This is a genomic window from Enterococcus sp. DIV1316a (genome assembly GCF_050536915.1).
Lineage (GTDB): Bacteria > Bacillota > Bacilli > Lactobacillales > Enterococcaceae > Enterococcus > Enterococcus faecalis.
Genome location: NZ_CP172913.1, coordinates 227501 through 342843, shown reverse-complemented (window position 1 = coordinate 342843; position 115343 = coordinate 227501). Strand labels below are relative to the sequence as shown.

The window sequence follows — 115343 nt, the reverse complement described above, 5'->3', positions numbered from 1 at the left end:
TGGAACCACCACCGACAACATGTAAAGTTGTAATTTTCCGTTCGATTCCTGTTAATTGAGCTAATTTTTCTAGTTCTACGCTGTAACACAATGCTAAATTATCATAAATACAACGAGCGAGTTCACCAGGGCTTTCAGGAACTGTTTGTTGTGTTTCACGGCAATAGGCTTGTAATTCAGTAATCATATTTCCCGGATTTAAAAAACGAGGATCATTTACATCAATAAATTGTTGAAATGCTGGTTCTTTTTCAGCTAAGGCGGCCAATTCAGCATAGCTATATTGGTAGTTTTGGTACCGTGCCACTTCTTGAATTAGCCACATACCCATAATATTTTTTAAGAAACGAATTGTGTTCTGGGCGCCCCATTCATTCGTGTAATTTTCTTGGAAAGCTTCAGCAGAAATTGTTGTAACAGTCGTTTCAATGCCTAATAAAGACCAAGTACCACTGCTAATGTACGCCCAGTCATCGCCAATGCCTGGCGTACCTAAAATTGCTGAAGCTGTATCATGACTAGCTATCGTAATCAACGTTGCATTTGGTAAATCATAGTCTGGAAAAGCCGCTGTTTGCAGGTCGCCTAAAATCGTGCCCGGCTCTACTAATGTTGGAAATAGTGTTTCATCAATTCCTAGGAAATCCAGTAATTCACTTTCCCATTGTTTCGTTCCAGCATTCAACAGTTGCGTGGTGGAAGCGTTGGTTGCTTCGATGACTGCTTTTCCAGTAAAGACATAACCTAAGTAATCAGGGATTAACAACAATTGACTGGCTGCAGCCAAACGTTCCTTTTCCTCTACAAATAACTGAAAAATGGTATTAAAAGGTTGAACTTGAATCCCCGTTTGTTGGTACAATTTTTCTAATGAATAGCCTTTTGAAAAATTTGTTACAGCTGCTTCTGTCCGTCCATCTCGATAAGCAATCGGTTCGTCCAAAAGTTGTCCAGATTGATCCAGCAGACAATAGTCAACACCCCAAGTATCAATTCCAATAAAACATTCCTTGATACCTAATTGTTTAACTTTTTGCAGACCAAGCAGTAACTCATGAACTAAACTAGCCATATCCCAACGCTGATACCCATCTTTTTGATGAAAACCATTTTTAAAACGATGAATTTCTTCTATTGTTATCTGACCATTCGCTAAGCGTTGACTTTTCATTATGCGACCGCTAGAAGCGCCAATATCAACCGCTAAATAGGTTCGTTTCTCAACTTGTTCTTTTTTCACTTTGTTGATAGTTGTCAATCCTTTCACTATTTTTATTTTTTGTACGTTAGACTAACTTTATGTATTCATCATAAACAAAAAATAGCGCTTTCACCTCTCACAATTTTGAGATATAATTGTACTATCTTGGTAATTAGGAGGTTCTTATGGATTATTGGGAAAAAGCCGACTACTCTTGGTCAGACGATTCTAAGAGACATATTTTGACACCTAGCAGCAAAAGTCGCACACTTTTTTATTACATACAGGAAATTGGACAGTTTAAAGCCTCGCGCCCTTATTATACGGAGCGGGCACATTTACCATCATACTTAATTAAATTCACGCTAAATGGTACTGGGGAATTACGCTATCGTTATCATACATACAGCTTACAGAGAGGTGATTTATTCTTTATTGACTGTCGGGATTATCAATACTATCAAGCAACCAGCGAAGATCCTTGGGAAATGGACTGGATTCATTTTGAAGGAGGAAATTCTGGTGCTTTTTTCCAAGAATTTATGAAAAATGGTTCACCAGTTTTCTCCACTAATCAGCTTCCAGAAGATAATCCTATTCATTTAATCATTCAGCAGCTATTACAATTACAAGATTTACAACATGCGCAAACTGATTACCAGTCTTCCGTTTTAATTCATCAATTACTGAACGAATTATTGTTGCAAAAGTATCGTCAAGACTTTACCTACGAAACGATTCCATCATTGGTTTTGGAAATGAAAGCTTACATTGATCAACATTTCAAAGAAACAATTTCTTTAGAAGACTTGGCTCAACTCTTTCATTTAAATAAATATCAATTGAACAAAGAGTTCTCCAAATACATTGGATTACCGCCAATTAAATATCAAATTAGTAAAAAAATTTCTTATTCAAAAGATTTACTACGCTATTCTAATCAAACAGTGAAAGAAATTGCTGTAGATGTTGGTTTAGAAAACTATGCCTACTTTAGTCGATTATTTAAAAAGCGAACTGGATTAACTCCTAGTCAATACCGTAAAAGTGGCTTCTAAAAAATCTCTCTATGACACATAACGTCATAGAGAGATTTTTTATTTCTATGCCTCCTAAACTCAATATTTTATAGTAAATTACCAAATCTAGTTGATTGAACAACTTATATTTCGCTCAATTGGGGTTGTTAGACAATTTGTATTGAATTAAGAAATTAGATTTGGTAACCACATGACAAGTTCAGGTACATATGTGATTAAAAGTAAAATTGCTAAGATTACCAGATAAAATGGAACTAGTGGTTTCAGCATTTGCTCAGCTTTAACACCCCCAACACTAGCACCAACATATAATCCTGTTCCAACAGGTGGTGTAATTGAACCAACACACAAGTTCATAATCGCAAATAAACCAAAATGAACTGGATCCACCCCAACATTCATAACAATTGGTAAAAAGATTGGCGTAAAAATCAAAATAGCTGGACCAACATCCATAAACATTCCCACAAACAATAGGACAACGTTTACTAATAGTAGAATTAAGTATTTATTGTCTGTGATTCCTAAAATAGCTGTACTGATTGCTTCTGGTATCCCTGTAAAAGCCATCGCAAAAGACATCATTGAAGAAGTTGCCAACAAGAACATAATGGTTCCACTCATCAAGACAGCCTCTTTTAACATTTTAGGTAAATCGTTTATTTTCACTGTTTTGTAGTAAAACATTGAAATCAATAATGAGTATGCGACAGCAATTGCTGATGCTTCAATCGCTGTAAATAACCCAGTCAAAATACCGCCAATAATAATGACAATTAACAATACACTGGGAACCGCTTCTCGCAGAACCTTGCTGACTTCTCCTTTTTTTGCTTTTGCCACAGTAGGATAATTATGACGTTTTGCAATAACATAAGCTACCACCATAATTCCTAACGCCCACAAAGAACCTACCAAATAACCTCCTAAAAATAAAGAAGAAATAGAGGCCCCACCAGCCACCAATGAATACATAATAAACGCTGTACTTGGTGGAATAACCATTCCTGTAGGAGCAGAGGCAATATTTACAGCCGTTGCAAATTTCCGATCATAGCCCTCATTTACTTGTTGCGGAATTAGTACGCCACCAATAGCAGTAGATGCTGCAATTGCAGAGCTAGAAATCGAACCAAATAATGCGTTCCCTAACACATTAGTATGTGCTAGCGCGCCGGGAACACGACCAACAAATAACATAGAAAAATTTACCAACTTTTGGGCAATTCCCCCATTATTCATAATCACACCAGAAAAAATAAAAAACGGAATTGCTACGAGAGAGAAACTATTTAAACTAGAGACCATTTTTTGAGCTGAGGTAAATGCAGCTGCTTCAAAAGGAATTACTAATAACAATGTTGCAATTGAAGATGCCGCAATGCTCATACCAATTGGCATACCAACTACCAATAAGACTGCAAAAACTACAAATAAGATAATGCCTGCTTCTAAAGCCATATTTTTACTCCTATTCTTTTTCTTCTATAAACGCATTAAGAATCTTTTGATTGCGTGAATAACTCTAGCAAATTCATCAAACTATAAATAAACATCAAAACACCTGCTACTGGAACGGCTAAATAGACATAACCCATAGGAATTGCCAAAGATGGTGAAATTTGTCCTAACGTAATTACTACACCATTCCAACCGCCAAATATCATAATCACTCCTGCAAAAAGTAGGAACAACAATTGAACAATAAATTCTAAAAAGCGTTTTTGTTTCCCTTGTAATTTTTCACTTAACAAAGTTACTGCTAAATGTCCCTTTTTTCCAACCACATAAGCAGAAGCTAACATCGCCAGCCAGACCAATGCAAAGCGAACAAATTCTTCTGTTAAGGTACTAGGATTTTTTAACACTGTCCGGGCAAACACTTGGTACAAAACGACCAAAACCATTGCAGCAAGAATGATTGATCCAAGTATTTCTAAAAGTCGATTTAAAAATTTTCTAAAACCTTTCATAATTACCTCCTTAATTAGTCCGCCAACTGGCGAATAGCCTGATACAGTTCGCCATGTTCTGAGCTATTTTTGAATGATTCATGCAACGGTTGAACAAGTTTTTGGAATGGTTCACTGTCTACTTGATTGAACACAACGCCATATTTGCTTGTGCTTTTTTCTTTTCTTCTTCAACCGCTTCTTTAAAGACCGTTTTTTCAAAAGCGGTCGATTCTTTTGCTGCTTCTTCAATCGCTTGTTCTTGTTTCGCTGTCAAACGTTCTTTTGTTCCCTCGTTCATAATCACAATATCTGGCACTCGAGTATGCTCATCATAAGAATAATACTTAGCCACACCACCATGACCAGCTGTATATAAAACGAACTCATTATTCTCTGCACCGTTGATTAGATTAGATTGTAGAGAAGTATATACTTCCGAACTACCCATAGGTACTGGCGAACCCCCTAAAAGTTCTACCATTTTGATGGCGGTTTCACTTTGCATGACCCGAATTTTTTTACCTTTCAAATCATCTGGAGATGTAACAGGCCCTTTGCTCATATAAAAACTTCGTTGACCAGAGTCATAATAAGTTAAACCAACAAATCCTAATTTTTTTGTAGAATCATACACTGGTTGCATTAGCGCTTGATTATCCATTACTTTAAAAAAATGTTTTTCATTATCAAAAATATACGGAATGGCAAATACAGAATAATCTTTAGAAAAACTTTCTAATGCTGATCCACTGACCTTTGCAAAATCAATTGCACCTGTTTGTGTTAATTCAATTAGTTCTGTTTCTCCTCCTAATTGACCATCTGGAAAGTATTCAATTTGAACTTTACCATCTGTTTTTTCCTCTACCAATTCACCGAATTTCTTCATAGAATCGATAACTGGTTGGCTATTACTAGCATACGCATAGCGCAAGACTACCGTATCACTTGCCGAAGCTTCTGTTTTGCCGCAACCACTTAGCAACTGTAATCCTGCCAATACCATAACTGCTGTAAATAAAACCTTTCTTTTTTTCATGAACTTTTCTCCTTACTTTTCTAGCAATAAGAAACAAGCAATTCAGTCAAACATAGGATTGTTAATGATTGACCATAAGGCATCGCTGTCATTCCAATTGTGCGATAAAAATCTAAATTATCACCCATTCCTGTACCAACTGACACATGTTGTACTTCTCCCGTTTCATCAATCTCATTTAGTAAGCCAGCAATTGCTTTGTTTGCCACTTCTTCATATTCAGAAGAAATATATTTTTTATGAACCGCTTTTAAAATCCCATAAGCGAATCCCGCTGTAGCAGAAGATTCTAAATACGAATTTGAATCATTAATTAATGTATGCCATAAACCAGATTCATCTTGGTATTTCGCTAAAGCTGCCACTTGCGCATTGAGGGTACTCAATAAAAATTCCCGTAAACTATCACCTTTTGGCAACTCTAAGATTTCAATAATTTCTGGAATAGCAATCGTAATCCAGCAGTTTCCTCTTGCCCACAGTGCTTCCGCATAGTTATGATTTCCCTCAAAAGTCCAACCGTGATACCATAGACCACTTTTTTTATCTTGTAAATATTTAATATGGATTAAAAATTGATGCTTTGCTTCTTCCAAATAATCGAGTCGATTCAACAACTTACCAATTTTTGCCAAAGGTAAGACAGTCATCATTAACGTATCATCCCATAATTGATTTTTATTTTCTGGTCCATATGTCGCATGTTGCAAGCCCCCTTCATTCGTTCGGGGCATTTCTTCCATCACCCATTCCGCCCATTGCTCTAAGTAAGGTATATATTTAGAGTCTTTAGTGTCTTCATATAGATAAGCCATTGTTAAAAGCGGAGCCATCGTATTCACATTCTTAGGCGGCGCGCCTTCTTGCATCCGACCTTCAAACCAGTCGTTAACTACTTGTAAAGCTTTTTCACTTTTAGTATTTCGATAATTCTTATATATACCATACAACCCAACGCCTTGCGGCCAGTTCCAAATCGTCCAACTTTTGTCATCAACTTTTAAACCATCAAAATCTAACAGAAATTCACCTGTGTTATCTTTAATCGTTGTTAAATTTCTAATTAATAAGTCAATCGTTGTTTCTACTGTATCTTTTGGTATGAATTGTTCCTGTTTAATAATCATCGGCAATCAAAACTCCTTTTCCATCCCACCAGCGCAAATGAAACGCTTTCATTTTTTTGTAATTTTAGTTTAGCAAGGAATGTTAGCAAATTATATAGTTAATCTTGACGAATTACTGTCAAAAATTGACTTTTTTTAAAAATTAGATACGGTTTTTACCAATTCAATCAATGAGTAAATAACAAAAAACGGACATCCTTTTTAGGTATGTCCGCTTTTTGTTACTTATTTATGGTTGTTTTCCAATATAAGCTAAAATTCCACCATCGACATATAAGATATGTCCGTTAACAAAGTCAGAAGCGTTAGATGCTAAGAAAACTGCTGGGCCAGCTAAGTCTGCTGGTGTGCCCCAACGATTAGCAGGTGTTCGTCCCAAGATGAATTCGTTAAATGGATGCCCTGGTTCTCTTAATGGCGCCGTCTGTGGCGTTTCAATGTAGCCAGGTCCAATCCCATTACATTGAATATTATATTGTCCATATTCAGAAGCAATATTTTTCGTTAACATTTTTAGTCCGCCTTTTGCTGCCGCGTACGCACTAACTGTTTCACGACCTAGTTCACTCATCATTGAACAGATATTGATAATTTTGCCATGACCCTTTTCAATCATATCTGGAATAACCGCTTTTGCCATAATAAATGGCGCATTCAAGTCAACATCAATCACTTGACGGAACTCTTCTGCTGACATCTCCACCATTGGAATTCGTTTAATAATTCCCGCATTATTGACTAAAATATCAATAGAGCCGACTTCTTCTTTAATCTGAGCAACCATCGCTTGAACTTGCTCTTCATCAGTGACATCACACACATAACCACGTGCTTCAATCCCTGCAGCCCGATAATTTTCCAAACCTTGTTCAACTGATTCAGGAGATAAGTTATTAAAAACAATTGTTGCTCCTGCTTCAGCTAGGGATTTCGCAATCTCAAAGCCAATCCCATAAACAGCACCTGTAATTAACGCTACTTTTCCATCTAATTGAAAATCATTCATTTTAAATTCCATGTTTTCTCCTCTTTCTTTGGTTTATTTTAATTGATCCATTGCAACCATATCCATGTCTGTGTACGTAATATTTTCTCCGCACATGGCCCAAATAAAGGAATAATTACTTGTACCAACCCCAGAATGAATTGACCAGCTTGGTGAAATGGCTGCTTGTTCATTACTCATTACTAAATGTTTCGTTTCGTCTGGTTTACCCATCATGTGGAAAATCCGCGTATCTTCTTCCATATCAAAATAAACATACGCTTCCATACGACGTTCATGTGTATGACAAGGCATTGTATTCCAAGCGCTACCTGGTTCTAAAATGGTGTAGCCCATTTGTAACTGGCAACTTTCACAAACGTTCGGATGAATGTATTGGTAAATTTTACGTTGGTTCAATGTTAATGGATCACCCGTTTCCATTGGGGTAATTTCATCAATACTAATTTTTACGTTGGGATATTTATGATGTGCTGGCACACAACTAATGTAAAATTTCGCTGGATTATCAGGGTTTTCTGAAGAAAAACGAACATGTTTTGTTTCTTTCCCAATATAATAGCCATCTTGTTTTTTCATTGTTTCTTTGGCGCCATCAATTTCAATAAAGCCTGGTCCCCCAATATTAATAACCCCTAGTTCACGGCGTTCTAAGAAATAGTCAACCCCTAATTCTTTGTCCAAAATAATTTCTAATTCTTCTGTGGTCGGTGTCACACCACCAAAAATCATCCGATCATTATGTGTGTAGGTTAAGCTGATTGCACCTGGAATAAAAACTTTCTCTACTAAAAATTCATCTCTCAATTGTTCTGTTGAATAGTGACGGATATCCGCCGGACTATGTGTATAACGTGTTTCCATATTTTGCATAACTAAAATCTCCTATCTATTTATTTTTCCTGAGCCCGTTGCCAAAAAAGCAAGGACTTCTTTTTGACTAAATTGATTACAATCACCATGGACAGTATGTTTTAACGCACTAGCCGCTGTCGCAAAATCAATGCAGGTTTGTGGATCATAGGCAGCTAATATGCCATGTAAAACCCCACCAGCAAACGCATCACCGGCACCGACACGGTCAACAATCGGTTGTAATCGATGACATTTGGACGTATAATACGCACCTTTGTACCATAGCGTTCCGATTAATTCATTATCTGTCGCTGAATGAACTTGACGTTTGGTTGAATAAAATACTTGAATGTTGGGATAACGTTCTTGCATTTTTCGGTAGTACCACGTTAATGCGTCTTCAAGTTCTTCCTCTGGTTCTGGAATCTCCAATAAATAACGAGCATCTAATACCCCAGCTGAACAAATATCAACAAATGGAAGAATGGCCTTCAATGCCACGCTCGCTTCTTTCTGGGACCAAAGTTTCCCTCGATAATTAATGTCAAAGCTTACTTGGCACCCTGCTTGCTTCGCTGCTTTAACTAGCGCAACCGTCATACTTTGCCACGTTTTTGATAACGCCGCTGTAATCCCTGAAATATGAAAGATCTCTACTCCTGAAAACAGCTCATGTAAGTCCCATTCCATTTCTTCGATTTGAGCAAAGCTTGAATAGGCGCGATCATAGACAACACTGGCTGCTCGTTCTCCTGTACCAGTTTCCAAGTAATATGTTCCTAGGCGTGTTCCGCCAGTTCGTACAAATTCCGTTGAAACCCCATAACGACTTAAATGCTTTTTGGCGGCTTCTCCTAATGAATTATCGGGCACTTTACTAGCAAAAGTCACTTGGTGGCCATAGTTCGCTAACGAAATCGCTACATTCGCTTCACCACCGCCGTAATGTACAGCGAAATTTTCTGTTTGTGCTACGCGTATTCCGACAGGCGTTGACAAACGCAACATGATTTCTCCCAATGTTACGACTTTCCCCATGTGCCTACACCCCTTTGATTGCTTGGAATTTTTCCATATAGGCTTGGGCAACCTCACGAACTTTTTCAAAATCCCCAGTTGCTGCTGGCGCTAACAGATTGCCACCAACACCGACGGCCGTCACACCTGCAGCAAACCACTCGGCCATATTTTCCAAACTGACACCACCCGTTGGCATAATATTTAACTGAGGCAATGGCGCTTTAAATGCCGAAATAACACTCGGTCCATAAACACTTCCCGGAAATAGTTTAATAATATCTGCTCCGCTTTTCAGTGCTTCTTTCATTTCTGTGATGGTCATACAGCCTGGCAAGTAAGGAACTTGATATAAATTGCAAATTTTAGCGGTTTCTTCATCGAAGCTTGGACTCACAATATATTCAGCCCCTGCTACAATAGCTAAACGAGCAGTCGTAGCATCCAAAACTGTCCCCGCACCAATGACTACGTCAGGATTCTCTTGGTATAACGCAACTAATTCCTGAATCACTTCTGTTGCTTGAGGAACAGTAAAGGTTAACTCAATCCCCCGCATACCGCCTGCTACAATGGCTTGACTAGCTTTTAGCGCTTCCTCTTTTGTCTTTCCGCGAACCACAGCAATCACGCCAGCATTTTCTAATTTTTGTAAAATTGATACTCGCTTCAACAGACTCCCTCATTTCTTATTTAGAAATATATATTTATTATAAAGAAATTCACAACTTCATTATACAGATAAAAAAAGAAAATGCAAACGTTTTTACAAAAATAAAAAAAGAAAGACAAACAAAAATCCCAATCGACTTTTGTTTGTCTTTCTTTTTCTACTATAATTTCGCTTCAATCGCTGCTTTTGTTGCCAAAAGGGCTTGATTAATCGTCGTTTTATTTTCCTCTGTCAAACGATATTTCGGCATGCTTACACTAAAAGCACCCGCAATTTCGCCATCTTTCATTAAAGATACTCCGCTACAGAAAATATCTTGTTCAATTTCTTCATCATCGTAAGCAACCCCCGTTTGTTGCACTTGTTTTAATTCTTTTTTCAAACGCAAGGGATTGGTAATCGTATTTTCGGTATAGGGAATTAATGTCTGCGTGTCTAAATATTGTTGCACTTGTTCTTCCGAAAATTCTGCTAAAACGGCTTTACCCATGGCCGAATTATACAAAGGTCGAGTAATTCCCACTTTCGAGGACATGCGAATCGTTTGATTTTTCGGTTCTAATTTATTGATATACAGAATTTCATTATTATTTAAAATCCCTAAATGAATGGTTTCATCGACCGTATTTTGAAGGTTTTCTAAATAAGGTACCGCAATTTCAGCTAAATCGATTTGCTCCACACTTTGATTCGCATAACGAATCAATTTTGTTCCTAAGCGGTACGTTTTGTTCGTGTCTTTTTGAACATAGCCAATTAATGTTAAGGTTTCTAAAATTTTGATTGCCGTTGATGCCGTCATTTCGGTATTCTTTGCAATTTCCTGTAAGGTTTGATCGGGTTGTAAACTTAGACAGTCCATGATTTTAGCCGCTTTTAACAAGACTGTTCCGTAAGGTTTTGTTTCTTTCATCGAAACCCTCCTTTTCCATATAAGAAATTATATAGAAAAATAAAGAAATTGCAAGAAAAAAAGAACTCGAAGATTCATTCAGTAACGTTTTACTTTCACTTCCGGTCTTTCTCCCAGTCCTATTTCATTCTTATTTTCTTTTCTTTAACTCATCAGAAACATCTGCATCCTTAGGAATTAAAAGATACTCACTGACTTCTGTGGTTTCATTAAATACGACATATAATTTTTGTTCTTCATCGAAATCGCCCAAATCAATCGCTACGTAATTGGGACAAACTTCTGAGATACCATGAAACATTTGACTAAAGATTTTTTTCGTCATCCCCACATTACGATGCTGCTCTTCTGCTTTTTCCACCGCACTTTGTAACGTATATCCTTCATCTAAAAAACGCTTGATCCAATGCACTTTGACGACTGTATGTAACCGATATTTCCGTGGACCGTTTGCGTCTTTCGCAATGGAAGAAATATACCCTTTTTCTTCCCAATAACGAAGTTGACGTGGCGAAACTTCAGCAATTTCACTTAGTTCACTAATTCCTATCAACAAATTTTCTTCATTTAACAAACGCTGAATCATTTTTGACCACATTAGTTTAACTTCCTTTCCCTTATCCTTTCCTTAATTGTAGTTTTTTTTACACCTTTGTCAAGTAAGTTGACAAAGATTCTAATTAGTTGTAAAGTAGTTAATGCAATTTAATTTGAAACTTACAGAAAAAGGAGCGATATATGTGACTTCACAACAACCTGTGGATATTCACGGAAAACCTTATAACCGGTCGTTACTAGTCGGCGTTTTACTAATCGGAACATTTTGTACGATTTTAAACCAAACGCTTTTAACGACGGCCTTACCTACATTAATGAAAGAATTTGATATCTCAGCTTCAAGTGTACAGTGGCTAACCACTGGATTCCTACTTGTGAACGGCATTATGATTCCCATCAGTGCTTGGTTGATTAACAAATTCAGTTCAAAAAAATTATACATAACAGCGATGTCAACGTTCTTAATCGGAACCATCATCTGTTTTGTAGCGCAAGACTTCGGCATGTTATTGACTGGACGTCTTGTTCAAGCCGCAGGGGTCGGTGTATCTATGCCTCTTTTACAAACAATTATGCTTTCAATTTTCCCGCCTGAAAAACGTGGCGCTGCCATGGGCACAACGGGAATTGTTATCGGATTAGCACCCGCTTTAGGTCCAACATTATCTGGTTGGATTATTGATTCTTATACATGGCGTGACCTTTTTGGGATGGTCATTCCAATTGTCGTTTTAGTCCTAATTTTAGCTTCATTTTTAATGAAAAATGTCATTCAATTATCTAATCCAAGTATCGATGTCTTATCGGTCATTCTTTCTACTCTCGGCTTTGGTAGCTTACTTTACGGTTTCTCAAGCGTTGGTAATAAAGGTTGGGGTAGCCCGCAAGTCTATGGATTCTTAATTGTTGGTGCGATTGTTTTATGTCTTTTTACATATCGACAATTGCATTTAGAACAACCTTTCTTAGAACTACGCGTTTTTAAATCAAAAGTCTTTACTGTTGCGGCCATTTTATCTGGCGTAACCAACATGGCAATGATTGGCGCCGAAATGGTTTTACCTTTGTATATCCAAAATATTCGTGGCGAATCTGCCTTCCATTCAGGGTTAATGCTTTTACCAGGAGCGTTAGTCATGGGACTTATGATGCCAGTAACTGGTCGCATTTTTGATAAAATTGGTGCCCGTCGTCTTGCGATTACTGGGATGTTTATTTTAACAGCTGCAACGTTACCGTTTGCTTTCTTAACAAAAGCAACACCTATTATTTATATCATTGTCCTATATGCGATTCGGATGTTTGGTATTTCGATGGTCATGATGCCTGTGACAACTTCTGGCATGAATGCTTTACCAATGAATTTATTAAGTCACGGGACTGCTGTAAACAACACCTTCCGACAAGTAGCCAGCTCAATTGGAACAGCTGTTTTGATTAGTGTTTTAACAAATGTTACCAAAGACGGCTTACCTGCATCGGACTTATTAAAAACAGCCCCACTCACTTATCGCGACCAAGCAACAAACGCAACACTAAACGGTTATCACGCAGCCTTCTTCGTGGCAACAATCTTTGGCGTTCTCGGCTTGGCGATTACTTTCTTCTTAAATAAAAAAGAAGCGATGCCTGTTAAGGAAGTAGGTGCAATGAAATAATGATTATTTTCCTTTTAATCCTTTGCGTGTTAGGCTTTGCCTATACGAATGTATTTGGCCGAAAAGTTTGGCATAAATGCTGTATGGTTATTTTTGGTTTAGGGTTCTTAGCTTCGTTAAGTCTTATCGTTTTAAACGATAAAGATCATTTTGGTATGACCGAAGTTACTCAGGACAAAACGTTTGAACTAAAAAGCAGTAGTTCAAGCAAAGATGGCCCCAACATGTTATTGTACCAGCCGTTGGGCGATGGTTCCGAAAAAGTTTATTTATATAACACACCAGATAAAAAGAAACTACAAAAAACAGGAACGGAAAACGTCACAAACACGGTTCAAAAAGATGCTCAAAAAGCCACATTAGTCCAAAAAACGACGAAATGGTCCTATCAAGAGTCTTGGGCCAAAACACTATTTGGCCTTGCTGACAACGATAACCAATTTGCAAAACAAGAAAACACCTTCAACGTTGCTAGTGACTGGCTAGTTTTAAGTGCTGATCAAGCCAAAAAATTAGGCGAATATATGGAACAACATGCCGCTGATATCAAAAAAGAAGGGACTGAAACAGTTGGCAAAAAAATGATGGCTGCTATGATGGCGAATCCATCAATGTCCCAAGAAGAACAAGCGAAACTCACCGAACAATATACCAAAGAGTTTCAACAAGAATTGATTCAGAAAATTCTTAGTGACATGAAATAAAAAAAGGACTGCCTGAGAAACTTATCAGGCGGTCCTTCTTTTTTAATGATTAACCCAAATATAAATACCTTGTTCTTCTTTTTCAAGAACTTTTGTTTCCGAAAGCAAATTTCCTGTCACCAAATCATATCTGAGAAGCGTCTGACCAGCTAAAACCAACAACTGATTATCTTTCGTTGTATTTACACTATAAATCATAGATTCTTCTAATTCTTCCGTCTTTAACTGTCCATTAATATTTAAAAAATAACTTTCTTCCGTAGCAAGATTAACAATTGACAGCCCCACTTTCCCTAATGCATTTGGCTCGTGATCAATAATCAAATATTCGGACGTTCTACTTTTGTAAATTAGGTTAGGAAAATTCTCTGTCAATTGAATAAAACGTTGATTTTTAGCATCTAAACCCATTTGCATAATTCGATTATCTGGCACATTTTCATAACTTACTCGGTTTCTATGAGCCGTTATCGGCAAGTAAATTTGATTATTTACAATCACAGAAGAAGTAAAACCATAAACATACTCTGGGCTTGTATCTAAAAATATTTCGTCTGTTAATGTCAAATTTTCTCCTTCTTTAAAAATGAACAACATATTCTCATAAAGTTGTTTTTCTTTGTCTTCCTGACTAGCGACGACATATAGCTTATTTTGTGTTCCTGAAAATTGCGTAACTGGTGTTGTAGATTCATTAAACATGTATGAACTAACTGGATTCCCTTCAGTATCAAAAGAATATAAACGCTCTGCTTGAACAGTATAAAAATAGTTGGAGCTATAACCAGTACCAGTATAAAGATATTTTTCTGTCTTTCTTTTCAAAAGTTCTCCTTTAAAAAAATCAACACTCACTATAAATTCATCCTTAGTGCTGCTCAAAAGATCACCTGTTGAAAATAGTAAATAATGGGATTGTAATCTTCCTTTTGAAAACCCTGTTGGGACAATCTCTGGTAGATCCACACGACTTCGCTTATGTTTTTTGATGTCATTTTCAGAAAATATGAATGAATAAATCGCTTGGGTTGATAATACATAAAAATCTGTTTCTTCTTGCACAACAAAAGATTGCTTTTTTTCTTCTATCAATTTGTCTTTTACAACAAATAACATTATTCCAATACTAATCAAACTAAGAAATCCTGCTACTATTTTTTTCATATTTTCGTTGTATTTCTATATGTAATTGGCGCCTGAACTTTTTTAAACAATTGTCTTATACTCACTATATTATTCCCTAGACAGCTTTGATACCTTTCTTCTACAGTCCATTCTACATAACCAACCAACAACAGTCTAACCGTTTTTTTCATTTTCTCTCCTCCTATTAAAACAATATGCTTCCATTGTGACCATGCACAACAAAAGCATATCATTCAATCTTTTAACAAACAATCTAATTTCAGATTATTTGAACTGTTTAGAAAAAACCCAAAATATATCTTTTTAATTATAAATCGCTTTAATCGGATCCATCCTCGAGGCACCAATTGCTGGAATAATCCCGAAAAAGATACCTGTGAAGACCGAAACTAATGTTGAAATAGCAAAGATGGACGGCGTAATAATTGGCGTAATCGAAATATACCCACCGACCACAGTTGCCAATAAATAGCCGCAGCCGACACCAATCAAACCACCAATCAATGTGATAAACGCTGCTTCCATTAAAAATTGGAATAAAATGACTCGTGGTTTAGCACCAATGGCCCGGCGAATCCCGATTTCTCGTTTCCGTTCCGTAACAGACACATACATGATGTTCATGACGCCAATTCCCCCGACTAATAGGGAGATTGCAGTAATTGCCATCAGAAACATCGTCATACCCGTGACCATTTCTTCCATTTGTTGTTGGAGTTGTTGGTCTTGGTCATTTTCTTTAAACGTTCCTTTCACTTCAGGATGATTTTCACTTAAAATAGTGATTGCCTGTCCTAAAATTGCTTCACGGTCTGCTCCCTCACGAACCTTAATATTGATGCCACTAATTGCTTTTGTTTTCGCTAATTTATTGTATGATTCTCGAGAAACAAAACTGCTCATAGCAGTTGCCCAATCATCGTTCATACCCAAACTATCTAAATCTTTTGGTGCTAAAATACCAATCACCTTGTACATATAACCACCAATTGAAACAGCTTTTCCAATGAGTTGGCTAGGATCATCAAGCCGAATTTGCGCTTCAAAGATATCATGATTTAAGACAATCGCATCTGTATTTGCATCGCTCGGTTGAAAATCACGACCATATAAAATATCATTCTGCCCTTTAGTCGACGTAATGGATAAATTCGCTTGCGCCCCAAAATAATCCATTGGTACAAACAAATTGTCTCCGCCCCCCATCATTGATTCACCATATTGAGGATAAATACTTTCAATTCCTTGAATGTCTTGTAATTTTTTCAAGTCCACTCGGCTAAACGTATAATCTGGCTCTTCATAGGACATAAAATTGTCACTGCTACCATCCGACATTGTATAATGAATCTTCAAAACATCCGCGTTCACTGCACTGGATGCCTTCACAACTTGACGCTTCATCCCTTCACCTAGCGCAGAAATCGTTACGACTGATGTAATCCCAATAATAATCCCGACCATCGTTAAAAATACCCGCAACTTATGTGCCTTTAAGCTTAAAAAAGTACTAACAAATAAATTAGCAATCATCTAATCACCTCTTCTTCCAAAAAGCGACCATCTTTCATATGAATCACTCGTGAGGCATATTTTTTCATATCTTCATCATGTGTCACCATGACAATTGTTTTGCCTTGTTCATTCAATTCTTTCAATAATTCCATAATTTCTGTACCCGTTTCACTATCCAATGCCCCAGTCGGTTCATCAGCCATAATCAATAATGGATCATTCACCAAGGAACGAGCAATGGCTACTCTTTGTTGCTGTCCTCCAGAAAGTTCAGTAACTTTTGATTTGGCTTTTGTTTCCAAACCGACAATTTTTAGGTATTTTTCAGCAATCGCTTTTTTCTCAGCGCGGCTTTTTTTCCCTTCATAAACACAGGGCAATTGAACATTTTGACTAACATTTAAAGAATTAATCAAGAAAAATTGTTGAAAAATAAATCCTAGATATTCATTGCGAAAGGCTGATTTTTTATTTTCAGACAATTTTGAAACATCTGTTCCTGAGAAATGATAGCTTCCGTATGTTAAGCGATCCAAGAACCCAATAATGTTCATCAGCGTTGTCTTACCGCTGCCGGACTTCCCCATGATTAAAATGAACTCTCCTTGATGGATGGTCAAGTTCAATTCTTTTAAAACATGTAGTTTTTCCTTACCTACTGGATAGAACTTGTTAATGTCCCGCAATTCAATGAGGGGTTGATTTGTATTGTTTGCTTCCACCATCAAGCCCTCCTATTTCGACGCATCTGTCATTGATTCGTTGGTTGCTGATTCATCAGAAGCAATCGCTGCATCTGATTCCACAATATCACCGACTTTTACTGGTTTTTTTGAAGAAATAACCACTCGGTCGGCTGATTCTAAGCCAGATTCAATCGCCATTTTGTCGCCATTTTCTTGCCCGACTTGGACATCACGACGAATGATGGTTCCAAAATCATTCACTAAAACGTAGGCCTGTTCACCCTCTTTTTGAATCGCTTTTTTCGGTAACTCAATCGCCCCTAAATCGCCTAAATCAATGGTTGCTTGCATATGGTAGCCATTTTTGACTTTGTCTAAATTGGCCAACGCAATTTTGACGCTATAACTAGACATCGTCGTGCCTCCCTCTGGATTGCCACTCGCGGCATCGCTGTTGCCTTCAGGAGGATTATCATCGATATAAGAAATTGAGCCATCCACAACCACATTGTTGGAAACAGAAGTTAGTTTAGCTTTTTGCCCAACACTAATTTTAGTCAAGTCCTTTTCATTCACTTTTCCAGCTAAATAAAGATCTTCTGAAGTTAACCGTAAAATCGGTGAATTGGCATCTTTTACTTCTGGAATTGATACGCGGCCTTTGAAATTAGCCTTTGTGGAAATATATTGCTTCGCTCCTAAATCCGCTAAGGTTTCATTGGTGAAGGTAATCTCTTCATCTACCGCATCGACTTCTGTTTGATATTGTTCATTTAAATCATCACCAGACATCGTGCGGTCTTCTTCTTTAGTTTTATTAAATTTATCAATGGCCCGATTCCACTTATTATAGATATTCGCCCGCTTCGTTTCTAATTTGGCTAAGCTATTTTGTTGGGCCTCAATTTCTTTTGTGACCGCCTCATCTTCATAAGTAAATAATTCTGTGCCTGCATCTACGACATCGCCGTTTTTCACCTTAATCTCTGGATCCTTTGTTATTTTTTGATCGCGCGCAAAGGCTTCCATTTGTTCCGGTTGGATGACACCGTTAATATAAATTTGTTGCAAGTCAGGAACATCAAAATAGTCAATTCCCCAGTCATCTTTAGGCGCTTGCTTGACAGCTACTTGTTGTGCATTTTTATTTAACGCATTCACAGTTACGATGCCCCCAACCGCAATTACCGCAACTGCCCCCAATATAATTATCGTTTTCTTCTTCATTTTCTTCGTTTCATCTCCTCATTCTGTCTATTTTCCCCAACAAACTAAATTGCTCGATCGTTCACTTATAACTATTTAACCATGCTTGAATTCAAGAAACAAGGGCATTTCTCTAGGCCTTTAGTCTGATTTATTTCATTTTTGTTCATTTTTTTATTTATTTCACGACAATAAATAACCATTGTTGGGTCTTTGTATTTCAACAATCTAAAAAGGTTATTTTTATGTTATTTATAACTAAACTATACGCAATCGAGATTTTTTGCTTCTTTTTTTATTTAAGGTACACTAGAAGAAACAATTGAAAGTGAGGGCTTGCCATGAAAGTCATTATTTTTGGCGGTAGCGGTTTTTTAGGTCAACAAATCGCGAAAATTTTAGTTCAACGCCAACATCAAGTCATCAGTGTTTCACGTCATGGAAAGCCTGCCACGCTCTCCGCATCTTGGAGCCACCAAGTGCAGTGGGTATGCTCCGATGTTACTCGTGACACGAATTGGCAAGAACAAGTCCAGCGTGCTGACTGGGTCATTGATACAGTAGGTATTTTATTTGAAAATCCACGAAAAAAGAAAACCTATCAACGGCTAATTCTGACGCCAGTGAAAAAAATCAGCTCTTTTTTAGCACAACAAAAAAATCCAGCTAAGTTTTTATTTATTTCAGCCAATACTGTTCCTTTCCCTTTGAGAAAATATATGGATGCCAAATTGGCAGCGGAGGAACTAATCCACCAAGAAGTCGCCGAAGCAGTAATTTTTTATCCTAGTTTACTTGTAGGTCAAGAACGTACCGGCACCATACTTTTTAGTAAATGTATTTATTTTTTTAAGAAAATCCCCTTTTTAAAGAACTTATTTATTGGTTATGATCCTGTGCCTGTGGCAGAAATGGCACAAGAAATTGTTCACGTTTTAGAAGGCGGCAATTCTATTTACACACACAGAAGGATCCGTTAACAAGTTATCTCTCAATCGTCTCTGTCTAGAGGCGGTTTTTTTGTGTTACAATACAACTGTTCGAAGGAGAGAAGAAGCATGAAAAAAATTGCCATTATTGGCGGCGGCATTATCGGAATGACGTTAGCTAATTATTTAGATCCACAAAAATTTGATATTACCGTTTATGATGAAGGGCTCGGCCAAGCGACTAAAGCGAGCGCCGGGATTATTTCCCCTTGGCTATCCAAACGTCGGAATAAGAAATGGTACCAATTAGCGCGAGAGGGCGCTGCCCTATTTCCAAAGCTAGTCAAAGATTTTCAGCTGACGGAGGATATTTATCGTCAATCAGGGACAGTCATTTTGCGTCCGGCAGCTGCTTTGGCAGACTTAGCCCATTTGGCAGAAGAGCGTAAGCAAACTGCACCTGAAATTGGAGAAATCACGATGTTGTCAGCGGTTCAAACAGCGAAGTTCTTACCGCTACTTAAGGAAACTCCCTCACTTTTTATTTCTGGCGGCGGTCGCCTAGATGGACCAGCTTATCTAAACCATCTTCAGAAACGCGCCGAAACCAAAGGGGTCACTTTTTGTTCACAACGGGCGCACTTTCGACAACTGAATCAAGGGTGGGAAATTGTCACAAATTCAGAAAAAAAGAGCGTTGATTTTCTCGCTTTAACACCTGGTCCTCATTTAAAGGAATTACTAGCTACTTTAAATTTATCTGTGGACATTCGTCCCCAAAAAGGACAATTATTAGTTTTCGAGACCCCTTTTACAAACAGTCAGCAATGGCCTGTTGCTATGTTAGATGGCGAAGCCGATTTAATTCCTTTTAATCAAGGAAAAATTTTATTAGGTGCCACCCACGAAAATGAACAAGCCTGGGATTTAGAAGAGACTGTTAGCGCTTTTCAACAACTAACTTCTGGGACTGCACCATTTCTAAAAGAAGCAGAGCAGCTTTTTAAGCAACCCATGCATTACCGCGTCGGTACACGTGCTTATACATCTGATTTCGCTCCGTTTTTTGGCCCTTTGCCAGAAATGCCCCACCTTGTGGTTGCTAGCGGACTTGGTTCATCAGGACTCACTACTGGCCCATTCATTGGTTACCAATTAGCTGAATACTTCAATACAGGTGCCTTCAAAGGAGAGCTTTATCAAAAACCACTTAGTCAATATGTTAAAAACAACCCCTCACTTTAATCAGCGAGCGGTTGTTTTTTTCCTTTAAATTAAGAAATGTGAAGTATCTTGGTAGAAGGATTTTGTTATTATGCTACTTGTGGTCGCGCATAGCGTTCTACGTTTTGTTTAATATTTTTAACCGTTTCTGGATCTTCAATGCCCGTTACTTCAGCGATCACTGTATCAACGCTTTCTTGGTCAAGCATTTCCTGTAATTGACGGCTTTGTTCATCTTCTGGATCATGATAATTAAAAACAATACCAATCATTGCTAATAAATGCGGCGACACTAGATTGCGTTCCTGTAATTCACGGATTGGTCGAATAAACCGTTCTTGCGCACCTAATTTTCTGATTGGTGTCCGTGCTACACGTGTAATAGCATCTGAAATATATTTATTTTGGAAACGTTGAATAATTTTTTCAATATAGGCTGCATGTTCTTGTTCATCAAAATTCCATTTGGCCACTAAAAGTTTACCGGTTTCCTGCAAAACTGATTTGAGTTGTGCTACTACTAAGGCGTCCTGCATCGCTTCGTCAATGGTTTGATAGCCTAACAACGCCCCTGTATAGGCAACTGTAGCATGGCCAGTGTTTACACTAAATAATTTTCGTTCAATATACGGCTCTAAATCAGCAACGTAATGAACGCCTTCTAACTGAATCTCTTTGGCTTTTCGGTTGGTATCATCAATGACCCATTCACAAAAAGGCTCAACTTGAACAAAAAGTGGGTCTTCATGTTTTTGTAATGGAACAATCCGATCAACTGCCGCATCAGGAAAACCAATCCATTGTTCAGCATAAGCTGGATTTTTCAAATATTTGGCCACTTCTTCTGCTAAAAAGGTTGAACCACCAATCATATTTTCACAAGCGATAATATCCAGCGGCTTTTGACAATTTGCTTCGGCACGTGCATCAATTCCTTGAGCAATTAATTCAGCAATTCTTGGTAAAATATTGGGACCAATCGCCGTCGTGACTAAATCGGCTTCCGCAATTGCTTCTACTACTTTTTCTGGTTCTGTCATGTTATTTAACCCGGTCACATTTTCAACGTTAATTTGTTGATGTGAGGCATCGGCCAATTCAATTGTATAACTTTTACGTTCTTTTAACGCTTGAATGATGGTTTCATTAACATCCACAAACGTAATATGAAACCCGTTTTTAGCTAAAATTTCGCCGATAAAGCCGCGTCCAATATTTCCTGCTCCAAAATGTACTGCGTTCATTCTTATTCTCTCCTTTAAGCAATGGCTAAATTTTCTGTTATTTCTTCTTTACTTAATGCATCGGCAAGTTGCACCACGTTATCCATATCACTACAATAAAGTGCAATTTGTTGGACTAATTGCAAATGTTCTTCACCGACTCCGGCAATCCCAAATAATACGGTAGCAATTTTTTCATCTTCTTCGGTGCCAAAATTAACGCCTTCTGGGACTTGCACTACACAGATTCCTGATTTTTTCACTAATTTTTTGGCTTCTTCTGTTCCATGAGGAATGGCAATAAAATTCCCCATATAAACAGATAGCAATTGGTCTCTTTCAATCATTGCTTCGATATAAGCGGGCTCAACACAGCCTGCCTCGACTAGTTTTTCGCCGCAAAAGCGAATAGCTTCTTCTTTTGTATTAAACTGTTGATTTAATTCAATTGAAATATTCGTAAGATTTTCCATTGTTTTCTTCCTCTCTAGGCACTTTCTTTTAAGAGCGAAACCACTGTTTCATATTTTTTGGGATTAACCATACTTTTTACTGATAAGTGTGTCGCTTTCGGGGCTTTTTTACGGGCTTGTTCCGTTAGTTCAGCTTTTGTGACAATTAAAGCCTGTGTTTGTTGAGTTAATTCATTAATATTAATTTTTCGAATCGGCATTGAAATTTTCTCTTTATCTAAAATTTCTTCTAAGACTTTCATTCCCATCGTTGCTGACCCGACACGATCATCGTGAACCAAAAGAATCTCATTGACATTTGCTAAATCTCCCTCAATTTCAGAAGCAGGTGTTGCTTTGGAGACTGTTGGTTGTGCGTCGTTTTTTTCTTTGGTACCTGATAGTTCAGCCACAATTTCATCATAACGTGGTGAGTTCAAGAAATTTTCAACTGCTACAAAGGTTGCATTAGGTGCTTTCTGTTTGGCCCGTTCTTGCAATTCCGCTTGTGTGACAATCAATGTATTTCCCTCATCGGTCAAATTATTAATGGCCCGATTTGTCACAGTTTGTACTAAACCAGCCTCTTGGACCTTTTTCCGTAAGATAGACGCACCCATTGCACTAGAGCCCATCCCAGCATCACAAGCAAAAATAATTTGTTGAATTCCTGACAATGAAGCACTACCATTTGTGACAGTTAATCCTTTTGATGCTGCTTTAGCAGCTTGGGTTTCTTTCACTTTTTGGGCAAATTCATCACTTTCTTCTTTCGCATCTGCTTTTAAAATGACTGCGGATACTGCAAAGGAAACAGCAGTTGCTGCCAAAACACCTAAAATAACTGGTAAGTAAGAACCCATTGGTGTCATCGCTAAAATAGCTATAATGGAGCCTGGTGAAGCGGGCGCACGTAAACCAGCATCTAACGTTTGGAAAACCAAACTACCTGTCGCACCACCTGCAATAACTGATAAGAATAATAACGGTTTCATCATTACATATGGGAAGTAAATTTCGTGGATACCACCAAGGAAATGAATAATTATTGCTCCCGGCGCAGAAGATTTTGCCGCACCTTTTCCAAAAAACATAAATGCTAATAAGACACCTAACCCAGGACCAGGGTTTGCTTCTAATAGGAAAAGAATTGATTTACCAGCCGATAAGACTTGTTCTGTCCCTAAGGGTGTTAAGATGCCATGATTAATCGCATTGTTTAAAAAGAGCACTTTTGCCGGTTCAATAAAAATACTCGTTAATGGAATCAAATGAGCATTTAAAATGATTTCCACACCACGTGCCATTGCAGCAGTCAGCGCATCGACAATTGGGCCAATCGCTGAAAAACCAAGTAAAGCTAATGCAAAACCAATTAATCCAGCTGAAAAATTGTTTACTAACATTTCAAAACCAGCTTTAATCCGATGTTGGAAATACTGATCAAATTTCTTAATTGTAAAGCCACCAAGTGGACCCATAATCATGGCACCTAGCATCATCGGAATATCGGTTCCCACAATCACGCCCATTGTCGCAATTGCGCCAACTACGGCACCGCGATCACCTGCTATTACTTTCCCACCAGTGTAGCCAATTAATAATGGAATTAAATAGGTCAACATTGGGCCAACCATCGTGGCAAAGGCTTTATTTGGCAGATATCCATCTGGGATAAATAGCGCTGTCAAAACGCCCCACGCAATCAACGCCCCGATATTGGGCATCACCATGCTAGATAAGGTACTGCCAAGTCTTTGGACTTTTGCTTTAATTGATACTTTATTTTTTTCTGGTACTTGTTCCATTTTTATTCCCCTTCTCTCAAGTAACTTTTCTTGTTGACTAAATTGTATCCGCTTTCCGAATCTGGAAAAAGTCGTACTTTGGCACAAACCATTGTGCCAAAAGTTGAAAGAAAAAAGCACGTGTTCTCTAGTTACGAAAACCAGAAAACACGTGCTTATTCCATTTCTAATAATTCCAATAATAAATGAACAACTTTTTATGCTATACTCAAATTGGCGACTTGCCTCGAAAGGAGGTGCATCACATGTACGAGATTGTCACAAAAATTCTTGTGCCGATTTTTGTCGGGATTGTCCTGAAACTTGTAACCATTGGTTGGAAAAACAGAACGAGGAATAAACAAGTTGCTTCCAGCCGCTGCTGTCTAAACAGCAAAAAAGACACCCTACTACTGATAGGGTGTCTTTTTAGTGCATCCATGCACGACTTTGTCACAAGTTACCTTAAATTTATCATAGGTCCTATTTTTTGTCAAGGAATCTTCTTATCTTTTTTGTTTAACCTCTTAAATTAAAATATTTTATTTTTTTAATATAAAATTATTTCAATAATTATTGAACATTTCAGAATGAATTGATTTTTTTCAGACGTAACTCTAGGCTTGAGCCAGAATTTTTTGTGCTTCATCTATTGTTTGACAATCACTGAGCCGCTGAATGTTTTCGAGATCTGAACAGAAAAAAGCTAATTCTTGAAGCATGCTTAATTGCCGTTGACTTTTTAGAGCAACGACAAATAACAAAGTAGCTATTTTTCGATCTGCTTCCGTACCAAAGTTGACCCCATCAGGCACTTGAATAAAGCAAATCCCTTCTTTTAAAACTTGTTCATCTTGTCCTTCCGCATGAGGCAATGCCACGAAGTTACCGATATACACGCTGACTTTTTGTTGACGTTGATACATTGCTTTGACATAGTCAGGCGTGACCAACTGATTTTTTAGCAGTAATTCACCAGAAGCTGCAAGTGCTTCCTCCCAACTAGCATATGATTGATTCAACATTATTTGCTCCGCTGTAATTTCAAACATCTCTCAACACCTAGCCTTTCATTTCTTCAATTAATAATGACGAAAGCAACTGATAAACAATGGCTTCATTTCCTGAATGAAAAATTTCTGTATTTAAATCATTCATAATAATCGCACCACTGATTTTTCCTAAAATTTTCCCGATTGTTTCATCAATCGGCATCGGCGCTAGCATGAGTAACATACGTTGTAACTGCATCGGCTTTTTATCCATACCTTCAATCATAAGTGGCTGGGCCAGATTAAAAATACAAAAAACAGGCTGTGTCACTGCTGTACTTGAGGTATGGAATAAGGCCATTTCCGTCTGAGGAATCCCAATAGGCGCTTGCTCGTAACGTTTCATCAATTGCTGACAGACGATTGCACTATCGGTGATTAAATCTGCGGAAAGTTGCGCGAGAGCTTGTTGAACGGTTTCTGCTAAATCCGCTTGATTATTTAAATCTGCTATGAAAAATGTTTCTAATAGTTTACTAATTTCTTCCATGAAAGCGACCACTGTTTCGTAGCTTTCTTCGCCACCTATTTTTTTCACAGGCGCTTTCCTAAGCGAGCGTTTTTCGTGACTAATCCGCTTAAACTCTTCTTTCAATTGGCGGATTTCATCGTCTAAAAGTAACGGTGAGATCAATTTATATTTACCATTGTATCCTGGTAATAACGAAGTGGAAATCACTAAGTCATAGTTTTCCTCAACATTCACCTTACCTAAATCCGCAATCCGAAAAAAATGAATCTGGTTGATAAAAGGAAAGTAGCGCCGTAATCGCATTTCCAGCATACTTGTCGAAGCCAAACCGCTAGGAGAAAAACCAGCAATATCAACTTCCATAATTTTGGGACTCCGCTCTAAAGAATTGGCAAAATGAAGTACCATGTAGGCAATTTCCTCTTCCGATAAATTCTTTTGCGGAAAAATTTGCGGCAACGCTTGGCGTAAAGCCGCAGCTATTTCTTGATATTGATTCATAATCCGTTCTAAAATGGGATTCGTTAAATCTTCTTCTTGTAAAACCGCCCGAGAAAAAACACCTGATAAATGCGTCAACAACATTTTATACAAATTGGTATCTTCGAAAAAATTAACTTCCGTTTCTTGACTTACTGCTTCAATCAGTTGTTTCACTGCATAAGCCAGCTGAGTGTCAAAATGTTCATCAAAAAAATCTTCATCAAAAGAATTAGAAAAATCACTTAATAAGCTAGCAAAAAAAACAATCTCACTGACAGCGTATAGTTGTTTCGTTTCAGCAGCGACTTTTGAAAAAAGTCGTTTAGAACAATTTAGAAAGGCCTTATTCATCTGCCCAGTATAGGTCTCATCAGCTAAATAAAAACCTGCAGTGACCCGATCCATCGCAATTGTTAACATTAAAATCAAATGTTGTAATTTGCGATCACTTAATGCTGGAAATAAAGTTTCTACTTCTGGCTGAACAATTTTTTGTGCAAATGCTAAATGTTCTGCATGAATAAACTGAAAGAAAAAATGGTCGTTTGTCGTTAATTCGGTAAAATGAAAAAATTGGTACTCATTAATTTCCATACTTAGAATATTCGCCATTAGAAGACGGCGATATTTTTCAGAACCAGTCACTTCATAACCTTGATTCCGAGAAATCGTCAACGGAATCCGAGCAATCCGTGTTTCTAATTGTTTAATATCGGCATAAAAAGTCGTATTACTAATACAATACGTTTCCAGAAAATAATGCATAGAGACTGGCTCTTTTGTTTGCAGTAATGTCAATAAAATCGCATGTTGCCGCGCCAAAGTAGAAAGTTCCTGTGTCTCTTCTCCTAAAATAGCAGCCTGAATTTCCGTCATCGCTGCTTCATCTGCTTGAATCGAAAAGCGCCCACGAGCTACTTTTTCCAACGTCGCGCCCATCGATGCTAGCGAGGTTTCTAAATTTTCTAATTCACGATATACCGTCCGGCGGCTAACCTTTAACAAATTCATCATGCGGTTTACTGAAACGGGGGTAGGACTATTCACTAATTCCGTTAATAGAACAGTTTCTCTTGTCGTTAAAAACATCTATCAGCTCCTCCTTCCAGCCATTCTTGATACTCTTTCTTATTCAAAAAACTAGTAACTACGTATAAATTTTGTTGCGTTAGATCTAAATGATAGGCTTGCGCCAGTTCACGAGTCACTACGTAGGTTGTCTCCTTGGTAAAAAAGACTGTTTCCAGTGGCTCTTTAGATACTTCAATCGCGACTCCTTGTTTCGCCGCTTGTTGCCGCAATAATTCCATTCCCATTGTTTGCGATCCTCGAACATTCTCGGCATATAAAAAAACAAGCTTCTGTCTTTGTTTGGTCGGGTTCGTTCCAGTAGACTCTGAACCAAGTGAAGATTGCTCTTGAGAAGAAGCAGTCAGTTTGGCTAAAACTTGCGGGTAATAGGATTTAATTTCTAAAAAATTTTGAACACTCACCATATCCTTTTCTGGGACGTACTTTTGTGCTAACTGTTTCAATTCTGCTTGAATGACCACTAATGTCTTAGGCTGCCACTTCATCTGATGAACGGACTGGTAAGTCACAGGTATCTCCAAGTCCACAGCTTTTAATTGTCGGCTTAGCAAACTAGCCCCCATGGCACTTGAGCCCATTCCTGCATCACAAACAAATAAAATTTGCTGATAGTTAGGTGTGACTGTTTCCACTTGGTCTTCCTCCTTCATCTTTATAATTGAAACTGGTTCAATTCCTCGTTGACGTTTTAATAACAAGCTTGCTATTGCAAAAGAGCACAGAAAGCTAACAAAAATCCCGCTAAAAACCGCCAGCCTCGCATCAGTCGGGGTATTGGCTAAAATCGCAACCAATGAGCCTGGCGAAGCTGGAGCACTTAGCCCCACATTAAATATTTGAAAAACAAGCGTACCACTCATTCCTCCAGCAATTACTGCTAAAAATAAGCGCGGATCCATTAAAACAAACGGAAAATAAATTTCATGAATGCCCCCAATCAGTTGAATCATGGTGGCACCTCCTGCTGTTTTTCGTTGACCTACAGGCCCAAACAGCAGAAAAGCAACCAAAACGCCCACGCCTGGTCCAGGGTTTGTTTCCAATAGAAATAAAATGGACTGACCTGTTTGACTAGCACCTTCTAAACCTAGAGGCGTTAATAAGCCATGGTTAATCGCATTATTAAAAAATAACACTTTTAAAGGTTCTAAGAAAACGTGAACCAATGGTAAAAGATTGGCTTCAATTAACCAAGAAGAAAATTGATACAGCCAAAAACTAGCGCTTTCAACAGCCGGAGCTACAACCAGAATACCAAAACAGCACAGCAGTCCTCCCACAATTCCTGCTAAAAAGTTTTTAGTCAGCATCTCATAGCCTTCTTTAACTTTCGGTAAGAGAATTTGTTCAATTTTGGCGAAAGTATATCCTGCTAAAGGACCAATAAACATAGCACCAAACAACTGTGGAACATCTGTGGAAACAATCACGCCCACTGTCGCAATAGCAGCAACAACGCCGCCACGTTGTTCCTCGAACATTTTTCCGCCTGTAAAACCAATTAGAATCGGTAAAACAACTCGAATCATTATCGTTTCGACTTCAGAAAGAGCTAGCCGTAGATTCCCTGTCGTATAGCCAGCCACCAAAGACAATAAGCTCCACGCAATAAAAATACTCAAATTTGGCATAATCATCCCACTCAAACGATGACCAAAACGACGTAAATAGGGGGTTACTTTCACAAACTTATGTTTAAAAAAGAGCGAATGCATTTCTTTTTCCTTCATATTCCTTGTCCCTCGCTCTCTATGTAGATAATTAGAATACTTCTATTATATGAAATTTCACAAAAAAATAGTATAGATTTTTGTAAAATAATTCTTTTATACACCTCACAAGAGAATCCGTTTACATTAATAGAAAAAACTTTTATACTAAAAGAAAGAAACTCTTCGGATTGGAGGCCAATTATGGCAATCAAAGCAATTGTAATGGATATTGATGGTACCTTGTTAACTTCAGAAAAAAAGATTTCACCAAAAACGCGACAAGCATTAGTAGCTGCACAAAAACAAGGCCTCTCACTGATTTTGGCTTCTGGCCGCCCGACTAACGGTATGCGGCCCTTAGCAGATGAATTGGAGATGGCTCATTATAATGGACACTTACTTTCCTATAACGGCGCTTGTGTCACCCATCACGGCAGTCAGCAACAACTATTTAACCAGACAATTTCAAAATCATTGAGTCAACAAATTTTAGAACATTTGAAACAATTTGACGTAATTCCAATGATTAATGATGAAACATTTATGTATGTCAATGATGTTTTTCATAACACCTTACATTTAGAGACTGGTGATTTTAATATTATTGAATATGAATCACGGGGCGGCAACTTTCAATTATGTGAGTGGCATGATTTAGCCGCCAGACTAAACTTTCCCTTGAACAAAATTTTAATTGCTGGTGAACCCGCCTATTTACAAAAATATCATGAGGCCATCTACGCGCCTTTCAAAGAAACCGTCACCGCTGCTTTTTCCGCTCCTTTCTATTTTGAATTTACCGCTAAAAATATTGATAAAGCGCGTTCTTTAGAAAAACTAACCCTACAGTTAGGCATAACTGCTGAAGAAGTAATTGCTTTTGGTGATGGTCACAACGATTATACAATGTTGGAATGGGCCGGCACGGGGATTGCTATGGAAAACGCCGTTGACGAGCTTAAAAGCATCGCAACGGAAGTCACTTTATCCAACGACAATGACGGCATCGCTGTTGCATTAGCCAACTTTCTTTAAGATCGTTGGTTAATGCAAGCGTACGCCGTCATTTTTTATTGCCTATTCAAATGTCGTGATTTTTTCTGGTGCTAAACGAACAGATTCATAGCCAGTTTCCATGCCCTTACCCACAGATAAAATCATTACTGGGACATAGCGCTCTTGATCTAAACCAAATGTTTCGGCTAATTTTTCCGATTCAAAACCACCGATTGGATTTGTTTCATATCCGTGAGCTCGGGCCACTAACATAAATTGCATAGCTGCTAAACTCGCATCAATTTTTACGATGTCATTCATTTGTTCTCTGCTTAAACTTTCATAATGGGGAATAATGGCTGCTAATTGTTGGTCCCGCACTTCCTTAGGCATTTTACCACTAGCATAAGCTTGATTGTAAATTTCCTCTCCTCGTTCATGGCAGTTTAGATCACCAAAAATTAAGAGCATTGCAGAAGATGTTTCATTTTGACGCGTATTAAAGCGAATTAAGGGTTTTAATTTTTCTTTGCCTGCTTCACTTTCCACTACGACAAAACGCCATGGCTGCATGTTAACAGAAGAAGGGGCAGTGGTCGCTTCTTGAATCATTGTTAACATTTCTTCATGAGAAATTTTATGGGTTTCATCGTACACCCGAACCGATTTGCGGCCAAAAACAATCTCTGAAAAATCATTCGTTGTATATGTTGTCATTCTATCATACCTCTTTCGTTGTAATGCTTTGATCTAGTTTTGTCAAAAGTTCTTTTAACTGGCGACAGTCGTCCTTTGTAAATGTACTGGGAATAATTTCTGTTACCGTTTGTTGCTTGGCTGTACATTGCTGTAGTTCTTGTTGTGCTTTTTCTGTTAAATGCACTAGCACTTCCCGATTATTTTCTGGATTTCGCTGTCGTGTCACATACTGTTTCTCTTCTAAAATTTTCAAATGGCGAGTGACCGCACCACTATCGATTTTTAAGTGTTCTTGAATCTCCGTTTGAAGACACGGCTGACGTTCTTTTAAAATCATCAGCAACTCATAACGAGTCAAACTCAAGCCAACTTGCTCTTCAAAAACTTTGGTAATTTTTTGATCTAATACCTTTAACTGACATAATAAATGGCTGACTTCCCGTAATGATAACGACATAGTTTCCTCCTTAAAAAGATGACTCGTCAACAATTGACTAGTCAACTATAACTGTTTCTTTCTAAAAATGCAACCTTTTTTACAAGAAAAATAGAACAACTGACAGAGAGAAACTACAGTATTCCCCATCAACTGTTCTATTTTAATCAACCTATTTTTCGGTAACAGGTTCTGCTGATAACCGCTTAATCCCTAAACCAGTAAACGCACTGACCATTGAGAAGACAGGCGATAATAAGCTAAAGAAAACAAATGGTAAGTAAGTCAACGTTGGTACGCCAAAGGTCCCCGCTACGAAGCTACCTGCAATCCCCCAAGGAATGAGGTAGTTAATAACCGTCCCACCATCCTCCAAGGTTCTGCCTAAAACAGTCGGATCCAAACCTTCTTTTTTGTAAACTTCTTTAAAGGCATTCCCTGGTAAAATAACCGATAGGAATTGTTCACCAATAAAAATATTTACGCCAATTCCTGTTAATAACGTTGATAAAATCAATTTCGGTGTACTGCTCATTTTCTGCGAAACAACTTCCATGACCGCAGAAATCAATCCTAATTCCATTAATAAGCCACCTAGAGACAACGTTAGAATAATAAGTGCCACAGTCGGCATCATACTCATAATCCCGCCACGACTTAATAATTGATCAATTTGTGCGTTCCCCGTTTGAGAAACAAACCCATTTTCCAACGTGTTTCCTAATGCCTGCAACGATACTTTCGGATTTTGAATAATAATCATAATTACTGCCACAATAATGTTCAACAAAATCGTGATAATCGCTGGAATTTTGCGCCAGGCACAGATTAACATTAAGGCTAATGGTAACAATGACCAAATTGAAATGGTAAAGTGGTCTTCCAATACTTGAATAACTTGAACTACTTCTGTCAGACTAGTATTCGCGTACGTTTGTCCTAAAATCATAAACAAGATTAAAGAGACGATAAATGCTGGTACAGTCGACCACATCAAGTTTTTTATATGTTTAAATAAATCCGCTTCAACAATCGCTGCGGCTAAGTTTGTTGATTCTGATAAAGGCGACATTTTATCACCAAAAACTGAACCAGAAACAATCGCCCCCACAACTAAAGCAGGATTTAACCCTAAGGTACTGCCAATACCGAAAAAGGCAATTCCAATTGTTGACATCACTGTAAAAGCACTACCTACTGCACTGCCGACAATCGCACAGACAATAAAAACTGACGGCACAAACCATTTAACACTAATCATTTTAAAACCAAAAACCATAATCGTTGGAATAATTCCTGCTTGAATCCAAACGGCAATCAATGCCCCCACTAAAATGAAAATAAAAATTGGAATAATCCCTGGCTTCAAGCCATCAACAATCCCTTTATGCATTTGATCAAATGGTACTTTACGAAACATTGCGTAGCCTAAAATCAATGCAATCACAAACAAAATAGTAATATTTGGCGATATCTTTAAGCCAATTACTCCTGTTGCAATAGCTGCCACAATAATTAATAACACGATACTTGCTTCTCGAACACTCACGGTCTTCTTTTTCTGTTTTTCTTTCATTTCGTTACTCTCCTCTAATCTTTTTTCTGAATACTCTGACATTAAAGGATCTTATGATAACGAATAACCCCTCCACAACTCATTGAAAACGCCTCCTAAAGCTACATAAAAAGAGAGATTCATCCTTAAAGAATAAGGACGAATCTCTCCGCGGTACCACCTTAATTAGAAGCTTACTTGCTTCTCGCTTATGTATTATGTAATTGTTACTACTTATTAGTGTAATTCACAAATAGACTTGATCGATTCGCAGCAACCATCGACTTTCTGAACAAAACATCTATTTCCTACTGGGCTAATAATTTATGAATCTCAATATACCAAGAAGAAACCGACTTGTCAACGAAAATAGTATAAAAAATTTTTTTCACACGCCAACAAAAATTACTTTTTCTTTTTGTAAAAATAGAAAGAGGTCGGGACAGCAGCGTTTAACTCCGAGAAATAAGAAGGAATTTCCGAAAATTGTTCTTTAATTTTTGGAGAATTTCGGCTTATTTCCGAAGGAGTTGCTTCTGTTCCCGCCGTTTATCAGTTTTTGAGCGTGGAACAAAAATCCAAAGTGATTTTTGTTCCACGCTCCTGTTAATTAATGGGTTGTGCCACCTTGTAGTTGAATATCTTCTTGCGTTTTTACTGCTGCTTCAATCATATAGAACAAAGAATCTGTGATTGCTTCTAATGACATAGAAGCAAACGTTGGTTTATCAATTGTTTGTTCTGGTAGGAACGGAACATGAATAAATCCGCCACGAATAGTTGGATATTTAGTGTTAATTAAGTGTAGTAAGTGATACATAATATCATTACATACAAAGGTTCCTGCTGTATAAGAAATCGCTGCAGGTAATTGATGGTCATGACAATTTTTTACCATCGCTTTAATCGGTAAATTTGTAAAATAGGCTGTTGCTCCATCTTCAACCAACGGCACATCGCTTGGTTGTTGTCCTGCATTATCCGGGATACGCGCTTCCGCTAAATTAATCGCCACTTTTTCAACAGTGACTGTTTGACGGCCGCCTGCTTGTCCAACACAAATCACCATATCTGGTTGATGGGTTTCAATTGCTTCAGCCACTTTTTCACCACTAGTGCCAAAAACAGTTGGCACCTCAACTTTAATAATTTCAGCTCCTGCAATTTCAGCAGGTAATTTTTTGACTGCTTCAAAGGCAGGATTGATTGCTTCTCCTCCAAATGGATCAAAGCCAGTAACGACAACTTTCATTTCGATCATCCTTTCTTATTTGAATAGAATCATATAAACAATTTGGAAAATTAACATGAAAAGTGCAATCGGCAATTGATTTTTAATGACGCCGTACTTATCTTTCATTTCCAACATGGCTACAGGTACGATATTAAAGTTCGCAGCCATCGGTGTTAACAGTGTACCACAAAAACCACATGTTAAGGCAACCATCCCAACTAATGCGGGATCTGCACCTAAAGAAAAGACAAACGGCACACCAATTCCGACTGTCATCACGGTTATTGCTGCAAAGGCATTGCCCATGATAGCCGTAAAAATAACCATTCCCACAGCATAAATAATAATCCCTACATTGACATTTCCTGCTGGTACTACGGCACTAACCCCTTTTGAAATAATCTCACCAACACCAGCGCTAGTAAAAACAGCACCTAAACAAGCTAATAGCATTGGCAACGTACTAAGAGGACCGACTGTTTCTAACATTTCCGCCGCATCATCAAAAAATACTTTCGGCGTATTATTTTTAGAAAAGAACATCATGATGAAAATCGCTACAAAGACACCAACACCGACACCGACTAAAGCTCCTAAAGTAGTCAATGTGGCAAAAAGAATTGCAAAAACCCCGATACTTAGTGCGGGAATAAAAATCTTCATTCCTAATTTTTGAGACATTTTTTCCATGTATTCTTTCGAAGGTAAGCGACTTTCTCCTTTTGTCACTTTTTGAAGAATTGCCGGAATTGTCATCACAAAAATAAGTACGCCACAGGCAACTGGTGGGATAAACCGACCAAAACCGATTAAGATCCCTAAGATTCCCCAGAATAAACTAGTCCCATACGCATGTTGATTGGTTTTATCACGAAAACTACGAAAACTTGTATATAACAAGATAATCCCCATAAAAATATAAAGGACTTCCAATAACTTTGCACTCAAATCAATACTTGGATCTGTGAAAAAACTCATTTCAGTCCCTCCTGTCCATAATATTTTTTACGTAATCTTTTTTCTTTTAAAGTAAAGTAAATACTTGCCGAAATTAAGGCAACTAAGGCGACTGGTACTTCCACTAAAGCCAATTTACCTAATGTCACTTCATAGCCTAAATCTTTTAATGTTGATTGAACAAGTAATGCCCCAGCCCCACCAACAAACAGAACTTGACCAAAGAACCAACAGATATTTTCCATGGCTGAAGCCATCCCTTTTAGTTCTTCTTCATACTCTGGCACCATTGGTAAATTTTTTGATTCAATTGTTCCTAACGCCATTGGCAAAATAATCGGACGCACAAAACCTGCTACCCCACCGAAACTTACGTTAAAAGCGGCGAAGATAATCCGAAAGACACCATAAATGTCAATAATCACACCAGCAGATACCTTTTTGAATCGTTTAATCAACGTAGCCGCTGACTCTTTCAAGCCATTTCTTTCTAACGTTCCTGTTGCTAACATAATAATAATAAAGATAGCCATTCCTCGATTATTCACAAAGGTTGTTCCTAGTGTTTCTAGCATCGATGTCAAACCAAGTCCGCCAGTAAAAGCCGTCACTATTAAAGCAACCATCACAATCAAGATAGCATCAAATTTCAATGCGAAGCCGACAATGACGATCAATACGCCTAATAAAGGTAATAAATCCATCAAATCTCTCCTTCTTAAAATAAAATTTCACTTTCCATTATATGCCAATTTTCGCTCATTTGTAAGACTTTTTTAATTTTTAATGTTATTTTTTCTAAAGACACAGTTTCCAACACTTTTTAGAGCTACCACTCGCACTTTTTTCTTTTTTCCGCTAGAATAAAAGAAACAATAACATTGAGGAGGATTTTTATGTTCCAAACTTTTAGAGAAAATTTTCGGCGCCATACCCTATTGCGCGACGCCGTCTTTATCGTTATCGGAAGTGCCATTGTCTTTAATCCCGGTGCTTTCTTCCAGTTCGTCGGTTATTTAATTGCTGGTTATTTGATGCTTTTAGGGTTAATTAATATTTATGATGACTACAAAATAAAAAAACAAACGGGTAGCTGGGGACTTGGTTTCGTAACAGGTTTAATCTTTGTCGTCTTAGCAGTAGCCTTTTTATTTTTTGCACCGGTGATTGTTTCGATTCTGCCGTTTTTATTAGGGATTAGCATTGTTATAAACGGCCTCGTTCAATTGACTTTTGCTTTAAATACTCGTCAAACAGGCGCGCTTATCTACAGTATTCTGGTTTTAATCGCTGGAGCCGTTTTAGTTTTTAATCCCTTCAAAAGTCTCTTAGTTTTGATGCAAGTCTTTGGATTTATCCTGATTTTCATGGGTGTCATTGAAATTATTGGTCATTTTAGAAATAAAGCTTAACGAAAGGAGCAACTTATGGATAAAGAAAGTACCAAGTGGATCCGCTTTTTAGGTGGGAAAAATTTACTTTACACATTAACTATCCTTTGTCTAATTGCTGTAACTATCTTTTTATTCAACACTGTTTCATTTATCTTTAAACCAATTTTTGTTATTTTTAGTGCCGTCTTAGGCCCGGTACTTTTTGGTATTATTCTATTTTATTTGCTTAATCCAATGGTGAAACGCCTTGAGAAAAAAATTCCCCGTGTTTGGGCGATTGCGATTCTCTATGTCTTAATTATTGCATTACTAGTGTTAGCTGGACTGCAACTTTTCCCAATTATCCAAGACCAAACGGAAGAATTAATCAAACAATTCCCAAGTTTTTGGAAAAGCACGCTCCAAACAGTACAAGAATTTATGGCTAAAACACCTTTTGCAAAAGATTTAGAATCTGCTAATGAGTCGATTAATCAGCTCTGGGGCAAACTTGCAAACTCCTTTAAAGACTTTGCAGGGGATTACCTACAAACAGGCGCACAAGGTCTGGGAAGCGTCTTTTCTGCAGTCTCTTCTACTTTCCTAACCTTGTTTACAGGACCTATCATCGCCTTTTTCCTTTTAAAAGACAAAGAAAAGTTTTATCGCTTTGTAAAAGGCATCATTCCCCCAGCTTTTCGTCCTGATTTTGATGAATATAGCCAAATTGCCAACATTCAAATTGGCGATTATCTAAAAGGTCAAGTCATTGCTTCGTTGGTTTTAGGGATTATGTATTGGCCAGCTTTTCTATTAATTGGTTTACAATTTGGTAGCATTTTAGCTTTAGCTGCGGGTATTTTATGTATTATTCCTTATATCGGGCCATTTATTGCCTTTATTCCAGGATTGATTATTGCCTTTCAGGATTCCACATTTATGGTAGTAAAATTCGTTATCGTCTGGTTTGCCATCCAATTGATTCATGGTGATTTTGTTATTCCTCGTGTGATGGGCGATAAATTAAAAGTCCATCCGATTACTATTTTACTTGTCTTGTTAGTTATGGGTGAACTGTTTGGTTTAATGGGCGTTATCTTCGGGATTCCAATGTATTGCCTAGTTAAAGTGACAGTCATTTATTTATTCCGCAAATTCAAACAACGCTATAACCGCTTTTATGGTGACAACGGCGAGTATGAACACACGAATTTTACTAAAGATCAATATTTAAAATAATACAATGAAAAAACTGGGACATAAGCCGTTTAGACTTATGTCCCAGTTTTTTTACCATACTTCTCTAGCAATTTCTTGAAGTAATTGAACTTTGCGCCATTGTTCTTTCTCCGTCAAACGATTTCCTTCTTCCGTTGAAGCAAAACCGCATTGCGGACTAATACTTAAGTTTTCTAAAGGAACAAACTGTTGGGCTTCTTCAATTCGTGCTTTCACTTGTTCAGTCTCTTCTAATTCAGGAAACTTAGAAGTAACTAAACCTAAAACGACTTTGCTGCCATTATTTTGCCAATGTCTTAATGGTGAAAAGTCCCCTGCACGATCTGAGTCATATTCCAAGAAGAAACCATCATAATTCGTAGCAAATAATTCTTTTGCTATCGGTTCATAACCACCTGAAAATAACCAAGACGAAGCATGGTTCCCACGGCAAATGTGCGTGGTTACAGTTAAATCTTCTGGCTTACCAGCTAAGGCTTCATTAATAATCGTGGTACACACTTGTGCAATTTCTTCTGGCTGTATTCCTTTTGCTCGTAATTCTTCTTGTTTTGTCTGATCCGCTAGAAACGCCCAATTTGTATCATCAAATTGCAAATAACGGCAACCTCTCTCGTAAAAGGCCGCAATTGCATCTTTATATGTTTGTGCTAAATCCTTATAAAAATCACCAATCTCTGGATAAATTGTTTGAATGCGCGAGGTGCCGTCGTTGGATAAAATTTCTTGACGTAAAATCATGGTCGGACTAGGGATCGTTGCTTTGGCTACCGTGCCATCACCAACTTCCACCACCTCTTTTAAAAATGAAAAGTCCTCTAAAAATGGATGTTGCGCAGGAAAAGATATTTTATCCACTACGCGGATATTATAGGCTGGAGCTGCTTTTCCATGAAAGGTTTGGTTATACCCCGTTTCTGGGATATAGCCTGTCACACCATTTAATCCTTCTAAGAAATCAATATGCCAAAAACCGCGACGAAATTCACCATCTGTGATTCCCCGTAAACCGCCAGCTTTTTGTTTTGCTACTAATGCTTTGATTTCCTCATCTTCAATAAGACGTAGCTCTGCTTGAGATAAAGCACCTGCTTGGACCTTTTTCCGTGCTTTCTTAATTGTTTCCGGACGTAAAAAACTTCCCACATGATCAACTGTAAAAGGAATCTGACTACTCATTTGCCTCACTCTTTCCTATTTTTATTTATAAAAAAACGCCCTTTTACTAGCCGTAACTAGTAAAAGGGCGATTATTATCGCGGTACCACCTTTTTTCGGAAAGATGACTCTTTCCCTTCAACTGACAATCATAATCAGCGGTCTTGTTAACGAAAGACATTACGTTTTTGCCTACGTTTCGACAAAAATTCCTCCTAGGCCATTTTTCGATACAGACATCTAACTTTTTTCACCAACCAAAGTCTCTCTACCAACTGTCTTGTATTTACTTTCCTATTCAACGGAAATTATTAGATTATAATTAGAATACCACGTTTAGCAAATTTGTCAACGGAGATGGATGAAATAGTAATGAAAAAAGCAGCTTCTTTTCAGAAGCTGCTTACGTCTATTTTTATCATTGCTGATTAGGCTGAGTGTCCTACGATTGTGCTACCTGAGTAACCAAAACCGACACGCGTAATACCTGGGTTAATTTCCCAATCACGGTGACCGCTTCCTGAAGCTGTTACCATGTTTGTTTCGTTGTACCACGCCATGATTACTGAGTTACCTGGCGCCCACATAATTGCGATAACTTCATCTCCACGAGACCAGTGATCATTTGGAATACCACCTGCTTCAACTTGTGCTGCACGAGCAGTTGCAGAAGCTGCTAAGCCTGCATCCCATACTACTGGACGTAAACCTAATGATTGACGTAGAACGTTCAATGCATTGATTGTTGGATCAGCAGAAGGCGCTGGTGTTGGTTGCTCTGGTTCTGGTGTTGGTGGTGTAACTGTTCCACCACCAGTTTGGCCACCATTATTTCCATTATCACTTGGTGTTGTAGGTTGTACTGGTTGTTCTGATGAAGAAGAGCCAGTATTTTCTGTTGCACTATTATCTGTACTTGGTGTAGTTGTTTCAGTTGTTTGTTGCGTGCTTGATTCAGTTGCTGAGCTTGAGCTTGCTGGTGCTTGCGCTTCTGTTGTTGAAGAAGAGGCAACTGGTGCTTCTGCTTTTACTTCAGCTTTAGCTTGAACTGGTTTTGCAGCAGCTTGTTTAGCTTTTTCAGCTGCAGCTTTTTGTTCAGCAGCTAAGCGTGCTTGCTCTGCTTCAGCAGCTGCTTTTTGTTTTTCTAAGCCAGCTTTAGAACTTTCAGCTGATGATTGTTCTAATGCTAATGAAGCTTTCATTACGTTTAATTCAGATTGTTTAGAAAGTAAATCTTGACGTTTTGTTTCTAATTCAGCTTCTGTTGCTTCAAGTTGTTTCATTTTTTTCTCGTTTTCAGCTTTTTTATCAACAACGGCTTGTTTATCTTCTTTTTGTTGTTGCATTAAGTCGTTGTTGGCACTTACGATTGTTGAAACAGCTTGAACACGGCTGATTGCATCTGCAACTGAGTCCGCATCTAAAACTGCATCTAGCATTGTTGTGCTTTGTCCATTAACTTGAACATCACGTGCTTGATTTTTGATTGCTTCGTTACGTTTTTCAATACGTTGATTCAAGTTTGTAATTTCTTGTTGTAATTGTTCTGATTTTGCTTTTAGTGTTTGCTTTTGTTCACGTAAAGCCATGCTTTCATCAAATACTGAAGATACTTCTGCTTCTAAAGAAGATACTTGTGAAGCTAAATCCCCTTGTTTTGCTTTTAATGATGAAATTTCTTGATTTTTTTCTTCAATTTTTTTATCAACATTGTCCGCCAAAGCGATGCTTGGGGTAGCAATTGCTGATAGCGTTAATGAACATAGTAATACTGATGCAAATAGACGTTTCTTCACTTGTCATTCCTCCGAATTAATTTCTAAAGTTTATTTAAAATATCTTAATCTTTTCTTACGACAAAAACATTCTACCACACCCATATTTCAATTAAGCAATAGAAATGTTACAAAAACATTTCAGATCACTCCTTCTTTCTCCATAATAGGTAAACTTACCTTTTGTAAGGCTTTTACACCTTGTCATGACTGGTTTTCACGTGTTTTCAATTGTTAAACAATTCTTCGATTTTTTTTCATATTTTTTCTTTTTTTATTCAAATTTTGCTTCTTTTTTGTCGATATATGCTTTTTTTCGTAAAATTAATCATTTTTCCTTCTTTTTAGCAAACGTTTTTGTTACAAAATTCGTTATATTTTGGTAATGAACCAAGAAAAAGGCCGCTTCGTTGAGCCGCCTTTTATTATTTCTATGCAATGTTTTTGATCAAACTATTCAACTTATTTTTTATGGACTTATGGGCCTGTCACTAAATTCCAAGTCACCATTGCTTGATAAGCTTGATCTTTTCTACCTTGATTTGCTGGAATTTCTAATTTGATTTGATCAAAAGAAAAATCAAATTGATAAACATCACTTTCGTCAAACTGACCATTGGCAACAATATGGCTAGCTACACCGTTGGCAACTAATTGAATAGCGGTTGTTTTGCCAAGAGCAACTTTAGTTTCCGTTGGTTGATTGTACTGAATAAAACCTGAAACATTGGTTGTTCCTAACAATAACTTTGTCATTGATGATAGTTGATCCACTCTTCCTTCAAAGGGGGATAGTTCTGCAGTTAGTGCCCAATTGGGTTGTGATTTTTTCAAACGTAAATATGGATTTTCCTGACCATTTTCATAATAATCTGCTGCCTGCTTTAAACCATGTTGCTGCGTGTTGCTAGAAATGGCGACTTTGCCAAAATCAAAAGTTGGTGTGCTGATAAAACCTTCCTCATCTGGTGCCACAATTTCTTGATTTTTAGGTTGGATTCTGACAGTATCAGCTGCGTGAACAGCAGAAAAATTTCCATTCATTTCAACAGCCGCTTGTAACACTTGATCTGGTTCACCTGTAGCAATTGTTGTCATCATAATAGTTGCTGTCTGACCAATAGGCACTTCCGTATTTAAAGCAATGCCAACTCGCCAATTTTCATCAGTAATAGGAACAATTTTGTTTGGTTCAGATCCAACACGAATCGTGACTTGGATTGGCCGAGCTAGACCTGGTGACCAACCACTTGCTGGCTTTAAGTTTATTTTTTTTAACGGTACTTCTCCCACATTTGTAAGCATAATCTGCCAAATTTGTATATAACCACTTGGCATGACTTTGACTAGTCCTTCTATTTGCATTTCAGCTTTTGCAGTTATTTCCTTATACACTGCTGTAATAGCGTTCATTTCATTAAAAACAGGGGAGTTTATGGGTCGCTTCGTTTTTTCTAAGCTCTCTTGTTTTGTTTTATCTTGATACCAACCTTGATATAAATAAGTTTTACCGTTAACGCTGTATTGTTGTGGCAGTTTTTTTCCAGCTAAATAGCGAAAGCCATCCGTAGTTATTGGTTGTTGGTGATCCTGAATAAAATCAGATGGTGGTGCAATTTCAACACCATTGACATCCTCAAATGTATAATTTTTTTGAGGTATCTCCTTATAGACAACAGTTAAATCATCATTGTCGTCATAGGTAATATCATAACTGGGCGTTACGCTTTTTTCTAAATTTTCAGGTTTCGTTTTCCCTTTATACCATCCTTGAAATTGATATGTTTTTGAGTCGATTTCATAGCTACTTGGCAAAAGGCCATTCTGTTTAAAGGCGTAAGGGTCACGCTCAATAAGCGTTTGCTTTCCTTGTCTAAACCCCGGTGGTGGAGGGATTGGTTTCCCTTGAGTATCCACAAAATGTTCTGTCACTTTGCGATTGGTAACATGATAATAAACCGGCCCTGAAATTTTAAAGTAATTCAATAGCCCAGATTGATTCGATTAATCAACCTTCACTTGGTTGTACAAAGGAACGATTAGTTTTTGGCTCTCGCTAATGTTAAACGTTACTCCTGTTTTCTGACTATATTGTTGTGCAGATATTTTTTCCAATTCAAATTGCGAAATTGTTGTTGGATACTGGTTTCCTGATGCGTCGGAAATAGTTGGCAGCGGATAATTGGGATCAATTTCCCCTTTCTTATTGTATAAGCTTAAAGAAGTATAATATCTTGGTAAAAAAAATGTTTGATTACTCGCTGCAAGCACCGTTGACATGTCGGAATAGACGGCTACTTTCTCACTTGGAATTACCACTTCTTTTAAATTAGCCACTGTAGATGCTGTCACTGGTTGACTTTCACCTTCCCACACATTTATGCCATCTGGGGAATTGCCTTGCCAACTATGATACTGTAGAAGGATCTCATTGGCGTTTACTGGCTGCCCCTCTTCATTAATAAATCCATAACGATAAGTTAGGTTAGGCGTCTCAATTCTTTCTCTAATCGTTTGACTTGTAACATTAGCCTCATTATCGATTAACTCACTTTTTGACAATGCCAGTGTTTCTTCATCATGTAGTTTATCCTTTGTCTGTGGTTGTTCACTTTCGGCTTTTTCTGCTGTTAATGAATGATTGGTTCCTTCTCTTACTTGTTTTGTACTTGGTAATGTTTCTGCAAAAACAGTTGTCTGTATTAGTATGGGGAATACTAATATATGGCAGATGCCCGTTACTATCAATTCTTTCCATTTACTTCGCTTCATATTGTCCCTTCTTTCTAAAGAACAATCCAACAATTCTTAGTTAACTAAACATTAAGACACTAAACTTAGCAGAATGATCACTTACCATTTTCAGCAACAGTCTTGTCTTGTGGTATCGGTTTCATTTTTCTTTATACTTTGGATCATTCACTTGTTTCAGCGCTATTCGTCCAATACTTCTTTTTACTAACCAGTTATAACTAGTTTAGCAAAAAAGAATAATTTCTGAAATTCCGAATTTTAAACAGATAGGAGCATTTCCTGAAGATTCTATATATATCAAGGAAAATCGACCAAAAATAAACTGAAAATAAACTTTTCAATAGAGAATCATAGCTAAAACAGGATAAATTAATCATATTTTCACCTTCCTAGCTTTACCTTTATCAAAAAAAGCTCAAAATGTTAGTTTTGACAACTAACATTTTGAGCTTTTTGTTTTTTTTCTTAACGAATGATTTCGACTTTTTTGTCTGTCTTGACTGTAACACGGCCGTTTTTAATAACATATAACCGTTCTGGAATATCAATAATCGCATGTTCAACCACTTTTGTGTCTAATAAGACTAAATCTGCTTTATTCCCAACTGCGACACCGTATCCTTCTAGTCCCATCGCACGAGCAGGACTTGTTGTTACCATTGGTAGCACTGTTTTTAAGTCATCCGCTCCACCTAGGTGCCCAACAGGAATGGCTAACATCGCTGTTTGAACAATATCCCCTGTGCCATATGGTGTAAAAGCATTGCGAATATTATTCGTAGCAATACAGACATTCACGCCACCATCGCGTAATTTACGAATTGGCGTAACCGCACGTCGAACATTGTACTGATCACCACGAGCCCCTAAATGTAAATCCGTTGCTGGTAAAGCCATCACGCTAATATTTGCTTCCGCCATTTTTGCAATAATAGGCGCCAATTCTGCTTCAGGTAAGGCATGCAATGCCGTTAAGTGGCCCACTGAAACACGGCCTTGGTAGCCTTCAGCGATGGTTTTTTCACATAAATATTCAATACTCATATCATCAGCTTCATCGGCAAAATCTTGGTGTAAATCTACATCTTTATCATATTTTTTAGCAATTTCAAACACTAAATCAATATGTTCTTTCGCTGGTGCATCATTATAAGGAATACCGCCGACAACGTCTGCGCCCATATCCATTGCTTCATACATCATTTGTTCTGTTCCAGGGGCTTTAAAAATTCCTTCTTGCGGAAACGCAACTACTTGCATGTCAATTAACTCTTTGTATTCTTCTTTCAAACGCATAATTGTTTTGAAGCCAGTAAAACCTTGCGCTGGGTCAAATTCTGCATGCGTTCTTAACGCCGTGGTTCCATGAACGATTAACATTTCTAAAGCACGTTTGGCACGGTCGTAAATGTCTTCTTCGGTAAATGTTGGTTTTAATTCTGCGGTTACTTCAATTGCTTCTTTCAACGTACCTGATTTATTTGGTTTACGATCAGCGATTAATGCCTTGTCCAAATGTAAATGGCTTTCTACAAAACCTGGGATTAAAACACGACCATCTGCTTCGATGACTTCTTTGGCATCGCCATTAATAACTGGGGCGATTTCAATGATTTTACCTTCTTTAATAGCTACATCTTGTAATGCTTCACCGTCTTGAAGACGAACTTGTTTAATTAATAAATCCATGTTTTCCACTCCCTAAATTGTTTTTTATCCAAAGATTAAACCGATAACTAATAATAGTACAGAGGCAATACTTAACCATTTCACGTTTCCTTTAACAACATCCAAAATTGGAATTTGGAAGCCTGAAGATAAAGCTTGCATAGTAATATTAACGAAACTCATTTGACTACCTAAACCAACACCCATTGCTACAAAACCTAATGCTAACGGCGGGAAGTTCAACGATACAGCAACTGGTAGCACTAAAGTTAAAACAGAACCTACGTAGGCCCCAGCTGGAATCCCAATTAAAATCCCTGTTAAAATGGCAACTGGCACGACAATAAAGGCTGGTGCATTTTCAGCAACACCTGCGATTACAGCAAACGTTCCTGTTTGTGCAATAACATTAATAAAGGCTAAGAAAATCCCTACTTGGAATAAACGAGTCAAAATATATGTAGACCCATCTACCATCGCTTCGACAGATTTGTTCATTGAGAAATCTGTACATAAGAAAATTAAAACTAATGTTAAAATCATGTATACAAGTGGCGTAAAGAAGGCAAAACCAATTAAATCATTCACAATTGGTCCAAAAATTACAGCAAACAATAAGAAAATGGCTGGCAAGGTAATTTTAAATAATTCACCATTGCTCTTTTTATCAAATTCATCATCTGCCGACTCTTTAAAGCCAACATTTCTATGTTTCGTTCCCCAAAAGGCTAAAACAATCGCTAATGCTACGAAGAATAACCAGTAAGGTCGCATGGTTGAAACATATGAACCGACACTGATATCGCCTAATTTTGAAACAATACTTGATTCTAATGAAGCGGGTGATGTTGTAAATGATACCGCAGCAGCTAAAGACATTGCTGCAATTAATTCAGGAACAACGCCAACTGCAGCAAAGGCCAATGGCGCAATAACCATCGCACTTCCGCCACCAATTCCTGACATATATGTGGCTGCGGCTAATAAGATAACAATAAAAGCTGAAACATACTCGACTTTTCCTTTTGTGCCTCGTTTGGCTAAAGTTAATGCAGCTGAATAACTACCTGCTTTAAAGACCGCCATCGCAACAGCTGAATTAATGATGGGAACGGTAATTCCTAACATCATCGGGATAGCTTCCAACATCTGTTTATTCGCTTCTTCTAGTCCAATGCCACCAATCAGCATCGCTAAGACGCCACCAATTAAACCAGCGATAATCATATCGACTTTCATAAACAATAGAACCAAAACAACAATCAATGGAATAATCACAACTAATGCCATGATTCCTGTCGGGGCAACTACATCCCCAATCTCATCAGCAAAGGCCGCAACTGGCACAAAAATACTAACTAAGAATGCAAAAATAAGTGCTACTTTTGACGATTTTTTCATTTTACTTTCCTCCAATAGAAAGAAGGCGAGAGCAACGCAGCAGCGAATACTCTCTGCGCTCCTCATTATTTGGCAAAGGCACCTTGCCCGCCATATTTATCGTAATGTACAATCTCACTAACTAAATAATCATAAATACTTTGTGGAATTTCAATGCCTTCTGACATGGCTTTTTGATAGTTTAGCTGACCAATTTCTCCTGGATAGTAAACTTGTTGAAACCCTTCTGCTGTAGGCACACTATGAAGTTCTTCCACCATTTGATTAATATTTTCTTTAAATCGTTCAGAATCTGTAAAGCGGCTTGGGTCAATGATTAAAAACATCTGTCCCAGATTCCGTTTCTCCGTTAAATCCGCATACATGGAGCTGACATGTTTGCCAAAAGGTAAGCCTAACAACGAACCAGCTAAGACATCGACCATCATCATTAGTCCATATCCTTTTGGTCCTGAAATCGGCAATAAACCTCGTACTTCATAAGGATCAGTCGTTGGCTGGCCTTTTTCGTCTACTGCCCATGTGTCGGGAATTTCAACATCTCTTGAACGTGCATCTAAAATTTTCCCCCAAGCCTGTACTGTCGTAGCCATATCAAACACGACTGGTTCATGACCTGCTCTAGGTGCTGCAAAAGCGATTGGATTTGTTCCAAAATAATTGCTTGTACCACCAAACGGTACCACCATTGGATCAGATTGACACATCGAAAGAGCAACCATGCCTTGTTCCGCTGCTTTTTTAACATAATACGATAACGTCCCGCTATGACTCGTTTGAGAAACGCCAACATATGCTAACCCTGATTCTTTGGCTAGGTCAACTGCAGCAGCTAATGCTTCGTTACAAACAAATTGACCCACGCCATTATCGCCATGAAAAATGGCAATGGACGGTCCAGTTTTTTCAAATGATAATTCGGGGTCAATCGTGATCCCGCCTTTTGCAATCCGTTCCGCATAATAATCCATACGAACCGCCCCGTGTGAATGAATACCGCTAGCATCTGCAAAAGTTAAATGTCGAGCAACTTCTTCGGCATGTTCAGAATGTAAACCAGCAGCTTCTAATTTTTGTTTCATCAGCTTTTCTAATTTTTCCGGTGTAACGACAACCATTTCTTCCATTGCGCTTGCTCCTTTATCATTAATCTTAAAAAAGGGAAAGAAAACAAGTGATTTTCTTCTTCGTCCTTGCATTTCCTCCCCTTTTTTCACTACTTATTGCTACTGTTAAAGACAGTATAGTCAATTTCATCCACTGATTTTGCAACTAGAATAGCAGAGTAAACATCTGAATTGACATTTAAAATTGTTCGTAACATGCCAACAAACCATTCGACGCCTGCAAAAATTGCAATACTCTCAATGGGTAAACCCATTTGCGGAACAATCACTGCCAGTGAGACTAAGCCCGCACCAGGAACAACTGCGTTTGCTAGTGAGACAAACGTTGCTGTAATTGCTAAGTAAATCATTTTCGTAATATCAAAATCTAGCTGATACATCTGAGCGATAGTCATTACAGTAAAAGCCATATGCATCGCTGAACCGTTACTGTTTAATGACATACCTAACGGCAACACTAAGTTAGTAATTCGCTTACTTAAACCTAATTTTGTTTCTGTTTCTTCCAAAGCTACTGGTAAAGTAATTGCTGAAGAAGTTGTCGCCAAGGCCATCACAGACATATTTTTCATGTTTGTAATTAAACGTAGTGGACTTACTTTACAGTACAATGTGATAACCAAAATCCAGATGCCCAAAAATAAAATAGTGCCTAATCCATAGACCAATAGATACTTCACTAACGGTAAAATAATTTGAAGGCCTAAGTGACTAATTGTTGAAGCAATTAAAGCAAAAATCCCCAGAGGTGCTAGATACATGACGTATCGAATGACTGTAATGATAACTTCATTAAAGTCCACAATTATTTGGAAGAGTTGTGTCTCTGGATGGCTTTGTAAGTATTTATTCAGTGCTAAACCAAAAAATAATGCAAAGACAATAATTTGAATAATCGATCCTTGAGTCAGTGAATCAAAAATATTTTTCGGAACGAAATTTAAAATCGTATCAGTGATTGAGATTTCTTGCGCTTTAATAGAAGCATCTTGGAAGCCAGTCATTTTAACACCGTATCCTGGATTAAAAATGACTGCCATTAGTACGCCCCATAAAGCGGCAGCTAAGGAGGAAATCCCGAAAACAGCGATTGTTCTACCCCCAAGGCTCGTTAATTCTTTTGGATTAATACTGCCAACTGCTTGGACAATTTGCCCTAAGATCAAGATAGGAATAGCCATTTGCATCAGTCGCAAAAAGACATCTCCAACTATTTTCAAGTAATTGCCGCTAGCAGGAATCAAGAGTCCTACGAGGATTCCTACGACAACAGCAATTGCAATTTGGGTGATCATGGACGGTTTTTTCATGGTAAACTACCCCTTTTGACTGATCACAGTTCCTGCTTCTTTATCGATGTTTTCTAAGTTTTCGATAGAAGTAATGATTGCTTTCCGTTTGTCATCACCTTTTACGAAGTCTAAGGCAGCTTCGATTTTTGGTAGCATACTACCAGCAGCAAAGTGACCTTCTTTAATGTATTCTTCTGCTTCGGCTACACTGATTTGTTCTAATGCTTTTTGATCTGGTTGATTGTAATTAATGTAGATGTTATCAACGCCTGTCAAAATAATCAAACGGTCTGCATCAACGTTTTCAGCTAAAACACGTGCAGAGAAATCTTTGTCGTTAACCGCTTCCACACCTACGTATTGTCCGTCTTCTGCTACGACCGGAATGCCCCCGCCACCAGAACAGATAGTTAAAACGTCCGCCTCTACTAAAGCACGAACCGCCTCTTTTTCAACAATTTCTTTAGGCATTGGTGATGGAACAACTTTTCGGTAGCCACGGCCAGCATCTTCCACATACGTAGAGCCATCTTTGGCTGCTTCTGCGTCAGCCTCTTCTTTTGTATAGAATGGACCAATTGGTTTGGATGGTTTTTTAAACGAAGGATCTTCTTTGTCCACACGTACTTGCGTAACTACAGAGATAACTGGTTTAGCAATGTTACGTTTTTCAAACTCATTAGTTAAAGCATTTTGTAACCAGTAACCGATGCTTCCTTGTGTCATCGCAACACAAGTATCCAATTTCAACGCTGGATTTTTTTCACTTTCGCCTGCTTTTTGTTGTAAAAGCAAATTCCCTACTTGTGGTCCGTTTCCGTGACAGACAATGACTTGTTCCCCTTTAGCAACAAATTCTGCAATATATTTGGCCGCGTGATTAACGACGGCTTTTTGGCCTTCATCTGTTGGATCCGTATCTAAAATAGCATTCCCACCTAGGGCAATTACGTTTAAACTCATTGATTGATTCGCTCCTTTTTAGTAAAGCAAAGACAAAATCTTTTCAGTATCGACGGATAAGAAATAATTTGTTTACGAAATGAAAGATTTTGTCTTGCTCATTTTGATTGTTTCAGTCATTATCGAAGGGATAATTAACCTAATTTCGGTTTACTCTCATCTTTAGCTAAGAAAGCAAAAGCTAGTAAACCAATAACTAATAGTACACAAGAAAGATAGAAGCCAACTTGCATTGAGCCTGCTGTATCTGCTAAATATCCTGTGACATACGGTGCTAGGATTGACCCTGACATCCCGATAAAATTATAGGCACTTAACGTTGTTCCTAAGGCCGCTTTTGGTGCATGTTTGGTAACAAAAGTCACCATAATTGGATCTAACGCTAATTTCCCTGTTAACCCATAAAGAATTAAAACAGAAATTAACAATGTCCGATTTGTTACAAAAGCAATCGCAAAGACAGATAGGATTGCTAAAGGTACTAATGTAAAGACTAATTTTTTCGTCGCACCTGTTTTATCATTCAAACGAGCGAAGATTAAGGCTCCTGGAATAGAGGCCCATGGTACAAGTGATGAAATGAAACCAACGCTCGCTCCTGTAAAGCCACGTTCAGCAATTAAAAATTGTGGCAACCAAGTAATAATGACAAAGTTTGCATAAATACTTGTGAAACATAAAATAAATGCGGCTAATAAATTACGATTTGAGAAAATTTCTTTTAATGAGATCTTTTCTTGCGGTCCTTCTTCAGCAGCTGCTCGTGCAGCTTCTTCACCAGGACGAATCACTTTTTCTTTCAAAATTGTATAGAAAAGAATTCCTACGATAAACGTTGGAATCGCCATGATAAAGAATGGTTTGCTCCAATGTTCACCATTTTCTAAAACCAACTTACTTGAAAGTAGGTACCCACCTGATGTACCGAAGGCCATCCCACTATTGATGATGGCATTACCGATGGTCCGTTTACTTGCTGGAATCGCTTCTGTCGATAGCGCATATTGCGGGCCATAGTAAGCTCCTTGACCAATACCAGCAATTGCACGAATGACTAAAAACATAACAAAGGTTGTCGCTAATCCACTAAAATAAGTAGAAATAGCAAGAACGATAAACCCAACAGCAATGACTAATTTCCGCCCAATTTTATCGCCAATCATCCCAAAAGGAATCTGTGCAACAGCATAGGTTAGAAAGAAGATACTATTGGCTAAACCAAGTTGTGTGTTACTTAGACCAAATTGTTCTCCAATGACCCCCATCACTGGATTAAAAATAGTTCGTGTTGCGTACATTAAAATCCAGCCTACGAAGAAAATGGCTACGACTTTAATCCAGTAACTATTGCTCACTTGCACTGCTTGATTTTTTTTACTATTCTCCATGTCTTCTCCTCACTTCTCATCTAACTCTACAGATTGTAAAGCTAGTAACATTCCAAATGACATATCTTTACCAGAGGAATGTCCGATTTGTATAATTCTGTCAATATTTTCGTCAACTCTATTATCCCGATGGTTCTCCAAATCCAAGAGTAACTGATACAACAATGAATTTACATATCCTTTAGCCGAGCTTGCAATATAGCCTTTACTAACATCTGTTGTGGATAAATTTGCTGCCGAAAGAGTAGCGGCTAACGCCGCAGCTCTTTCATCAGCAAGTATGAACAGAATTGTTTGATACGCCACTAAAATGTCATCACCACTCGGGGTTAACCCTTTGCCCCGACCAATCAGATAATTCGTTACTTCTTGCCATTCCGATAGTGTCCAAACTTTTTGTTTTTGGCTCATTTTTTTGAAAATATGCTTTGCTCGTTCGTCTAAAGGCAGGCCAATTCTACGTTCTAAGTTTCTCGCTAATAAGCGGTCTCGCAACAAGCGTAATTGGTCTTTTTCTAACTTGAAATGAGTAATGTTTAAAGAAACGACCTCGGCAGGTGTGAGTTGGATCGTTTTCACGCCGACTGTACTGTAAAAGGTCAACTGATTTTCTGTGATTTTGACTTTATTACCTTGTTGTACATACGGAAAGATTTCTTGAAACAATTGATCTGGCAAAAACATACCAAAGCTTGATAAATAATTATGGAAGTTTGCAACATTGATTAATTGATCCTGGACTTTCAGATTAAATGAACGTTCAAAAACACTGTGAATGGTTCCCATCTTGCCATATTGGTGGATAGGAAAAATGTAGTCACTAATGACTAGTTGGTTATTCAACCGTAATGCCTAGTTTCTCAGCATACGCTTCTAGGGCTTTTTCAAAACAGCCTAGAGGTGCTCTAACTGTCCCTGCACCAATTTGACCAACACCGGCATTTTTGTGTGCAATCCCTGTATTGATGATTGGTGTAATTCCCAATTCCACCACTTTACGGATATCAATTCCTAAACAAGTTCCTTGGAAATCCCAAGTTGGAATTGAGAATGTTGGGTTGTGTCCTTCACAGATTTTTGCCATTTCATTTGAGGTTGCTAACGCATCTTCAAAGCCACCTGCACCAACAAACCGTGTTACGCCAGGTGCAGCTACCATAGCCATTGCTCCAACGCCTACTGTTTCAGTAATTGCACTATCCCCGACATCAGGATTTCCGTCTTCTTCGCTGAAACCAGTGAAGTAAAGACCTTTTGGTGTATTTACTGGTGCGGTATGCCATTGATCGCCTGTTTCTGCAATCCGGACCCCAAAGTTCACGCCGTTACGAGTCATCGTTGTGACAATCGTTCCGTTGGTATCTTTACGGGCACCATCAACAATTGCTTTTCCAGTTGCCATCATGACATTTAAGAAGAATTGATCTGTGTCAGCTAAGAATTTGATTACTTCGTATTTTTGATCTTCTGGAATATCTGTTTTGATAATTAATGGAGACAATTCTTTTAAGAAGTTCAAAGATGCGGCAATATTTCTTTGGTGGAACTCGTCACCCATTGTAATAGAGCGCGCAATCAATACGTTTAAGTTCAAGCCTTCTTCAGAAAGTTTCAAGGCTTTCGCAATAGTTGGTCCTAAAACATCTTTAATCCAATCTAAACGATCAACCACTTCTTGTGAATAAGCACCAAAACGTAATACTTTACCGATACCTTCATTCAAGATACAGTATGCTTCGTTACCTTCTAAGCGATTTTCTACAACAAAGACTGGCATATTACCAGAAGTAATACCGCCCATTGGTCCAACTGCTTTTACATGGTGACAAGGAATGAAACGTACTTCGCCAGCTTCAAAAATCTTCAAAGCATCTTCTTCGTTGTCTGCCCAACGTTCGAATAATGCTGCACCGATACAAGCACCTTTCATTGGTCCAGTCATTTCAGACCATTGGATTGGTGGTCCAGCATGAAGTAATGTTTTTTGTGCGTCATCATTTAATTCTGGAATCACTGATTTTGCAGGTACCACATCTACTAAGAATGGTTGTGCATTTTTAATTTTGTCTGTTACTTTGTGATTTTCAGCTTCGATTTGTTCACTGTAATCTTCCAAAGCATCCAAAATTTTAATCATTTTTTTATTGCCGTTAGCACGTGGACGCCAGTTAAATTGAACAGTTTCGCCACCGTAATCAACGATTGATTCTGTAAAGCTTTGCAACCCAACGTTAATAATTCTTGGTTTGGTTGTTAATAGTTCCATTACTTTTTCGCCTGGTTTTGGTACATCGACAGTTGGTCCGTTGTAAGCAACCACTTCTTTATCGTCTTCTGAAATTTCGATTCCTTTTAGCAATAAAGCTAATTGAACAGCTTTAGCATTGCTTTCTGCAACTAAAACGCCGCCTTCTTTCAAGCGATCAACCGACGATTGGTAATTTTGCGGATCTTTCGTCGTCCCACAAACAGTTGCAACAAAGTAAAGATCACGTCCGGCTTCTTTGGCTGTGGCACGCGCTTCTTCAATTGCTGGTAACAATGCACCAACCATGTCTTCATGAGCACCGTAGCCTAACACCACATCGAATAAGATAATCCCCGTTTTTTCATCTTGTGCGTATTCACGAATTTTTTCGATACGAACATCTGGGTCAATCATTGGGTGCGGACGACCTTGTGTATACATATCATCGCCTAAGTCAATGACTTCATAACCGTGAGATTTCAAGACATAACCTTCTGCTTTCACTAAACCGCCAAGGTCTAAAGCTTCAGAAATTAACATACCTGCTTCAGAAGCTAATGTACCACCTGAATATAAGCCTTTTACAACTTTATCTTCTGGTAATGTTGGTACAGCTGGTTTTGCTAATGCTTCAAAGTAATTTTTCTTCACGGCCACATCATTTGCTAAATCAACAGCAATTTTAGCTGTTTCTTCTAATGTATGAGCTAGATAAACTTTGCCTTCGTGACTTGTTGGTTTTTCTCCTAAGAAAATCGCAACGACTGGTTTTGAAATGCTTTGTAATAATTCAACCACTTCATCACGAACTTCTTTTGCAGGTGGTTTAGAAATAACTGTAATCACATCGGTTGGTTCGTGATTTTCTAAAGCCACAATAGCATCTTTCACTGTGATAGCGCCTACTTTGTCGCTTAAGTCACGACCACCAGTTCCAATGGCGTGAACAACTCCGCCACCTAAGCGGTCAATAATCGTTGTAACTTCTTGAATCCCTGTTCCTGAAGCACCAACAACGCCAATGTTTCCTGGAGAAACAACATTTGTAAAGGCGATTGGAATACTTGAGATAATACCAGTTCCACAGTCAGGCCCCATCATTAGTAAGCCTTTTTCATGCGCTAATTTTTTCAAACGTACTTCATCTTCAATTGACACATTATCCGTGAAAGAGAACACGTGTAAATCATTTTTTAAGGCACGTTCCATTTCTGGCGCACCATATTCACCAGGAATACTGAATAGCGCTACATTCGCCTCTGGTAAAAGATCAAACGCTTCTGACCAAGAAGTCGCTGCTTGTGCTTCTTCACTAGTTCCCTTTGCTGATAAATCATCTAAGAATTCATCAATCGCTGGCATAACTTCTTCCATGATGTTTTCTTTTTCACTGTCAACCACAATCATCATGTCGTTTGCAGATGCACTATTGGCCTCATCCGTTAACAAGTTTGTGTTGTTAAGGATGTCTTTGTTGGCATCTGTTCCCATCATGATTTGACTCATGGTTACACCATCTAATGCATTGATTTTATTGGTCAATAACATTAAATTGATGGAGTCTTGGTAATTGTTTTTCAAAATTACTGTGTGTAACATTGTTCATCCTCCTATCTATTCCTTACAATGCTATTGTATCGAAACGAGAAAGTGTTTTCATCGGACATAATTCTAAAAAAATGGTATAATTTTTATCCATAAGAGGAAAAAAGGAGAAAACGATGAAATTAAGAGAGTTATTATCGATAGGTGACTTAAAAAAAGGTAAAATTTTGACGAAAGAGATTGGTTTAGACAATGAAGTTGACTCGGCAATGGTCTTAGAAGCGATTGATATCGAGAACTGGAGTAGAAAGAATCAGTTAATTTTGACTTCTTTCTACGCATTGCATGATCTACCCGAAAAAGAGTTGGAAAATTTTTTCGTAAAGATGCGCCGAATTGGCATCAGCGGCTTAATTTTGAAAACAGATCGATTCATTAAAATGATTCCAGAGTGGTTTATCGAATTATGTTTCAATTATGAAATTCCTTTAATTAAAATCACACAAGACATTAGCTATGAAAAAATTCTGTTTACGATTTACGAGCCTTTGTTGAATTATCAGTCGCATGTCTTACGTACGTATTACGATGTGCGCCAACGTTTCACCAAATTAGAGCGCCACTACCCAACGGTTGAGACGATTATGCAAGAATTTTATGACATCATTAAATTACCCTTCGCTTTAAAAATGTTGGATAAACATCTGGAAATTAGCGATGGCGACTTACCCCATGATGCGATTGTGCTCTCAAGAGAAAAACTAAAAAACAGTGAGTTCACTAAAAATGATTATTCTCTTTTAACACTTTATTCTCATGCCAACCCCAAAAAACAGTTGGCACTAGAAGTTTCTATTTTCAATAGTTATTCCACTAATTGTTTACTTCTGGTTTATTTACAAGATGAAAAGGTTAAAGAAACGGATTTAGTGATTATCGAAAATGCGATTGATGTCTTACAAGAAAAATTCAATACCGAAAATTTGTTAAAAAAAGAACGGTATACTCGTTTGAACAACTTAGCGGATGCTATTTTACAAAATACACCGCAAAATCCTGACGAGCTAAACAGTTTGCTTCGTGAAGTGCAAATGCAAGAGCTAGATTCTTACCAAGCGATTGCTTTTTCTACCAAAGACACCAATACACAACTCATGAAAGAACGAATTATTGCCTTACTTCGTACCCTGCGTGTGAAATCCATCTTCTTCGATCAGCTAAATTATTCGGCGGTCCTTTTTAACTTCAATGAAAGTGATGGAAAAATTACAAAGCTGCAATTAAGTCGTTTATTAGCTGAACTTTTAGAAGAAAACGACACGCTTACCGTTGCCGTCAGCAGTTTAAAATCACGAGAAGGGATTAAAGAGCTACTGATTGAATGCCTGGACATTCTGCGCTTTAATGAAACTTTTTATAACGGACCAATTGTCACCTTAGCCGATATTGGGGTATTTAAAAATTTTATCCGCGAAGACCAATTGGAAAATTTAGACGAATTAATTCCTCGCGCACTTTATCAATTAGCCGAAAACAACTACGATTTATTTGAAACTTTGTACAGTTTTTTCCAAAATAACCGCAACTATAAACAGACCTCTGAAGCGATGTTCCTCCATTCAAAAACGATTCGTTATCGTTTAAACAAAGTGGAACAACTTCTTGATATTGACTTAGCCAATCCCTTGCAATTGTTAAATTATGAAATTGCCACATACATTATAAAGATGAGGAGACGTGCACTTGAAAAACAATCAAACACTCGCTAATGGCGCAACAGTTACTATCTACCCCACTACGACTGAACCAACGAACTATGTCGTCTATTTACACGGTGGCGGGATGATTTATGGAACCAAAAGTGATTTACCAGAAGAACTGAAGGAGCTGTTTACAAGCAATGGCTATACCGTTTTAGCGCTGGACTATTTGTTGGCTCCAAATACAAAAATCGATCACATCTTAGGGACGCTAACAGAAACCTTCCAATTGTTAAACGAAGAGATTATTCAAAACCAGCCCTTTGGTTTGTGCGGACGTTCCGCTGGCGGTTATTTAATGTTACAGTTAACCAAACAATTACAAACACTAAATTTGATGCCACAATTTTTAGTCAATTTTTACGGCTATACAGATTTAGAATTTATTAAAGAGCCACGGAAATTATTAAAGCAAGCCATTTCCGCTAAAGAAATAGCTGCTATCGACCAAACGAAGCCTGTTTGGGATGATCCTTTTCTTTCTCGCTATCTGCTGTATCATTACAGTATTCAGCAAGCGCTATTGCCGCACTTTTACGGATTACCAGAAAATGGGGACTGGTCTGCTTACGCACTGTCAGACGAAACATTAAAAACGTTTCCACCCTGTTTCAGTACAGCTAGCAGTTCAGACGAAGAAGTGCCGTTCCGCTATAGCAAAAAAATCGGACGGACCATTCCTGAGAGTACCTTTAAAGCGGTTTACTATTTAGAACATGATTTTTTAAAACAAACCAAAGATCCTTCGGTCATCGCTTTATTTGAGCAATTGGATAGCTGGCTGAAGGAACGATAAGCAATCAAGAAATTTTATTAAAGTATTAGACTTGTGATAGAAACTTTTTTATGATCCATGATATACTGTATATACAATGTATACGAAAGGTGGGTTACTAGTGGAAATCAAAGAAAGAAAACTTAGAAAAGTTGGGAATTCTGTTGTTATGACATTGTCAAAAGAGTTTCTAGAAAGCATTGGTGCGACTGCGACAGACACCGTTTATGTAGACGAAGAAAAATTAAAAGATATTATTGTTAAAAAAAATATGTCAGAACATCAAAAAAAATTACAACAAATGATGGAGAACTCAAAACAAAAACATAATGAGCTGTACAAAGAATTGGTTACTAAATGAAAAGTATTTATTATTTATCAGCGGATGATCTATTTCAAATGAATACTTTCTTGATCCAAACGTATTCTCCCGCAGAACAAATTGGCATCAAAGATCGTAATGCATTAGAAATGGCTAGCAACCAACCAGCACAATTCGTCTTTGACGTTGACCTGTACCCAACAATTGAAGAAAAAGCAGCTATTTTAATGATTAACATTGCAACAAAGCATTGTTTTTACAATGCAAATAAACGGACAGCTGTAATGGCAACCGACTTATTTTTACAATTAAACGGTTATGATTTCCAATTAGATACGCAAGAAGGCGTTGATTTATTGGTTTTTATTGCTACTTATAGATCAGATTTTGATCAGTTGAAAAACGATGTATCAAAAGTAATCAGAGCTAAATTAAATCATACTTCTTCTCACTAATTTCATCAATGAAATATAAGATGGATGTCGTTTTCAATTGTAAAATTAAGCGTCTAATCCAAATAAATTTAATAACAAAAAAAGAAGCGAGAAATCTCGCTTCTTTTTGTTATTTTTGATAAAGTGTGGTTCCTTTTACCACACTGATTTCCACTGGTGTCTGACGAGCGACAAAAGCCGCCGCACATTCTGCTTCAGTGAGTAAGTAAGTTGCTTCAGCACCAACTTGCGGCCAATTTGCTTGCCCTTGTTCGTCTAAAGTTGTGACACCATCTGTCACTAAGCCCAATAATTGGGTTAAAGCATCTTGATCTTTCACATTAAAAAGTTCACCTAAACGAGCCAATTTTTCTTGTAATGAACCATCACCATAGGGAGACCAGCAATCGTAGATATTGTCACAACCAAGATGGACATTGACTCCATGACGTAACAATTCCATAATTGGCGGAATCGTGTTAGGTGTGATTGGCACGCTGGAATTAATATGAATTTTTTCTGCTGCTAAAGCATCATAAACTTCGTCACGTTCTTCACCAATGAAATCATTTAACCCGAAGGCATGGCTGATAAATACTTTGTCTTGTAGGCCATATTCTTTCGTTAAACGGATAATTTCTTTAATCGTTGTTGTCCCAGCTTCGTGACGGTCATGTAAATGAATATCCACACCGACACCATGTTTATCTGCTAAGCGGAATGTTTCAGCCAATGATTTTTTGTAATCACCATCTAGTGAATAAGGATCCACGCCACCAATAAAATCGGCACCTTTTGCCAATGCTTGATCAACTAATTCAACGGAATCTGAACGTAGTAAGCCATGCTGTGGAAAGACGACAATTTCTACCGCAAATGGTTTCGTTTGGGCCAATGCTTGGACTTCATCAAAATAACGTAAGTCTGTCATCGGTTCCACGTCGACATGTGTTCTGAAGGCTGTCGCGCCATGTGGTAATTCTAAGTCAATTAAATGATTTGCGCGTTCAGTTAAAGAAAGTTCTAAACTATCTAAATAAGGGATTTCTGCTTCGACACGTTCCACAATTGACTTCGCTGGCGTCACCGGATACCACGGAACACCTAGTTTACTTTTATCAAAGTGACAATGTTTTTCAATCAAACCTGGTAAAATCAATTGATGGTGACCATCAATAATTGTCAACCCAGGTTCTTCTACCAATTCTTCATTGGGGATGATTTTCGTAAATACTCCATCTGTTACTTCAATTGCCACTTCTTTGGTTACTGTCCCAGATAACCAGTCACCTTCTTTTTGATACCCTGTTTCAATTCGAACATTTTTTAACCAATAATTCATGCTTTCCTTCACTCCTACCTGTATTTATTCCTTCCCGAAAGGACACAATACTTAGTTGTACTGTGCTAAAATTTTACTAATTTCCGTATAACCTTTTTGATTGGCATAGTCCATTGCTGTTCGACCAGAATTGTCTTTAATGGATTGATCCGCACCATTTTCCATTAACAATTTTACAATATCTTGGTAAAGTTGGTTCCCTTCACGTAACCCCACTGCCTCAATCAATGCTGTATAGCCAAAGTCATTTTGGAAATCTATGTCTTCTCGTCCATCTTCTAACAAGAGCTTCACATTGTCAATATGTCCTTTTTCAGCTGCCGGAATTAACGCATTGCCACCGTAACGGTTATGCTTATTTAAATCTGGGGTCGCATTTTTTAACATATACGCTAAAATCTCCGTACGTCCTTGCGCTCCCGCATAAAGATAGGGACTATCACTAATGCTATTTTGCAGATTAATATCGGCACCCCGATCAATCAACGCTTTTGCAATCTCAATGTCATTATTGTGAACAGCGATATTGAGCGGTGTGTTGCCTTCTGTGTCGACTTCATCCACTTGATAAGTAGTATCTTGTAAAATTTCCTTGACCTTCTTCGTATCTCGTTGATTGGCTGCTTCTAAAAGCGCACCCACTTCATAGGTCTTCATCGGTTCTTTCACTTCCTCTTTTGATGTTGTTTGAGCTACCGAACGGGTTGTACTGGTGCTTTCAGTTTTTGCACTACTTTGAGTAGTCACCGTTTGACTATTTTTTGACGCTGCGGAGGGTGTTTCTCCTCCTTGACACGCAGAAAGTAATGGAATGGTCACGACACTTAATAGCCCCATTAAAATTTTTTTGTTCATTGTGCTCAACTTCCTTTCCTCGAGAGAAATATGAGATTTTTCTCCAGTGGTTCTAATCTAACGAATCTTTTTTTATTTGTCGATTAAAACGCTTTCTCTGTTTTTCTATTTTAAAAAGAGAGAAACCAAAAGAAGTCGAAACTTTTTTTGGTTTCCATTCGTATGTTTTGTTCTTAAAAGGTAAATTCAGGATTAAAAGTTCCTTGGTATGGTTCATGTTCCACATAGACTTGGATATCGTTTCCTTCGTTATCTTTACCCATTCGTGTGTACGTAAAACGATTATCATTCAATTCTGTTAACTCTAAGACAGCGCCATAGCGATTGGTTCCAATCGAAACATGGGCACGGAATTTATTTTGATTTCCTACTTTAAAGTAGCCATAGTCGCCACGAGTTTCACCAGTTTGTAAATTGAAAAATTCATATTTGCTGCTGTCTTGGTCAAATTTCGCTAAGCTGATAAAGTTTTGGTTGGCCGAAGTTACGTCATTGCCATCTTTATCCACTACTTTTGTGCCATTCCAAAGAAGTTGCGGTGTCCCATCAAAGGAAGTTTTACCAATAATTTCATCCCCTTGTCGATTTACATCAATCTGGCCTGTTTGTTCTGTCATGGCACGGCGTCCATTCGTGAATTCTAGTGTTCTGGGACGATTATTGGGGTATGGCTGCGGACGACCATAAACTGGTCCTGAGGTTGCTTTGTTTTCTACGAAAACTTCAATATCATTTCCGTTTTTATCTTTCCCCATCTGTCTATACGTAAAAGTATCTTGGTATAAAGTTCTAAGTGGGTATACACCTTGATAATTTTTGGTTTCAGAAATAATTACAAGACGGGAAACATCTGTAATACCAGCGGTCATAAAGAAGGTTCCTTCATCTCCTGTTGATTCTCCAGTCTCTTTATCAAAAAATTCATAGAAACTAGTGGTTGCATCAAATTTGATTGCATGTAATAGGTTTTGATTTTCATCTGTTAAGTCATTCCCATTTCGATCATAAACGCGTGTTCCAGCCCAATCTTTTTCTGATAATCCTTCATCTTGTCTAATACCAACTGAACGTAAATACTCAGGTAAATCCCCTAAATTATTGGGATTGTCTACGCTTTGAGGAACGTATGCTTCTGCCGTCAAAGCCCCTCCTGCTCCACCAACTAATAACGCACTTAAAGCCAACAACGTAATTGTACCAACGATTTTTTTCTTCATAAACGACTACTCCCTTTCCTTTTGATAATTTAAGGATAGCAAGTAGTTATTAACTCCACCTGTCCATAATATGAACAAATTATTAAATAATAATTATTATAATTATCTTAATAATAATATTTAATTATAACTAATAACAATTTATTTATAGAAGAAGAGAAAACAAAAGAACGTTGGGGGACGTTCTTTTGTTAAATAAGAGAGAAGACAAGAGACTTTTAGAAAGTAAAGGCTGGATGATATGTGCCTTGGTAAGGTTCATGTTCCACGAACACTTGAATATCATTACCAGCATTATCTTTACCCATTCGAGTATACGTAAATCGATCATTGTTTAGTTCCGTTAATTCTAGCGCTGCACCGTAGCGATTCGTACCAATAGATACATGGGCCCGAATCTTGTTATTGTCCACCACTTGGAAGTACCCAAAGTCGCCGCGGGTTTCACCTGTTTGTAAATTGAAAAATTCATATTTACTTGTGTTTGGATCAAATTTCGCTAAACTAATGTAATTTTGATTGGCCGCTGTCACATCATTACCGTTTTTATCTACGACTTTTGTGCCATTCCACAAGGTTGTTCCTAAAATTTTATCCCCTGATTTATTTGTCACAATTTTGCCAGTTTGATTGGTTAATGCTTCACGTCCATTTGTAAAAGCTAATTTTTTCCCATGATAAGGGATGTGTTCCACGTAAACTTCAACATCATTCCCCAGTTTATCTTTCCCTAAACGCTTGTAAGTAAATTTGTCTTTACTCACTTCGGTTAAATCCACTACGGCTTGATAATTTTGTGTCCGCGAAATTAAAATTCGTTTTGTGCCATCACCTGTCACAAAAAATGTTCCTTCGTCACCACGGGTTTCCCCAGTATTTTTGTCGAAAAACTCGTAAAAACCGGTTTCACCATCATATTTTGCTAAACCAATAAAATTAGCATTTTCTGCCGTTAAATCATTACCAGCAGCATCATAAACACGGGTTCCTTGCCAGTCCGTGCCAGATAAAATCTTAGTCGCCTTGTCGCCTCTTGTTTGGCCATTGTTTTGATGTTTGCCTAAATTTGCTGTAGCACTATTTGGATTGGCTGCATGATATGCAAATGCTGGACTTGCATAACCTGCTATAAGTAACGTACTTAATGTTACTAAAGTAATCGAACTTAATACTTTCTTTTTCATAAAGCATCGCTCCTTTTCTTTGATAAACCTATCTTAACAAACGATTCTAAACTACCACTGTCAGAAAAATGAACAATTTATAAACGATTAAAAACAACTATAAACTATTTTTTTGTTAAAAATGAAGCGGTCAAAAGAATCCTTTACTTCCTTTTGACCGCTTCATCCACTCGTGATTGACTAATTAGAACGTGAAGTCTGGCGTAAAGTCTCCTTCATATGGTTCATGTTCTACAAAGACTTTAATTTCTTTACCATTGTTGTCTTTACCCATTCGTGTATACGTAAAACGTTTATCATTTAATTCTGTTAATTCTAATGCAGCTCCATATTTATTGTCACCAATTGAAACGTGAGCACGGATTTTGTTATTATCAATTACTTGGAAGTAACCAAAATCTCCACGTGTTTTACCCGTTTCTAAATCAAAGAATTCATATTTACTTGTTTTATTATCAAATTTCGCTAAACTAATAAACATTTTATTTGCTTCAGTAACATCGTTACCGTCTTCATCTAAAACTTTCGTGCCATTCCATAATGTAGCCCCTAAAATGTCATCCCCAGGTTCACTGGTAACAATCTTGCCAGTTTCTGTTTCTAAATCTTTACGGCCATTCGTAAAGGTTAATTTCTCGTCAGAATAAGGGATATGTTCTACAAAGACTTCTACATCTTTCCCGTCTTTATCTTTACCCATTCGCTTATAGGTAAATTTATCTTTCGTCACTTCCGTTAAATCGACCACCGCTTGATAGTTTTGTGTATCCGAAATTAAGATACGCTTTTCGCCATCGTCTGTCACAAAGAATGTGCCTTCATCGCCACGGGTTTCACCTGTTTCTTTGTCGAAAAATTCATAAAAACCTGTTTCACCATCATATTTTGCTAAACCAATAAAATTAGCATTTTCTGCTGTTAAATCATTATTATTTTTGTCGTAAACTTTTGTGCCTTGCCAATCAGTACTGGATAAAATTTCTGTTAATTCTTGTCCTTTTGATTGCTCTTTAGCTGCTTCTGCTGAACTAGAGACTGCAGTGCTTGAGCTAGCTGCACTTGATTTATCTGTTGCAGAGTTGGCTCCGCCAGCACAGCCTGCAATCAACAACGTACTAAAGGTTAATAAGGTAAGCGCACTAAAAATTTTTTTCTTTTTCATGGTTGGTAATCCCCTTTTTCTTTTTGATATATTTAGAATAGCAAAGCCTTATAAACTCCTACTTACCGAAAAATGAACAAATTATAAACAAATGAAAAAAAGTTAATAACAATACTAGCTTTTTTTTGTTCACTTGTAATACACTATAAGTAAGAAATAGATTAAAACCACTAGGAGGGACGCTTTTGACCATTAAACGCCGCTTTTTTATTTCTTATATTAGTGCCATCATTATTACTTTAGCCTCTGTTTTAGCTTTTTTATCCTTAGCTTCTTACATCACGTTAGGAACTGTTCCCAGTTTGCCCCAAGCTTACCGAATGATGAATAAGCAACGACCATTGACCGCTAACGAAGAAGAAAGTTATTTGGCCTTAGATCAATTGTTAAAAAAGTCACCGAAATTACTAGATACGCCTTTAAGTAAAGAATTAAAGGAAACGATTCAAACAATTGAGGCAAAAGGATTAAGTGTGATTATTCGAAAGAATGCACGGTTTCCTTATTATTCGGATAATTTAGTAGAAAAATCTTTGTCTGTACATATTCCAAACTACGAAATGAATAATATTATGCCAACTGGCACACTGGATAATGCAGGGCGTCTATATCATTATGTCAAATCCGATTTTCATTATTTAGATGGTTCTAACGGGAGCTTTATTGTCTTGAAACGCGAAAGCAGCCTTTTTGAATTCTTCACACGCTGGATTATCTGGATGATTTTGTTAATTATCCTTGTAGCAATTGCGGCAGCTTGGCTCATTAATAAGCGCTTAACCAAAACCACTATCGAGCCATTAGAAGCATTAGAAAAAGCGACTAAAACATTGGGTAAGGATGCCCAAAAAGAAAATCCATTTACACCAACTAGCCACCAAACCGTCTCAACAGAAGTCAAACAGCTCCAACTTAGTTTTGAACAAATGTGGCAAGATTTAGAAGAAGCCAATGCGGAACGCGAAAAATATGAAGCTAATCGGAAAGAATTAATTGCAAATATTTCTCATGACTTAAAAACACCAATTACTTCTATTATTGGTTACGTTGAAGGTTTGATGGATGGCGTTGCCAATACTGAAGAAAAAAAACAGCGCTATTTAACGGTCATTCATGAAAAAAGTTTAGGCCTCAATGATTTAATTGAAGAATTATTTTTGTATTCTAAATTAGACCTAGACCGTGCTGTCTTTACAGTGGAAAAGACCAATTTCACTCGTTTTATTGCACATATTCTTGAAGAATACCGTTTGGAACAAGAACTCGTGATTACTTCTGTACTTCCCACCGAAGCCTTATACGTTCAAATGGACCCCACGCAGATGAATCGCGTGATTACCAATCTAATTCAAAATAGCATTAAATTTGCGGATCCCACTAAAGAACAACTAGCCTTTACGATTTCTTTAACGCATAATCAAACAGACTTAGTTTTAACCATTACAGATAACGGCATTGGTATCGATAAAAAAGAATTACCTTATTTATTCGAACGCTTCTATCGTGTAGACAAATCTCGAACCCCAACAGTTAAAGGAAGCGGCTTGGGATTAAGTATTGTCAAACAAATTATTGACTATCATCAGGGAACAATCACTGTCACAAGTAAAAAAGGAGACGGCACCAACGTGATAATTACGTTGCCGTTGTTGGAGGATGAAAAATGAAACCACATGTATTAATTATTGAAGATGATCCAAGCATTGCTGATTTGCAAAAAGATTATTTAGAAATTAACGATATGACTGTCACAATTGAACATGATGGAAAAAAAGGATTGGAAGCAGCTTTAAATGAGCCCTTTGATTTAATTATTTTAGATGTGATGCTGCCAACTATGGATGGTTTTGAAATCTGTCGTGCAATTCGAAAAAAAAAGCAAACGCCGATCATGATTGTTTCGGCTAAAAAAGAAGATATTGATAAAATTCGTGGGCTTGGCTTAGGTGCTGATGATTATATAATCAAGCCGTTTAGTCCCAATGAATTAGTCGCTCGAGCAAAAGCCCATATGAACCGTTATCAATTGCTAAGCAAAGCAGAACAACCACCACAATTACTAAAAATCAATGAAATCGCTGTCGACACTGCCGCCCACAAAGTGTTTGTTTTAGAAAATGAAGTTATTTTTACAAGCAAAGAATACAAATTGTTGGTTTTCTTGATGGAACATCCTAATCGCGTGTGGAATAAAGAAGAACTTTTTGAAAGTGTCTGGGGATTTGATGCCTTAGATACTGAGGTTTCGACTGTCGTTGTTCACATTAAACGGATTCGGGAAAAATTAAAAAAAGCCAATCTTTCTGACTCTCCAATTGAAACACTCTGGGGAAGTGGCTACCGCTTCAATCGATAAAGAGAGCAAAAATAAGTCGGAGCCTATTTCTAGGCTCCGACTTATTTTTTTATTAATTTACACGAGAAAATTTTTGATAAAGTTGGTTGAAAACAATCATAAATTGTTCAATTTCTGCCATTGTATTGCTTTCATCTAAACTAATGCGCACAGCGGAAGTCGCCAATTCCCCAGGCACATGCATGGCATACAAGGTGCTGCTAGCCATTTTTTTTCGGCTAGAACAAGCACTCGTAGTCGAAATATAAATCTGTTTTTCTTCCAATGCATGGACTAGCACTTCGCCGCGAATCCCTTTCAAAGCAAAACATAAAATGTGTGGCGCAAAATGTTCATTATCTTGTGAAAAAACAGTCACATTTTGAAATTCTTCTAGCGCCTTTAATAAATAACTCCGTAATGTCGCCACATGTTGCGGCCGTTGTTGTTCGTTCTCTAAATGCAAACGCAACGCTTTGGCCATTGCCACAATTGCTGGTACGTTTTCTGTCCCACTGCGTTGGTTGTTTTCTTGTCCGCCTCCTGTTAAAAGCGGCGCTAAACGTTTTCCTTGTTTCCAATACATAAAACCAATGCCTCGTGGTCCATGAAATTTATGTGCAGAAAATGTTGCAAAATCCACCCGATCCGTTAACCACTCTGAGTAATTAACTTTCCCAATTGCTTGAACGGCGTCTACATGAAAATGAATTTTAGGAAACTCCGCTAAAACCTCGCTGATTTCTTTAATTGGTTGAATCGTTCCCACTTCATTGTTGACTGCCATAACAGAAACCAAAATCGTTTCTTTTCTAATTAATTTCTGTAATTCCTCGACTTTCACACGACCTTCTTTATCCACTGGCGCATAAGAAAGTTCAAAACCTAGTTCGACTAATTGTTCCGCTGTTTCTGTAACTGCTGGATGTTCCACTGCAGAAATAATAATATGATTACCAAATTCTCGTTTTTCGATTGCCGTTCCTTTTAAAACCCAGTTATCTCCTTCAGTTCCGCCACTTGTAAAATAGATTTCATTTGCTGAAACATTGATTAGCTCCGCAATCTGCTTCCGTGCTTGTTGTAAGAGCCGATTCGCTTGGTTGCCTAAGTCATGCAGACTAGACGGATTGCCAATAATCCGCTGACTGGTTTTTACATATGTATCTAAAGCCTGGGGGTAAATCGGTGTAGTTGCACTATTATCAAAATAAATCATTTGTCACCCTTCTTTTTTAAAATTCTTTCCCATTATATACTTTCTAAAGTATCACTTCAAGTCACCACCACGCCATAAAAAACAGAGGCTTGTCTGTCGACAAACCTCTGTTTAGTGATTGTTTAATTAAATTGCTGTTAAATTAGGGTTATTGATATTTTTAAAATAAAAATCTTCGATTCGTTTGAACGCCCCTGGCTCAACAGCTTCCAATGTCGTTCCAATTTCATCTAATGCATCTTGATAACGGAATTCTGTCGAGAATAAATACATGCTTTTATCTAAAGCCGCTCGGATGTTCTCGTGAGTATGACGATAGCGGTTTGCATATTGCATCATTTGTTCTGTCAGAGCTGCTGCATTGACTAAATCTTTTGTTTTCTTATCTAATAACTCTAAATCATCTTCGCATAAGTCACACAAACGATTGATTTCATCCATGTTAATGCGCATTTTATTTAAGGCTCGGCTTAAATCTTCAATTCGATCCGTTGCCACATAGAAAAATTCTAAGTAATCAGCAGACAAACCTGGTAATCGTTGCTTTTCAACATATCGTTTGATACTCCGTAAACGGAATTCGTATTCGTCGACTTTTTCTTGAGCGACTTTTTCGCCTTTTCTTAGTTCTTTCAATGAAGCATCAATTTCTAATTGTTGATTTTCAATATCATCTAAAATCTTATAGCATTCTTTATAGAACGCTTGAATTTCAGAGTAAGGAACGGTATGTTCTTTCATTCGAGGTTCCAAATCTTTTTGACGGCGAATAATTTCTTCAATTTCCGTTTGAAAACCACGACTACGTCCTAGCTCGTTGTTGTTTAAGGTATAGCTTTGTGATACATGGTCCAATTCAATCATTAATTGACGGTTATTTTTTAAGGAATGAGAAATATAATCGTCAATAATTTTTTGATTGGTCACGACATATTTCTTCGCTTCAATCTCACGTTCCATCACTTCATATAATGCATCAATCGCCGTTGCTGTGTCGCGATTTGCGACCTCTACTGCGGCAATCTCTGTTTTCTCTAAATCAGCCATTGAATTCTCGACACGTTTTTTCGCATGTTGAATTTCTTCAGCAAAGTTTTGTTCAGGGAACACGTAATCGTCAGCTAATAATTGGTTGTAGCCTTCTTCGATTTCTTTTAATTGATCTGGGAAAGTTTCATTTAATTCTTCATACATTGGTGGAATCCGTTTCATTAAGTCTTCCAATTCATACGTATGACGTTCCGCATCTTCTAGGACTTCTCGAGCCTCGATTGGGTCCCCCGATGTATTTAGTGTGACAAATTGTGTGAATTCAATTTCGACGTTTCTTAATTGTTTTTGGATTTCGGAGTAAGCTGGACCAAAGCTAGCTTTATCATCTTTTAGTGATTTACTTAATTCTTCATAGACATCCAAAGCTTTTTGAACTTCCAATGAATTGCGCTCTTCACTTTCACGTAATTCTTTCAAGCCATTACGAATGACTTCCACTTCGGCTTCCATTTCGGTCATCGTTTCATTCGCTTCCACGACTGCTTTCTTCGCTTTCATGAAACGGAAAATTTCATTTTGATTTTCGACTTCATAAATTTGACTCTCTAGTTCGGCGAAAGAACGCGTCGATAGTTCTACCCAACGTTGATTCCATTCACGGAAACTATTTTGACTCTGTCCAACTAGATGCATTTTTTTAATGTCATCGATTTCTTCAAAGACTGGCAAGTCAAACAGGGCTTCTTTACGAACTTCTAATTCATCTAATTGTTCTTGATTTTTTTTGCGCATAAAATAACCAATTAAGTATAGCACCGCAGCAATAATAACGATTACTAGTACTAAAATGATAATCCAATTATTCTTCATTTTGGCTCCTCCGATAATTTTTCTATAATAAAAGAAAGGTTGTTTGTTCTCTTCACACGGTTATCTATTGTTCCTGACCCTTGAAAAAGGGCATTCTTGCAGAAATACCTATAGAAAATTATAGCACAAACTGTATATTCATTCACTAGTTATAACAAACTTTTTTAAGAAAACCCGCGATCTTCTTACGAAGGGGTTGATTCACTGCTTTCATCGATCCGATTTTCACTAATTTTTTTACAAATATCACTTAGTTGTGTTAAGAAGGCATCCGCTTGACTTTGATCCATCCCAAAGTGTTCATCGCGCATCGCCCAAACTTCTAGCCCAGCTTCTTTGGCAGAAGCAATGCCTTTTTCTGAATCTTCAATGGCTATACATTCCTGTGGCGCAACAGCTAATTCTTGTAACGTGTGCAGATAAATATCCGGCGCCGGTTTACTTTCTTCGAAATCTTCCCCACTCACGACCGCATCAAAATAACTACTTAATTGCCCCACTGTCAAAACCTCTTCAATTGCGTCTTTTGTGGAAGAAGAAGCTAATCCGATTTTATAGCCTTGTCTTTTTAAAAATTGTAAAACACGTTTCGCATTTTCATCAAGCACAGCTAAATAATCTATCGGATGCGCTTTTTTATAGGCTATGTATTGTTCATTTAAAAAAGCAATATCTAGCTCTTTTTTGTTGACTTGTTCAATCTTTTGCCATAATGAACGCATATCCGCACCGACTAATTCTGGCAAGGTTAGGCCCTCAATGGTCAAATCAAATTCCGCTAAAAATGCTTTACGTCGCTCATAATAATAAGCTTCGCTATCTACTAGGACACCGTCCATATCAAAAATAATGGCAGTTTTGGATTCTGTCATACTATTTAACTCCTTCGTTACGACTCATATCTTTACAGTTTAACAAAATTTTAAGGAAAAATGAAGAACAAATATTTTCATGATTTCCTAACTTTCTGAAAATAAGTGGTTGCTTTTCTAAATGTTTTTCGGTATCCTTTTACTAATCTACAAATGAGAAAATAATTAAAAACAGGAGTGATAAACGTGAACGTAGTTAAATTCGGCGGTAGCTCGCTAGCATCAGCACCACAGTTACAGAAAGTCTTACAAATCGTCAAGGAAGAGCCGCGCCGAACGTTTGTCGTTGTATCCGCTCCTGGAAAGCGAACCCCGCAAGATATTAAAGTGACTGATTTATTGATTCAATACTATCAGCGCTACTTAAATAATGAGGAAATTGAATCGACAATCTCTGCCATCATTCGTCGTTATGAAGATCTTTTTGATGAATTACACTTGGATAAAGCAGTTTTAGCTGATATTGCTATTTCGATTCGCCAATTAGCCACTTTACCAAAAGAAAACAATGCTTTTTTATTTGACTATTTTTTAGCTAGCGGCGAGGACAATAATGCCAAAGTTGTTGCCAGTTTTTTCAAGCAAAATGGCTTAGATGCTCGCTACATTAGTCCAAAAGAATTAGGTCTCCTAGTGACACCTGAGCCAGGCAATGCCCGCATTTTACCAAAAGCTTTAGAGAAAATTAGTGTCTATCGTGAGACTCAACAAATCTTGGTTATTCCAGGTTTCTTTGGTTATACAGAAGCCGGCGAAATTTGTACTTTTTCTCGTGGCGGTTCCGATATCACAGGGTCCATTGTTGCCGCAGGTGTTCAAGCAGATTTGTATGAAAACTTTACCGATGTGGACGGAATTTATGTCGCCCATCCTGGAATTATTGAACAGCCTCAAACGATTCAAGAATTGACCTACAGAGAAATGCGGGAGTTAGCTTATGCAGGCTTTGCCGTCCTCCACGACGAAGCCTTAATGCCTGCCTATCGCGCAAATATTCCAGTCGTTATCAAAAATACCAACAACCCACATCATCCTGGCACCCTAATTACCACCTCTCGCAAAGTGAAGCATGCTCCTGTTGTAGGAATTGCTAGTGATCAAGGGTTCGCAAGTATTTACATTAGTAAGTATTTAATGAATAGAGAATTAGGTTTTGGGCGACGGCTCTTAGAAGTACTAGAAAAATTAGCCTTGAGCTATGAGCATATGCCCTCAGGAATTGATGACATCACGATTGTTTTAAGAGAAGACCAGTTAACAACTGAAATTGAAAATCGACTGATGGCTCAACTCCAAGAAGTTTTAGCGCCTGATGAGTTACGCATCACGCATCATCTTTCTATGATTATGATTGTCGGGGAAGGCATGCGCCAACGAATTGGGGTTACTGCTGAAAGTACAATGGCGTTAGCCAAAGAAAAAATCAACTTAGAAATGATTAACCAAGGATCTTCGGAAGTAAGTATTATGTTTGGTATCAAAAAAGAACAAGAGGAAAAAGCCATCAAAGCCTTATATCGGACGTTCTTCCATGATTAATGAAAAAGACGAATGAGTTTTCTCATTCGTCTTTTTCATTGGTTTCAGTAATTTTCAATTGGCGTTGAATTTCCGCTTTAATTTTAGCTTCTGGCGCAAAATCTTGTTCCCAATTTTCAGGTTTCAATACTTTATTTGTTTCTGGATCATAATGTGGCTGCCCATCTGGAAATAATTTCCCCATATTGGCTTGATGAACGATTTCAATAATTTTTGTTGGATTGACGCCCATTAAGCAAAACGAACCATAAGTAAAATACAATAAATCAACTAGTGCATCCACTTCCTCCACTAAAGGATCAGATACTGGTTTGCCTTTCGCCAAGACTTTCTGCTCTGCTTTATCGACAGATTTTTTTAATCCGTTGACCAATTGTTGAAAAAGCACTTGGTCATTATCAGCAGCACTATATAAAAATTCTACAAGTTCTTCGACTTTAAACTCTGCTCGTCGACTGGCTAGCTCTGGCGAAAAAGCAGTTGGTTGCTCTGGTTGTTGTGGATTAAAAACCTCGTGGAATGCACAAGCCATTTCATAAGGGGATTGCTTTTCAGACATTCAGCTACCTTCTTTCTCAAAATAAATCTAATTGTTTTGGATTCAAATCATCGTAACTCAAATTCAAGACTTTTTGCATCTGTAGAGCGTTTTCTGCGGCATCGCCGCCAGAATTATTATTAAAAATTACGCCCACTTCTTTAGCTTCTTGCGACATTTTTAAAACAGCTTCGCTTAAATCAGCGATTTCCTGCGTATTATAATGATAAAGGGTTCTTTTTTTTCGCCACTCTGCATCATTGGCTAACCAGCCAGCCGCATTACGTCCGTGAAACCGGAAGAGCACGAGATTAGGATTCGTTACATAAGGATAAAAGGGCACTGGATTCGTAGGAATCTGCGGTTCATCTACAATCACAAGTGAAAATTGATTTTCTTTCATAAATTGCAACATTTGTTTTACAAAGTTTGGTTGATACCATGAATTATTTCGTAATTCAATGGCGATGGGTAGGTCTTTAAACCAGTGACGAATTTTTTGCAAGTAAGCGACATTTTCTTTCGTACAACCAAATGTTCCTGAAAATTGTACCAGAAAGGCAAATAATTTTTTACTTTCAATTAATGGGGCCATACTTTCTAAAAAGGCGGTGATCATTTCTTCTTCACTTGCATAATAGGTCTGCCACTCACCTTGACAACTGATTCCACTATAAACTTTCATGACAAAGCGAAAGTTTTCGGGAACTGCTTTGACCCATTCAGCTACTCGTTCTTTGGGAGGAATCCCGTAATACGCCGTGTCCATTTCAACTAGCGGTAAATGACTGGCATATTCATAAAGCGTGGACCGTTTTTTTCCAGTTAAATAGTCGTGTTCACTAAAAGATGTTAATCCTAAGCGAATCATGTCCTTCCTCCTCTGCGTAACTTTTTATTTTTCTAAACCGTCATCTCAACTTAGTTGGTCCAATCGATATTCGCTTCACAATAGGTTTGACCATCAATCCGAATCTCATGGCGCGTTTTCAACTGATTTTCTTGTTCGACAATTTCGTAATGACTTTCGACTTCTTGGCCATATTCTACTTCTTTATCAAATTTCACAAGAATTTTTTTCGGTTGATGCGTTGTTAAAAAGTCATACCCTAACACATCCAATAACCAATTAAAGTAAATCGCATTATTAACATGTTGATTGCCATCAATATCAAAAAAACGCACACGATAAGGTAAAAAGTTCCCCTCTGTGACCTTTTCAATTTTTTCATGGCGATAAATTTTAGTGATTTTTTCAGAATCAAAAGGTGCAATAATTTCTGGTAACACACTACTGATTTTCCGATTTTTTTGATCCATTAAGACAAAGGTTGATTTCACAAAGACACATTCATTGCCTTCTTCATCATGAACCCAAAAGTTACGATAACAAAAATATTTGTTATAACTCATAGCTTGCGTTGTAATTGCTACTTTTTCACCAACTTTTGGTAAGCGATGAATCTCTATTTCATAATTGGTGATGACCCAGCCTAGACCAAATTGAGCGACATAAGCCGCATCTCTTCCTAGTAATTCTGTTTGTTCTTCTGATACTTTAATGACAACCGCTAACAAAGCCGGTATCTTCATTGCACCAGTAAAATCGCCGTCATAGTAGGCAACTTCATAAGAGGATGTATGTTTTTTTCCCACGAAATAATCTCCTTTTTCCAATGGCTACTTTCGTGTCATTGTTTCTCCTTAAAAGTATACCACGTGATTTCTTCAATTGCGATTCCGAATGAAAAATTAACAAAACTTTGAAAAGCACTATTATTTATATTATTTAAAAACGTTCTTAATATTACTTAAAAAATATTGTTTTATTTTTAAAAATAACATTTCTTATTATTTGTATCCGAAAGATCATTATGTTATATTCCTATCTGTAAGCGCATACAAAATAATTTTTTAGGAGGTTTTTTTCGTGAAAAAGAGTTTATTAACAATCGTCCTGGCTTTTAGTTTTGTTTTAGGTGGCGCTGCATTGGCCCCTACTGTTTCGGAGGCTCATGGTTACGTAGCAAGTCCTGGAAGTCGTGCTTTCTTTGGTAGTTCTGCTGGTGGTAACTTAAATACAAATGTTGGTCGTGCACAATGGGAACCTCAAAGTATCGAAGCGCCCAAAAATACGTTTATTACTGGTAAATTAGCCAGTGCAGGTGTCTCAGGTTTTGAACCTTTGGATGAACAAACAGCTACTCGTTGGCACAAAACAAACATTACAACAGGTCCCCTTGACATCACTTGGAACTTAACTGCCCAACATAGAACTGCTTCTTGGGATTACTATATTACTAAAAATGGCTGGAATCCCAATCAACCATTAGACATTAAAAACTTCGACAAAATTGCTTCAATCGACGGCAAACAAGAAGTTCCTAATAAAGTTGTTAAACAAACAATTAATATTCCGACAGACCGCAAAGGTTATCATGTCATTTACGCTGTCTGGGGCATTGGTGATACGGTGAACGCCTTTTACCAAGCGATTGATGTGAACATTCAGTAAAAATACTCACATCTTAAACTAAATTAAAGGAGTTCTCAAAAAATGAAGCTAAAAAAAATAATTCCTGCTTTTCTCCTTCTTTCAACCGTTGCAGTTGGCTTGTGGTTAACGCCTACTCAAGCTTCTGCAGATGCTGCGGATACGATGGTAGATATCTCTGGCAAAAAAGTGTTGGTTGGATATTGGCATAACTGGGCCTCAAAAGGACGCGATGGTTACAAACAAGGAACATCAGCATCACTAAACCTTTCAGAAGTAAATCAAGCCTACAATGTCGTACCGGTTTCCTTCATGAAAAGCGATGGCACGACACGGATTCCTACGTTCAAGCCTTATAACCAAACGGACACTGCCTTCCGACAAGAAGTCGCACAATTAAATAGTCAAGGTCGCGCAGTTTTATTGGCACTTGGTGGAGCAGATGCACATATTCAATTAGTCAAAGGCGATGAACAAGCCTTTGCGAATGAAATCATTCGTCAAGTGGAAACATACGGCTTTGATGGTTTAGACATCGACTTAGAGCAATTGGCGATTACTGCTGGCGACAACCAAACCGTCATCCCTGCTACGTTGAAAATAGTCAAAGACCATTATCGAGCACAAGGAAAAAATTTCATCATTACGATGGCACCAGAATTCCCTTATTTAAAACCTGGTGCCGCTTATGAAACATACATTACTTCCCTAAATGGTTATTATGATTACATTGCCCCACAATTATATAACCAAGGCGGCGACGGTGTCTGGGTTGATGAAATTATGACTTGGGTTGCTCAAAGCAACGATGCTCTAAAATACGAGTTCCTCTATTATATGTCTGATTCATTAATCCATGGCACGCGCGGCTATCTACAGATACCAAACGATAAATTAGTCCTTGGTTTACCAGCAAATCGGGATGCTGCTGGTAGCGGCTATGTCGTTGAGGCTACCCCTGTAGCCAAAACTTTTGATCAGTTAGCAAAAGACGGTAATCCTATCCGTGGCTTAATGACTTGGTCTGCAAATTGGGACGTTGGTCAAGATGTCAACGGCAAGTCCTACAACAATGAATTTGCGACACGTTATAGTAACCTTGTAAAATAAAAGCTATTTTGAGACAGAACACCGCACTTGGTTCTGTCTCTTTTTAAATTTTACTCACCTGTCTTTCAATAATCCAAACAATGTTCTCTTGCTTTCTAACCAATTAATTTTAAACCAATCACAGAAACAATGATTAAAAAAATAAAAAATATCCGGCGTAGGTCTTTTGATTCACCTAAGAGCATTCCTAAAATAGCGCCTCCTGCTGTACCAATTCCTGTCCAAACCGCATAAGAAACGCCCATCGGCAATTGTCTCATCCCTAAATATAAGAATAAGAAACTACCACTAAACGCTAGAATTAAAATTAACAATGAACGTAAGTCTTTTTTTGTTGTAAATAATTTAATTGAACCTACGCCAAAGATTTCAAAACAGCCTGCAATAACTAAGTATAACCAACTCATCTTGTTTCCTCCTCTTTATTTCCAGTTACCATTTTTAAGCCAATTACACCTATTAATAACAGCAACAGAAAAAGAACTTTTCCTATGCCCAATGGTGTGTGGAATAAAAAATGATCTGTTACAATAGTTCCAGCACTACCTAAGCCGACAAATACAGCATAGGCTGTGCCGACTGGCAATTCCTCTCCTGCTTTAATCAGCGCATAAAAACTGATAAAGATTGCGATTACTGTCCCTAAAATCTCCCACCATGTTGTACTATGCTTCATGCCAATGACCCAAATCACTTCACAAAAAGCGCCAAAAATAACTTTTAACCAAGCTTTACTCATCTTGTTTTCCTTCCCTTCCAAACAAAAAAAGTGCCAACAAACAGTTCAGCTATGGCCTAAGAACTGTTCATTAACACTTTAGTCGCAAGCATCCGGCGATGTTTACGAAAGTTTATGTATTAAAATATCTCAGGTCATTATATTCTTATTTTTTTAAAAAATCAACTAAAAAACAATAGTTCGAATTCGAGACATTTCTTTTGCATTTTTAGGACTAATCACTTAAACTTACTTTTAGTAAGTTAATTAATTAAAAAATTATTTTTCTTTTAGGAGGATTTTTATTATGAATACACAAATTTTAGGTTTACACCACGTCACTGCCATGACTTCAAGTGCCGAAAAAATTTATCACTTTTTCACCGATATTTTAGGTCTACGTTTAATTAAGAAGACTGTCAACCAAGACGATATTGAAACATATCATTTATTTTTTGCTGATGATGCCGGCTCTCCCGGAACAGATATGACTTTCTTTGACTTCCCAGGCTTACCTAAAGGAACCAAAGGAACCAATACAATTTCTCGTACTTCCTTCCGTGTAAAAGATGATGCTGCTTTGGATTACTGGGTATCACGCTTTAATGAATATGCAATTGATCATGGAGAAATTCAAGAACGTTTTGGTAAAAAGTATTTAGAATTTGAAGACTTTGACAATCAACGTTACCAACTTATTTCTGATGAAAAGAACCAAGGTGTTGCAGCCGGCACGCCTTGGAAAAAATCTAACGTCCCTAGTGAACATGCTTTAATCGGCTTAGGTCCAGCCTTTGTAACTGTCGAAAATTACGAACATCTGCAACTAGTTTTAACTGAAGTTTTAGGGTTCAAATTGATTGATGCTGAAGGTAGTTTCCATTTATTTGAAGTTGGCGAAGGTGGGAATGGTGCCAGCATTATCGTAGAGCATCGAGAAGATTTGCCAGCGGCCCAAGAAGGCTACGGCAATGTCCATCACTTAGCCTTGCGCGTTGCCGATGAGGAAGCACTACGTTTCTGGATTGAAAAAATTAATCGTTTGGAATTTCCTAATTCTGGCTTTGTGGAACGTTTTTACTTTAAATCTGAATATTTCTTGGCAGCAACACATGTTTTATTTGAACTGGCAACCGATGGTCCTGGGTTTTTAGAGGATGAAACCTATGAACACGCTGGTGAAAAATTATCATTACCGCCATTTTTAGAACCAAAACGGGCAGGGATTGAAGAATTTGTGCGTCCTTTCGATACTTCAGATGCGAATGTTCAAAGAAATTAGTATTTTTTCTAGGAGGTTCCTATGATTCATTACAATAGTAACGAGTTATCTGCAAAAACAGCGTATAAATTTTTATCAGGAAGTATTATTCCTCGGCCAATCGCTTGGGTTACAACACAAGATACAGCCACAGGTATCGTCAACGCTGCCCCCTTTAGTTTCTTTAATGCAGCGGCAGCTGAAATTCCTTTAGCAACGTTGTCCATTTTACGACCAGACAAAGAGCCTAAAGATACGGCACGAAACATCTTGGCTACTAAAGAACTTGTCATCCATTTCGTTAACGAAAACGTTCTTACTCAAATGAATCAGACTTCGGCACCTTTAGCAGCAGAGATCAGTGAAATTGACACATTCGGTATTGAAACCATTGCCAGCCAGACTGTTGCTGTTCCAGCAATCAAAGCCGCGCCAATTCGGATGGAAGCTCGCTTACATCAATATGTACCTATTGCTAACCATGAAGGTCAAATTATTACGGATTTATTCATTGTAGAAATTACCGATTTCTATTTTGATTCAGCCGTTTTTGATGAAGAACATCAGTACATTTTACCTGAAAAACTCCAACCGATTGCTCGTTTAGCAGGCAATGATTATACAACATTGGGCGAAATCCGTGAAGTTCGCCGCCCAACGTAAAAAGAAGGCCCCGCCATGACGGCGGGGGCCTTCTTTTTCTGTTTTATGCTAATGCGCCCATTGGATCCCAAGGTGCCAAAACAGTTGGCGCTTGTTCCCAAGCTTTTTTCTGTTCATCAGTTAATAAATCTTTGTGCACAACAATTTGATAAGTGTATTCGTCCATCCACGCATCGCTCATGACGAAGAAGCCATTTTCACCGACTTTTTCGCCCCAGCTATTTTCCACTTTCCATTTTGTTGTTTGACCATCAACGATATCAACACCTGTTAAAACCATGGCGTGTGTCATTAAGCTTTCACCAAAGTCTAAACGTTCTGCTTTAGTCATCGTAAAATCAATATCAAAAAGATCGTTCATATCGTAAACATCTAATGCCATAATTCCCGTGTCACGTGTTGAAGATTGTCCGACATCACAACCAAACCAAACAGATTCGCCTTGTTCCAATTGTGCAGCAGCTAATTTTTTGAAAGCAGCCATTTCTACATTTAAATATTTAACTTCTTTGCCGCCGACAACATTCCCTAACATTTCAACAGTGTATGTTTTGTTGAAGGGTTTATCTTCTGTAGGAGCATTAATAATACTTACATAATCATGTAAATTAACGCCAACGTATTTTTCAAAGAATGTTTGCGGTGTTAGATTTTGATCCAAATGATAATTTTTTTCTTCGTCACGGTATTCAAAATCAAAGGTTTCTGGCGGCGTTCCTAAAGAGATTGCTAAGAAATTATAAATTTCTTGTAACATTGCTTCTTTGTTTTTTTGGACTTCTTCAGCAGAAGCGCCTTTTTCAATTAAACTACGTAAAATTGTTGCATCTTTGCGTAATTTTTTATTTAAATAGTTGTTTAAATCACGTGAATTGGAACTGTTGCTGCTTTCAGGCATTGCCGTTTTAGGCACTACGCCATATTTATCAAAAATTGAAACGATCATATCCCATTGCCCACCATCTTGTTGTGGTGTAGCTAATAAAAAGGCCACTTTACGACTAGTCAACGGTTGATCGGCTGTTGCAATAATATTTTCATAGAAATAGTTTGATTTTTCATATTTATCCCAGAAAAATGTATAGTTTTGTGATAATTCAAAATCTTTTAATTGAAACGCATTTAACATTCTATGTCTAAATGTATTTAATGCCGCAAACATCCAGCAGCGACCGCTTTGTTTTTGATTGGCCACTTTTCCAGTAGCTAAGTCGACTGAAAAGACGGGTACGTTATTCACGGCTCCTTGTACAGATTCACCTGAAGCGCTGATACCATTTTTTACTACACCACGTTGTAAGGCATTTTGTTTATTATTGTTCAAGAAATCTTGATGGAATTTCTCTGTTAATTTTGGTTCAATTGCTGTCATATTTTCATCGTCCTTTCATTTTACGTTCTTCTTCATTATATGCTTCTCTTTAAACAGAAACAACCATTTACTCTAAATTCCTTGCTTTCCAACTCTTTTTGTATTAGTATATATAATACAGATAGCACAAATAAGACAGGAGTGATTCGATGCTTTTAGAAATAGATGAACAAAGCGAACAGCCCATCTATCAGCAACTCATTGATCAAATCATTGTAGGCATTGCCAAAGGTGAACTGGCTCCCAATGAAAGTTTGCCTTCTATCCGACAATTGGCGGACGAAATCGGGGTCAATATGATGACTGTTTCAAAAGCTTATAATAAGTTAAAGCAATCAGGTTATATTGTGACTGATCGTCGTAACGGCACCAAAATTGCCGCAAAGTTACCTGCTACCGCTGTTTGGCAACAGCAATTGCATGAGCGTTTAGAACTTCTGTTGGCTGAAAGTTTTTTACATCAGCAATCCGAAGCAGAAATCCAAGCACTTATTCAGAAAATTTATCAAAATTTTGATTCGAAAGGGCGTGCATTATAATGGCGGTATTCTTTTATTTCATCCTAGTTTCTGTCGCTTTTTTTATGGCATTTACTATGGGGATTTATGCAAATCCTCACAAAAATATTATTTTGGAAAACACTTTACCAGAAGATAAACTACAAGATCCCAGCGTTCAAGCAATCCGAAAACGTTATAAAAAACGCTTGGTTCAACTAGCAGCCGTTTTTAGTGTTCTTAGTTTACCTTTGTTATTTATTCCTTATGATTCGATTTTATTGTTCCTTTTTCTGTTACTTTTATTTAGTTTTATTGGCAGTGGCTACTATCTGCAAATCGTTTATATTCGCAAAATGGCCGCTTTAAAAATGCAAAACGGCTGGTTGCTACCTAAGCGTCCTCTCTTAATCGATACGCAATTAGTTTTAAATAAAAACCAGAAACTTATTTCATTTTGGTGGTTTTTACCTGCAATTATTCTTACTTTTGCTGGGGGCTTTTATTCCTTGCAAACGGCGATTGGTTCCTGGATTCTTTTCTTAATTACTGTTTTGATGTTAAGTTTGTTCATTGGCGGCTATTATTTTATTGCGCGCTTACCTGTCAAACCGCTAACTAGTGACTCAAAAATTAATCAGCAAATCAATGATTTATTTCGGCATCATTGGTCTGTTTTAATGGTTTTATCCGCCTTAGTTTTTGCACCGCTAACCATTTTACCAACTTTCACAATTGTAATTGATTATACGGTTGCGATGGCTCTTACTTTTTGTTATTTTATTCTTTTGTTTGTTTATGTAGGCTTTCTCTTCTACTACCTATTTTCAATGCGCAAAAAACAAGATCAATTCGTTTTACAGGCTGGCGATTATCGCTATGGGGATGACGATCAATATTGGCGGTATGGGATTTATATCAATCCAAAGGACCCCAAAATCATGGTTCCTGATCGCATTGGTATGAATTTATCCATTAACCTAGGACGGCCTGCTGGGAAAATTATTCTAGCCGCTACTGGTATTTTAACGATTGCGGTGCTGTTCTTTGCCACAGTACCAATGTTTATAAATGATTTTTCTAGTCATGCCTTTCAAGCAACTATTGAAAATAAACAAATTGAGTTATCTGCCCCATTAGCAAAAACAAGGTCAATTCCTTTTAACCAAATCACTGCTGTTTCTTTGATTGATGACTTACCTCAAGAACGCATCCGCACAATGGGTGCTGCGACAGATAGTTACTTAACAGGAGAATTTAAAGTCGCTGGAAAACCTGCTTATTTATTAATCTATACAAAAAGTCATCCGATTCTGAAAATAGAAACGCGGGAAAAAGTTTATTATTATACTGCGCGTGAGGGTCAAGAAACGACTAAGATTTATCAGGAAATCAAAGCAAAACTTCCATAACAAAAAAACAGGGCCTACCATCATGAGTAGGCCCTGTTTTTTTGTTATTCGCTGACAACCTTGAATTTTGTATCCGCCAACGTGGTATTCAGTTCATCCTGGCTTACTTCACGATCTGCTGTCACAACGGCTGTTTGATCTGCCAAGTGAACCGCAACATTCGTTACGCCGTCAATTCCACTAAATTTTTCAGTGACCGCTTGAACACAGCCATCACATTTCATCCCATCAATTTTTACTGTTTTTTCCATTTCACTTCATCCTTTTCAATTTTATTTTTGACTTCCACTAGTTCTTTTCACCGTCGAAGGTTTAAATCCTTTTAAGCGTAAAGCGTTTAGTAAGACAGAGACTGAACTAAAACTCATAGCTGCTGCTGCAATCATCGGACTTAACAAAGGTCCACCAAATAAGTGTAACACACCCATAGCCACTGGAATACCTAATGTATTATAGGCAAATGCCCAGAAAAGATTTTCTTTGATGTTTTTGATGGTCGCTTTACTTAATTCAACTGCTGTAGGCACATCCATTAAATCACTACGCATTAGCACAATATCGGCCGATTCCATTGCAACATCTGTGCCTGAACCAATAGCAATCCCCACATCCGCTTGGGCAAGTGCTGGTGCATCATTAATACCGTCACCCACCATCGCAACTTTTTTGCCTTCTGCTTGTAGTTTTTTCACTTCTAACGCTTTATCTTCTGGTAAAACTTCACTTAAGACACGATCGATACCTACTTGTTTCGCAATCGCCTCTGCAGTACGCTTGTTGTCTCCCGTAATCATCACGGCTTCGATCCCCATTTTATGCAAACGTGCAATGGCTGTTTGACTGCTATCCTTCACAGTATCTGCTACCGCAATGATACCCGCAAACGAACCATCTTTTGCCACAAACATTGGGGTTTTCCCTTCTTCTGCCAAACGATCCGCTTGTTGAACAAACGTTGATAGCTCAATGCCTTCTTCTTTCATTAATTTTATATTGCCCAAAAGTAGGACTCGTTCGTTGACTGTCACACGGATGCCGTGACCTGGAATCGCTGAAAAATCGCTTCCTTCTGCTAATGGCAATTGACGTTCTTTAGCCGCTCCCACAATTGCTTCACCTAGGGGGTGTTCTGATCCTTGTTCTGCAGAAGCTGCTAATGTTAGTAACTCAGCTTCTGAAAGTGCTGAATCAGCAACTAAAATATCCGTAACCACCGGTTTGCCTTCTGTAATAGTTCCTGTTTTATCAAACACGATTGTTTGAATTTTGTGAGTGGTTTCTAAAGCATCCCCACTTTTAATTAAAACGCCATTTTCAGCACCCTTACCTGTTCCCACCATAATCGCAGTCGGCGTTGCCAAGCCGAGCGCACAAGGACAAGCAATCACTAACACAGAAATAGTAATTGTCAAAGCGAAAATCCATGACTCTTGTCCTAAAAAGAACCAAGCCAAGCCAGAAAGAACAGCCAAACCAATGACGATTGGGACAAAAACACCCGAAATTTTATCAGCTAATTGTGCAATCGGCGCTTTTGAGCCTTGCGCATCTTCTACTAATTGAATGATTTGGGCAAGGGCCGTCTCTTTTCCCACTTTTGTCGCCTTGAATTGAAAGCTGCCATTTTTATTGATGCTAGCACCAATTACTGCATCACCGACTTTCTTTTCAACAGGCAAACTTTCGCCCGTTAACATGGCTTCATCCACAGAACTACTACCTGAAACAATCACTCCATCAACAGGGATTTTATCTCCTGGGCGAACAATCACAATGTCATCCAACTGAACAGCATCAACTGGCACTTCAATTTCTGCGCCATCACGTAAAATATGAGCAGTTTTCGGCGCTAAACCCATTAATTTTTTTATCGCATCTGAGGTTTTCCCTTTTGAAACAGCTTCGAAATATTTTCCTAATGTAATTAAAGTTAAAATAACACCCGCTGATTCATAATAAAGAGCCATTGTAAAACTTGTGTCTCCTAAAAATATCATGACTGTGCCATATAAACTATACACAAAAGCAGCACTGGTTCCTAAAGCTACCAAAGAAAACATATTCGGATGCCCTTTAAATAACGCTTTAAAACCAACTGTGAAAAATTCTCTGCCGACATATAGGACGGGTAACGTCAAAATCAATTGAACCATTGCAAAGGTCGTCGCATGTGTCATTGGATTCAAAAAATCCGGCAATGGTAAGCCTACCATATGTCCCATCGCAATATAAAGAAGGGGTACTGTAAACACCGCTGAGATCCAAAAACGTTGCCACATCTCAGCAATATGTTTTTGTTTCTTTTCACGATCTTGGTCCGCTGTTGCACCTGCAGCGACTTCTTCTGTCGCTTGATAACCTGCATCCGTAACTGCTTTGATAATTTCAGCACTCGTTACTTGATGGTCGTCATAACTAACCACCAGTTTTTCCGTGGCTAAATTAACAATCGCTTGTTGAACACCAGATAATTGGTTCACAGCTTTTTCAATCGTTTGGGCACAGGAAGCACAACTCATTCCTTCAATCGCAAACGTTCGTTGCTGGGCTGGGCTAATCGCCTTGTAGCCAGCATCTGACACAGCTTCCTTAATTTCTTCTTCTGTGACTGCCGTCTGATCATACGTGACACTTAATTTTTCCGTAGCTAAATTGACACTTGCCTTTGCCATCCCAGGTAACTTCGCCGTAGCCTTTTCAATCGTTTGGGCACAGGAAGCACAGCTCATCCCTTCAATATCAAACGTTTTACTTTCCATTTTTTTCACTCCTTTTTAAATTAAATGACATTGGCATTGACCAGGAATACAGTTGCAAGGGACGGATTCAACCGCCGTCTTGCGCTTCTCTTTCAAGAGTTCCTCTAATCGATCCAAATCGTCATAACTCAACTGACTCTCTGTTAAAATTGTTTCCACCACGGAACCAACTTTACGGCTGCACACTTTGTCTAAAAGTTCATCTGCCACCGTTTCAACGCTCCGACGTTCTTCTACTAGCGGATAATAAATATATTTATTGCCTACTTTCTCCGTTCCAACTAACCCTTTATCTGTTAAACGACTTAGTAACGTCTTGACGGTCGTTGATTTCCATTCTTTCTTCTCATTTAAAAGTGTATGCACTTCACGACTCGTGGTTTTGCCTTGGGTCCAAATAACCCGCATGACTTCCCACTCTGCATCAGTAATTGTCGCTAATTTATCTTTTGCCATACTCGTTAAATTCCTCCTTCATCAATAAAAAAGAGTTCAAGATTATTGACTACAAACGTAGTCGTTTATCTTGAACTCATCATATAGCTATTTTATTTTTTTGTCAACAACTTCTGCTCATCTTTTTTTATTGCAACGCAGATTCTTGTTTTTTAACAAAGTATTTCAATAAGAAAGGTGCAACTAAGGTCGTTAAGATAATTACCACAATCATGCTCGTATAATACGCTTCTGAAAGTAATTTAGATTGGTAGCCAATTTGCGCAATGATTAATGCCATTTCCCCACGCGAAACCATCCCAGCACCGACCATTAAAGAACTTGTATTGGAGAAACCAACCATTTTCGCTCCCCAGGCGCCGCCCAGTAATTTCGTTAAAATCGCCATAATCGTCATTACCAAAATAAAAGGTAAATCCTTTCCTAACGTGTTAAATGTCACTGATAAGCCAATGCTGGCAAAGAAGACGGGAATAAACACGGCATAGCCAATAGCTTCAATATTGAAATCAATTTCTGTTTTTGCATCCGTTTGTCCCACAGCAATCCCTGCAAAAAAGGCACCTACGACAGAACTTAAACCAACTAAATCAGCCAAATAAGCCATGCCCAAACAGATAATCAATGACATGATAATCACAGACGACCCAATGTTCATTTTTTGACTTAAACGTAGTAAATAGGGAGCGATAAAGCGGACCAAAAAGAAAATCCCAATAAAGAATAAGCCTTGTTCAATTAACTTAACAATAAAGCTGACTTCTGTATTGCCGCCTGTACTTGCACCAATCATGCCGACAGCAACACTTAAAATAATCACGACCACGATATCGTCAACGACGGAAGCCCCAAGAATCGTTGCACCTTCTTTACTACTTAAAACATTCAACTCTCTTAATACTTCTACTGAAATGCTGACCGACGTTGCTGCTAAAACTAACCCAAGGAAAAAAGCTTCTTTCCAAGAAAAAGCAAACAGCTGACCAATCAACATAGTAAAACCAACCGGTAAAACGATGCCCAAAATAGCAACCATGACACTAGGTTTCGCATATTTTTTCAATAATTCCAATTCACATTCCATTCCAGCAATAAACATCAGCATAATGACACCAATTTCTGAAAAGTCATGCACAAACACATCTTGATGCACAATATTTAACATCGCTGGACCTAACACAATCCCTACTAGCAATTGCCCAATTACTGCAGGAATTCCTACTCTTTTACAAGCAACACCTGCTAAAGTCGTTGTAATTAAAATCAAACATAAAATACCTAAAAATTCCATTCTATTTCCCTCTTTCTCTATTAACCAATCATCACTGATTCTTTTGGATATTGAACTTTCGACTGACTTTCCAAGCCTTTCTTAATTAATGACAATAACACCGTGTACACACCCACACGACCGACGAACATTAGAAAAATAATCACCAGTTTACCAAAAACAGTTAAATCTGGTGTTAACCCCATTGTTAAACCGACCGTTCCAAATGCAGAAATCACTTCAAAAACAATATACTCAATCCCGTTTTTTAAAGGTAATGTTTCTGTAAACGAGAGAATAACCGAAGCAGTTACACATAAAAAAGTTGCCAAGAAGAACAAAGTAAACGCTTGGAGCACTACTCGCTCAGGAATTGTGCGTTCATGGAATTCCACTCGCTGTTTCCCTTTAAAAATTGCACGAAATTGTAAAAATAGCACACCAAACGTAGTGGTTTTCAAGCCGCCAGCGGTTGATCCTGAAGTGCCACCAATAAACATCCACAAAATCGTGACAATCAGGCCTGGATTACTCATTTTCAAATAATCAACTGAATAAAAGCCAGCCGTTCTTGGTGTAACCGACAAGAACCAACTGTTGACAAGACGCTGCCAAAAAGACATGTCAGCTGGAAAATGGCGATATTCTGAAATGTAAAAAATAACGGTCCCTAAGACTAAAAAGGTGGCAGTCACCGTTAAAGCAAGGCGTGTATGAATACTAACACGGTGCTTAATTTTATTTTTATAGCCTTTAATCATTGCAAAAATATCGCGCCACACAATAAATCCTAAACCACCAGCTATAATTAAAAAGCTAATGACTAGTAAAAGATAAGGCGAATTTTGATAAGGAACCATACTATCCCCTAGCAAATCAAAGCCAGCATTACAAAATGCCGAAACGGCATGGAAGAGACTAAAAAACAACCCTTTTTTCCACCCAAATGTTGGCACAAATTGAAAGGACAACAAGAAGGCTCCAAGTAATTGAATAATGGCCGCAAACTTCATAATATATTTCATTAAACGAAAAACTCCGGAAACTTCACTAACATTTAAAGCTTCTTGATACAACATCCGTACACTTAGTGACGCTTTTTTCCGCAGCAAACTAAAGAAAATCGTGGCAACGGTTAAAAAGCCTAAGCCGCCTAATTCAATCAAAATCATAATAATAACTTGCCCGATAGGACTCCAATGTTCCGCCGTATTCAAAGGCGAAAGCCCTGTAACACAGACGGCGGAAGTTGCCACGAAAAAAGCATCAATCCATTGCGTTTTTTGTCCAGCTTGTGCAGAAAAAGGCATCATTAATAAGATCGTGCCTACAACAATTAATAGAAAAAAGCCTAAGACAATTGTTTGAACAGGTGAAATATACAACCTTCTTTTGATCTGATGTTTCATTTTTTTCTCCTCTACCATTTCTTTGTCAATCAAAAACAACACAAACGGCTAGACAACTGTTGCTTTGTTCCTCTCGCCCTATGAGAAACTCAAAACCTTGAAAGCAACTTGCCCAACCGAATAATTATTTTTTAATTTTTGTTTTCACGTTGATAAATCGAATAAACCAACTCATTTTTTTGATAAACCTGTTTTAAACGAACTGGGATTGATTGAGCCATTGTCTCGTATAGAGCAATGCCCTCACCCAGAAACAGTGGTATTGTCGTCAAAATGAAGGTATCAATTAAATCAGCTGCCAAAAGCGGTTGAACCACTTTTGGGCCTCCAACAATCCAAATTCCCGCGCCGTCTTCTTCTTTGAGACGACGAATTAATGTGACTGGATCTTCCTTGGTAAAAGTTCTTGAAGCAGTTGATGGTTCTGGATGAGAGGTAATGATATAAGAATGCTTGTCTTCATAAAAATACACATCTGGGGACAATTCTTGTGTCACTTGATCATAAGTAGTCCGCCCCATTACCACAGTGTCTATTTTTTCATACATTTCATCGTAACTACGATCTTCTTCATCGCCACGAATATTCTCTTCTAACCAAGCAACACCGCCCGCTTTGTCCGCAATGAAACCATCAATACTCGCTGCAATAAATAAAATTACTTCCCGTGCCACATCAACGCCTCCTTTTCTCTTCTTATCTATTTTAGCTTGTTTTCTCAAAAAACTCTAGGGGTGCGCATTGTTATTTTTAAAAGAAAAAAGAGAAAAACTAGGATAATTGGGCTACTTTTTGTAAAATAGGAAATAAGAAACTTTTTATTGAGTTATTTTACATTTTTTTCAAGAAAAATAAGAATTGGTTTATTTGATTTACACAAAAAAATAACATATTCAGTTTTTATATAAAGGAGGATTACTTTGTTTGATTTAGAGAAGGTTCAGACCTTGAATGAATTAGAAATGCTCGTTTACCATTATGTATTGGAACACCTGCACCAAATCCCTCAACAGACCATTCGCCAACTGGCTACTTCCTGTCATGTCTCCACCTCAACGATTCTACGATTTTGTAACAAAATGGGCTATGCTGGTTTTTCCGAATTAAAATATGCAGTGAAAGAAGAAGCCAAACAAACACAAACGTTTGAAAATTTTTATGATGCCACGGTTCACGTCGATGCTTTTTTAAAAAAATTAAACCAAGAAACCTATTACGAAATGCTTCGTCCAGCAATTCAAATGATTGTTCAAGCACGTCACGTTGCCTTTACTGGCATTGGTACTAGCGGAATTTTAGGTAGTTATGGCAGTCGTTATTTTGCCAACTTAAATATCAATTCTTACAGTATTGCTGACCCCTTTACGCCTATCCCCAAGCGCGGATTTGAAAATACATTAGCCTTGATTCTGTCTGTATCTGGGGAAACCAATGAAATGATTAAACAAATGACCGATTTTAAAACAGCTGGTGCCAAAGTGCTAAGCATTACCAACAATCAACATTCAACTATTGCCCGCTTGGCTGACTACAACATCTCCTATTATATGCCCGACGAACGTTCTCCATTTGCAGATAAATCAGTTAATACAACCACTCAAATCCCTGTCATTGCTTTAATTGAACTCCTAGCTCATCAAGCAAGTCAACTTTTAAAGGAACTAGATGAAACACCTTTCTAGTTGTTTTTCAAAAAAGCTCATGCTGTCTAAAACAGCATGAGCTTTTTTGTTTTTTTTCTTGGTACATGTTTCTCATTCAAGCAAAAGTCTATTTTTTCTTCAAATAAGCTTATATAGTAAATATGTAAACGGATACATTTGCATTTATATTATTCTTCAAAGGAGAGATTTTTATGAACGAATGGATTAACGAGAAATTATTACCTCCAGTACTAAAATTCGTCAATACCAAAGCAATTACTGCCTTACGGAACGGGATGCTTTACACGATGCCTTTTACCATTGTTGGTTCCGTGTTTCTTCTATTAGCGAATTTCCCAGTTACAGCTATTTCTGAATGGGTTAACGCAAGCGGTCTGGCTGTTTATTTCAATCAAGCATATGGGGCATCTTTTGCGATTATGTCGTTATTTGCGGTCATCGGTATTGCCTACTCATATGTAAAAAGCGAGGGATTTGAAGGCCTCCCAGCGGGCATGATTGCCATGGTGGTTTTCATTTTGTTTATGTCATCTGAAGTCAAAGATGCGGTTTCTGGCGCAGTAGTTGGCAATGTCATCAACAAAGATTGGACAGCTGGTAAAGGGATGATTACAGCTATTATTGTTGGTTTGTTAGTCGGCGTTGTATATAGTTGGTTTTTACGTCATGATATTCGTATCAAATTACCAGAAGCTGTACCAGAAAATGTGGCCAATTCCTTTACTGCGTTAATTCCTGCCAGCGTCATTGTAACTGGTGCAATGCTAATTTTCATTCTTCTAGATAAAGTCTTCAATACGACATTCTTTGACTTTATTTACGAAGTGCTACAATCACCACTTCAAGGAGTCACAGATTCACTAGGTGGCGCATTACTATTAGGTTTTGTCATTCCGCTCTTTTGGTTTTTCGGTGTTCACGGGTCAACAATCGTTGGCGGCATCATGGGTCCTATTTTACAAGCAAACTCTTTAGAAAACACCGAAATTTTGAAATCTGGAAAAGACTTAACACTGGCTAATGGTGGCCATATTGTTACACAACAATTTTTAGATCAATTTTTAACGGTCACTGGTGCGGGCATGACAATCGGGTTAGTCGTGTTCATGGTTTTCTTTGCCAAATCAGCTCAGTTTAAGCAATTAGGTCGGCTTTCAATTGGGCCAGCTGTTTTCAATATTAACGAGCCAATTGTCTTTGCTACACCTATCGTGATGAACCCAATCATGGCTGTGCCGTTCATTATCACACCGATTGTTTCTTCTGTTGTGACATATTTTGCCTTGTACACAGGACTGGTTCCTCTCTTTACTGCGGTACAAGTTCCCTGGACTACTCCTCCAATCATTTCTGGACTTTTAGTTGGTGGTTGGCAAGCCGCGTTGCTTCAAGTAGTGGTACTGACGATGAGTTTCTTTATCTATTTACCGTTTGCTAAAAAAATGGATGCACTTAACTACGCAGAAGAAACCAATCAACCGATTACTGAAGAAACCCTTGAAAAAGTCGAAGCACAAAATGTATAAAAATTTGAACAAAGGACTGAAACGATATGTCAATTTTGAAAAATGATTTTCTTTGGGGCGGCGCTGTCGCTGCTCATCAATTAGAAGGAGGCTGGGACCAAGGCGGTAAAGGGGTGAGCGTGGCGGATGTAATGACTGCCGGTGCACATGGCGTCCCTCGTAAAATTACCGCAGGCGTTTTACCAGATGAACACTATCCTAACCATGAAGCGATTGATTTTTACCATCGCTATCAAGAAGATATTCAACTATTCAAAGAACTTGGTTTAAATTGTTTCCGAACCTCTATTGCTTGGACACGAATTTTTCCTAACGGAGATGAAGAAACGCCCAATGAAGAAGGCCTTCGTTTTTATGATGCACTTTTTGACGAGTGTTTGAAAAATGGCATTGAGCCAGTTGTGACACTGTCTCACTTTGAAATGCCTTATCATTTAGTCACAAAATATGGCGGTTTTCGCAATCGCCAGGTCATTGATTTTTTTGTCAAATTTGCTGAAGTCTGTTTCACTCGTTACCAGAAAAAAGTCAAATATTGGATGACCTTTAACGAAATTAACAACCAAGCCAATTATGAAGAAGATTTTGCACCTTTTACTAACTCTGGTATTGCTTACCAAGAAGGAGAAGACCGCGAAGCAATTATGTATCAGGCTGCTCATTATGAACTAGTCGCTAGCGCACGTGCAGTGAAAATTGGCCACGCTATCAATCCCGACTTCCAAATTGGCTGTATGATTGCGATGGTGCCTATTTATCCTTATTCTTGTAATCCTGAGGATATGATGATGAGTGTTAGCGCAATGCAAAAACGTTATTGGTTTACCGATGTTCATGTCCGCGGTCATTATCCAAGTGCAATTCAATGCTATTTGAAACGAAAAAACATTTCATTAGATGTCACAGAAGAAGATTTAACTGATTTAGCTAATGGCTGTGTTGATTATATTGGCTTTAGCTATTACATGTCATTTGCTGTGAAAGGTGCAGAAAAGGCCCCTACTTTTGACTACAATGAAGCAAAAGACTTGGTGCGAAATCCTTATGTAGCAACATCTGATTGGGGCTGGCAAATCGATCCTATGGGCTTACGCTATGCAATGAATTGGTTCAATGATCGGTATGAATTACCACTTTTTATTGTCGAAAATGGCTTTGGTGCTATTGATGAGCTAGAACCAGACGGAACGATTAACGACACTTACCGAATCGCTTATTTACGTGAACATATTGAGATGATGAAAGAAGCCGTTGCGTATGACGGCATTGATTTGATGGGCTACACACCTTGGGGATTCATCGATTTAGTGAGCGCTAGTACAGGCGAAATGAAGAAACGGTATGGCTTCATTTATGTAGATAAGGACAACGATGGTCACGGAACGTTGGAACGGCGAAAGAAAAAATCGTTTGCTTGGTATCAACAAGTGATTGCTACGAATGGAGAAGAATTATAAACAAAAGGCCTTCGTCTAAAGACGAGGGCCTTTTGTTTATGCTTGTAATCCCTTTTCTAAATCAGTCAACAAATCTTCGACTGCTTCAATTCCTACAGATAAACGAATGAGTCCATCTTTAATTCCCACGGCTTCACGATTTTCTTTGGGGATAGATGCGTGAGTCATAATGGCAGGTACTTCAATTAAACTTTCTACGCCACCTAAACTTTCCGCTAAAGTAAAAATTTCCAACGCTTCTACGAAAGGAACGACTTGCTCATCCTTGGCTAATTCAAAAGAAATCATGCCACTAAATCCCGACATCTGTTTTTGCGCAATTTCGTGACCAGGATGACTCGCTAGTCCTGGATAATACACCGTTGCTACCGCTGGATGCGCTTCTAAAAATTCTGCAATTTTTTGAGCATTTTGGGCGTGCGCTGCCATCCGGACGCCTAATGTTTTTAAACTACGTTGGACCAGCCAACCATCATGTGGTCCTAGAACAGCACCAATCGCATTTTGTAAAAAGGCAATCTTTTCTGCGCTTTCTGGATGATTCGTTACGACTAAACCAGAGACTACATCACTATGGCCCCCTAAATATTTTGTCCCGCTGTGAACGACAATATCAGCACCTAACGCTAACGGCCGTTGAAAATAAGGCGTCGCAAATGTATTATCGACAATAGTTAACAACTGATGTTTTTTAGCAAGCTTAGCTGCCGCTTCAATATCTGTAATTTTTAACAGTGGATTACTTGGTGTTTCCAAAAACAAGGCTTTTGTATTTGGCTGAATTGCGGCTTCAATTGTTGATAAGTCGCTGGCGTTTACAATCGTGTAGCTTAACCCATTTGCTACAAATACTTTATCCAATAAACGGAAACTCCCCCCATAGACATCGTCACCTAATAAAATATGATCTTCGGGTCCAAACATAGAAATGATTGCATGGATACCAGCTAAGCCTGAGCTAAACGCAAAGCCATGGCTCCCACCTTCTAACTCAGCGATTAAGGTTTCTAACGCGTGACGTGTGGGATTACCTGAACGAGAATATTCATATTCTTTTGGCTGGCCCACGCCATTTTGTTCAAAGGTTGACGTTTGATAAATAGGAACACTCACTGCACCTGTTGTTGTATCTTTACTAATGCCGCCATGAATTAATTTGGTATTGAATTTCATAAAAGTTTTCCTCCTAAGAATAAATATTTTTTGATAAATAACGGTCACTACCGTCAGGAAAAATAGTTACAATTGTGCTGCCTGCTGGTAAGCGGCGCGCCTCTCTTAATGCCGCCGCAAATGCTGCGCCGCTGGAGCTTCCCACCAGCAAAGCGCTTTTCTTGGCTAATTGTTTGACCCAGAAAAAACCATCCTCGTCTGAAATGGTATAAAAGCCGTCCACAGGAATCTGTTTAAGAAAAGGCGGCACGAACTCCACGCCAATGCCTTCGATTTCATGTCCGTGTGCAGGTCCGCCATTTAAAATCGAACCTTCTGGCTCCACGCCCCATAATTGCGTCTTACTATTTTGTTCTTTGAGATATCTGCCAACACCTGCAAACGTTCCACCACTGCCTAAACCTGCGACAAAGCTAGTAATCTTCCCGCCTAGGTCTTGAACAATTTCAGGTCCTAATCCTTCGTAGTAAGCAGCAGGATTATCCGGATTTTCAAATTGTAACGGCACGTAACTATTAGGAATTTCCTTGGCTAAGTCTTGAGCACTAATTATCGCTCCGACAATCCCTTGCTCTGTTGGCGAAGGGACAATTTTAGCACCTAACGCTTGCATCAGCTGTTGTTTTTCCTGACTAAATTTTTCTGGCACAACAAAGATTGTCTTGAGGCCCAGTTGACTGGCAGCTAATGCAAGTCCAATCCCTGTATTCCCCGCTGTCGGTTCAATAATTGTTGTGGCTTGATTTATCTTTCCCGTTTTCATTGCTTCTTTGAGAAGATGCACACCAAGCCGATCTTTGACACTGCCACCTGGATTCAAATATTCTAGTTTCGCATAAATTTTAGTGCCTTCTGGCATAGGATATTGTTCACTTGTAAATTCAAATAATGGTGTTGCTCCGATTGTGTCTAAAATTGACTGAACAATCATAGCGAATTCCTCCTTCTAATACATGTACATAAAACAAAAAGGTGCTGATCGCATCAGCACCTTTTTTGTTTATTTCTGGTTGTCTAGATTCAGAGAGGAATCGTGTTAGGCAATTTTTCAGAAATAACGGAGGTTTTCCCCATCACAAAAGAGTATGCTGCACTATTTTGCACCATACAACAACAGCTTTCCGTTTCTAAAAAAGGGCTAGCTTGTTTTTTCGTCATGGTTGATTTCCTCCTTCGTCATGTGTTGACCAAACTATACCATTTCCCATTTTCTAGTGTCAACGATTCTAACGATTGCTATTTCCTATCACACCAATGGTTTTCTTATAGGCAAAAGAATTAATAGACCAAAAAAAACAGAAGGCTAGCCTTCTGTTTTTCTGCTACTTATTTAGCACGTTTTAAATACGTACCTTCCGCAGTATTGATTTCTAATAATTCGTCTGCTTCAACAAAATCTGGAACGTTAACAACTAATCCTGTTTCCATTGTAGCGGGTTTACCAGAACCAGTTACTGTTGCGCCTTTGATTGAAGGTTGTGTTTCAGCAACACGTAAGATTACCGTTGTTGGTAAAGTTAAACCAATGACTTCTTCACCATAAAATTGAATTTTTACTTCCATATTTTCTAATAAATATTTTAATTCTTCTTCAATTAAAGCAGTTGGTACTTCATATTGTTCATATGTTTCTAAATCCATGAAAATAGCCATATCATCTTGGCTGTATAAATATTGAACCGGTTTTGTATCGATGTGCGCTTTTTTCACTTTTTCATCTGGGCGCATTGTTGTATCTGTTGTTGAACCCGTACGAACATCTTTTAATTTCATACGCATAACCGTGTTACCTTTACCTGGTTTGTGGTGGCTAGCTTCCATTACTTTAATTAATTTGCCGTCTTGCTCAAAAGTCATACCGGCTTTTAAATCGCTTGCTGCAATCATTGTAATTTCTCCTTTTCTCTGGTTAATTCTTCATTATTGTAGCAAATAACCTAGGATTAATCTAGGAAATCACGTATCTTTTTTAGAAGTTTATCACTCCCCAGACATTGAATTGGGAAATAAAACGAGTTTAACTTGCCTTTTTTCTTGAATTGCGTTAGAATTACCAAGCTTTCATCAATTATTTTCACTTTTTACATAGAAAAAATCAATCATTAAAGGGGGTGATGATATGATACGTCAAACGCTATCTTTATCAAAAACACATGAGGTTGTCTGTCACTAAACATACGTTGGTGAGACAAATTGCCTTTCAGCGTATGTACTCGGTCTATTTGAAAGGAATTTAAAATCATGAACCCAACTATTCAACCTTACCAATTTAACATAATTAAAGAACAAGTCGCTGTGTTACTAAACACCTATACGTCTGTTAACGATGCTACGACTGTCAAAACTGTCCAGGCCCTATGTGCCGAAAAAATCAATGGGTTATTTCCAGAAGAACACCCTGCTGTTACGATTTTGTTGGACAAAGTGATGGATCGTCGTTTAACACGCGCACGTGCTGAAAAATATTTAGACGAATTAAAAGAAACCGTGCTGCCCTTTAAGGAACCTTCAACACCACAAGTCACGAAAGTCTTTCGCAAAGTGAAAAAGTTAAAGATTCCTGAGTGGGAAAACATGGATTTACGGAACAATACCTATGTCGGTTGGAACGACGCTGGGACTCAGAAAAAATTTATCTTAGCTTATCGAGAAAATAAATTAATCGGCGTCCACGGCACCCTTTCACCCACCATTGTTAAAGGTGTTTGCTCCATCTGTCAAACAATCACGAATGTGTCTATGTTCCTAGCTACCACCAAATCAGGCGGTGACGGAACCTACACGAAAAAAGGCAATTACATTTGCCATGATAGCGACACCTGTAACCAACAATTAACACAACCTGAATATTTGGAAGCCTTTATGGAAAATGTTAAGGCTGTGAAATAACAAAAAACCGTCAAGAAAATTTCTTGACGGTTTTTTGTTACATCTCTTTCAATTTCCCACGAAATTCTTCAATACTTTCATAACCTTTTGCTGCCATGATTTCTTGTAATTCTTTGGCTAGACGTTCAAAAACTTGTGGACCTTCTTGGTGCAATTGTGTGCCAACTTGTACTAATGTCGCACCACATAAAAGATGCTCAAAAACATCTTTTCCACATGTAATACCGCCCGTTCCAATAATTTTTATTTCTGGTTTCAAACGTTGCGCAAACGCACGAACATTGGCTAACGCTGTTGGTTTGACATATTCGCCGCCCAGTCCACCGAAGCCTCCTTTTGGTTTAATGACCACTTCTTCCTTGTCACTGTCAATATATAAACCATTACCGATGCTATTAATACTATTCACGTATACTAAAGGGAATTTATTTAAAATTTCAGCCATTGCGTCAAAATGTGCAATATCAAAAAATGGGGGTAATTTTACACCTAATGGTTTAGTAAAAAATTGGAAAACTTCTGTTAAAAGCTTTTCTGTTAATTCAAAATCATAAGCAATTTGCGGTTTACCAGGCAAATTGGGACAAGACAAATTAAATTCTGTCACTCCTGTGTATTCACTTTCTTGCACTTTTTTTAAAATAGCGATATTTTCCTCATAATTCATACCAGATACAGATAAAAAGCGTAACTCCTCAGGAAATTCCTTTTGACGTGCAATCTGATAATCTAAATAATAATCAATCCCTAAATTAGGCAAGCCCATTGAGTTAATACTTCCTAATGGTGTATCAAAATACCGAGGCTCCTCATTGCCCTGACGAGGATTAGGTGTTGCCGTCTTAGCGACAAAAGCACCTGCTTGAGAAGCCGCTAACTCGTCCATTTCCTTAATTGTCATACAATGAATGCCTGATGCGTTCATTAACACATTCGCCAATTTATGTCCCGAAAACTCTACTGAAATATCCAAAAGAAAAACCCTCCTGTAAATTGTTTTACTCATAAGCTTACCACCTTCACGTAAGCTTTTTATGATTATAGCATGTTTTTTTACGTTAGTGTTATTTATATTTGCGACGAGCATTTTTTTGTATTTGGTGTTTTTTTGTATTTCTTTTAAACTCTGTTTCATTTGTTCTAGCCACTTCTTTATAAAGTTCTATTAATGTGTTTACAGGTTTAAATTTCAACAGATATTTTTTTCCTAAAATATATATTATTCCTAAGATACATAAACGTATTAACCCTTTACTAAACCAGATTCTGTAAAATTCTAGCGAGTCTTCTGGAAAAAAATATAAACTAATTTTATTAATCCAGCCACAAGATTCTAAAATATCTGAAATAACAAATGAACTATAAAGCATTACCGACCATATGACTATTAAAAATTTTGTCCTTCTCCATTTTTTTTGTAAAAAATTTGGTATTTTTATTTCAGTAAGTTCTTCTTGAGCAAAGTAATCTATTCCTTCTTTAGAGTAAAATAACAAAACAAAAGCAGTAAATAATGGTATTACAGTCCACCAATCTCTATCAAAAAAACCTAAACTATACACAACAGCACTTATTTTTAGAATATTTTTCAATTTAATCTTAGGGTCACTTTTTAGTTCACATACTATAAATATTAGAATTATTGATAAAATATAAACTAAGCTGAAATATAGCGTAATTTTGCCGCGTATATTTAAATAATAAGTAACATCTACCAATGCAAAAAATCCCGAAATAATTAAAATCCATATTGCCAAGTCCCCTTTATTCCCTGAAACACTCTTTCTATTTTTCATATACAAAAAAATATAAGTAAACGACAAAATACCGAAAACTATACGATTTAGTCCTTTAGGAATACTCTCAAAAAAATAGTTAAGCGTTCCCCAAAAGACAAATAACAAACCATAGATAACTATTTGTTTAAAAAATTGAGGTTGTAAGTTTTTCAACATAATTTACCTCCAGCACCTTTTTTTATTAATTTTATCATACCAGAACAAAAAAAGAGCAAGCCTTCACCGCTTGCTCTTTCTAATTATCTTTTTATCGTCCCACAATAAACGTCAATTCACATTCGCAGACCTTTTTATCTTCCACGTAAGCAGTCGCTTTGCCGATGCCGACAAAGTCACGTAATTTGACGATTTCAAAATGTAATTTCAAGACATCACCAGGGACCACTTTTTGACGGAATTTGGCTTTGTTGATACCGCCAATATAGGCTGTTTCACCTTCAAATTGATCCATTTTTAAGATTAAAATCGAACCTACTTGTGCCAATGCTTCAATAATCAAAACGCCTGGCATTGTTGGATTTCCAGGGAAATGTCCTTGGAAAAATTCTTCGTTAATTGTTACATTTTTTGTTGCAATAATCTTTTCATTTGGAATAATTTCATCCACATAATCAATATAACAAATCGGATAGCGATTAGGAATCATTTCCATAATTTCTGTTGCAGTCATTACTTTTTTCATACTAGTTTTCCTCCCATTTCTTCAAGCAAATTACACCATTATGGCCACCAAAGCCAAACGAATTACTAATTGTATAGTCCGCTGTAATGTCACGTGCACCTTCTGTGACATAATCTAAATCACAATCTGGATCAGCAACTTGGTAGCCTACTGTCGGATGAGCTTTTCCTTCTTGCAATGTTTGTACACAAGCAATCGCTTCGATACCGCCAGCCGCGCCCAATAAATGTCCAGTCATACTCTTTGTACTTGAAATTGGAATTTGCGATGCTCGCTCACCAAAGACACGTTTGATGGCCGTTGTTTCCGCAGCGTCATTCGCCGGGGTTGACGTACCATGAGCATTGATATACCCAATTTGTTCCGGTGTAATCCCTGCTTCTGCAATCGCCATTTCCATCGCAGCCGCCGCGCCACTACCGTCTTTTAAAGGAGCGGTCATGTGGCTAGCATCACAGTTGCTGCCATAGCCAACAATTTCGCCGTAGATAGTTGCGCCACGTTTCTGTGCATGCTCGAGTTCTTCTAAAATCAGCATTCCTGCGCCTTCACCCATCACAAAACCTTTTCGTTCTTTATCAAAAGGAATCGAAGCCCGAGTCGCATCTTCTGTTGTATTTAAAGCATTCAATGCTGCAAAGCCTGCAATCCCAATTTCACATACTGTGGCTTCTGTCCCCCCAGTTACCATCATGTCCGCTAAACCATATTTAATCGTGCGAAAAGCTTCACCAATCGCATTCGTCGCAGAAGCACAAGCAGTCACGATAGTTTGAGAAGGTCCTTTTGCACCTAGACGAATCGAAATATTTCCCGCTGCCATATTAGCAATTACCATGGGCACGAAAAATGGTGTTACGCGTTTTGCGCCTTTTTTATCCATTACCCGTACTTGGTCTTGTAAGGTAGTCATCCCGCCAATCCCACTACCGACAATCACACCTAAACGAGTCGGGTCAATCATTGCTTCTGTTAAACCACTCATTTCCCACGCTTCTAAAGCAGCGACCAAGCCATATTGAGAAAATAAGTCCATTCTTTTTTGCTCTTTGCGTTCTAAAACAGCACTTGGGTCAAACTCTTTCACTTCACCAGCCAAAGCCACCCCAGTATCTTCAGAATCAAATTTAGTAATTTTGCCAATTCCTAGCTTGCCATCCACTAGATTATGCCAAAATTCTTTTACGGTATTGCCTAATGGTGTTACGGCACCCATGCCGGTTATGACCACTCTTTTCATACTGTACCTCCGAGTTTATTTTGATTATCAAACTATTATTTCATGCGGTTTCCAGCACTTTTTCTCAAAAAATAAGAAAAATAGTTTGACTTTCAAAGTATTTTGGTTAATAATTCAGACATCAGGAAAAATGTCTGTTTTTTTCAAGATTAGAAAATTGAGAAGATTTTGTTATCATTCTCACACAGATAATACCAGTTGAAATTTTATTCGTCAACTCAATAAATGTAACTTTTACATTTTGATGAAGAAAAGCCTATTCTATCAACAAAAATTTTTTATTAAAGGAGATTTTATATGTTTTTACAAAATAAGAATGTCGTCGTAATGGGTGTTGCCAACAAAAAAAGTATTGCTTGGGGCTGTGCAAAAGCATTAAAAGATCAAGGGGCCAATGTTATTTATACGTATCAAAACGAACGCATGAAAAAGCAAGTGGTTAAATTAGCAGATGAAAATGATTTGTTGGTGGAGTGCGATGTTGCTTCTGATGCGTCCATTCAAGCAGCCTTTGAAACAATTAAAAATGAAGTGGGCACGATCGATGGACTAGTCCATGCGATTGCTTTTGCCAAAAAAGAAGAATTGTCTGGAAACGTTAGTGACATCACTCGTGATGGTTTCCTATTAGCACAAGATATTAGTAGCTACTCTCTTTTAGCAGTCACTCATTATGCGAAACCTTTGTTAAATCCTGGTTCAGGAATTGTCACATTGACGTATTTAGGTTCCGAACGTGCGATTCCTAACTATAATATGATGGGGATTGCTAAAGCATCTTTAGAAACTGCCGTGAAATATTTAGCTTTTGAATTAGCTGCAGATAAAGTTCGTGTCAACGGAATCTCCGCAGGAGCGATTAAAACATTGGCTGTGACTGGTGTAAAAGACTACGATCAATTGATTAGTATTTCTAATGAGCGGACACCAGATAAAACAGGTGTAACCATTGAAGAAGTCGGAAACACTTGTGCCTTTTTAGTCAGTGAACTAGCTAGTGGTGTGGTCGGTGACATCATTTATGTCGATAAAGGCGTTCACTTAACTTAATCATTTTTTGTCTTTATTTTCTATTTATACATTAAAAAACAGAGATTGGACAATCTCTTTCACTCATTGATTGTCCAATTTCTGTTCTATTTTTTACTTTATTCTATAATAAAATTGACAGTTTCAATTCCAAAAACAGTTGTTAGAATTTGATTGACTTGTTCAAAAAGTTCTGGTAAATCTTCCAGTTTATTTTTAGATTGGATTTTTTCAGAACCGTTATCGTAGCTTAAATGATTGTACGCTTCTTTAAAGGTTACTGCTGTGTCTTCTTTTCGATAAAGGATATATTCGTCATCTAGCATATCCATTTGTAGCTCCTGTTTAAATCCATTTCTGGCAACAACAGCAGAAACTAGATGAGCAACTGTCAAGCCATCTAACGGAATGTCCACTCCATTCATTGCTAATGTGTAGACGGTATCTTCCACTAAACCACAGGCGTTACAACCACCACTGGTTAAATCTACTGTACTTGTTATAATTGCCTCTTGCATCGTTTCTTCCCCCATATTGTTTTTTAAAGTTATTCTTTCATTTGTTATTTACGAACGTAATTCACATCATAATCGTCAACTTCAATATAGATATAGATTTTTTTATCAGGCATTTTACTGCGAATGTCTCGTTCAATCGCATTCACAACATCAGGTGCATCTTCTTCCATTGGTTCTACCACATCAATTTTTGCCGCTACTAAAATTTCAGTTGGACCTAAATGAACGGTCTTTACATCAATTAGTTTTTCAACATCCGCCCGATCAAATGCAGTTTTAATTTTTGCTAAATCTGTAGCGGTCACACTTTCTCCTATAATCAAACTATAAAATTCTTTCGCTAAGAAAATGGCTGCACACATTAATAGCAAACCAATCAGTAAACCACTGATAGCATCAAATGCAGCAATCCCAGTTACCATCGTTAAAAGGGTCCCCACCAAAGCTAAACACAAACCAATAACCGCACAAAAGTCTTCCGTAAAAATAATTAAAATTTCACTGTGACGACTTTCTCGCAAAAATTTTAAGAGCGATAACTTCTCTGTATTCAATTCTTTGATTTCTTTCATCGCTACACGCAAAGAGCTACCTTCCACAAGCAAACCAAAAATTAAAATACCAATGACAATAGCCACATTTTCTACTTCATGAGAGGGATGCAGTAACTTCTGAATAGCCTCCATTACACCTAACGCGCCCCCACCAAAAAAGAGCATCGTTGCAACAATTGTACTAAAAAAGTATTTTGCAAGGCCTTCTCCAAATTGATGTAACGCACTTTGTCCACGAGAAGCGCGCTTATTCCCAAAAAGTAATAACACCTGATTACTACAGTCCACGACACTGTGGATACTTTCATTCATCATAGCGGTACTACCACTTAAAGCAAAACCAACAAATTTACTAATCGCTACTAAAATATTCGCAATCAGTGCGGCAATAACTGCAAACATGCCACTCGATTTTTTTGTCTCCATAATTACCTCCTATATGTAACGTAAAACTAAGATAAACCACCCGTTTATTCATCCATCATTTTACCACTTCTGAGGTATTTGTAAAAAAGAGTTCTCTTAAAATTCAAAAAGAAATGTACTGGCTGTTTTAGTTGGCCCTCATTTATCGGTGTCCATCCCACTCTTGATAAAATTCCTCCAGATAAAGTTCCATAAATTGATGACGCTTTTCCGCCAATAAGCGACCATAATTTGTATTCATTTGTTCCTTTAACTTTAAAAGTTTCTCGTAAAAATGCATAATAGCAGTATCTTCCCCATTCCGGTATTCTTCTTGGGTTAACTGTTCACGAGGTTGTTTGTGAGGATCGTGAATTAAACGGCCTTTATTTCCCGAATAAGCCATCACCCGTGCAATTCCAATTGCGCCGATGGCATCTAGTCGATCCGCATCCTGGACCACTTTTCCTTCTAATGTAGTGACTGTTTTCCCAGTATTTCCTCCTTTAAAGGACATATTAGCAATAATGGAAAGGATGTGATTCGTTTGCTCTGTTGATACGTTATTTGCTTCCAACCATTGTTGCACCTTTAGCAAGCCAGCCTCTTCACTTTCGTTAAATTTTTCATCGCCAATATCATGTAACAATGCTGTTAATATACATAAAAATAAATTTGCTTGTTCTTTCTCTGCAATTGTTTTTGCTAATTGTGTCACTCGATAAATATGCCACCAGTCATGGCCACTTGCTTCGTTGGCTAATTCTTGTTGAACATAACGCTCTGCTGCTTGAATAATTGTTTGTTCTTCAAAACTGAGAGATTCATTTTCAAACATCCTAACACTCCTTTATTCTGGATTTAAAATTTCCACCTGGATAATCCCGCTAGCTTTCAGAAACATATTGGTGACAATCGGACCTACAAAAGAAAATCCTCTTTTTTTTAAGTCTTTTGCTACGTTATCTGACAAAAGCTGTGTGCGTGGGACTTGGTATGCTTCTTCATAAATAGATAAAACGGGGACGTTTTTTACAAATTGCCATAGATAATTGGCAAAACTGCCAAATTCTTCTTGTACTTTTAAAATTGCTTGCGCATTTTTAATGGTTGCTTCAATTTTGCGCCGATTGCGAATCATATCTGGATCAGCTACTATTCGATCGACTTCGTCAGGCAACAGCGCGGCAACTTTTTCCGGCTTCATTTGGCAAAAATTTTTCATGAATGCTACTTTTTTCCCTGCGGCTGCTTTCCAACTTAAACCAACTTGAAAAACACCCACCGTCAACAATAAAAACAGCAAATCATCCTCTCTTGTAGGTTTTCCCCATTGTTCTGTATACCATTGATAGTTGTTCATCGCCGCCTCCTTTTAAGACTGTTCAAATGTTAATAATGCTTGTTTCATTGCTAAACCACCACGGTAACCGGTTAATTGTCCCTTGCTGCCGATGACTCGATGGCAAGGAATGACCATTAATAAAGGATTTTTCCCAATCGCTGTGCCAACTGCTCGAACCGCACGTGGACGCCCAATTTTTTCTGAAATTTCTTGATAGGTCATTGTCTCACCATAAGGTATTTCTTGCAACGCCTGCCAAACTTCTTTTTGAAAGGGCGTTCCTTCGATGTCTATGGGGCAAGCAAACGTTGTCGAATGTTGGTTAAGATAACTTATTAATGCTTCTTTATAAGGCGCAGTTTTCTTTTCAGAAGCTTCTAATTGTGCTTGAGGGTACCAGTTTTTCAGCTCTTCTATCGATTGATTGGCTGAACCTACAAAAGCTAGTCCAGCGTCTGTCACACCAAGATAATAGTGATCGTTCTGCCATTCTTGTTGCGCATAATAAATCTTTTTTGCCATATTTCTACACTTCTTTCTCGTGTTTTTCTTATCTTCATTATAATTCTTTTGGCTTTCAAAATCTTGCGCTCCTATCACTTTTTACTTGTTTTTATTAGGGATTCTTTTACAATGAAGAAAACGGGAGGTGTGCTTACAATGAAAACAACGTATCGACTTACTCAGAAACGTTGGGAAGCCATTCAAAATAATAATACGCAATTTGATGGTGATTTTTTTTATGGTGTGACCACAACTAAAATTTTTTGTCGTCCTTCGTGCCCTTCCCGTGTGCCCAACAAGAACCACGTTCTGATCTTCAAAACGGCTCAGGAAGCTTTAACACTTGGTTTTCGTCCATGTAAAAGATGTCAACCAACCGGGCAAGTCGTTCCTAACGAGGAATGGGTTGCTCAAATTAAGCAATTTATTGATCGGCATTCAGCGGAACCTTTAAGTTTAGACTATTTAGCGCAAACCTGCCACGGTAGTCCCTTTCATTTGCAGCGAACCTTTAAGGAACAGACAAAACAAACCCCATTAGCTTATTTAACAAGTATCCGAATTAGGCAAGCCCAAGAATTGCTTCTCCATTCACCCCTTACGATTCAACAAATCGCGAAAAAAGTTGGCTTCCAAACCGCAGCATATTTTGCCACCACTTTTAAAAAAGAAACAGGCGTAACCCCCTCTGTTTATCGCAGTAAAAATGAGCCGAAAAAATAACATTTCGGCTCATCGGATTATTTATTGGGGCGTGATTGTAGCCACGCTACAATCAATTGACTGATTTCTGTTTGCTGTTGCTCGTTAGAAATTGTCGCTTTGTTATCTCCTTTTTGGACACCGTAATTACCAAACCCTGCATGATTACCACCTTTGATAGATACATACTGCGTATCTTTTGGCAAAAACTGTTTGGCTTTTTGGTAGCTAGTCCAATTTAAAACACCATCGTTTGTGGCTGTTATTGACAGAACCGGCAGATTTTGCTTGTTTAGTGCACCTTTTTCGTCAGGATAGCTGGCTAAATAAATCATGCCTTTGATTCGTTGCTCATTTTCCGCTACAAAACGACTAGCCATCACACCACCCAGAGAATGCCCAGCCAAAACGAAGTTTTGTTGTGGATGATCCTTTATAATTTGTTCTGCAGCATTTGGTGCAAGAACCGCTAAATTCAAAGGAAAATGAACAACATAGACATCGTAACCTTTCGTAGCAACTTCTTGCGCCCATTCACTATAACTAGCGGGCGCAACCAATGCACCTGGATAAAAAATCAGTGCTGTATCATTTTTTTGCCCGTTTGTGTAATAATCATAGTTTTTTTCTTGCGTGGCACTTTGACTTATTTTTAAGGCCGAATCGGTTGCTTGATACGTACTATTTTTAATAAAAATAGTCAGGCCGATGACTAAGATTACTAAAAAAAGCCCAAGTCCTAGGACAATTTTTTTCCAGCGTGATTTTGTTCTATTTTTCATCTCATTTCCTCCCAATGAAAAAATTCTTCTTTCTGATTCTACCTTTAATAAAAAAAGAACACAACAATAGGAGTTGGTGGAGCAACCCTTTTCTTGCTCCACCAACTCCTAAATAGACTGTTTCTCTAATCCAGGGATTATTTTGATTCTTTTTCGCCTGCTTCTAAGTAGCTGACATCATTGACTTTATCCAAAGTATACTCGCCATTTTTGTAATGAATCGTTGTAACACTAGCATTCTTCAAACCGCCTTCTGGGACTTTAAAATCATCAAATAAAGTTGCTAACAACGCTGAAATACTCAAGCCATGAGAGACCACTAAAACATTGCCATTCCCAGAATTGGCTGATTCTGTGGCAACAATTTTATCTAAGCCTTTTTTCAAACGTTTGGTAATTGTAGCATAGTCTTCTGCAGGCCAGTTATTCTTGCTTTCCTCGCGCTGTTGATCCAGTTTAGCTACACTGTTGGCAAAGGATTCAGGAGTCATGTTTTTCATAAATTCTTCTAAGGAAACACCTTGATCATCAGCAATATCCTGCCACATTGTCTTGTTTAAATCCCCTTCATAGCTACCAAAATTAAATTCACGTAAATCTGGGTCACGCACGACTTCAAGGTCTTTGCCTGCTTTATTTTGATCTAAAATAAGTTGAGCAGTTTGCAAGGCGCGGCCACTATCACTACTATATGCATTTTGAAAGGCAACATCTTTCAGGCCAATCCCAGTTGCTGTCACAACTTTTTCACCTTCTGGTGTTAAGACCGCATCTGACCATCCTTGTACGCGGTCCGTCGTATTTAACATGGTTTTTCCATGGCGCACAATGTAAAGAGTTAGTTCTTCAGGTTTTGTCTCTTTTTCTTTTGTCGTTGCTTGCTGATTTTTACCACAACCAACCATTACTAAAATGGCCAGAAAAAGCATCCCCACAATCGTCAATCGTTTTTTCATTTTTTATTTCCCCTCATTTTCTACTCAGTTGTTAAGTTTTCACCATTACTAGCGATAACTTGTTTGTACCAATTAAATGATTTTTTCTTAGTTCGTTTCAAGGTTCCCTGACCTTGGTCATCCATGTCTACATAGATAAAGCCGTAACGTTTTTTCATTTCGCCAGTCCCTGCTGAAACTAAGTCAATACAACCCCATGGCGTATAACCAATTAAGTTAACCCCGTCTTCTTCTACTGCGGTTCTCATGGCTTCAATATGTTGTTTAAAATAATCAATGCGGTAATCGTCGACAATCGAGCCATCCTCTTGCAATGTATCCACCGCACCGAACCCGTTTTCAACCACAAACAATGGCATATTGTAACGATCTGACAACTGACACAATGAAATTCTTAACCCTAAAGGATCGACAGCCCAGCCCCATTCAGATTCTTGCAAATAAGGATTTTTAACCGCAGGCATTTGGTTGCCTCCGACATATTTTACTTCTTCGGGATAAGCAGTCGAAACGGTCGACATATAATAACTAAACCCGATATAATCAACTGTTCCTTTTTGAATAATCGCTAAATCCTCTGACTCCATTTGAATTGTCATTCCTTCACGCTCAAATTCTTTGAGCTTATGCGCTGGATAATAGCCCTTAGCCTGGACATCCATATAAAATTCTTGCTCTCGGTTAAATTGAACAGCTGCCATCACGTCCTCAGGTTTGCAGGACAAAGGATAACTTGGAATATAAGCCACCATCATACCAATCTGGAAATCTGGATTGATGGAATGTCCTAATTCAACTGCTTTCGCACTTGCTACAAATAGATGATGCGCTGCTTGATATTTACTTTGTTTATCATTATTGTGAATCCCAATTTGCGTCCAACTTCTTAAAAAATTAATTTCATTAAAAGTCATCCAATACTTCACTTTATCCTGATAACGCGTAAAAATGGTTTCGCAAAAGAAAACAAAGAAATCAATCACTTCACGATTTTTCCAACCATCATATTCATCGGCCAAATACATCGGAATATCAAAATGGTTAATCGTCACAACGGGCTCAATTCCATTGCGCAGCAAAGCATCAAAAACTTTATCATAAAAGGCTAAGCCTTCTTCATTAATCTCTTTTGTTCCATTTGGGCAAATCCGGCTCCAGGCGATAGACAGCCGAAAACATTTGAAACCCATTTCTGCAAATAAGGCGATATCTTCTTCGTAATGATGGTAAAAGTCCGTCGCTACATGACTAGGGTAGTATAACTCTTCATCGATATAACCAATCGCTCCTTCGGGTAATGCTTGATCGCGCGTACACGAAGCTTTTTGGCCCTCTTTAGTTAAATACGTAATCCGTCGCGGTTCTGTTTGACTACCACCAGTAATTGCATCTAATGTACTCAGACCTTTGCCTCCTGAAAGGTAGCCACCTTCATATTGGTTAGCAGCTGTTGCACCGCCCCATAAAAAATTTTCTGGAAATCCCATAAAATCCCTCTTTCCCTCTGTTTTTAGGCATCACAAAGAAACCATCAAGGGAATTGACACTGGCAGAAGAGTCCTTGTTTTTTCTACCAACGTCAAACGCCCTTTAATAGTTGCTAATTTTATTAATTACTTAAATCTTCACCATTTGTTGCGATTACTTTTTTGTACCAATCAAACGATTTCTTCTTGCTTCGTTTTAACGTACCATTTCCTTCGTTATCGCGATCCACATAGATAAAGCCATAGCGTTTTTTCATTTCACCTGTTCCAGCTGATACTAAATCAATACAGCCCCAAGTCGTATAGCCTAACAAGTCGACACCATCTTGTTCAACGGCATCTTTCATCGCTTGAATATGCGCCGCCAAATAATCGATACGATAATCATCGACTACATAACCATTTTCGTCTGGTGTATCTACCGCTCCTAAGCCATTTTCAACAATGAATAGTGGTTTTTGATAACGATCATATAAGTCATTCATCGTAATTCTCAAACCAAGTGGATCAATTTGCCAACCCCATTCACTGGCTTTTAGATAAGGATTTTTCACAGAGGCAAAGATGTTACCAGCTGTTTGTTCATTAATTTCTGGATCTGTTGATGTGACACGAGAAGAATAATAAGAGAACGAAATGAAGTCCACCGTATGTTCTTTTAAAAGTTCTTCGTCGCCTTCTTCCATTTCAATTTGAATACCTTTACGGGCCATTTCTTTTAAAGCATACGCAGGGTATTCCCCACGTGATTGGACATCAATAAAGAAATAATTTTCACGATCTGCTTGTCGAGCAGCGAAAACATCTTCTGGTTTACAAGTATAAGCGTAGTTGGAACCAGCCGCTAACATACAACCTACTTGGTTTTCAGGATCTACCTCATGAGCAATTTTTGTCGCAATTGCACTTGCTAGTAGTTCATGATGGGCCGCTTGGTATTTCACTTGTTCTTTGTTTTCGCCTTCTTCAAAGTATAGACCTGCTCCCATAAATGGTGCATGTAAAATCATATTAATTTCGTTAAATGTTAACCAATATTTGACTAATCCTTTATATCGGTTGAAAATTACACGACAAAGATTTTCATAGAAACCTACTAACTTACGACTACGCCAAGCGCCATATTCTTCCACTAAGTGCATTGGGCAGTCAAAGTGTGTAATCGTTACTAGTGGCTCAATCCCATATTTATGACATTCTTTGAATAAGTCTTCATAGAACTTCAAGCCTTCTTCATTCGGCTCTGTTTCATCTCCCATTGGAAAAATTCGACTCCAAGCAATGGATAAACGGTATGTTTTAAAACCCATTTCACCAAATAAGGCGATATCTTCTTTATAGCGATGATACATATCAATTGCCTCTTGTGCAGGATAGAAATGTTCTTCATCAAAGTTAAACATTTTCTTTTCACCAGTGATTACTGGAAAACGATCTGGACCCGTTGGCGCTAAATCGACGTTTGCCAAACCGCGTCCGCCTTCGTTATAGCCACCTTCACATTGATTGGCTGCTGTTGCGCCACCCCATAAAAAGTCTTTTCTAAATGCCATAAATTCTCTTCCTCCACATCTTTTTATATTAAAGCGGTCAGCAAATCATCACTTGTTGAAACTTCATTACTGCCGACTTCCAAAATATCTAAATAATCCGCTGTATTCGTCACAACGATTGGAATTTGTGTACTAAACCCAGCTTTTTTAATTCCTTCTAAATCAAAGGTTACTAATGTTTGACCTTTTTTCACGCGGTCACCTTGTTTTACAAAAGCTTCAAAGCCTTCGCCTTCTAATTGAACTGTATCAATCCCAATATGAATCAATAATTCTGTGCCGTTATCTGAAATCAAACCTAATGCATGTTTTGTTGGGAATAGTGTGACAATCGTTCCATCAAAGGGTGCAACCACTTTACCTTCCGTTGGTTCAATCACGACCCCATTTCCTAATGCTCCATTTGCAAAAGCAGGATCCTCTGCATTTTTTAAAGATAACACTCGTCCTTTGACTGGACTTGTAATATTTTCTTTTTTAATCGTTGTTTTATCAATAATCACTTCTTCCTCAACTGTATTGTCTTTCCAGAAGAAGAATGTTAGACCAAAACCAACGACCGCTGCAATGGCAATTGCAATAAAGGACTGGATCATCCCACTTGCATCATCACCATTGATAAAGTTTAGCACACCAAAAATTCCTAAACCACCCATTGTATAAGCTGTCACATTGTTGATCATCAAATATAAACCACCGACAGCGCCACCAATCATTGAATAAATAAATGGCCATTTTTTTGGTAAAGTGATTCCATAAATTGCTGGCTCTGTTACACCAAAAATACCAGAGATAATTGCTGGCGGACACAAAGCTTTTAACTTTTTATCTTTCAATTTGAAGAACATCGCTAAAACAACCGCTGTTTGCGCAAAACTAGCTGCAAATGATCCCGTTAATACTTGGCTTGAACCTTCTTGTGTCACTTGCATAATAGCTAATGGCACAACGCTCCAATGTAAACCAAAAATAACTAAGACTTGCCAGAAGAAACCAAGAATCAAACCATACAAAGCTGGTGAGAAACTCATTAATGCTGTAAAGCCAGCGCTTAATAAATCTGTTAGCATGCTAACGATTGGCCCAATTACTAAGAAACCAATTGGTAAGGCAATCAACAAGACGAAAAACGGTACTAAGAACGTTTGAACAACTTCTGGAATAATACGTTTAAACACTTTTTGAACTTGTGCCGCAAAAGCAATAATGAAGATGATTGGTACGACACTACTTGTATAGTTCGCACCGACCCAAGGAATCCCAATAAATGTATCATAGGCAGGTAAGCCGAATAAATTATACGGCGCTGCGGCTCCCGCACCCGCTGTTGTTTCAAAGGCCGTTTGTAATGCACTTCCTTGAATCGTTGGGTAACATAAAGCTGCGCCAATCACGATCCCTACCATTGGATGCAACCGGAATTTTTTAGCTGCTGTATAACCTAAAATAACTGGCATAAAGTAGAAAATTGCATCGCCAATCCCATTTAACATGGTATAAGTCCCTGACGTAGCCGTATAGAGCTTTAAGAAAACCAATAAGGCATTTAACCCTTTGACCATCCCAGCCGCTGCTAACGCCCCTAAAAAGGGTTGGAAACAACCACTTAAAATATCTATTAAGCGATCAAATAAATTCCCGCTGGAAGCTTCTTCTTCACGTTCTCCTGACAAGCCTGCAATACTAACTACTTCTTCGTAAACGGCTGGAACATGGTTCCCAATAACGACTTGGTATTGTCCACCGCTTTTCATAACAGTTACCACACCGTCCATATTTTTTAAGACATCATCATTCGCTTGACTCTCATCTTTTAATTTGAAGCGAAGACGTGTGATACAATGTGTCAAACTATTAATATTCTCTTGCCCACCGACATTTTTTACAATTTTTTCTGCTAGTTCATGATATTTTCCCATCTTTTTTTCCTCCAAAAATTTATTTTCATTTGAAGGTTTAGCCAACTGAATGTCACTATCCAAAGTGGTGCGTTTATTGTTCCGTTGTTTGTACAATTCGTGCAATGTGAATCGTTAGGTACAAGCGTTCTTCATTTGAAACTTGATAGTCATAGTTCTCATTTAAATACAAGCTGATCTTTTCCACGCAACGATAGGCGTTGAGATATTTCTTTTTGATTACCGCATACAGTTCTTCATCATCATTTTCGACAACTTCACGTTGGTGTAATAAGCGATAACAGAAAAATTTTAAATGTGTGCTAAATCGATAAAAGTAGACAGAGTCTTCATCAAAACTTACCTTAAAATAGTATTTGACGATATTTGTAATCTCTTGCATCAACTTTGTCAATTCGTAAATATTACCGACTTCTTCCTCCATCTCCGCATTTACCAAGTGCAATGCGATAAAACCTGCCTCATCCGTTGACAATTCCATTCCTACGCGCTTTTGTACCATTTTTAAAGCATTTACTCCTACTTCGTACTCTTCAGGAAAAAAACGTTTAATATCCCATAATAATAAATTCTTAATTGCAATTCCTTGTTTTTTTCTTTCTAAAGCTGTGTACAAATGATCCGTCAGAGAAATATAAATGGTATCATTCAAACTCTTTTTCAACGTTGATTTTGCATAAACAATAATGTCATCCGAGAGTTTCATCATCTCTAAAGGAATATTTCCTAACAATTCTTGAAACTTAAGTGATGTTTCTTGATTGGCTAAATAAAAAACTTGATCGATACTTTCATCAGGAACCCAATCCCCAATGCGTTTCTTAAAAGCAATTCCTTTGCCCATAACAATTTGCTCTCGTTTATCATCATCTAATGTAATAACCACATTATTGTTTAAAATTTTGTGAATAATCAATGCCCCACCTCCTTTGTGTTTCGTTGAAAAAAGAAAAACCCAATTTCTTCAAAAAGAACGACACACCTGTCGCTTCATGAAAAAATTAGGTTTAGCTTGTCTTTAAACAATCACTATCCATCTATTTACTTATCCCTACATCCAAAGAATAACATATTTACAACAAATGTCAACGCTTTCAACGACATTTTTTTGTAATAAAAATAAAAAAAGCATACAAACATTGTTTGTATGCTTCACTATGACCCGTACGGGACTCGAACCCGTGTTACCGCCGTGAAAGGGCGGTGTCTTAACCGCTTGACCAACGGGCCATTAAAAAGAAAAAACGGAGAAGGAGGGATTTGAACCCTCGCGCCGGTTTCCCGACCTACACCCTTAGCAGGGGCGCCTCTTCAGCCACTTGAGTACTTCCCCAAGAAATAAATGGGCCTAAATGGACTCGAACCATCGACCTCACGCTTATCAGGCGTGCGCTCTAACCAGCTGAGCTATAGGCCCCAAATAAGAAAAAAGCGGGTGACGAGAATCGAACTCGCGACAACAGCTTGGAAGGCTGTGGTTTTACCACTAAACTACACCCGCAAATTTTTCTTGGATGGCGCGGGACAGAATCGAACTGCCGACACATGGAGCTTCAATCCATTGCTCTACCAACTGAGCTACCGAGCCAAAAACGGTCTGGACGGGACTCGAACCCGCGACCTCCTGCGTGACAGGCAGGCATTCTAACCAGCTGAACTACCAAACCAATTCGTTTTTGCTTTATGCAAATGTATGCTTTAAAAAATAAAAGCAATTGCGGGGGCAGGATTTGAACCTACGACCTTCGGGTTATGAGCCCGACGAGCTACCTGACTGCTCCACCCCGCGATAATTAGACCAAGGAAACTTAATTCCTAAGAAAGGAGGATAAGGGATTCGAACCCTTGCACGGTTTTACCCGCCTGACGGTTTTCAAGACCGTTCCCTTCAGCCGGACTTGGGTAATCCTCCGTAACAAAACTATGACCCGTACGGGACTCGAACCCGTGTTACCGCCGTGAAAGGGCGGTGTCTTAACCGCTTGACCAACGGGCCATTTTATAAAATTATGGGCCTAAATGGACTCGAACCATCGACCTCACGCTTATCAGGCGTGCGCTCTAACCAGCTGAGCTATAGGCCCAAAAAGAAAAGCGGGTGACGAGAATCGAACTCGCGACAACAGCTTGGAAGGCTGTGGTTTTACCACTAAACTACACCCGCATGGCGGTCTGGACGGGACTCGAACCCGCGACCTCCTGCGTGACAGGCAGGCATTCTAACCAGCTGAACTACCAAACCATACTTTTCTTTTTATGTGCTTTTGAAATCAAAAGCAATTGCGGGGGCAGGATTTGAACCTACGACCTTCGGGTTATGAGCCCGACGAGCTACCTGACTGCTCCACCCCGCGATAATTAGACCAAGGAAATTTAATTCCTAAGAAAGGAGGATAAGGGATTCGAACCCTTGCACGGTTTTACCCGCCTGACGGTTTTCAAGACCGTTCCCTTCAGCCGGACTTGGGTAATCCTCCATGATAAAAATAAAACTATAAACAACGTCACAATGGACCTTGTAGGACTCGAACCTACGACCGGACGGTTATGAGCCGTCTGCTCTAACCAACTGAGCTAAAGGTCCAGGCTCTTCCAAATGTATAATCGCGGCGGAGGGGATCGAACCCCCGACCTCCCGGGTATGAACCGGACGCTCTAGCCAGCTGAGCTACACCGCGAAACTCTTATATTAAAATAAGAATGGAGCCTAGCGGGATCGAACCGCTGACCTCCTGCGTGCAAAGCAGGCGCTCTCCCAGCTGAGCTAAGGCCCCATAAAAATTATTATCGGGAAGACAGGATTCGAACCTGCGACCCCTTGGTCCCAAACCAAGTGCTCTACCAAGCTGAGCTACTTCCCGTATATAACTAATGCACCCAAAGGGAGTCGAACCCCTAACCTTTTGATTCGTAGTCAAACACTCTATCCAGTTGAGCTATGGGTGCTAAATATAAAACAATGCCGAGGACCGGAATCGAACCGGTACGGTGATCACTCACCGCAGGATTTTAAGTCCTGTGCGTCTGCCAGTTCCGCCACCCCGGCGTAATGAATTGGCTAAGCGGAAAACGGGGTTCGAACCCGCGACCCCCACCTTGGCAAGGTGGTGCTCTACCACTGAGCTATTTCCGCAAAATGGTGCCGGCTAAAGGACTTGAACCCTCGACCCTCTGATTACAAATCAGATGCTCTACCAACTGAGCTAAGCCGGCTAAATATGCGGGTGAAGGGACTTGAACCCCCACGCCTTGCGGCGCTAGATCCTAAATCTAGTGCGTCTGCCAATTCCGCCACACCCGCAAATGAAATATGAATATGAGCCGTACAGGGCTCGAACCTGTGACCCTCTGATTAAAAGTCAGATGCTCTACCAACTGAGCTAACGGCTCAAAAAATGGAGGTTAACGGGATCGAACCGCTGACCCCCTGCTTGTAAGGCAGGTGCTCTCCCAGCTGAGCTAAACCTCCAAAAACAACAATTCGCGTGGCGACGTCCTACTCTCACAAAGGGAAACCCTTCACTACAATCGGCGCTAAGAAGCTTAACTTCTGTGTTCGGCATGGGAACAGGTGTATCCTTCTCGCTATCGCCACCACACTGGGTGTTGTTTCTTATTGAGTTGAATCTTCATTCACTCAAAACTGGATTGAAGTTTGAATCAAAATAACCAAGTTGCTTTTACTTATCCATTCTTTGGTTAAGTCCTCGACCGATTAGTATTGGTCCGCTCCAACTATCACTAGCCTTCCACTTCCAACCTATCTACCTGATCATCTCTCAGGGGTC

The 115343-nt window shown here is 38.2% G+C and carries 105 protein-coding genes, 25 tRNA genes, 2 rRNA genes, 2 pseudogenes and 2 other annotated features (2 of these 136 running past the window's edge); of the genes and pseudogenes, 29 read left to right on the top strand and 105 right to left on the bottom strand.

Translation table 11 applies throughout. The features are described from left to right. On the bottom strand, positions 1–1267 hold the 5' portion of the coding sequence (gene rhaB / locus IGL56_RS01755) for a rhamnulokinase (RefSeq protein WP_002381192.1). Its footprint begins 245 nt before the window's first position; 1267 of the gene's 1512 nt are visible here — the first part of the coding sequence; its start codon is at positions 1265–1267; its stop codon lies beyond the left edge, outside the window. A 119-nt stretch (positions 1268–1386) separates the two neighbouring features. On the opposite strand from rhaB, the gene IGL56_RS01750 reads away from it, so the two are divergent. Beyond that, entirely contained in the window at positions 1387–2259 is an 873-nt protein-coding gene (locus tag IGL56_RS01750; RefSeq protein WP_002355307.1) for a helix-turn-helix domain-containing protein, read from the top strand. A gap of 147 nt (positions 2260–2406) precedes the next feature. Here the strand turns inward: IGL56_RS01750 and IGL56_RS01745 are convergent, their stop codons facing one another. The 10 genes and pseudogenes from IGL56_RS01745 to IGL56_RS01700 form a co-directional block, all read right to left on the bottom strand. Next, positions 2407–3702, bottom strand: a complete 1296-nt coding sequence (locus tag IGL56_RS01745) for a TRAP transporter large permease (RefSeq protein WP_002355306.1) — start codon at positions 3700–3702, stop codon at positions 2407–2409. Between the two features lie 35 nt (positions 3703–3737). Continuing rightward, positions 3738–4214, bottom strand: a complete 477-nt coding sequence (locus IGL56_RS01740) for a TRAP transporter small permease (protein WP_002355305.1) — start codon at positions 4212–4214, stop codon at positions 3738–3740. A gap of 14 nt (positions 4215–4228) precedes the next feature. Beyond that, positions 4229–5235 (bottom strand): annotated as a pseudogene (locus IGL56_RS01735) (TRAP transporter substrate-binding protein). Between the two features lie 20 nt (positions 5236–5255). Then, on the bottom strand, positions 5256–6362 hold the full coding sequence (locus tag IGL56_RS01730) for a glycoside hydrolase family 88/105 protein (protein WP_002385348.1): 1107 nt from the start codon (positions 6360–6362) through the stop codon (positions 5256–5258). 229 nt (positions 6363–6591) lie between these two features. Further along, complete coding sequence (locus IGL56_RS01725; RefSeq protein WP_002355302.1) at positions 6592–7380, bottom strand: gluconate 5-dehydrogenase; 789 nt, start codon at positions 7378–7380, stop codon at positions 6592–6594. Between the two features lie 21 nt (positions 7381–7401). Then, positions 7402–8241: a 5-dehydro-4-deoxy-D-glucuronate isomerase gene (gene kduI, locus IGL56_RS01720; protein ID WP_002355301.1), complete on the bottom strand. Its 840-nt coding sequence runs from the start codon at positions 8239–8241 to the stop codon at positions 7402–7404. 12 nt (positions 8242–8253) lie between these two features. Further along, on the bottom strand, positions 8254–9261 hold the full coding sequence (locus IGL56_RS01715; RefSeq protein ID WP_002389690.1) for a sugar kinase: 1008 nt from the start codon (positions 9259–9261) through the stop codon (positions 8254–8256). A 4-nt stretch (positions 9262–9265) separates the two neighbouring features. Then, complete coding sequence (locus IGL56_RS01710; protein ID WP_002367887.1) at positions 9266–9913, bottom strand: bifunctional 4-hydroxy-2-oxoglutarate aldolase/2-dehydro-3-deoxy-phosphogluconate aldolase; 648 nt, start codon at positions 9911–9913, stop codon at positions 9266–9268. Between the two features lie 160 nt (positions 9914–10073). After that, on the bottom strand, positions 10074–10826 hold the full coding sequence (locus IGL56_RS01705; protein ID WP_002355294.1) for an IclR family transcriptional regulator: 753 nt from the start codon (positions 10824–10826) through the stop codon (positions 10074–10076). A gap of 130 nt (positions 10827–10956) precedes the next feature. Next, positions 10957–11424 (bottom strand): MerR family transcriptional regulator, encoded by a 468-nt coding sequence (locus IGL56_RS01700; RefSeq protein ID WP_002383688.1) that lies wholly within the window; start codon positions 11422–11424, stop codon positions 10957–10959. 100 nt (positions 11425–11524) lie between these two features. On the opposite strand from IGL56_RS01700, the gene IGL56_RS01695 reads away from it, so the two are divergent. Both IGL56_RS01695 and IGL56_RS01690 read left to right on the top strand, forming a co-directional pair. After that, positions 11525–13042 (top strand): MDR family MFS transporter, encoded by a 1518-nt coding sequence (locus IGL56_RS01695; RefSeq protein ID WP_002391521.1) that lies wholly within the window; start codon positions 11525–11527, stop codon positions 13040–13042. Then, positions 13042–13746, top strand: coding sequence for a DUF4811 domain-containing protein (locus tag IGL56_RS01690; RefSeq protein ID WP_002364955.1), 705 nt, complete (start codon positions 13042–13044; stop codon positions 13744–13746). Before IGL56_RS01695 ends, IGL56_RS01690 begins: the two co-directional genes overlap by 1 nt. A 42-nt stretch (positions 13747–13788) precedes the next feature. Here IGL56_RS01690 and IGL56_RS01685 read toward each other — a convergent pair whose 3' ends face one another. The 5 genes from IGL56_RS01685 to IGL56_RS01665 form a co-directional block, all read right to left on the bottom strand. Continuing rightward, positions 13789–14880, bottom strand: a complete 1092-nt coding sequence (locus IGL56_RS01685; RefSeq protein ID WP_224800129.1) for a hypothetical protein — start codon at positions 14878–14880, stop codon at positions 13789–13791. A 26-nt stretch (positions 14881–14906) separates the two neighbouring features. Further along, entirely contained in the window at positions 14907–15062 is a 156-nt protein-coding gene (locus tag IGL56_RS01680) for a hypothetical protein (RefSeq protein WP_010709202.1), read from the bottom strand. A 133-nt stretch (positions 15063–15195) separates the two neighbouring features. Beyond that, positions 15196–16425, bottom strand: a complete 1230-nt coding sequence (locus tag IGL56_RS01675; RefSeq protein ID WP_002355288.1) for an ABC transporter permease — start codon at positions 16423–16425, stop codon at positions 15196–15198. Further along, positions 16422–17132, bottom strand: coding sequence for an ABC transporter ATP-binding protein (locus tag IGL56_RS01670; RefSeq protein WP_002392497.1), 711 nt, complete (start codon positions 17130–17132; stop codon positions 16422–16424). Before IGL56_RS01670 ends, IGL56_RS01675 begins: the two co-directional genes overlap by 4 nt. 9 nt (positions 17133–17141) lie before the next feature. Continuing rightward, a complete protein-coding gene (locus tag IGL56_RS01665) occupies positions 17142–18320 on the bottom strand; it encodes an efflux RND transporter periplasmic adaptor subunit (protein WP_002355284.1) in 1179 nt (392 codons plus the stop codon). A gap of 320 nt (positions 18321–18640) precedes the next feature. On the opposite strand from IGL56_RS01665, the gene IGL56_RS01660 reads away from it, so the two are divergent. Continuing rightward, complete coding sequence (locus tag IGL56_RS01660; protein ID WP_065813852.1) at positions 18641–19279, top strand: NAD(P)H-binding protein; 639 nt, start codon at positions 18641–18643, stop codon at positions 19277–19279. 78 nt (positions 19280–19357) lie between these two features. Continuing rightward, positions 19358–20473 carry an NAD(P)/FAD-dependent oxidoreductase gene (locus IGL56_RS01655; RefSeq protein ID WP_002355281.1) on the top strand — a complete coding sequence of 372 codons (1116 nt, stop codon included), beginning with the start codon at positions 19358–19360 and terminating at the stop codon, positions 20471–20473. Between the two features lie 68 nt (positions 20474–20541). Here IGL56_RS01655 and IGL56_RS01650 read toward each other — a convergent pair whose 3' ends face one another. From IGL56_RS01650 to IGL56_RS01640, 3 genes are read right to left on the bottom strand one after another with little or no spacing between them, the layout of a single operon-like run. Next, positions 20542–21696: a mannitol-1-phosphate 5-dehydrogenase gene (locus tag IGL56_RS01650; protein ID WP_002355280.1), complete on the bottom strand. Its 1155-nt coding sequence runs from the start codon at positions 21694–21696 to the stop codon at positions 20542–20544. 14 nt (positions 21697–21710) lie between these two features. Beyond that, complete coding sequence (locus IGL56_RS01645; protein ID WP_002355279.1) at positions 21711–22148, bottom strand: PTS sugar transporter subunit IIA; 438 nt, start codon at positions 22146–22148, stop codon at positions 21711–21713. A 14-nt stretch (positions 22149–22162) separates the two neighbouring features. After that, complete coding sequence (locus tag IGL56_RS01640) at positions 22163–23935, bottom strand: PTS mannitol-specific transporter subunit IIBC (protein ID WP_002381191.1); 1773 nt, start codon at positions 23933–23935, stop codon at positions 22163–22165. Positions 23936–24180: 245 nt separating this feature from the next. Here IGL56_RS01640 and IGL56_RS01635 point away from each other — a divergent pair, with 245 nt between their 5' ends. Then, on the top strand, positions 24181–24450 hold the full coding sequence (locus IGL56_RS01635; RefSeq protein ID WP_153246231.1) for a hypothetical protein: 270 nt from the start codon (positions 24181–24183) through the stop codon (positions 24448–24450). An 81-nt stretch (positions 24451–24531) separates the two neighbouring features. Here the strand turns inward: IGL56_RS01635 and IGL56_RS01630 are convergent, their stop codons facing one another. From IGL56_RS01630 to IGL56_RS01620, 3 genes are read right to left on the bottom strand one after another with little or no spacing between them, the layout of a single operon-like run. Beyond that, positions 24532–24966 carry a PTS sugar transporter subunit IIA gene (locus IGL56_RS01630; protein ID WP_002355276.1) on the bottom strand — a complete coding sequence of 145 codons (435 nt, stop codon included), beginning with the start codon at positions 24964–24966 and terminating at the stop codon, positions 24532–24534. Between the two features lie 10 nt (positions 24967–24976). Then, the gene (locus tag IGL56_RS01625) at positions 24977–27010 is read right to left on the bottom strand and encodes a BglG family transcription antiterminator (protein ID WP_002355275.1); all 2034 of its coding nucleotides are present in this window, start codon (positions 27008–27010) and stop codon (positions 24977–24979) included. Further along, a complete protein-coding gene (locus IGL56_RS01620; protein WP_002392494.1) occupies positions 27001–28743 on the bottom strand; it encodes a PTS transporter subunit EIIC in 1743 nt (580 codons plus the stop codon). The genes IGL56_RS01625 and IGL56_RS01620 overlap by 10 nt, the downstream gene beginning before the upstream one ends. Positions 28744–28926: 183 nt before the next feature. Here IGL56_RS01620 and IGL56_RS01615 point away from each other — a divergent pair, with 183 nt between their 5' ends. Beyond that, the gene (locus tag IGL56_RS01615) at positions 28927–29760 is read left to right on the top strand and encodes a Cof-type HAD-IIB family hydrolase (protein WP_002355273.1); all 834 of its coding nucleotides are present in this window, start codon (positions 28927–28929) and stop codon (positions 29758–29760) included. Between the two features lie 42 nt (positions 29761–29802). On the opposite strand, the gene IGL56_RS01610 is transcribed toward IGL56_RS01615, so the two are convergent. The 6 genes from IGL56_RS01610 to IGL56_RS01585 form a co-directional block, all read right to left on the bottom strand. Next, positions 29803–30438: a nitroreductase family protein gene (locus IGL56_RS01610; RefSeq protein WP_002355272.1), complete on the bottom strand. Its 636-nt coding sequence runs from the start codon at positions 30436–30438 to the stop codon at positions 29803–29805. Between the two features lie 4 nt (positions 30439–30442). Then, on the bottom strand, positions 30443–30877 hold the full coding sequence (locus IGL56_RS01605) for a MarR family winged helix-turn-helix transcriptional regulator (RefSeq protein ID WP_010815903.1): 435 nt from the start codon (positions 30875–30877) through the stop codon (positions 30443–30445). 151 nt (positions 30878–31028) lie between these two features. Beyond that, positions 31029–32474 (bottom strand): Na+/H+ antiporter NhaC, encoded by a 1446-nt coding sequence (gene nhaC, locus IGL56_RS01600; protein WP_002383673.1) that lies wholly within the window; start codon positions 32472–32474, stop codon positions 31029–31031. An 89-nt stretch (positions 32475–32563) separates the two neighbouring features. Beyond that, positions 32564–32739, bottom strand: a binding site (T-box leader). 282 nt (positions 32740–33021) lie between these two features. Continuing rightward, positions 33022–33663 carry a pyroglutamyl-peptidase I gene (pcp, locus tag IGL56_RS01595; protein ID WP_002355269.1) on the bottom strand — a complete coding sequence of 214 codons (642 nt, stop codon included), beginning with the start codon at positions 33661–33663 and terminating at the stop codon, positions 33022–33024. A 15-nt stretch (positions 33664–33678) separates the two neighbouring features. Beyond that, the gene (locus IGL56_RS01590) at positions 33679–34623 is read right to left on the bottom strand and encodes a DUF979 domain-containing protein (protein ID WP_002355267.1); all 945 of its coding nucleotides are present in this window, start codon (positions 34621–34623) and stop codon (positions 33679–33681) included. Beyond that, the gene (locus tag IGL56_RS01585; protein WP_002355265.1) at positions 34620–35306 is read right to left on the bottom strand and encodes a DUF969 domain-containing protein; all 687 of its coding nucleotides are present in this window, start codon (positions 35304–35306) and stop codon (positions 34620–34622) included. Before IGL56_RS01585 ends, IGL56_RS01590 begins: the two co-directional genes overlap by 4 nt. A gap of 192 nt (positions 35307–35498) precedes the next feature. Here IGL56_RS01585 and IGL56_RS01580 point away from each other — a divergent pair, with 192 nt between their 5' ends. Then, on the top strand, positions 35499–36014 hold the full coding sequence (locus IGL56_RS01580) for an HdeD family acid-resistance protein (RefSeq protein ID WP_002381189.1): 516 nt from the start codon (positions 35499–35501) through the stop codon (positions 36012–36014). Between the two features lie 15 nt (positions 36015–36029). Further along, entirely contained in the window at positions 36030–37214 is a 1185-nt protein-coding gene (locus IGL56_RS01575) for an AI-2E family transporter (protein WP_002355262.1), read from the top strand. Between the two features lie 51 nt (positions 37215–37265). Here IGL56_RS01575 and IGL56_RS01570 read toward each other — a convergent pair whose 3' ends face one another. Together IGL56_RS01570 and IGL56_RS01565 are read right to left on the bottom strand one after the other, a co-directional pair. Further along, positions 37266–38393 carry a 5-methyltetrahydropteroyltriglutamate--homocysteine S-methyltransferase gene (locus tag IGL56_RS01570; protein ID WP_002355260.1) on the bottom strand — a complete coding sequence of 376 codons (1128 nt, stop codon included), beginning with the start codon at positions 38391–38393 and terminating at the stop codon, positions 37266–37268. 60 nt (positions 38394–38453) lie between these two features. Beyond that, positions 38454–38683: a binding site (T-box leader), on the bottom strand. 117 nt (positions 38684–38800) lie between these two features. Beyond that, a complete protein-coding gene (locus IGL56_RS01565) occupies positions 38801–40168 on the bottom strand; it encodes a PcsB-like coiled-coil domain-containing protein (RefSeq protein WP_002355258.1) in 1368 nt (455 codons plus the stop codon). Positions 40169–40353: 185 nt separating this feature from the next. Between IGL56_RS01565 and IGL56_RS01560 the strand changes: the two genes are divergently transcribed. Then, entirely contained in the window at positions 40354–40533 is a 180-nt protein-coding gene (locus IGL56_RS01560; RefSeq protein ID WP_002367870.1) for a hypothetical protein, read from the top strand. A 91-nt stretch (positions 40534–40624) separates the two neighbouring features. Here the strand turns inward: IGL56_RS01560 and IGL56_RS01555 are convergent. The 9 genes and pseudogenes from IGL56_RS01555 to fdrA form a co-directional block, all read right to left on the bottom strand. Beyond that, positions 40625–42919: pseudogene (locus IGL56_RS01555) on the bottom strand (WxL domain-containing protein). Between the two features lie 447 nt (positions 42920–43366). Continuing rightward, entirely contained in the window at positions 43367–44590 is a 1224-nt protein-coding gene (locus IGL56_RS01550; RefSeq protein ID WP_002391515.1) for an amidohydrolase family protein, read from the bottom strand. A gap of 24 nt (positions 44591–44614) precedes the next feature. Further along, positions 44615–46036, bottom strand: a complete 1422-nt coding sequence (locus tag IGL56_RS01545) for a hypothetical protein (protein WP_002383665.1) — start codon at positions 46034–46036, stop codon at positions 44615–44617. Next, positions 46036–47097, bottom strand: a complete 1062-nt coding sequence (allD, locus tag IGL56_RS01540; protein ID WP_010773907.1) for an ureidoglycolate dehydrogenase — start codon at positions 47095–47097, stop codon at positions 46036–46038. Before allD ends, IGL56_RS01545 begins: the two co-directional genes overlap by 1 nt. An 89-nt stretch (positions 47098–47186) precedes the next feature. Next, complete coding sequence (locus tag IGL56_RS01535; RefSeq protein ID WP_002355253.1) at positions 47187–48407, bottom strand: dicarboxylate/amino acid:cation symporter; 1221 nt, start codon at positions 48405–48407, stop codon at positions 47187–47189. 6 nt (positions 48408–48413) lie between these two features. Beyond that, complete coding sequence (gene arcC / locus IGL56_RS01530) at positions 48414–49352, bottom strand: carbamate kinase (RefSeq protein WP_002355252.1); 939 nt, start codon at positions 49350–49352, stop codon at positions 48414–48416. Positions 49353–49486: 134 nt separating this feature from the next. Beyond that, positions 49487–50740 carry an MFS transporter gene (locus IGL56_RS01525; protein ID WP_002355251.1) on the bottom strand — a complete coding sequence of 418 codons (1254 nt, stop codon included), beginning with the start codon at positions 50738–50740 and terminating at the stop codon, positions 49487–49489. Positions 50741–50749: 9 nt separating this feature from the next. Further along, positions 50750–51583 carry a DUF2877 domain-containing protein gene (locus IGL56_RS01520; RefSeq protein WP_002355250.1) on the bottom strand — a complete coding sequence of 278 codons (834 nt, stop codon included), beginning with the start codon at positions 51581–51583 and terminating at the stop codon, positions 50750–50752. Further along, complete coding sequence (gene fdrA / locus IGL56_RS01515) at positions 51576–54587, bottom strand: DUF1116 domain-containing protein (RefSeq protein ID WP_002355249.1); 3012 nt, start codon at positions 54585–54587, stop codon at positions 51576–51578. Before fdrA ends, IGL56_RS01520 begins: the two co-directional genes overlap by 8 nt. Before the next feature lie 122 nt (positions 54588–54709). Here fdrA and IGL56_RS01510 point away from each other — a divergent pair, with 122 nt between their 5' ends. The 4 genes from IGL56_RS01510 (at position 54710) to IGL56_RS01495 (ending at position 57845) form a co-directional block, all read left to right on the top strand. Continuing rightward, positions 54710–56302: a PucR family transcriptional regulator gene (locus IGL56_RS01510; protein ID WP_002355248.1), complete on the top strand. Its 1593-nt coding sequence runs from the start codon at positions 54710–54712 to the stop codon at positions 56300–56302. Beyond that, a complete protein-coding gene (locus IGL56_RS01505) occupies positions 56277–57089 on the top strand; it encodes an alpha/beta hydrolase (protein WP_002392487.1) in 813 nt (270 codons plus the stop codon). The genes IGL56_RS01510 and IGL56_RS01505 overlap by 26 nt, the downstream gene beginning before the upstream one ends. A gap of 100 nt (positions 57090–57189) precedes the next feature. Continuing rightward, positions 57190–57429 carry an AbrB/MazE/SpoVT family DNA-binding domain-containing protein gene (locus tag IGL56_RS01500; RefSeq protein ID WP_002358371.1) on the top strand — a complete coding sequence of 80 codons (240 nt, stop codon included), beginning with the start codon at positions 57190–57192 and terminating at the stop codon, positions 57427–57429. Further along, positions 57426–57845, top strand: a complete 420-nt coding sequence (locus tag IGL56_RS01495; protein WP_002355245.1) for a type II toxin-antitoxin system death-on-curing family toxin — start codon at positions 57426–57428, stop codon at positions 57843–57845. The genes IGL56_RS01500 and IGL56_RS01495 overlap by 4 nt, the downstream gene beginning before the upstream one ends. Positions 57846–57954: 109 nt before the next feature. Here IGL56_RS01495 and IGL56_RS01490 read toward each other — a convergent pair whose 3' ends face one another. From IGL56_RS01490 to IGL56_RS01470, 5 genes are all read right to left on the bottom strand, one after another. Then, entirely contained in the window at positions 57955–59166 is a 1212-nt protein-coding gene (locus IGL56_RS01490) for an amidohydrolase family protein (RefSeq protein ID WP_002392486.1), read from the bottom strand. A 51-nt stretch (positions 59167–59217) separates the two neighbouring features. Beyond that, complete coding sequence (locus IGL56_RS01485) at positions 59218–60021, bottom strand: ankyrin repeat domain-containing protein (RefSeq protein WP_002392485.1); 804 nt, start codon at positions 60019–60021, stop codon at positions 59218–59220. A gap of 173 nt (positions 60022–60194) precedes the next feature. Beyond that, the gene (locus IGL56_RS01480) at positions 60195–61238 is read right to left on the bottom strand and encodes a DUF4822 domain-containing protein (RefSeq protein ID WP_002387660.1); all 1044 of its coding nucleotides are present in this window, start codon (positions 61236–61238) and stop codon (positions 60195–60197) included. A 218-nt stretch (positions 61239–61456) separates the two neighbouring features. Beyond that, positions 61457–62422: a DUF4822 domain-containing protein gene (locus tag IGL56_RS01475; protein ID WP_263306748.1), complete on the bottom strand. Its 966-nt coding sequence runs from the start codon at positions 62420–62422 to the stop codon at positions 61457–61459. 184 nt (positions 62423–62606) lie between these two features. Further along, the gene (locus tag IGL56_RS01470; protein ID WP_002355240.1) at positions 62607–63584 is read right to left on the bottom strand and encodes a DUF4822 domain-containing protein; all 978 of its coding nucleotides are present in this window, start codon (positions 63582–63584) and stop codon (positions 62607–62609) included. 323 nt (positions 63585–63907) lie between these two features. Here IGL56_RS01470 and IGL56_RS01465 point away from each other — a divergent pair, with 323 nt between their 5' ends. Then, positions 63908–65251 carry a sensor histidine kinase gene (locus IGL56_RS01465; RefSeq protein WP_002393835.1) on the top strand — a complete coding sequence of 448 codons (1344 nt, stop codon included), beginning with the start codon at positions 63908–63910 and terminating at the stop codon, positions 65249–65251. Then, positions 65248–65940, top strand: a complete 693-nt coding sequence (locus IGL56_RS01460) for a response regulator transcription factor (protein WP_002355236.1) — start codon at positions 65248–65250, stop codon at positions 65938–65940. The genes IGL56_RS01465 and IGL56_RS01460 overlap by 4 nt, the downstream gene beginning before the upstream one ends. 52 nt (positions 65941–65992) lie before the next feature. Here IGL56_RS01460 and IGL56_RS01455 read toward each other — a convergent pair whose 3' ends face one another. The 3 genes from IGL56_RS01455 to IGL56_RS01445 form a co-directional block, all read right to left on the bottom strand. Further along, positions 65993–67138 carry a cysteine desulfurase family protein gene (locus IGL56_RS01455; protein WP_002355234.1) on the bottom strand — a complete coding sequence of 382 codons (1146 nt, stop codon included), beginning with the start codon at positions 67136–67138 and terminating at the stop codon, positions 65993–65995. Positions 67139–67264: 126 nt separating this feature from the next. Continuing rightward, a complete protein-coding gene (gene ezrA / locus IGL56_RS01450; RefSeq protein WP_065813740.1) occupies positions 67265–69001 on the bottom strand; it encodes a septation ring formation regulator EzrA in 1737 nt (578 codons plus the stop codon). A gap of 185 nt (positions 69002–69186) precedes the next feature. Next, on the bottom strand, positions 69187–69873 hold the full coding sequence (locus IGL56_RS01445; protein ID WP_002355232.1) for an HAD family hydrolase: 687 nt from the start codon (positions 69871–69873) through the stop codon (positions 69187–69189). A gap of 186 nt (positions 69874–70059) precedes the next feature. On the opposite strand from IGL56_RS01445, the gene IGL56_RS01440 reads away from it, so the two are divergent. Further along, positions 70060–71412 carry an aspartate kinase gene (locus tag IGL56_RS01440; protein WP_002391510.1) on the top strand — a complete coding sequence of 451 codons (1353 nt, stop codon included), beginning with the start codon at positions 70060–70062 and terminating at the stop codon, positions 71410–71412. A gap of 22 nt (positions 71413–71434) precedes the next feature. Here IGL56_RS01440 and IGL56_RS01435 read toward each other — a convergent pair whose 3' ends face one another. Genes IGL56_RS01435 through IGL56_RS01425 form a run of 3 tightly spaced genes read right to left on the bottom strand, consistent with a single transcriptional unit; the run spans position 71435 to position 73606 of the window. Next, positions 71435–71971, bottom strand: a complete 537-nt coding sequence (locus IGL56_RS01435) for a haloacid dehalogenase (RefSeq protein WP_002355230.1) — start codon at positions 71969–71971, stop codon at positions 71435–71437. Between the two features lie 16 nt (positions 71972–71987). Beyond that, positions 71988–72821 (bottom strand): DUF72 domain-containing protein, encoded by an 834-nt coding sequence (locus tag IGL56_RS01430; protein WP_002355228.1) that lies wholly within the window; start codon positions 72819–72821, stop codon positions 71988–71990. Positions 72822–72871: 50 nt separating this feature from the next. Further along, the gene (locus tag IGL56_RS01425) at positions 72872–73606 is read right to left on the bottom strand and encodes an acyl-ACP thioesterase domain-containing protein (RefSeq protein WP_002355227.1); all 735 of its coding nucleotides are present in this window, start codon (positions 73604–73606) and stop codon (positions 72872–72874) included. A 274-nt stretch (positions 73607–73880) separates the two neighbouring features. On the opposite strand from IGL56_RS01425, the gene IGL56_RS01420 reads away from it, so the two are divergent. Next, a complete protein-coding gene (locus IGL56_RS01420; protein WP_002355225.1) occupies positions 73881–74465 on the top strand; it encodes a lytic polysaccharide monooxygenase in 585 nt (194 codons plus the stop codon). A 42-nt stretch (positions 74466–74507) separates the two neighbouring features. Beyond that, positions 74508–75554, top strand: a complete 1047-nt coding sequence (locus IGL56_RS01415; RefSeq protein WP_002355224.1) for a chitinase — start codon at positions 74508–74510, stop codon at positions 75552–75554. Positions 75555–75649: 95 nt separating this feature from the next. Here the strand turns inward: IGL56_RS01415 and IGL56_RS01410 are convergent, their stop codons facing one another. Next, complete coding sequence (locus tag IGL56_RS01410; RefSeq protein WP_002355223.1) at positions 75650–75961, bottom strand: DMT family transporter; 312 nt, start codon at positions 75959–75961, stop codon at positions 75650–75652. Beyond that, the gene (locus IGL56_RS01405; RefSeq protein WP_002386054.1) at positions 75958–76314 is read right to left on the bottom strand and encodes a DMT family transporter; all 357 of its coding nucleotides are present in this window, start codon (positions 76312–76314) and stop codon (positions 75958–75960) included. Before IGL56_RS01405 ends, IGL56_RS01410 begins: the two co-directional genes overlap by 4 nt. A gap of 265 nt (positions 76315–76579) precedes the next feature. Between IGL56_RS01405 and IGL56_RS01400 the strand changes: the two genes are divergently transcribed. Continuing rightward, positions 76580–77554 (top strand): ring-cleaving dioxygenase, encoded by a 975-nt coding sequence (locus IGL56_RS01400; protein WP_002355221.1) that lies wholly within the window; start codon positions 76580–76582, stop codon positions 77552–77554. A gap of 21 nt (positions 77555–77575) precedes the next feature. Continuing rightward, positions 77576–78196, top strand: a complete 621-nt coding sequence (locus IGL56_RS01395; RefSeq protein WP_002355220.1) for a flavin reductase family protein — start codon at positions 77576–77578, stop codon at positions 78194–78196. A gap of 43 nt (positions 78197–78239) precedes the next feature. On the opposite strand, the gene IGL56_RS01390 is transcribed toward IGL56_RS01395, so the two are convergent. After that, positions 78240–79568, bottom strand: a complete 1329-nt coding sequence (locus IGL56_RS01390; RefSeq protein ID WP_002355219.1) for an aminopeptidase C — start codon at positions 79566–79568, stop codon at positions 78240–78242. A 149-nt stretch (positions 79569–79717) separates the two neighbouring features. Here IGL56_RS01390 and IGL56_RS01385 point away from each other — a divergent pair, with 149 nt between their 5' ends. Next, positions 79718–80107 carry a GntR family transcriptional regulator gene (locus tag IGL56_RS01385; RefSeq protein WP_002355217.1) on the top strand — a complete coding sequence of 130 codons (390 nt, stop codon included), beginning with the start codon at positions 79718–79720 and terminating at the stop codon, positions 80105–80107. After that, a complete protein-coding gene (locus IGL56_RS01380; RefSeq protein ID WP_002355216.1) occupies positions 80107–81477 on the top strand; it encodes a DUF5808 domain-containing protein in 1371 nt (456 codons plus the stop codon). The genes IGL56_RS01385 and IGL56_RS01380 overlap by 1 nt, the downstream gene beginning before the upstream one ends. A gap of 44 nt (positions 81478–81521) precedes the next feature. Here IGL56_RS01380 and IGL56_RS01375 read toward each other — a convergent pair whose 3' ends face one another. The 6 genes from IGL56_RS01375 to IGL56_RS01350 form a co-directional block, all read right to left on the bottom strand. Beyond that, entirely contained in the window at positions 81522–81728 is a 207-nt protein-coding gene (locus IGL56_RS01375; RefSeq protein ID WP_002355215.1) for a heavy-metal-associated domain-containing protein, read from the bottom strand. Positions 81729–81749: 21 nt separating this feature from the next. After that, complete coding sequence (locus IGL56_RS01370) at positions 81750–84236, bottom strand: heavy metal translocating P-type ATPase (RefSeq protein WP_002379951.1); 2487 nt, start codon at positions 84234–84236, stop codon at positions 81750–81752. Between the two features lie 15 nt (positions 84237–84251). Next, a complete protein-coding gene (locus tag IGL56_RS01365) occupies positions 84252–84692 on the bottom strand; it encodes a CopY/TcrY family copper transport repressor (protein ID WP_010815901.1) in 441 nt (146 codons plus the stop codon). A gap of 127 nt (positions 84693–84819) precedes the next feature. Further along, positions 84820–85983 (bottom strand): cation:proton antiporter, encoded by a 1164-nt coding sequence (locus tag IGL56_RS01360; protein ID WP_002355211.1) that lies wholly within the window; start codon positions 85981–85983, stop codon positions 84820–84822. A gap of 20 nt (positions 85984–86003) precedes the next feature. Further along, a complete protein-coding gene (locus tag IGL56_RS01355) occupies positions 86004–87371 on the bottom strand; it encodes a TrkH family potassium uptake protein (protein WP_002379039.1) in 1368 nt (455 codons plus the stop codon). A 131-nt stretch (positions 87372–87502) separates the two neighbouring features. Beyond that, complete coding sequence (locus tag IGL56_RS01350) at positions 87503–88093, bottom strand: dihydrofolate reductase family protein (RefSeq protein ID WP_002386047.1); 591 nt, start codon at positions 88091–88093, stop codon at positions 87503–87505. Between the two features lie 198 nt (positions 88094–88291). On the opposite strand from IGL56_RS01350, the gene genR reads away from it, so the two are divergent. The 3 genes from genR (at position 88292) to genA (ending at position 92018) form a co-directional block, all read left to right on the top strand. Beyond that, positions 88292–89053 (top strand): MurR/RpiR family transcriptional regulator, encoded by a 762-nt coding sequence (gene genR / locus IGL56_RS01345; protein ID WP_002355208.1) that lies wholly within the window; start codon positions 88292–88294, stop codon positions 89051–89053. A 173-nt stretch (positions 89054–89226) separates the two neighbouring features. Next, complete coding sequence (genB, locus tag IGL56_RS01340) at positions 89227–90561, top strand: PTS sugar transporter subunit IIC (RefSeq protein WP_002355207.1); 1335 nt, start codon at positions 89227–89229, stop codon at positions 90559–90561. Positions 90562–90587: 26 nt separating this feature from the next. Further along, positions 90588–92018: a 6-phospho-beta-glucosidase GenA gene (gene genA, locus IGL56_RS01335; protein WP_002355206.1), complete on the top strand. Its 1431-nt coding sequence runs from the start codon at positions 90588–90590 to the stop codon at positions 92016–92018. Positions 92019–92054: 36 nt separating this feature from the next. Here genA and IGL56_RS01330 read toward each other — a convergent pair whose 3' ends face one another. The 4 genes from IGL56_RS01330 to efp all read right to left on the bottom strand — a co-directional run bounded on the left by IGL56_RS01330 (position 92055) and on the right by efp (position 95078). Beyond that, positions 92055–93191 (bottom strand): cystathionine gamma-synthase, encoded by a 1137-nt coding sequence (locus IGL56_RS01330; protein WP_002355205.1) that lies wholly within the window; start codon positions 93189–93191, stop codon positions 92055–92057. Positions 93192–93204: 13 nt separating this feature from the next. Next, positions 93205–94122, bottom strand: a complete 918-nt coding sequence (locus IGL56_RS01325) for a PLP-dependent cysteine synthase family protein (protein WP_002355204.1) — start codon at positions 94120–94122, stop codon at positions 93205–93207. Positions 94123–94211: 89 nt separating this feature from the next. Further along, the gene (locus tag IGL56_RS01320; RefSeq protein ID WP_002355203.1) at positions 94212–94349 is read right to left on the bottom strand and encodes a hypothetical protein; all 138 of its coding nucleotides are present in this window, start codon (positions 94347–94349) and stop codon (positions 94212–94214) included. A gap of 168 nt (positions 94350–94517) precedes the next feature. Then, positions 94518–95078, bottom strand: a complete 561-nt coding sequence (efp, locus tag IGL56_RS01315; RefSeq protein WP_002355202.1) for an elongation factor P — start codon at positions 95076–95078, stop codon at positions 94518–94520. Between the two features lie 354 nt (positions 95079–95432). On the opposite strand from efp, the gene IGL56_RS01310 reads away from it, so the two are divergent. Next, a complete protein-coding gene (locus IGL56_RS01310; RefSeq protein ID WP_002355200.1) occupies positions 95433–96080 on the top strand; it encodes a FusB/FusC family EF-G-binding protein in 648 nt (215 codons plus the stop codon). A gap of 37 nt (positions 96081–96117) precedes the next feature. Here IGL56_RS01310 and IGL56_RS01305 read toward each other — a convergent pair whose 3' ends face one another. The 4 genes from IGL56_RS01305 to fabF form a co-directional block, all read right to left on the bottom strand. After that, positions 96118–97086, bottom strand: a complete 969-nt coding sequence (locus IGL56_RS01305; RefSeq protein WP_002386045.1) for a dihydroorotate oxidase — start codon at positions 97084–97086, stop codon at positions 96118–96120. A 58-nt stretch (positions 97087–97144) separates the two neighbouring features. After that, on the bottom strand, positions 97145–98035 hold the full coding sequence (locus IGL56_RS01300; RefSeq protein ID WP_002355198.1) for a hypothetical protein: 891 nt from the start codon (positions 98033–98035) through the stop codon (positions 97145–97147). Between the two features lie 91 nt (positions 98036–98126). Further along, on the bottom strand, positions 98127–98561 hold the full coding sequence (gene fabZ / locus IGL56_RS01295; protein WP_002355197.1) for a 3-hydroxyacyl-ACP dehydratase FabZ: 435 nt from the start codon (positions 98559–98561) through the stop codon (positions 98127–98129). Between the two features lies 1 nt (position 98562). Continuing rightward, positions 98563–99801, bottom strand: coding sequence for a beta-ketoacyl-ACP synthase II (fabF, locus tag IGL56_RS01290; RefSeq protein WP_002355195.1), 1239 nt, complete (start codon positions 99799–99801; stop codon positions 98563–98565). Positions 99802–100098: 297 nt separating this feature from the next. On the opposite strand from fabF, the gene fabI reads away from it, so the two are divergent. Beyond that, complete coding sequence (gene fabI, locus IGL56_RS01285; protein ID WP_002355193.1) at positions 100099–100851, top strand: enoyl-ACP reductase FabI; 753 nt, start codon at positions 100099–100101, stop codon at positions 100849–100851. Positions 100852–100949: 98 nt separating this feature from the next. Here fabI and IGL56_RS01280 read toward each other — a convergent pair whose 3' ends face one another. The 5 genes from IGL56_RS01280 to IGL56_RS01260 all read right to left on the bottom strand — a co-directional run bounded on the left by IGL56_RS01280 (position 100950) and on the right by IGL56_RS01260 (position 104174). Further along, positions 100950–101363, bottom strand: a complete 414-nt coding sequence (locus tag IGL56_RS01280) for a DUF4809 family protein (RefSeq protein ID WP_002355192.1) — start codon at positions 101361–101363, stop codon at positions 100950–100952. 29 nt (positions 101364–101392) lie between these two features. Further along, positions 101393–102328, bottom strand: a complete 936-nt coding sequence (locus IGL56_RS01275; protein WP_430599809.1) for a cation diffusion facilitator family transporter — start codon at positions 102326–102328, stop codon at positions 101393–101395. 142 nt (positions 102329–102470) lie between these two features. Beyond that, complete coding sequence (locus tag IGL56_RS01270) at positions 102471–103145, bottom strand: HD domain-containing protein (protein WP_002355190.1); 675 nt, start codon at positions 103143–103145, stop codon at positions 102471–102473. 12 nt (positions 103146–103157) lie between these two features. After that, on the bottom strand, positions 103158–103670 hold the full coding sequence (locus IGL56_RS01265) for a DNA-3-methyladenine glycosylase I (protein WP_002355189.1): 513 nt from the start codon (positions 103668–103670) through the stop codon (positions 103158–103160). Between the two features lie 12 nt (positions 103671–103682). Continuing rightward, on the bottom strand, positions 103683–104174 hold the full coding sequence (locus IGL56_RS01260) for a methylated-DNA--[protein]-cysteine S-methyltransferase (RefSeq protein ID WP_002355188.1): 492 nt from the start codon (positions 104172–104174) through the stop codon (positions 103683–103685). Between the two features lie 111 nt (positions 104175–104285). Here IGL56_RS01260 and IGL56_RS01255 point away from each other — a divergent pair, with 111 nt between their 5' ends. Beyond that, complete coding sequence (locus IGL56_RS01255) at positions 104286–104879, top strand: bifunctional transcriptional activator/DNA repair enzyme AdaA (RefSeq protein WP_002355187.1); 594 nt, start codon at positions 104286–104288, stop codon at positions 104877–104879. A 17-nt stretch (positions 104880–104896) separates the two neighbouring features. Here the strand turns inward: IGL56_RS01255 and IGL56_RS01250 are convergent, their stop codons facing one another. The 33 genes from IGL56_RS01250 to IGL56_RS01090 all read right to left on the bottom strand — a co-directional run. Next, on the bottom strand, positions 104897–105640 hold the full coding sequence (locus tag IGL56_RS01250) for an alpha/beta hydrolase (RefSeq protein WP_002383919.1): 744 nt from the start codon (positions 105638–105640) through the stop codon (positions 104897–104899). 137 nt (positions 105641–105777) lie between these two features. Continuing rightward, entirely contained in the window at positions 105778–106596 is an 819-nt protein-coding gene (locus IGL56_RS01245) for a histidine phosphatase family protein (protein ID WP_002355185.1), read from the bottom strand. A gap of 20 nt (positions 106597–106616) precedes the next feature. Next, complete coding sequence (locus IGL56_RS01240; protein WP_002361133.1) at positions 106617–108083, bottom strand: glycoside hydrolase family 1 protein; 1467 nt, start codon at positions 108081–108083, stop codon at positions 106617–106619. A gap of 122 nt (positions 108084–108205) precedes the next feature. Further along, positions 108206–109636 (bottom strand): 6-phospho-beta-glucosidase, encoded by a 1431-nt coding sequence (locus IGL56_RS01235; RefSeq protein ID WP_002355183.1) that lies wholly within the window; start codon positions 109634–109636, stop codon positions 108206–108208. A gap of 23 nt (positions 109637–109659) precedes the next feature. Continuing rightward, positions 109660–111555, bottom strand: coding sequence for a beta-glucoside-specific PTS transporter subunit IIABC (locus IGL56_RS01230; RefSeq protein WP_002355182.1), 1896 nt, complete (start codon positions 111553–111555; stop codon positions 109660–109662). Between the two features lie 73 nt (positions 111556–111628). Then, complete coding sequence (licT, locus tag IGL56_RS01225) at positions 111629–112471, bottom strand: BglG family transcription antiterminator LicT (RefSeq protein WP_002355181.1); 843 nt, start codon at positions 112469–112471, stop codon at positions 111629–111631. Between the two features lie 242 nt (positions 112472–112713). After that, positions 112714–112785, bottom strand: a tRNA-Glu gene (locus tag IGL56_RS01220). Between the two features lie 15 nt (positions 112786–112800). Further along, positions 112801–112888, bottom strand: a tRNA-Ser gene (locus IGL56_RS01215). Positions 112889–112898: 10 nt separating this feature from the next. Next, positions 112899–112972 (bottom strand) — tRNA-Ile (locus tag IGL56_RS01210). 13 nt (positions 112973–112985) lie between these two features. Next, positions 112986–113056: transfer RNA gene (locus IGL56_RS01205), tRNA-Gly, on the bottom strand. Positions 113057–113070: 14 nt separating this feature from the next. Then, positions 113071–113143: transfer RNA gene (locus tag IGL56_RS01200), tRNA-Phe, on the bottom strand. 5 nt (positions 113144–113148) lie between these two features. Beyond that, a tRNA-Asp gene (locus IGL56_RS01195) sits at positions 113149–113222 on the bottom strand. 48 nt (positions 113223–113270) lie between these two features. After that, positions 113271–113344, bottom strand: a tRNA-Met gene (locus tag IGL56_RS01190). Positions 113345–113377: 33 nt separating this feature from the next. Beyond that, positions 113378–113467, bottom strand: a tRNA-Ser gene (locus tag IGL56_RS01185). A gap of 12 nt (positions 113468–113479) precedes the next feature. Then, a tRNA-Glu gene (locus tag IGL56_RS01180) sits at positions 113480–113551 on the bottom strand. Between the two features lie 14 nt (positions 113552–113565). Next, positions 113566–113639, bottom strand: a tRNA-Ile gene (locus IGL56_RS01175). Between the two features lie 9 nt (positions 113640–113648). Then, a tRNA-Gly gene (locus tag IGL56_RS01170) sits at positions 113649–113719 on the bottom strand. 1 nt (position 113720) lies between these two features. Continuing rightward, a tRNA-Asp gene (locus IGL56_RS01165) sits at positions 113721–113797 on the bottom strand. 38 nt (positions 113798–113835) lie between these two features. Next, positions 113836–113909, bottom strand: a tRNA-Met gene (locus IGL56_RS01160). A 33-nt stretch (positions 113910–113942) separates the two neighbouring features. Beyond that, positions 113943–114032: transfer RNA gene (locus IGL56_RS01155), tRNA-Ser, on the bottom strand. 33 nt (positions 114033–114065) lie between these two features. Further along, positions 114066–114139, bottom strand: a tRNA-Ile gene (locus IGL56_RS01150). 20 nt (positions 114140–114159) lie between these two features. After that, a tRNA-Met gene (locus tag IGL56_RS01145) sits at positions 114160–114233 on the bottom strand. A gap of 23 nt (positions 114234–114256) precedes the next feature. Then, positions 114257–114329: transfer RNA gene (locus IGL56_RS01140), tRNA-Ala, on the bottom strand. A gap of 13 nt (positions 114330–114342) precedes the next feature. Then, a tRNA-Pro gene (locus IGL56_RS01135) sits at positions 114343–114416 on the bottom strand. A gap of 11 nt (positions 114417–114427) precedes the next feature. Next, a tRNA-Arg gene (locus tag IGL56_RS01130) sits at positions 114428–114501 on the bottom strand. A 14-nt stretch (positions 114502–114515) separates the two neighbouring features. Further along, positions 114516–114601 (bottom strand) — tRNA-Leu (locus tag IGL56_RS01125). A 15-nt stretch (positions 114602–114616) separates the two neighbouring features. Next, positions 114617–114688 (bottom strand) — tRNA-Gly (locus tag IGL56_RS01120). Positions 114689–114692: 4 nt separating this feature from the next. After that, positions 114693–114768 (bottom strand) — tRNA-Thr (locus tag IGL56_RS01115). Positions 114769–114774: 6 nt separating this feature from the next. After that, a tRNA-Leu gene (locus IGL56_RS01110) sits at positions 114775–114856 on the bottom strand. Between the two features lie 16 nt (positions 114857–114872). After that, positions 114873–114945: transfer RNA gene (locus IGL56_RS01105), tRNA-Lys, on the bottom strand. Positions 114946–114951: 6 nt separating this feature from the next. Continuing rightward, positions 114952–115024: transfer RNA gene (locus tag IGL56_RS01100), tRNA-Val, on the bottom strand. 14 nt (positions 115025–115038) lie between these two features. Further along, positions 115039–115154: ribosomal RNA gene (gene rrf / locus IGL56_RS01095) — 5S ribosomal RNA — on the bottom strand. Between the two features lie 96 nt (positions 115155–115250). Next, positions 115251–115343, bottom strand: a 23S ribosomal RNA gene (locus IGL56_RS01090); it runs 2820 nt beyond the window's last position.

What these genes read in the sequence shown, in the direction of transcription:
- IGL56_RS01750 (WP_002355307.1), top strand. Translation starts at nt 1,387, where the DNA reads ATGGATTATTGGGAAAAAGCCGACTACTCTTGGTCAGACGATTCTAAG.
- IGL56_RS01745 (WP_002355306.1), bottom strand. Translation starts at nt 3,702, where the DNA reads ATGGCTTTAGAAGCAGGCATTATCTTATTTGTAGTTTTTGCAGTCTTA.
- IGL56_RS01740 (WP_002355305.1), bottom strand. Translation starts at nt 4,214, where the DNA reads ATGAAAGGTTTTAGAAAATTTTTAAATCGACTTTTAGAAATACTTGGA.
- IGL56_RS01730 (WP_002385348.1), bottom strand. Translation starts at nt 6,362, where the DNA reads ATGATTATTAAACAGGAACAATTCATACCAAAAGATACAGTAGAAACA.
- IGL56_RS01725 (WP_002355302.1), bottom strand. Translation starts at nt 7,380, where the DNA reads ATGGAATTTAAAATGAATGATTTTCAATTAGATGGAAAAGTAGCGTTA.
- kduI (WP_002355301.1), bottom strand. Translation starts at nt 8,241, where the DNA reads ATGCAAAATATGGAAACACGTTATACACATAGTCCGGCGGATATCCGT.
- IGL56_RS01715 (WP_002389690.1), bottom strand. Translation starts at nt 9,261, where the DNA reads ATGGGGAAAGTCGTAACATTGGGAGAAATCATGTTGCGTTTGTCAACG.
- IGL56_RS01705 (WP_002355294.1), bottom strand. Translation starts at nt 10,826, where the DNA reads ATGAAAGAAACAAAACCTTACGGAACAGTCTTGTTAAAAGCGGCTAAA.
- IGL56_RS01700 (WP_002383688.1), bottom strand. Translation starts at nt 11,424, where the DNA reads ATGTGGTCAAAAATGATTCAGCGTTTGTTAAATGAAGAAAATTTGTTG.
- IGL56_RS01695 (WP_002391521.1), top strand. Translation starts at nt 11,525, where the DNA reads ATGCAATTTAATTTGAAACTTACAGAAAAAGGAGCGATATATGTGACT.
- IGL56_RS01690 (WP_002364955.1), top strand. Translation starts at nt 13,042, where the DNA reads ATGATTATTTTCCTTTTAATCCTTTGCGTGTTAGGCTTTGCCTATACG.
- IGL56_RS01680 (WP_010709202.1), bottom strand. Translation starts at nt 15,062, where the DNA reads ATGAAAAAAACGGTTAGACTGTTGTTGGTTGGTTATGTAGAATGGACT.
- IGL56_RS01675 (WP_002355288.1), bottom strand. Translation starts at nt 16,425, where the DNA reads ATGATTGCTAATTTATTTGTTAGTACTTTTTTAAGCTTAAAGGCACAT.
- IGL56_RS01670 (WP_002392497.1), bottom strand. Translation starts at nt 17,132, where the DNA reads ATGGTGGAAGCAAACAATACAAATCAACCCCTCATTGAATTGCGGGAC.
- IGL56_RS01665 (WP_002355284.1), bottom strand. Translation starts at nt 18,320, where the DNA reads ATGAAGAAGAAAACGATAATTATATTGGGGGCAGTTGCGGTAATTGCG.
- IGL56_RS01660 (WP_065813852.1), top strand. Translation starts at nt 18,641, where the DNA reads ATGAAAGTCATTATTTTTGGCGGTAGCGGTTTTTTAGGTCAACAAATC.
- IGL56_RS01655 (WP_002355281.1), top strand. Translation starts at nt 19,358, where the DNA reads ATGAAAAAAATTGCCATTATTGGCGGCGGCATTATCGGAATGACGTTA.
- IGL56_RS01650 (WP_002355280.1), bottom strand. Translation starts at nt 21,696, where the DNA reads ATGAACGCAGTACATTTTGGAGCAGGAAATATTGGACGCGGCTTTATC.
- IGL56_RS01645 (WP_002355279.1), bottom strand. Translation starts at nt 22,148, where the DNA reads ATGGAAAATCTTACGAATATTTCAATTGAATTAAATCAACAGTTTAAT.
- IGL56_RS01640 (WP_002381191.1), bottom strand. Translation starts at nt 23,935, where the DNA reads ATGGAACAAGTACCAGAAAAAAATAAAGTATCAATTAAAGCAAAAGTC.
- IGL56_RS01635 (WP_153246231.1), top strand. Translation starts at nt 24,181, where the DNA reads ATGTACGAGATTGTCACAAAAATTCTTGTGCCGATTTTTGTCGGGATT.
- IGL56_RS01630 (WP_002355276.1), bottom strand. Translation starts at nt 24,966, where the DNA reads ATGTTTGAAATTACAGCGGAGCAAATAATGTTGAATCAATCATATGCT.
- IGL56_RS01625 (WP_002355275.1), bottom strand. Translation starts at nt 27,010, where the DNA reads ATGTTTTTAACGACAAGAGAAACTGTTCTATTAACGGAATTAGTGAAT.
- IGL56_RS01620 (WP_002392494.1), bottom strand. Translation starts at nt 28,743, where the DNA reads ATGAAGGAAAAAGAAATGCATTCGCTCTTTTTTAAACATAAGTTTGTG.
- IGL56_RS01615 (WP_002355273.1), top strand. Translation starts at nt 28,927, where the DNA reads ATGGCAATCAAAGCAATTGTAATGGATATTGATGGTACCTTGTTAACT.
- IGL56_RS01610 (WP_002355272.1), bottom strand. Translation starts at nt 30,438, where the DNA reads ATGACAACATATACAACGAATGATTTTTCAGAGATTGTTTTTGGCCGC.
- IGL56_RS01605 (WP_010815903.1), bottom strand. Translation starts at nt 30,877, where the DNA reads ATGTCGTTATCATTACGGGAAGTCAGCCATTTATTATGTCAGTTAAAG.
- nhaC (WP_002383673.1), bottom strand. Translation starts at nt 32,474, where the DNA reads ATGTCAGAGTATTCAGAAAAAAGATTAGAGGAGAGTAACGAAATGAAA.
- pcp (WP_002355269.1), bottom strand. Translation starts at nt 33,663, where the DNA reads ATGAAAGTTGTCGTTACTGGCTTTGATCCATTTGGAGGAGAAGCAATC.
- IGL56_RS01590 (WP_002355267.1), bottom strand. Translation starts at nt 34,623, where the DNA reads ATGAGTTTTTTCACAGATCCAAGTATTGATTTGAGTGCAAAGTTATTG.
- IGL56_RS01585 (WP_002355265.1), bottom strand. Translation starts at nt 35,306, where the DNA reads ATGGATTTATTACCTTTATTAGGCGTATTGATCGTCATTGTCGGCTTC.
- IGL56_RS01580 (WP_002381189.1), top strand. Translation starts at nt 35,499, where the DNA reads ATGTTCCAAACTTTTAGAGAAAATTTTCGGCGCCATACCCTATTGCGC.
- IGL56_RS01575 (WP_002355262.1), top strand. Translation starts at nt 36,030, where the DNA reads ATGGATAAAGAAAGTACCAAGTGGATCCGCTTTTTAGGTGGGAAAAAT.
- IGL56_RS01570 (WP_002355260.1), bottom strand. Translation starts at nt 38,393, where the DNA reads ATGAGTAGTCAGATTCCTTTTACAGTTGATCATGTGGGAAGTTTTTTA.
- IGL56_RS01560 (WP_002367870.1), top strand. Translation starts at nt 40,354, where the DNA reads ATGACTGGTTTTCACGTGTTTTCAATTGTTAAACAATTCTTCGATTTT.
- IGL56_RS01550 (WP_002391515.1), bottom strand. Translation starts at nt 44,590, where the DNA reads ATGGATTTATTAATTAAACAAGTTCGTCTTCAAGACGGTGAAGCATTA.
- IGL56_RS01545 (WP_002383665.1), bottom strand. Translation starts at nt 46,036, where the DNA reads ATGAGGAGCGCAGAGAGTATTCGCTGCTGCGTTGCTCTCGCCTTCTTT.
- allD (WP_010773907.1), bottom strand. Translation starts at nt 47,097, where the DNA reads ATGGAAGAAATGGTTGTCGTTACACCGGAAAAATTAGAAAAGCTGATG.
- IGL56_RS01535 (WP_002355253.1), bottom strand. Translation starts at nt 48,407, where the DNA reads ATGAAAAAACCGTCCATGATCACCCAAATTGCAATTGCTGTTGTCGTA.
- arcC (WP_002355252.1), bottom strand. Translation starts at nt 49,352, where the DNA reads ATGAGTTTAAACGTAATTGCCCTAGGTGGGAATGCTATTTTAGATACG.
- IGL56_RS01525 (WP_002355251.1), bottom strand. Translation starts at nt 50,740, where the DNA reads ATGGAGAATAGTAAAAAAAATCAAGCAGTGCAAGTGAGCAATAGTTAC.
- fdrA (WP_002355249.1), bottom strand. Translation starts at nt 54,587, where the DNA reads ATGTTACACACAGTAATTTTGAAAAACAATTACCAAGACTCCATCAAT.
- IGL56_RS01510 (WP_002355248.1), top strand. Translation starts at nt 54,710, where the DNA reads ATGAAATTAAGAGAGTTATTATCGATAGGTGACTTAAAAAAAGGTAAA.
- IGL56_RS01495 (WP_002355245.1), top strand. Translation starts at nt 57,426, where the DNA reads ATGAAAAGTATTTATTATTTATCAGCGGATGATCTATTTCAAATGAAT.
- IGL56_RS01490 (WP_002392486.1), bottom strand. Translation starts at nt 59,166, where the DNA reads ATGAATTATTGGTTAAAAAATGTTCGAATTGAAACAGGGTATCAAAAA.
- IGL56_RS01485 (WP_002392485.1), bottom strand. Translation starts at nt 60,021, where the DNA reads ATGAACAAAAAAATTTTAATGGGGCTATTAAGTGTCGTGACCATTCCA.
- IGL56_RS01480 (WP_002387660.1), bottom strand. Translation starts at nt 61,238, where the DNA reads ATGAAGAAAAAAATCGTTGGTACAATTACGTTGTTGGCTTTAAGTGCG.
- IGL56_RS01475 (WP_263306748.1), bottom strand. Translation starts at nt 62,422, where the DNA reads ATGAAAAAGAAAGTATTAAGTTCGATTACTTTAGTAACATTAAGTACG.
- IGL56_RS01470 (WP_002355240.1), bottom strand. Translation starts at nt 63,584, where the DNA reads ATGAAAAAGAAAAAAATTTTTAGTGCGCTTACCTTATTAACCTTTAGT.
- IGL56_RS01465 (WP_002393835.1), top strand. Translation starts at nt 63,908, where the DNA reads ATGAATAAGCAACGACCATTGACCGCTAACGAAGAAGAAAGTTATTTG.
- IGL56_RS01460 (WP_002355236.1), top strand. Translation starts at nt 65,248, where the DNA reads ATGAAACCACATGTATTAATTATTGAAGATGATCCAAGCATTGCTGAT.
- IGL56_RS01455 (WP_002355234.1), bottom strand. Translation starts at nt 67,138, where the DNA reads ATGATTTATTTTGATAATAGTGCAACTACACCGATTTACCCCCAGGCT.
- ezrA (WP_065813740.1), bottom strand. Translation starts at nt 69,001, where the DNA reads ATGAAGAATAATTGGATTATCATTTTAGTACTAGTAATCGTTATTATT.
- IGL56_RS01445 (WP_002355232.1), bottom strand. Translation starts at nt 69,873, where the DNA reads ATGACAGAATCCAAAACTGCCATTATTTTTGATATGGACGGTGTCCTA.
- IGL56_RS01435 (WP_002355230.1), bottom strand. Translation starts at nt 71,971, where the DNA reads ATGTCTGAAAAGCAATCCCCTTATGAAATGGCTTGTGCATTCCACGAG.
- IGL56_RS01430 (WP_002355228.1), bottom strand. Translation starts at nt 72,821, where the DNA reads ATGATTCGCTTAGGATTAACATCTTTTAGTGAACACGACTATTTAACT.
- IGL56_RS01415 (WP_002355224.1), top strand. Translation starts at nt 74,508, where the DNA reads ATGAAGCTAAAAAAAATAATTCCTGCTTTTCTCCTTCTTTCAACCGTT.
- IGL56_RS01410 (WP_002355223.1), bottom strand. Translation starts at nt 75,961, where the DNA reads ATGAGTTGGTTATACTTAGTTATTGCAGGCTGTTTTGAAATCTTTGGC.
- IGL56_RS01400 (WP_002355221.1), top strand. Translation starts at nt 76,580, where the DNA reads ATGAATACACAAATTTTAGGTTTACACCACGTCACTGCCATGACTTCA.
- IGL56_RS01395 (WP_002355220.1), top strand. Translation starts at nt 77,576, where the DNA reads ATGATTCATTACAATAGTAACGAGTTATCTGCAAAAACAGCGTATAAA.
- IGL56_RS01390 (WP_002355219.1), bottom strand. Translation starts at nt 79,568, where the DNA reads ATGACAGCAATTGAACCAAAATTAACAGAGAAATTCCATCAAGATTTC.
- IGL56_RS01385 (WP_002355217.1), top strand. Translation starts at nt 79,718, where the DNA reads ATGCTTTTAGAAATAGATGAACAAAGCGAACAGCCCATCTATCAGCAA.
- IGL56_RS01380 (WP_002355216.1), top strand. Translation starts at nt 80,107, where the DNA reads ATGGCGGTATTCTTTTATTTCATCCTAGTTTCTGTCGCTTTTTTTATG.
- IGL56_RS01375 (WP_002355215.1), bottom strand. Translation starts at nt 81,728, where the DNA reads ATGGAAAAAACAGTAAAAATTGATGGGATGAAATGTGATGGCTGTGTT.
- IGL56_RS01370 (WP_002379951.1), bottom strand. Translation starts at nt 84,236, where the DNA reads ATGGAAAGTAAAACGTTTGATATTGAAGGGATGAGCTGTGCTTCCTGT.
- IGL56_RS01365 (WP_010815901.1), bottom strand. Translation starts at nt 84,692, where the DNA reads ATGGCAAAAGATAAATTAGCGACAATTACTGATGCAGAGTGGGAAGTC.
- IGL56_RS01360 (WP_002355211.1), bottom strand. Translation starts at nt 85,983, where the DNA reads ATGGAATTTTTAGGTATTTTATGTTTGATTTTAATTACAACGACTTTA.
- IGL56_RS01355 (WP_002379039.1), bottom strand. Translation starts at nt 87,371, where the DNA reads ATGAAACATCAGATCAAAAGAAGGTTGTATATTTCACCTGTTCAAACA.
- genB (WP_002355207.1), top strand. Translation starts at nt 89,227, where the DNA reads ATGAACGAATGGATTAACGAGAAATTATTACCTCCAGTACTAAAATTC.
- genA (WP_002355206.1), top strand. Translation starts at nt 90,588, where the DNA reads ATGTCAATTTTGAAAAATGATTTTCTTTGGGGCGGCGCTGTCGCTGCT.
- IGL56_RS01330 (WP_002355205.1), bottom strand. Translation starts at nt 93,191, where the DNA reads ATGAAATTCAATACCAAATTAATTCATGGCGGCATTAGTAAAGATACA.
- IGL56_RS01325 (WP_002355204.1), bottom strand. Translation starts at nt 94,122, where the DNA reads ATGATTGTTCAGTCAATTTTAGACACAATCGGAGCAACACCATTATTT.
- IGL56_RS01320 (WP_002355203.1), bottom strand. Translation starts at nt 94,349, where the DNA reads ATGACGAAAAAACAAGCTAGCCCTTTTTTAGAAACGGAAAGCTGTTGT.
- efp (WP_002355202.1), bottom strand. Translation starts at nt 95,078, where the DNA reads ATGATTGCAGCAAGCGATTTAAAAGCCGGTATGACTTTTGAGCAAGAC.
- IGL56_RS01310 (WP_002355200.1), top strand. Translation starts at nt 95,433, where the DNA reads ATGAACCCAACTATTCAACCTTACCAATTTAACATAATTAAAGAACAA.
- IGL56_RS01305 (WP_002386045.1), bottom strand. Translation starts at nt 97,086, where the DNA reads ATGAGTAAAACAATTTACAGGAGGGTTTTTCTTTTGGATATTTCAGTA.
- IGL56_RS01300 (WP_002355198.1), bottom strand. Translation starts at nt 98,035, where the DNA reads ATGTTGAAAAACTTACAACCTCAATTTTTTAAACAAATAGTTATCTAT.
- fabZ (WP_002355197.1), bottom strand. Translation starts at nt 98,561, where the DNA reads ATGAAAAAAGTAATGACTGCAACAGAAATTATGGAAATGATTCCTAAT.
- fabF (WP_002355195.1), bottom strand. Translation starts at nt 99,801, where the DNA reads ATGAAAAGAGTGGTCATAACCGGCATGGGTGCCGTAACACCATTAGGC.
- fabI (WP_002355193.1), top strand. Translation starts at nt 100,099, where the DNA reads ATGTTTTTACAAAATAAGAATGTCGTCGTAATGGGTGTTGCCAACAAA.
- IGL56_RS01280 (WP_002355192.1), bottom strand. Translation starts at nt 101,363, where the DNA reads ATGGGGGAAGAAACGATGCAAGAGGCAATTATAACAAGTACAGTAGAT.
- IGL56_RS01275 (WP_430599809.1), bottom strand. Translation starts at nt 102,328, where the DNA reads ATGGAGACAAAAAAATCGAGTGGCATGTTTGCAGTTATTGCCGCACTG.
- IGL56_RS01270 (WP_002355190.1), bottom strand. Translation starts at nt 103,145, where the DNA reads ATGTTTGAAAATGAATCTCTCAGTTTTGAAGAACAAACAATTATTCAA.
- IGL56_RS01265 (WP_002355189.1), bottom strand. Translation starts at nt 103,670, where the DNA reads ATGAACAACTATCAATGGTATACAGAACAATGGGGAAAACCTACAAGA.
- IGL56_RS01260 (WP_002355188.1), bottom strand. Translation starts at nt 104,174, where the DNA reads ATGGCAAAAAAGATTTATTATGCGCAACAAGAATGGCAGAACGATCAC.
- IGL56_RS01255 (WP_002355187.1), top strand. Translation starts at nt 104,286, where the DNA reads ATGAAGAAAACGGGAGGTGTGCTTACAATGAAAACAACGTATCGACTT.
- IGL56_RS01250 (WP_002383919.1), bottom strand. Translation starts at nt 105,640, where the DNA reads ATGAAAAATAGAACAAAATCACGCTGGAAAAAAATTGTCCTAGGACTT.
- IGL56_RS01245 (WP_002355185.1), bottom strand. Translation starts at nt 106,596, where the DNA reads ATGAAAAAACGATTGACGATTGTGGGGATGCTTTTTCTGGCCATTTTA.
- IGL56_RS01240 (WP_002361133.1), bottom strand. Translation starts at nt 108,083, where the DNA reads ATGGGATTTCCAGAAAATTTTTTATGGGGCGGTGCAACAGCTGCTAAC.
- IGL56_RS01235 (WP_002355183.1), bottom strand. Translation starts at nt 109,636, where the DNA reads ATGGCATTTAGAAAAGACTTTTTATGGGGTGGCGCAACAGCAGCCAAT.
- IGL56_RS01230 (WP_002355182.1), bottom strand. Translation starts at nt 111,555, where the DNA reads ATGGGAAAATATCATGAACTAGCAGAAAAAATTGTAAAAAATGTCGGT.